Source organism: Sutcliffiella halmapala, assembly GCF_050107295.1.
GTDB classification, from domain to species: domain Bacteria; phylum Bacillota; class Bacilli; order Bacillales; family Bacillaceae_I; genus Sutcliffiella_A; species Sutcliffiella_A halmapala_A.
In genome coordinates this window covers 114,759-230,101 of the sequence record NZ_JBNIKR010000006.1, presented here as the reverse complement: position 1 = coordinate 230,101, position 115,343 = coordinate 114,759, and the positions used below count along the sequence as shown (strand labels likewise).

Annotated in this window: 126 protein-coding genes, 1 tRNA gene and 1 pseudogene (2 of these 128 cut by a window edge); 52 read left to right on the top strand and 76 right to left on the bottom strand. The window is 40.9% G+C overall.

Annotated features, from left to right (window positions below; all coding sequences use genetic code 11):
• Positions 1–411, top strand: the 3' portion of a protein-coding gene (locus tag ACQCT5_RS12245) for an L-cystine transporter (RefSeq protein ID WP_499642238.1). Its footprint begins 984 nt before the window's first position; the window shows 411 of its 1,395 coding nt (coding positions 985–1,395); its start codon lies beyond the left edge, outside the window; the stop codon is at positions 409–411.
• Between the two features lie 250 nt (positions 412–661).
• On the opposite strand, the gene ACQCT5_RS12240 is transcribed toward ACQCT5_RS12245, so the two are convergent.
• On the bottom strand, positions 662–2,011 hold the full coding sequence (locus tag ACQCT5_RS12240) for a glucoamylase family protein (protein WP_499642236.1): 1,350 nt from the start codon (positions 2,009–2,011) through the stop codon (positions 662–664).
• A 266-nt stretch (positions 2,012–2,277) separates the two neighbouring features.
• Here ACQCT5_RS12240 and ACQCT5_RS12235 point away from each other — a divergent pair, with 266 nt between their 5' ends.
• The 7 genes from ACQCT5_RS12235 to trhO all read left to right on the top strand — a co-directional run bounded on the left by ACQCT5_RS12235 (position 2,278) and on the right by trhO (position 9,805).
• Positions 2,278–3,324, top strand: coding sequence for an ATP synthase beta subunit C-terminal domain-containing protein (locus tag ACQCT5_RS12235; protein ID WP_499642233.1), 1,047 nt, complete (start codon positions 2,278–2,280; stop codon positions 3,322–3,324).
• A 153-nt stretch (positions 3,325–3,477) separates the two neighbouring features.
• Positions 3,478–4,161, top strand: coding sequence for a response regulator transcription factor (locus tag ACQCT5_RS12230; RefSeq protein WP_499642231.1), 684 nt, complete (start codon positions 3,478–3,480; stop codon positions 4,159–4,161).
• The gene (locus ACQCT5_RS12225) at positions 4,148–5,572 is read left to right on the top strand and encodes an ATP-binding protein (protein ID WP_499642228.1); all 1,425 of its coding nucleotides are present in this window, start codon (positions 4,148–4,150) and stop codon (positions 5,570–5,572) included. The genes ACQCT5_RS12230 and ACQCT5_RS12225 overlap by 14 nt, the downstream gene beginning before the upstream one ends.
• Before the next feature lie 136 nt (positions 5,573–5,708).
• On the top strand, positions 5,709–7,154 hold the full coding sequence (locus ACQCT5_RS12220) for an ABC transporter permease (protein WP_499642226.1): 1,446 nt from the start codon (positions 5,709–5,711) through the stop codon (positions 7,152–7,154).
• Positions 7,155–7,166: 12 nt separating this feature from the next.
• Positions 7,167–7,862: an ABC transporter ATP-binding protein gene (locus ACQCT5_RS12215; RefSeq protein ID WP_499642223.1), complete on the top strand. Its 696-nt coding sequence runs from the start codon at positions 7,167–7,169 to the stop codon at positions 7,860–7,862.
• A 62-nt stretch (positions 7,863–7,924) separates the two neighbouring features.
• Positions 7,925–8,680 (top strand): alpha/beta hydrolase, encoded by a 756-nt coding sequence (locus tag ACQCT5_RS12210; protein ID WP_499642221.1) that lies wholly within the window; start codon positions 7,925–7,927, stop codon positions 8,678–8,680.
• Positions 8,681–8,842: 162 nt separating this feature from the next.
• Positions 8,843–9,805, top strand: coding sequence for an oxygen-dependent tRNA uridine(34) hydroxylase TrhO (trhO, locus tag ACQCT5_RS12205; protein ID WP_499642218.1), 963 nt, complete (start codon positions 8,843–8,845; stop codon positions 9,803–9,805).
• A gap of 38 nt (positions 9,806–9,843) precedes the next feature.
• Here trhO and ACQCT5_RS12200 read toward each other — a convergent pair whose 3' ends face one another.
• Positions 9,844–10,038 carry a hypothetical protein gene (locus ACQCT5_RS12200; RefSeq protein WP_499642216.1) on the bottom strand — a complete coding sequence of 65 codons (195 nt, stop codon included), beginning with the start codon at positions 10,036–10,038 and terminating at the stop codon, positions 9,844–9,846.
• 182 nt (positions 10,039–10,220) lie between these two features.
• Here ACQCT5_RS12200 and fumC point away from each other — a divergent pair, with 182 nt between their 5' ends.
• A complete protein-coding gene (gene fumC, locus ACQCT5_RS12195) occupies positions 10,221–11,621 on the top strand; it encodes a class II fumarate hydratase (RefSeq protein ID WP_499642214.1) in 1,401 nt (466 codons plus the stop codon).
• A 60-nt stretch (positions 11,622–11,681) separates the two neighbouring features.
• Here the strand turns inward: fumC and ACQCT5_RS12190 are convergent, their stop codons facing one another.
• Complete coding sequence (locus ACQCT5_RS12190) at positions 11,682–12,008, bottom strand: hypothetical protein (RefSeq protein WP_499642213.1); 327 nt, start codon at positions 12,006–12,008, stop codon at positions 11,682–11,684.
• A gap of 176 nt (positions 12,009–12,184) precedes the next feature.
• Between ACQCT5_RS12190 and ACQCT5_RS12185 the strand changes: the two genes are divergently transcribed.
• The 7 genes from ACQCT5_RS12185 (at position 12,185) to ACQCT5_RS12155 (ending at position 18,223) form a co-directional block, all read left to right on the top strand.
• Complete coding sequence (locus ACQCT5_RS12185; protein ID WP_499642211.1) at positions 12,185–12,847, top strand: sigma factor-like helix-turn-helix DNA-binding protein; 663 nt, start codon at positions 12,185–12,187, stop codon at positions 12,845–12,847.
• Positions 12,848–12,867: 20 nt separating this feature from the next.
• Positions 12,868–13,446: an ATP-dependent Clp endopeptidase proteolytic subunit ClpP gene (gene clpP, locus ACQCT5_RS12180; protein ID WP_499642209.1), complete on the top strand. Its 579-nt coding sequence runs from the start codon at positions 12,868–12,870 to the stop codon at positions 13,444–13,446.
• A 111-nt stretch (positions 13,447–13,557) separates the two neighbouring features.
• Positions 13,558–14,034, top strand: a complete 477-nt coding sequence (locus tag ACQCT5_RS12175) for a GyrI-like domain-containing protein (RefSeq protein WP_499642207.1) — start codon at positions 13,558–13,560, stop codon at positions 14,032–14,034.
• Positions 14,035–14,061: 27 nt separating this feature from the next.
• A complete protein-coding gene (locus ACQCT5_RS12170; protein ID WP_499642204.1) occupies positions 14,062–14,583 on the top strand; it encodes a cupin domain-containing protein in 522 nt (173 codons plus the stop codon).
• 155 nt (positions 14,584–14,738) lie between these two features.
• A complete protein-coding gene (locus ACQCT5_RS12165; protein ID WP_499642201.1) occupies positions 14,739–16,073 on the top strand; it encodes a spore germination protein in 1,335 nt (444 codons plus the stop codon).
• Complete coding sequence (locus ACQCT5_RS12160) at positions 16,066–17,160, top strand: GerAB/ArcD/ProY family transporter (RefSeq protein ID WP_499642199.1); 1,095 nt, start codon at positions 16,066–16,068, stop codon at positions 17,158–17,160. Before ACQCT5_RS12165 ends, ACQCT5_RS12160 begins: the two co-directional genes overlap by 8 nt.
• Positions 17,153–18,223: a Ger(x)C family spore germination protein gene (locus tag ACQCT5_RS12155; protein ID WP_499642196.1), complete on the top strand. Its 1,071-nt coding sequence runs from the start codon at positions 17,153–17,155 to the stop codon at positions 18,221–18,223. Before ACQCT5_RS12160 ends, ACQCT5_RS12155 begins: the two co-directional genes overlap by 8 nt.
• Positions 18,224–18,231: 8 nt before the next feature.
• Here ACQCT5_RS12155 and ACQCT5_RS12150 read toward each other — a convergent pair whose 3' ends face one another.
• From ACQCT5_RS12150 to ACQCT5_RS12140, 3 genes are all read right to left on the bottom strand, one after another.
• Positions 18,232–18,852 carry a cupin domain-containing protein gene (locus tag ACQCT5_RS12150; RefSeq protein WP_499642193.1) on the bottom strand — a complete coding sequence of 207 codons (621 nt, stop codon included), beginning with the start codon at positions 18,850–18,852 and terminating at the stop codon, positions 18,232–18,234.
• 95 nt (positions 18,853–18,947) lie between these two features.
• Positions 18,948–19,418 (bottom strand): nucleoside deaminase, encoded by a 471-nt coding sequence (locus ACQCT5_RS12145; protein WP_499642191.1) that lies wholly within the window; start codon positions 19,416–19,418, stop codon positions 18,948–18,950.
• 70 nt (positions 19,419–19,488) lie between these two features.
• Positions 19,489–19,950, bottom strand: a complete 462-nt coding sequence (locus ACQCT5_RS12140; protein ID WP_499642189.1) for a hypothetical protein — start codon at positions 19,948–19,950, stop codon at positions 19,489–19,491.
• Positions 19,951–20,564: 614 nt separating this feature from the next.
• On the opposite strand from ACQCT5_RS12140, the gene vanR reads away from it, so the two are divergent.
• The 3 genes from vanR (at position 20,565) to vanY (ending at position 23,344) form a co-directional block, all read left to right on the top strand.
• Positions 20,565–21,266, top strand: coding sequence for a vancomycin resistance response regulator transcription factor, VanR-F/VanR-M family (gene vanR / locus ACQCT5_RS12135; RefSeq protein WP_499642187.1), 702 nt, complete (start codon positions 20,565–20,567; stop codon positions 21,264–21,266).
• A complete protein-coding gene (locus ACQCT5_RS12130) occupies positions 21,259–22,356 on the top strand; it encodes a sensor histidine kinase (protein WP_499642186.1) in 1,098 nt (365 codons plus the stop codon). The genes vanR and ACQCT5_RS12130 overlap by 8 nt, the downstream gene beginning before the upstream one ends.
• Before the next feature lie 112 nt (positions 22,357–22,468).
• Positions 22,469–23,344 (top strand): VanY-A/VanY-F/VanY-M family D-Ala-D-Ala carboxypeptidase, encoded by an 876-nt coding sequence (gene vanY, locus ACQCT5_RS12125; protein ID WP_499642183.1) that lies wholly within the window; start codon positions 22,469–22,471, stop codon positions 23,342–23,344.
• 207 nt (positions 23,345–23,551) lie between these two features.
• Here vanY and ACQCT5_RS12120 read toward each other — a convergent pair whose 3' ends face one another.
• Complete coding sequence (locus ACQCT5_RS12120) at positions 23,552–24,046, bottom strand: RrF2 family transcriptional regulator (protein WP_499642181.1); 495 nt, start codon at positions 24,044–24,046, stop codon at positions 23,552–23,554.
• Between the two features lie 231 nt (positions 24,047–24,277).
• On the opposite strand from ACQCT5_RS12120, the gene ACQCT5_RS12115 reads away from it, so the two are divergent.
• The 9 genes from ACQCT5_RS12115 (at position 24,278) to ACQCT5_RS12075 (ending at position 32,538) form a co-directional block, all read left to right on the top strand.
• On the top strand, positions 24,278–24,721 hold the full coding sequence (locus tag ACQCT5_RS12115; RefSeq protein ID WP_499642178.1) for a carboxymuconolactone decarboxylase family protein: 444 nt from the start codon (positions 24,278–24,280) through the stop codon (positions 24,719–24,721).
• Positions 24,722–25,019: 298 nt separating this feature from the next.
• Positions 25,020–25,595, top strand: coding sequence for a TetR/AcrR family transcriptional regulator (locus ACQCT5_RS12110; RefSeq protein ID WP_499642176.1), 576 nt, complete (start codon positions 25,020–25,022; stop codon positions 25,593–25,595).
• Between the two features lie 285 nt (positions 25,596–25,880).
• Positions 25,881–26,309 carry an organic hydroperoxide resistance protein gene (locus ACQCT5_RS12105; protein ID WP_499642174.1) on the top strand — a complete coding sequence of 143 codons (429 nt, stop codon included), beginning with the start codon at positions 25,881–25,883 and terminating at the stop codon, positions 26,307–26,309.
• 197 nt (positions 26,310–26,506) lie between these two features.
• Entirely contained in the window at positions 26,507–26,935 is a 429-nt protein-coding gene (locus ACQCT5_RS12100; protein ID WP_499642172.1) for an organic hydroperoxide resistance protein, read from the top strand.
• Positions 26,936–27,283: 348 nt separating this feature from the next.
• Positions 27,284–27,988 (top strand): response regulator, encoded by a 705-nt coding sequence (locus ACQCT5_RS12095; RefSeq protein ID WP_499642170.1) that lies wholly within the window; start codon positions 27,284–27,286, stop codon positions 27,986–27,988.
• A complete protein-coding gene (locus ACQCT5_RS12090; RefSeq protein WP_499642168.1) occupies positions 27,985–28,971 on the top strand; it encodes a sensor histidine kinase in 987 nt (328 codons plus the stop codon). Before ACQCT5_RS12095 ends, ACQCT5_RS12090 begins: the two co-directional genes overlap by 4 nt.
• Positions 28,972–29,106: 135 nt before the next feature.
• On the top strand, positions 29,107–29,865 hold the full coding sequence (locus tag ACQCT5_RS12085; RefSeq protein WP_499642167.1) for an ABC transporter ATP-binding protein: 759 nt from the start codon (positions 29,107–29,109) through the stop codon (positions 29,863–29,865).
• A complete protein-coding gene (locus ACQCT5_RS12080) occupies positions 29,852–31,783 on the top strand; it encodes an FtsX-like permease family protein (RefSeq protein ID WP_499642371.1) in 1,932 nt (643 codons plus the stop codon). The genes ACQCT5_RS12085 and ACQCT5_RS12080 overlap by 14 nt, the downstream gene beginning before the upstream one ends.
• A gap of 32 nt (positions 31,784–31,815) precedes the next feature.
• Complete coding sequence (locus tag ACQCT5_RS12075; RefSeq protein WP_499642165.1) at positions 31,816–32,538, top strand: lipoprotein BA_5634 family protein; 723 nt, start codon at positions 31,816–31,818, stop codon at positions 32,536–32,538.
• Positions 32,539–32,625: 87 nt separating this feature from the next.
• Here the strand turns inward: ACQCT5_RS12075 and ACQCT5_RS12070 are convergent, their stop codons facing one another.
• Genes ACQCT5_RS12070 through ACQCT5_RS12060 form a run of 3 tightly spaced genes read right to left on the bottom strand, consistent with a single transcriptional unit; the run spans position 32,626 to position 36,303 of the window.
• Positions 32,626–33,720 carry a GerAB/ArcD/ProY family transporter gene (locus tag ACQCT5_RS12070; protein ID WP_499642163.1) on the bottom strand — a complete coding sequence of 365 codons (1,095 nt, stop codon included), beginning with the start codon at positions 33,718–33,720 and terminating at the stop codon, positions 32,626–32,628.
• A complete protein-coding gene (locus ACQCT5_RS12065; protein ID WP_499642161.1) occupies positions 33,717–34,799 on the bottom strand; it encodes a Ger(x)C family spore germination protein in 1,083 nt (360 codons plus the stop codon). Before ACQCT5_RS12065 ends, ACQCT5_RS12070 begins: the two co-directional genes overlap by 4 nt.
• Positions 34,789–36,303 (bottom strand): spore germination protein, encoded by a 1,515-nt coding sequence (locus tag ACQCT5_RS12060; RefSeq protein WP_499642158.1) that lies wholly within the window; start codon positions 36,301–36,303, stop codon positions 34,789–34,791. Before ACQCT5_RS12060 ends, ACQCT5_RS12065 begins: the two co-directional genes overlap by 11 nt.
• Positions 36,304–36,676: 373 nt before the next feature.
• Here ACQCT5_RS12060 and ACQCT5_RS12055 point away from each other — a divergent pair, with 373 nt between their 5' ends.
• The 9 genes from ACQCT5_RS12055 to ACQCT5_RS12015 all read left to right on the top strand — a co-directional run bounded on the left by ACQCT5_RS12055 (position 36,677) and on the right by ACQCT5_RS12015 (position 45,050).
• Positions 36,677–37,240, top strand: coding sequence for a TetR/AcrR family transcriptional regulator (locus tag ACQCT5_RS12055; protein ID WP_499642156.1), 564 nt, complete (start codon positions 36,677–36,679; stop codon positions 37,238–37,240).
• A 162-nt stretch (positions 37,241–37,402) separates the two neighbouring features.
• Positions 37,403–38,587, top strand: coding sequence for an MFS transporter (locus tag ACQCT5_RS12050; protein ID WP_499642154.1), 1,185 nt, complete (start codon positions 37,403–37,405; stop codon positions 38,585–38,587).
• 297 nt (positions 38,588–38,884) lie between these two features.
• Positions 38,885–39,349 (top strand): hypothetical protein, encoded by a 465-nt coding sequence (locus ACQCT5_RS12045; RefSeq protein WP_499642152.1) that lies wholly within the window; start codon positions 38,885–38,887, stop codon positions 39,347–39,349.
• Between the two features lie 139 nt (positions 39,350–39,488).
• Positions 39,489–40,454 carry a DUF3231 family protein gene (locus ACQCT5_RS12040; RefSeq protein ID WP_499642149.1) on the top strand — a complete coding sequence of 322 codons (966 nt, stop codon included), beginning with the start codon at positions 39,489–39,491 and terminating at the stop codon, positions 40,452–40,454.
• Between the two features lie 628 nt (positions 40,455–41,082).
• Positions 41,083–41,481 carry a DoxX family protein gene (locus tag ACQCT5_RS12035; RefSeq protein ID WP_499642147.1) on the top strand — a complete coding sequence of 133 codons (399 nt, stop codon included), beginning with the start codon at positions 41,083–41,085 and terminating at the stop codon, positions 41,479–41,481.
• Positions 41,482–41,614: 133 nt separating this feature from the next.
• Positions 41,615–42,553, top strand: coding sequence for a ring-cleaving dioxygenase (locus ACQCT5_RS12030; RefSeq protein ID WP_499642145.1), 939 nt, complete (start codon positions 41,615–41,617; stop codon positions 42,551–42,553).
• 22 nt (positions 42,554–42,575) lie between these two features.
• The gene (locus tag ACQCT5_RS12025; RefSeq protein WP_499642370.1) at positions 42,576–43,184 is read left to right on the top strand and encodes a flavin reductase family protein; all 609 of its coding nucleotides are present in this window, start codon (positions 42,576–42,578) and stop codon (positions 43,182–43,184) included.
• A gap of 206 nt (positions 43,185–43,390) precedes the next feature.
• The gene (wrbA, locus tag ACQCT5_RS12020) at positions 43,391–44,056 is read left to right on the top strand and encodes an NAD(P)H:quinone oxidoreductase (protein ID WP_499642143.1); all 666 of its coding nucleotides are present in this window, start codon (positions 43,391–43,393) and stop codon (positions 44,054–44,056) included.
• A 793-nt stretch (positions 44,057–44,849) separates the two neighbouring features.
• A complete protein-coding gene (locus ACQCT5_RS12015; RefSeq protein ID WP_499642141.1) occupies positions 44,850–45,050 on the top strand; it encodes a hypothetical protein in 201 nt (66 codons plus the stop codon).
• Positions 45,051–45,116: 66 nt separating this feature from the next.
• Here ACQCT5_RS12015 and parC read toward each other — a convergent pair whose 3' ends face one another.
• The 3 genes from parC to ACQCT5_RS12000 all read right to left on the bottom strand — a co-directional run bounded on the left by parC (position 45,117) and on the right by ACQCT5_RS12000 (position 50,179).
• Complete coding sequence (parC, locus tag ACQCT5_RS12010; RefSeq protein ID WP_499642139.1) at positions 45,117–47,549, bottom strand: DNA topoisomerase IV subunit A; 2,433 nt, start codon at positions 47,547–47,549, stop codon at positions 45,117–45,119.
• Between the two features lie 3 nt (positions 47,550–47,552).
• Positions 47,553–49,517 (bottom strand): DNA topoisomerase IV subunit B, encoded by a 1,965-nt coding sequence (gene parE, locus ACQCT5_RS12005; RefSeq protein WP_499642137.1) that lies wholly within the window; start codon positions 49,515–49,517, stop codon positions 47,553–47,555.
• A gap of 248 nt (positions 49,518–49,765) precedes the next feature.
• Entirely contained in the window at positions 49,766–50,179 is a 414-nt protein-coding gene (locus tag ACQCT5_RS12000) for a CoA-binding protein (RefSeq protein WP_499642135.1), read from the bottom strand.
• A gap of 182 nt (positions 50,180–50,361) precedes the next feature.
• Between ACQCT5_RS12000 and plsY the strand changes: the two genes are divergently transcribed.
• A complete protein-coding gene (gene plsY, locus ACQCT5_RS11995; protein WP_499642133.1) occupies positions 50,362–50,970 on the top strand; it encodes a glycerol-3-phosphate 1-O-acyltransferase PlsY in 609 nt (202 codons plus the stop codon).
• Between the two features lie 43 nt (positions 50,971–51,013).
• Here plsY and ACQCT5_RS11990 read toward each other — a convergent pair whose 3' ends face one another.
• The 5 genes from ACQCT5_RS11990 to ACQCT5_RS11970 form a co-directional block, all read right to left on the bottom strand.
• Positions 51,014–51,490: an 8-oxo-dGTP diphosphatase gene (locus ACQCT5_RS11990; RefSeq protein WP_499642131.1), complete on the bottom strand. Its 477-nt coding sequence runs from the start codon at positions 51,488–51,490 to the stop codon at positions 51,014–51,016.
• Between the two features lie 24 nt (positions 51,491–51,514).
• Positions 51,515–51,913: a VOC family protein gene (locus tag ACQCT5_RS11985; RefSeq protein WP_499642128.1), complete on the bottom strand. Its 399-nt coding sequence runs from the start codon at positions 51,911–51,913 to the stop codon at positions 51,515–51,517.
• 16 nt (positions 51,914–51,929) lie between these two features.
• On the bottom strand, positions 51,930–52,502 hold the full coding sequence (locus tag ACQCT5_RS11980; RefSeq protein WP_499642126.1) for a nucleotidyltransferase family protein: 573 nt from the start codon (positions 52,500–52,502) through the stop codon (positions 51,930–51,932).
• Positions 52,503–52,624: 122 nt separating this feature from the next.
• Complete coding sequence (locus tag ACQCT5_RS11975; protein ID WP_499642124.1) at positions 52,625–53,218, bottom strand: histidine phosphatase family protein; 594 nt, start codon at positions 53,216–53,218, stop codon at positions 52,625–52,627.
• A 137-nt stretch (positions 53,219–53,355) separates the two neighbouring features.
• The gene (locus tag ACQCT5_RS11970; protein WP_499642122.1) at positions 53,356–55,137 is read right to left on the bottom strand and encodes a S9 family peptidase; all 1,782 of its coding nucleotides are present in this window, start codon (positions 55,135–55,137) and stop codon (positions 53,356–53,358) included.
• A 175-nt stretch (positions 55,138–55,312) separates the two neighbouring features.
• On the opposite strand from ACQCT5_RS11970, the gene ACQCT5_RS11965 reads away from it, so the two are divergent.
• Positions 55,313–56,494, top strand: a complete 1,182-nt coding sequence (locus tag ACQCT5_RS11965; RefSeq protein ID WP_499642120.1) for a CapA family protein — start codon at positions 55,313–55,315, stop codon at positions 56,492–56,494.
• A gap of 92 nt (positions 56,495–56,586) precedes the next feature.
• On the opposite strand, the gene ACQCT5_RS11960 is transcribed toward ACQCT5_RS11965, so the two are convergent.
• From ACQCT5_RS11960 to ACQCT5_RS11935, 6 genes are read right to left on the bottom strand one after another with little or no spacing between them, the layout of a single operon-like run.
• Positions 56,587–57,057, bottom strand: coding sequence for a GNAT family N-acetyltransferase (locus ACQCT5_RS11960; protein ID WP_499642118.1), 471 nt, complete (start codon positions 57,055–57,057; stop codon positions 56,587–56,589).
• Positions 57,058–57,091: 34 nt separating this feature from the next.
• Positions 57,092–57,589, bottom strand: a complete 498-nt coding sequence (locus ACQCT5_RS11955) for a GNAT family N-acetyltransferase (RefSeq protein ID WP_499642116.1) — start codon at positions 57,587–57,589, stop codon at positions 57,092–57,094.
• 3 nt (positions 57,590–57,592) lie between these two features.
• Positions 57,593–57,970 carry a nuclear transport factor 2 family protein gene (locus ACQCT5_RS11950; protein ID WP_499642115.1) on the bottom strand — a complete coding sequence of 126 codons (378 nt, stop codon included), beginning with the start codon at positions 57,968–57,970 and terminating at the stop codon, positions 57,593–57,595.
• Positions 57,971–58,004: 34 nt separating this feature from the next.
• Positions 58,005–58,442 carry a GNAT family N-acetyltransferase gene (locus ACQCT5_RS11945; RefSeq protein WP_499642113.1) on the bottom strand — a complete coding sequence of 146 codons (438 nt, stop codon included), beginning with the start codon at positions 58,440–58,442 and terminating at the stop codon, positions 58,005–58,007.
• Positions 58,443–58,469: 27 nt separating this feature from the next.
• Entirely contained in the window at positions 58,470–58,877 is a 408-nt protein-coding gene (locus tag ACQCT5_RS11940) for an NUDIX hydrolase (RefSeq protein WP_499642112.1), read from the bottom strand.
• Positions 58,878–58,931: 54 nt separating this feature from the next.
• Positions 58,932–59,441, bottom strand: coding sequence for an NUDIX hydrolase (locus ACQCT5_RS11935; protein WP_499642110.1), 510 nt, complete (start codon positions 59,439–59,441; stop codon positions 58,932–58,934).
• Positions 59,442–59,586: 145 nt separating this feature from the next.
• Here ACQCT5_RS11935 and ACQCT5_RS11930 point away from each other — a divergent pair, with 145 nt between their 5' ends.
• Entirely contained in the window at positions 59,587–59,874 is a 288-nt protein-coding gene (locus ACQCT5_RS11930) for a HesB/YadR/YfhF family protein (protein WP_386637223.1), read from the top strand.
• 26 nt (positions 59,875–59,900) lie between these two features.
• On the opposite strand, the gene ACQCT5_RS11925 is transcribed toward ACQCT5_RS11930, so the two are convergent.
• The 5 genes from ACQCT5_RS11925 to ACQCT5_RS11905 form a co-directional block, all read right to left on the bottom strand.
• The gene (locus tag ACQCT5_RS11925) at positions 59,901–60,212 is read right to left on the bottom strand and encodes a hypothetical protein (protein ID WP_499642108.1); all 312 of its coding nucleotides are present in this window, start codon (positions 60,210–60,212) and stop codon (positions 59,901–59,903) included.
• A gap of 3 nt (positions 60,213–60,215) precedes the next feature.
• On the bottom strand, positions 60,216–60,641 hold the full coding sequence (locus tag ACQCT5_RS11920; protein WP_499642106.1) for an acyl-CoA thioesterase: 426 nt from the start codon (positions 60,639–60,641) through the stop codon (positions 60,216–60,218).
• 110 nt (positions 60,642–60,751) lie between these two features.
• A complete protein-coding gene (gene tlp / locus ACQCT5_RS11915) occupies positions 60,752–60,994 on the bottom strand; it encodes a small acid-soluble spore protein Tlp (protein WP_499642104.1) in 243 nt (80 codons plus the stop codon).
• A 91-nt stretch (positions 60,995–61,085) separates the two neighbouring features.
• A complete protein-coding gene (locus ACQCT5_RS11910) occupies positions 61,086–61,229 on the bottom strand; it encodes an acid-soluble spore protein N (protein ID WP_010193544.1) in 144 nt (47 codons plus the stop codon).
• Between the two features lie 67 nt (positions 61,230–61,296).
• Positions 61,297–61,428 carry an FbpB family small basic protein gene (locus tag ACQCT5_RS11905; protein ID WP_499642101.1) on the bottom strand — a complete coding sequence of 44 codons (132 nt, stop codon included), beginning with the start codon at positions 61,426–61,428 and terminating at the stop codon, positions 61,297–61,299.
• 286 nt (positions 61,429–61,714) lie between these two features.
• Between ACQCT5_RS11905 and ACQCT5_RS11900 the strand changes: the two genes are divergently transcribed.
• Both ACQCT5_RS11900 and ACQCT5_RS11895 read left to right on the top strand, forming a co-directional pair.
• Positions 61,715–62,182, top strand: coding sequence for a DinB family protein (locus ACQCT5_RS11900; protein WP_499642099.1), 468 nt, complete (start codon positions 61,715–61,717; stop codon positions 62,180–62,182).
• A 43-nt stretch (positions 62,183–62,225) separates the two neighbouring features.
• A complete protein-coding gene (locus ACQCT5_RS11895; RefSeq protein ID WP_499642097.1) occupies positions 62,226–62,921 on the top strand; it encodes a DUF1287 domain-containing protein in 696 nt (231 codons plus the stop codon).
• A 41-nt stretch (positions 62,922–62,962) separates the two neighbouring features.
• On the opposite strand, the gene ACQCT5_RS11890 is transcribed toward ACQCT5_RS11895, so the two are convergent.
• The 3 genes from ACQCT5_RS11890 to acnA form a co-directional block, all read right to left on the bottom strand.
• Positions 62,963–63,469 carry a TlpA disulfide reductase family protein gene (locus ACQCT5_RS11890; RefSeq protein WP_499642095.1) on the bottom strand — a complete coding sequence of 169 codons (507 nt, stop codon included), beginning with the start codon at positions 63,467–63,469 and terminating at the stop codon, positions 62,963–62,965.
• Positions 63,470–63,483: 14 nt separating this feature from the next.
• A complete protein-coding gene (locus ACQCT5_RS11885) occupies positions 63,484–63,888 on the bottom strand; it encodes a hypothetical protein (RefSeq protein WP_499642093.1) in 405 nt (134 codons plus the stop codon).
• A gap of 140 nt (positions 63,889–64,028) precedes the next feature.
• Positions 64,029–66,734: an aconitate hydratase AcnA gene (gene acnA, locus ACQCT5_RS11880; RefSeq protein ID WP_499642091.1), complete on the bottom strand. Its 2,706-nt coding sequence runs from the start codon at positions 66,732–66,734 to the stop codon at positions 64,029–64,031.
• Positions 66,735–67,029: 295 nt separating this feature from the next.
• On the opposite strand from acnA, the gene sspO reads away from it, so the two are divergent.
• Positions 67,030–67,179, top strand: a complete 150-nt coding sequence (sspO, locus tag ACQCT5_RS11875) for a small acid-soluble spore protein SspO (RefSeq protein WP_204413943.1) — start codon at positions 67,030–67,032, stop codon at positions 67,177–67,179.
• A gap of 848 nt (positions 67,180–68,027) precedes the next feature.
• Here sspO and ACQCT5_RS11870 read toward each other — a convergent pair.
• A complete protein-coding gene (locus tag ACQCT5_RS11870; RefSeq protein ID WP_417900445.1) occupies positions 68,028–68,288 on the bottom strand; it encodes a hypothetical protein in 261 nt (86 codons plus the stop codon).
• A gap of 131 nt (positions 68,289–68,419) precedes the next feature.
• Here ACQCT5_RS11870 and ACQCT5_RS11865 point away from each other — a divergent pair, with 131 nt between their 5' ends.
• Positions 68,420–68,566: a small acid-soluble spore protein P gene (locus ACQCT5_RS11865; RefSeq protein WP_499642089.1), complete on the top strand. Its 147-nt coding sequence runs from the start codon at positions 68,420–68,422 to the stop codon at positions 68,564–68,566.
• Here the strand turns inward: ACQCT5_RS11865 and selA are convergent.
• Positions 68,550–69,944 carry an L-seryl-tRNA(Sec) selenium transferase gene (selA, locus tag ACQCT5_RS11860; RefSeq protein ID WP_499642087.1) on the bottom strand — a complete coding sequence of 465 codons (1,395 nt, stop codon included), beginning with the start codon at positions 69,942–69,944 and terminating at the stop codon, positions 68,550–68,552. The two genes, ACQCT5_RS11865 and selA, sit on opposite strands and share 17 nt — an antisense overlap.
• Positions 69,945–70,037: 93 nt before the next feature.
• Positions 70,038–70,223 (bottom strand): annotated as a pseudogene (locus tag ACQCT5_RS11855) (Rdx family protein); the annotation flags it as partial.
• A gap of 216 nt (positions 70,224–70,439) precedes the next feature.
• On the opposite strand from ACQCT5_RS11855, the gene selD reads away from it, so the two are divergent.
• Positions 70,440–71,489 (top strand): selenide, water dikinase SelD, encoded by a 1,050-nt coding sequence (selD, locus tag ACQCT5_RS11850; protein ID WP_499642085.1) that lies wholly within the window; start codon positions 70,440–70,442, stop codon positions 71,487–71,489.
• 44 nt (positions 71,490–71,533) lie between these two features.
• Here selD and selB read toward each other — a convergent pair whose 3' ends face one another.
• From selB to ACQCT5_RS11815, 7 genes are all read right to left on the bottom strand, one after another.
• Positions 71,534–73,423, bottom strand: a complete 1,890-nt coding sequence (gene selB, locus ACQCT5_RS11845) for a selenocysteine-specific translation elongation factor (protein ID WP_499642083.1) — start codon at positions 73,421–73,423, stop codon at positions 71,534–71,536.
• Positions 73,407–73,634: a spore germination protein gene (locus tag ACQCT5_RS11840; RefSeq protein WP_499642081.1), complete on the bottom strand. Its 228-nt coding sequence runs from the start codon at positions 73,632–73,634 to the stop codon at positions 73,407–73,409. Before ACQCT5_RS11840 ends, selB begins: the two co-directional genes overlap by 17 nt.
• A gap of 67 nt (positions 73,635–73,701) precedes the next feature.
• Positions 73,702–74,193: a hypothetical protein gene (locus ACQCT5_RS11835; protein ID WP_499642079.1), complete on the bottom strand. Its 492-nt coding sequence runs from the start codon at positions 74,191–74,193 to the stop codon at positions 73,702–73,704.
• Positions 74,194–74,324: 131 nt separating this feature from the next.
• A complete protein-coding gene (locus ACQCT5_RS11830) occupies positions 74,325–75,095 on the bottom strand; it encodes a sporulation protein (protein ID WP_499642077.1) in 771 nt (256 codons plus the stop codon).
• A 185-nt stretch (positions 75,096–75,280) separates the two neighbouring features.
• Positions 75,281–76,015 carry a UMP kinase gene (gene pyrH / locus ACQCT5_RS11825; protein ID WP_499642075.1) on the bottom strand — a complete coding sequence of 245 codons (735 nt, stop codon included), beginning with the start codon at positions 76,013–76,015 and terminating at the stop codon, positions 75,281–75,283.
• Between the two features lie 195 nt (positions 76,016–76,210).
• The gene (pepF, locus tag ACQCT5_RS11820) at positions 76,211–78,019 is read right to left on the bottom strand and encodes an oligoendopeptidase F (protein WP_499642073.1); all 1,809 of its coding nucleotides are present in this window, start codon (positions 78,017–78,019) and stop codon (positions 76,211–76,213) included.
• A 114-nt stretch (positions 78,020–78,133) separates the two neighbouring features.
• Entirely contained in the window at positions 78,134–78,346 is a 213-nt protein-coding gene (locus tag ACQCT5_RS11815) for a helix-hairpin-helix domain-containing protein (RefSeq protein ID WP_499642071.1), read from the bottom strand.
• A gap of 88 nt (positions 78,347–78,434) precedes the next feature.
• Between ACQCT5_RS11815 and ACQCT5_RS11810 the strand changes: the two genes are divergently transcribed.
• Both ACQCT5_RS11810 and ACQCT5_RS11805 read left to right on the top strand, forming a co-directional pair.
• A tRNA-Sec gene (locus tag ACQCT5_RS11810) sits at positions 78,435–78,531 on the top strand.
• 138 nt (positions 78,532–78,669) lie between these two features.
• A complete protein-coding gene (locus ACQCT5_RS11805) occupies positions 78,670–79,569 on the top strand; it encodes a DUF4349 domain-containing protein (protein ID WP_499642069.1) in 900 nt (299 codons plus the stop codon).
• Between the two features lie 68 nt (positions 79,570–79,637).
• Here the strand turns inward: ACQCT5_RS11805 and ACQCT5_RS11800 are convergent, their stop codons facing one another.
• The 10 genes from ACQCT5_RS11800 to zapE form a co-directional block, all read right to left on the bottom strand.
• A complete protein-coding gene (locus ACQCT5_RS11800; RefSeq protein ID WP_499642067.1) occupies positions 79,638–80,132 on the bottom strand; it encodes a hypothetical protein in 495 nt (164 codons plus the stop codon).
• 599 nt (positions 80,133–80,731) lie between these two features.
• Positions 80,732–81,991 (bottom strand): glutamate-5-semialdehyde dehydrogenase, encoded by a 1,260-nt coding sequence (locus ACQCT5_RS11795; RefSeq protein WP_499642065.1) that lies wholly within the window; start codon positions 81,989–81,991, stop codon positions 80,732–80,734.
• A gap of 27 nt (positions 81,992–82,018) precedes the next feature.
• Complete coding sequence (gene proB, locus ACQCT5_RS11790) at positions 82,019–83,137, bottom strand: glutamate 5-kinase (RefSeq protein WP_499642063.1); 1,119 nt, start codon at positions 83,135–83,137, stop codon at positions 82,019–82,021.
• Positions 83,138–83,170: 33 nt separating this feature from the next.
• Positions 83,171–84,013 carry a pyrroline-5-carboxylate reductase gene (gene proC / locus ACQCT5_RS11785; RefSeq protein WP_499642061.1) on the bottom strand — a complete coding sequence of 281 codons (843 nt, stop codon included), beginning with the start codon at positions 84,011–84,013 and terminating at the stop codon, positions 83,171–83,173.
• Positions 84,014–84,315: 302 nt separating this feature from the next.
• Positions 84,316–85,521: a hypothetical protein gene (locus ACQCT5_RS11780; protein WP_499642059.1), complete on the bottom strand. Its 1,206-nt coding sequence runs from the start codon at positions 85,519–85,521 to the stop codon at positions 84,316–84,318.
• On the bottom strand, positions 85,514–86,686 hold the full coding sequence (locus ACQCT5_RS11775; RefSeq protein ID WP_499642058.1) for a DUF58 domain-containing protein: 1,173 nt from the start codon (positions 86,684–86,686) through the stop codon (positions 85,514–85,516). Before ACQCT5_RS11775 ends, ACQCT5_RS11780 begins: the two co-directional genes overlap by 8 nt.
• Positions 86,687–86,688: 2 nt before the next feature.
• A complete protein-coding gene (locus ACQCT5_RS11770; RefSeq protein ID WP_499642056.1) occupies positions 86,689–87,624 on the bottom strand; it encodes an AAA family ATPase in 936 nt (311 codons plus the stop codon).
• 122 nt (positions 87,625–87,746) lie between these two features.
• Positions 87,747–88,322, bottom strand: a complete 576-nt coding sequence (locus ACQCT5_RS11765) for a hypothetical protein (RefSeq protein ID WP_499642054.1) — start codon at positions 88,320–88,322, stop codon at positions 87,747–87,749.
• Positions 88,303–88,854: an RNA polymerase sigma factor gene (locus tag ACQCT5_RS11760; RefSeq protein WP_499642369.1), complete on the bottom strand. Its 552-nt coding sequence runs from the start codon at positions 88,852–88,854 to the stop codon at positions 88,303–88,305. Before ACQCT5_RS11760 ends, ACQCT5_RS11765 begins: the two co-directional genes overlap by 20 nt.
• A gap of 99 nt (positions 88,855–88,953) precedes the next feature.
• A complete protein-coding gene (gene zapE, locus ACQCT5_RS11755) occupies positions 88,954–89,745 on the bottom strand; it encodes an AFG1/ZapE family ATPase (protein WP_499642051.1) in 792 nt (263 codons plus the stop codon).
• Between the two features lie 144 nt (positions 89,746–89,889).
• Here zapE and ACQCT5_RS11750 point away from each other — a divergent pair, with 144 nt between their 5' ends.
• A complete protein-coding gene (locus ACQCT5_RS11750; RefSeq protein ID WP_499642049.1) occupies positions 89,890–90,315 on the top strand; it encodes a DUF2621 domain-containing protein in 426 nt (141 codons plus the stop codon).
• 15 nt (positions 90,316–90,330) lie between these two features.
• Here ACQCT5_RS11750 and ACQCT5_RS11745 read toward each other — a convergent pair whose 3' ends face one another.
• From ACQCT5_RS11745 to ACQCT5_RS11735, 3 genes are all read right to left on the bottom strand, one after another.
• The gene (locus tag ACQCT5_RS11745) at positions 90,331–90,825 is read right to left on the bottom strand and encodes a CcdC family protein (RefSeq protein ID WP_499642047.1); all 495 of its coding nucleotides are present in this window, start codon (positions 90,823–90,825) and stop codon (positions 90,331–90,333) included.
• 142 nt (positions 90,826–90,967) lie between these two features.
• Positions 90,968–91,327: a response regulator gene (locus tag ACQCT5_RS11740; RefSeq protein WP_386637323.1), complete on the bottom strand. Its 360-nt coding sequence runs from the start codon at positions 91,325–91,327 to the stop codon at positions 90,968–90,970.
• Between the two features lie 110 nt (positions 91,328–91,437).
• Entirely contained in the window at positions 91,438–92,148 is a 711-nt protein-coding gene (locus ACQCT5_RS11735; RefSeq protein WP_499642046.1) for a cytochrome c biogenesis CcdA family protein, read from the bottom strand.
• 152 nt (positions 92,149–92,300) lie between these two features.
• Between ACQCT5_RS11735 and ACQCT5_RS11730 the strand changes: the two genes are divergently transcribed.
• Positions 92,301–92,540 (top strand): aspartyl-phosphate phosphatase Spo0E family protein, encoded by a 240-nt coding sequence (locus tag ACQCT5_RS11730; protein ID WP_499642044.1) that lies wholly within the window; start codon positions 92,301–92,303, stop codon positions 92,538–92,540.
• 98 nt (positions 92,541–92,638) lie between these two features.
• On the opposite strand, the gene ACQCT5_RS11725 is transcribed toward ACQCT5_RS11730, so the two are convergent.
• The 7 genes from ACQCT5_RS11725 to ACQCT5_RS11695 all read right to left on the bottom strand — a co-directional run bounded on the left by ACQCT5_RS11725 (position 92,639) and on the right by ACQCT5_RS11695 (position 100,504).
• Positions 92,639–94,444, bottom strand: coding sequence for an ABC transporter ATP-binding protein (locus ACQCT5_RS11725; protein ID WP_499642042.1), 1,806 nt, complete (start codon positions 94,442–94,444; stop codon positions 92,639–92,641).
• Between the two features lie 3 nt (positions 94,445–94,447).
• A complete protein-coding gene (locus ACQCT5_RS11720; RefSeq protein WP_499642040.1) occupies positions 94,448–96,196 on the bottom strand; it encodes an ABC transporter transmembrane domain-containing protein in 1,749 nt (582 codons plus the stop codon).
• Between the two features lie 325 nt (positions 96,197–96,521).
• Positions 96,522–96,743: a YneF family protein gene (locus ACQCT5_RS11715; protein ID WP_224840318.1), complete on the bottom strand. Its 222-nt coding sequence runs from the start codon at positions 96,741–96,743 to the stop codon at positions 96,522–96,524.
• Between the two features lie 90 nt (positions 96,744–96,833).
• Positions 96,834–97,265, bottom strand: coding sequence for a sporulation inhibitor of replication protein SirA (sirA, locus tag ACQCT5_RS11710; RefSeq protein ID WP_499642039.1), 432 nt, complete (start codon positions 97,263–97,265; stop codon positions 96,834–96,836).
• Between the two features lie 192 nt (positions 97,266–97,457).
• On the bottom strand, positions 97,458–99,464 hold the full coding sequence (gene tkt, locus ACQCT5_RS11705) for a transketolase (RefSeq protein WP_499642037.1): 2,007 nt from the start codon (positions 99,462–99,464) through the stop codon (positions 97,458–97,460).
• A gap of 90 nt (positions 99,465–99,554) precedes the next feature.
• Positions 99,555–99,785: a DUF896 domain-containing protein gene (locus ACQCT5_RS11700; RefSeq protein WP_386637340.1), complete on the bottom strand. Its 231-nt coding sequence runs from the start codon at positions 99,783–99,785 to the stop codon at positions 99,555–99,557.
• A 44-nt stretch (positions 99,786–99,829) separates the two neighbouring features.
• Positions 99,830–100,504: a YneB family resolvase-like protein gene (locus tag ACQCT5_RS11695; protein WP_499642033.1), complete on the bottom strand. Its 675-nt coding sequence runs from the start codon at positions 100,502–100,504 to the stop codon at positions 99,830–99,832.
• 137 nt (positions 100,505–100,641) lie between these two features.
• Between ACQCT5_RS11695 and lexA the strand changes: the two genes are divergently transcribed.
• Entirely contained in the window at positions 100,642–101,259 is a 618-nt protein-coding gene (gene lexA / locus ACQCT5_RS11690) for a transcriptional repressor LexA (protein ID WP_499642031.1), read from the top strand.
• 53 nt (positions 101,260–101,312) lie between these two features.
• Here lexA and ACQCT5_RS11685 read toward each other — a convergent pair whose 3' ends face one another.
• From ACQCT5_RS11685 to hflX, 8 genes are all read right to left on the bottom strand, one after another.
• Complete coding sequence (locus tag ACQCT5_RS11685; RefSeq protein ID WP_499642029.1) at positions 101,313–101,543, bottom strand: phage holin; 231 nt, start codon at positions 101,541–101,543, stop codon at positions 101,313–101,315.
• 43 nt (positions 101,544–101,586) lie between these two features.
• Positions 101,587–101,991: a hypothetical protein gene (locus tag ACQCT5_RS11680; RefSeq protein ID WP_499642027.1), complete on the bottom strand. Its 405-nt coding sequence runs from the start codon at positions 101,989–101,991 to the stop codon at positions 101,587–101,589.
• Positions 101,992–102,116: 125 nt separating this feature from the next.
• Positions 102,117–102,743 carry a DUF421 domain-containing protein gene (locus ACQCT5_RS11675; protein ID WP_499642025.1) on the bottom strand — a complete coding sequence of 209 codons (627 nt, stop codon included), beginning with the start codon at positions 102,741–102,743 and terminating at the stop codon, positions 102,117–102,119.
• A 137-nt stretch (positions 102,744–102,880) separates the two neighbouring features.
• On the bottom strand, positions 102,881–103,387 hold the full coding sequence (locus tag ACQCT5_RS11670; RefSeq protein ID WP_499642023.1) for a GNAT family N-acetyltransferase: 507 nt from the start codon (positions 103,385–103,387) through the stop codon (positions 102,881–102,883).
• A gap of 113 nt (positions 103,388–103,500) precedes the next feature.
• Entirely contained in the window at positions 103,501–104,835 is a 1,335-nt protein-coding gene (glnA, locus tag ACQCT5_RS11665; RefSeq protein WP_224840334.1) for a type I glutamate--ammonia ligase, read from the bottom strand.
• A gap of 59 nt (positions 104,836–104,894) precedes the next feature.
• Positions 104,895–105,296: a MerR family transcriptional regulator gene (locus tag ACQCT5_RS11660; protein ID WP_499642021.1), complete on the bottom strand. Its 402-nt coding sequence runs from the start codon at positions 105,294–105,296 to the stop codon at positions 104,895–104,897.
• A 245-nt stretch (positions 105,297–105,541) separates the two neighbouring features.
• A complete protein-coding gene (locus ACQCT5_RS11655; RefSeq protein WP_499642019.1) occupies positions 105,542–106,810 on the bottom strand; it encodes a methionine gamma-lyase family protein in 1,269 nt (422 codons plus the stop codon).
• A gap of 12 nt (positions 106,811–106,822) precedes the next feature.
• On the bottom strand, positions 106,823–108,091 hold the full coding sequence (gene hflX / locus ACQCT5_RS11650; protein ID WP_499642018.1) for a GTPase HflX: 1,269 nt from the start codon (positions 108,089–108,091) through the stop codon (positions 106,823–106,825).
• A 387-nt stretch (positions 108,092–108,478) separates the two neighbouring features.
• Between hflX and ACQCT5_RS11645 the strand changes: the two genes are divergently transcribed.
• Positions 108,479–109,087, top strand: a complete 609-nt coding sequence (locus ACQCT5_RS11645; protein WP_499642016.1) for a trimeric intracellular cation channel family protein — start codon at positions 108,479–108,481, stop codon at positions 109,085–109,087.
• Here the strand turns inward: ACQCT5_RS11645 and ACQCT5_RS11640 are convergent.
• On the bottom strand, positions 109,084–109,611 hold the full coding sequence (locus tag ACQCT5_RS11640) for a glycosyl-4,4'-diaponeurosporenoate acyltransferase CrtO family protein (RefSeq protein WP_499642014.1): 528 nt from the start codon (positions 109,609–109,611) through the stop codon (positions 109,084–109,086). The genes ACQCT5_RS11645 and ACQCT5_RS11640 overlap by 4 nt on opposite strands.
• Positions 109,612–109,627: 16 nt before the next feature.
• Positions 109,628–110,701 (bottom strand): glycosyltransferase family 2 protein, encoded by a 1,074-nt coding sequence (locus tag ACQCT5_RS11635; protein WP_499642012.1) that lies wholly within the window; start codon positions 110,699–110,701, stop codon positions 109,628–109,630.
• A gap of 148 nt (positions 110,702–110,849) precedes the next feature.
• Between ACQCT5_RS11635 and ACQCT5_RS11630 the strand changes: the two genes are divergently transcribed.
• Complete coding sequence (locus tag ACQCT5_RS11630) at positions 110,850–112,355, top strand: phytoene desaturase family protein (protein ID WP_499642009.1); 1,506 nt, start codon at positions 110,850–110,852, stop codon at positions 112,353–112,355.
• 65 nt (positions 112,356–112,420) lie between these two features.
• On the opposite strand, the gene spoVK is transcribed toward ACQCT5_RS11630, so the two are convergent.
• The 4 genes from spoVK to mutL form a co-directional block, all read right to left on the bottom strand.
• A complete protein-coding gene (gene spoVK / locus ACQCT5_RS11625) occupies positions 112,421–113,344 on the bottom strand; it encodes a stage V sporulation protein K (protein WP_499642368.1) in 924 nt (307 codons plus the stop codon).
• A gap of 307 nt (positions 113,345–113,651) precedes the next feature.
• Positions 113,652–113,879, bottom strand: coding sequence for an RNA chaperone Hfq (gene hfq, locus ACQCT5_RS11620; protein ID WP_204413848.1), 228 nt, complete (start codon positions 113,877–113,879; stop codon positions 113,652–113,654).
• Positions 113,880–113,909: 30 nt separating this feature from the next.
• A complete protein-coding gene (gene miaA / locus ACQCT5_RS11615) occupies positions 113,910–114,860 on the bottom strand; it encodes a tRNA (adenosine(37)-N6)-dimethylallyltransferase MiaA (RefSeq protein ID WP_499642367.1) in 951 nt (316 codons plus the stop codon).
• Between the two features lie 101 nt (positions 114,861–114,961).
• Positions 114,962–115,343, bottom strand: partial view of a DNA mismatch repair endonuclease MutL gene (mutL, locus tag ACQCT5_RS11610; RefSeq protein WP_499642006.1) — the end only. It continues 1,508 nt past the right edge of the window; 382 of the gene's 1,890 nt are visible here — the last part of the coding sequence; the start codon falls outside the window, past its right edge — the gene reads right to left on this strand; its stop codon occupies positions 114,962–114,964.

Below are 115,343 nucleotides of genomic sequence, written 5' to 3'. Positions count from 1 at the left end.
GGGGTGGCAAACTTTGCCGGCTCATTCGGCTTATCCATTGGTCAGAATGGCTGTGCAGGAGTTTACCCAGCAATGCTGGCAGTGATGATTGCACCAACTGTCGGAATCAATCCACTTGATCCTTCATTCTTGTTCATGCTGATATTAGTCGTTGCCATCAGTTCTTTCGGTGTGGCGGGAGTAGGAGGAGGGGCAACATTCGCTGCCATTCTTGTCCTGTCTGCGATGGATCTGCCGATAGCATTGGCAGGCTTGCTGATTTCCGTTGAGCCACTGATTGATATGGGCCGTACTGCACTGAACGTAAGTGGAAGCATGACAGCAGGAGTGCTGACCGGAAAAGCAACCGGGAATCTGGATACCACTGTTTACAATTGTCCACCATCCACTGATTTTGAAGCTGATGCATGATAGAGATTGAAGGGAAGCGGCAGAGTGATCTGCTGCTTTTTTCTTTAGCAATCTTTGCGGTCGGACTATTGTTCAAAGCAAATGAACAGAAGTGCGGTAGTTAATGAAAATATGTTCGGGCGGAATGAAAATAATTTCTCGACTCCACCATCATCTGTGCAATGACCTTTTCATTATCGCTGAACAAAGTTTCATAGAAATAAGAAAAAGCCTCGGAAAAGACCAAGGCTTTAAATAATTTAATATCACATCATTTAATATTAAAGTTTTCATTCTCCAACAAGTTCTCTGGTTTTTCCCCGATCGGATCCTGATGGAAGTGTTCTCGAATGACTCCATCACGTAAATAGTTGGCGATGGAAACTAAGATCATCCCCTGATCTAAAGAAAGATAGGAGTGTGCCACTTCCCCGGATGTAAGATTGACTGTATCATAGAATCCATAATTTTCACCGTAAGCTTCAAGATCTTTTAACGCTTGGATATTGGCAAGAGCTTCATCCGGTGCATGCTCAAGCGCCAGGAAAGTGGCGTGTGGCGTGACAGTCGCCTTATCTTCATACCCTTCCGTACCGAGTACCGGAACACCAAACTCTCCATAATTATTCCGAATGCCTGCCGGTGAGAAGCCCCATGCTCTGTACTCGTTCTTTTCCGCAAAACGAATCTGCCCCTCAACATGATGCTTGTTGTTTAACCCCAGAGCATTCGTACCGAGCTCGTTTTCCTTTAACACAAGACTCGGCATAAGCGCTTCAAACATGCTGCCGCCCCAGCTTGGAACATATTTGATTCCTTCATACTCATAGTAGCCTTGGTAGAGTTCGATTCCATCATACGTTTTCATCGTTCCGTTAGGCTGTTGCTGCTGCCAGTCAAATTCCGGAGGGAATGCACGGTATAGTTTCCACCAGTGCTCTTCAGGAATATCACCTTTTCCGATTGCCAAATAACTTGCAACACGCGGTTCCGTATAAAGCAGTCCATAGTGGTGGGAGGTCACGCTTTTCTTTTCTACTTCATACCCTCCATAGAGATGGCCAACTTTCGGGTCGTATAGGTGGGAATAGTCCATAGCCGCAACTAACGGATCTGTCCTTCCTTTCAAGTCTTCAAAATATTGGCCGGTGACGATAAGTCCAGCAGTAAGCCACCCATTATCGACACTTGAGATAAACTGACCCCAATCCTTTTTCAGCGAGCCGTCCTTCGTGTAATACCAGTTATAATAGAGCCCATTCCATTTTTCCATTTTCTCCAAAGTATGAAGGGTGGTTTCGACTTTCTTCTCGGCTTCCTTTTTTGAAATCAAGTCCAGTTCAACAGCTGATACCATTCCCATCAAATACATCGAAATATTGGTAGGCGAGGTGTGCTCCGCTTTAACCTCATTTGTTTCAAAATCAACCCGGTCCATCGTTAGACCCGTAGATGGATCAGTATAATCTTCAAAAAATTGAAACGTTTTTTCAGCGGTGTCCAGTAATTCCTGATCAAGCACTCCGTTTTCTTTCAATCCAACATCCTTGTCAATAAATACAAAGAAAACAATAATACCAAGGATAACTACAGAAATTGCTGAAATTACATATTTTTTCATCCGACAATCTCCTTTCCTAATAAAACCGGATAAATTACCCTAATAGGTGAAACGTTTCGATTTTTCGGTATATAAGGGCATTCATTTCTGTAAATATAACCTTTTTAAGAATTCCTTACAATACTTTAGAACCAAAAATTCAGAATTTATTATACTAAGCTCTTCACATACGGTTAAAGTAAAAATTTTTCCGCTTAAACGTAATTATACGGTTGCGCTTTAACGAAAAATATATTACTGTTAAAAGTAAGAAAGGGGTGCAAAAATTGGAAAATATAAGATTGAACGTTTCATTACTAAGAAGGCGTGTCCCAAATTTAACGAGTGCTGCCAAGTCCGTCGGTTTACGCCCGGCGACGGTATCAAATCTTTGCACAGGCAAAATTCCGGTAGGAAGAGCGGAGGTCCGCACCTTGGTTGCTCTTGCTGATTTGGCAGGCTGCAGTTTGGATGAATTGATTATCAGAGGGGAGAAGGTAGAAATGATCGAAACGAAAATTAAAGTGGTAGATTTATTTGCACCATTAACAAAAGGCGGAACTAATGGATTGGTCGCTCGTCCCGGTATGGGGCAACTTGTATTGCTTGCTGAATTATTCTATCGTTTAAAGATGGATGGTTTCACAACCATGTTGCTGAATCCGGAAGGAAATCATCCAGAAGTTAACGACATCAGCAATGAGTTAGATATTGTTACAAACTCCATTGAAGAAAGTTATGAAAAAGCGCTGGCACTAGGAAATTCAAAAGAAATTGCTTTTGCTGCCGACAGAAGTCACGTCCTTTCCGGCAAGATTCAGGAACTACAGGAGAAGCTTGACAATGTAGGCATCCATTCTGTTACTACCTTTCTGGTCGATTTAAGTGGAGATGTAGTGGATGAGGATCTTCCATTCGGTCCACTTGAAACACTCTGGCAGTTTGATGCGGACCTGGCAGCACGACACAAATTCCCGGCAATAAATCCTGTCTACTCCACATCCTCTGTCCTCGAAGGAGCTCATTTGGATCAGCAGCATCTAAGTATCCAACAGCGTGCACAAAAGTTATTACGCCGCTACAGGGAATTACGGTCTTTGGTAAATGTCAGGGGTACCGACCGACTACCACAATCCGAGCTACTAACTTTCCAAAGGGGAGAAAGACTGGAAGCTTATCTGACGCAGCCTTTTTATGTAGCGGAGCAGTTCTCCGGGAAAAAAGGGGAATCCGTCAGTCTGCAGGATACCCTTAGTGATGTCAGAAAAATTCTGGAAGGCTCTTTAGATACAGTGCAGGTTGATTCTCTAAATTATATTGGTTCATTAAGATAATATATAATGCTATGGACTTCGGTATTGGCACCGAGGTCTTTTTTTTATTTTGACATCTTCCCGACATATTCTTGGGCTACTATGGTTGGATGGTACTTGTGATTTTCATGCTTATTCATGTTTAGGTATAATAGGTTCAAAGGAGTGGAACGGATGGAGAAGGTTTTAGTTGTGGAGGATGAGGTGGCAATCAATCAAGTGCTTAAGGTATATTTGCAAAAAGAAGGTTATCAGGTGGTGCAAGCATTTGATGGTAATGAAGCAATCCGTCTTTTTCAACAGGAACTCCCTGCTTTGGTACTACTGGATATCATGCTTCCGGAAACAAATGGATGGAAGATCCTTGAGGCGATTCGAATGATAGGAAGCTGTCCTGTTATCATGCTGACGGCACTCGACGAGATCACATACCGCCTAAACGGATTAAAAGGGGGAGCAGATGATTACATAACGAAACCATTTATTGCAGATGAAGTGGTTGCCAGGGTACAGGCTGTTCTTAGAAGGTCTGGCAATAAAACAAAACCTGATGGTATCAAGCGATTCGGACAATTGACGGTAAACTGGAAGTCTCATTCTGTTTCTCTTTATGGAGTAACAATTCCTTTATCTCCAAGGGACTTGGCCTTATTTCTATTCCTCTCGCAGCATCCAAATCAAACCTTTACAAGAGAACAACTACTAGATCGGGTATGGGGAATGGACTATGACGGCAGTGATAGAGCTGTAGATCTTGCTGTAAAAAGAATACGTAAAGCTCTCGGGGAATGGTCCATCCATGAAGGGGAGATAAAGACACTGCGGGGACTGGGGTATCAATTCTGTGTTAAAGATTAGAGATAAAAGACCATCACTTTTACGATATTGGACAACAAGATATTTTATCACTCTGATGATCGGATTGATCGTCATCGCTTTCCTTTCAGTTCTGTGGATCAAACATTCCGCTTTGGAAAACCGATTGAATATGAGCATTTTTATGGCAGAGGAAATTGCGAGCCGAGTTTCGAATTATGAACAAGGGAGATTTATTCCGAGGGATAATATTCCCATGTTCAAAGATCCTGAGCATAGGACAAATGGAGTCATTTATATCGTTGATAAAGACGGAACTATTCTTTCAGCCAATCGATCCATGAGACAATCTATTAAAGGAACTTTGCCACAGAATCTTTTGAATAATGAGGAGCAGGTTCAAAAGATTGCGGACGGAAATGAGATTCAGGAATATCTAGTAAAGGCACCAATAGAAATTAACAGGGAGATTGTAGGATGGGTCGTAATCATCCAACCAGAAAACGAGCTGGTAGAAGTCAAACAAGAATATAGCCTATTATTCATTATGCTAGGCAGTTTGGCAATATTGGGATGGGCAGCGATCTACTTTTTATCAAGAAAGCTTTCCTCACCGATCAAAGAAGTGGCTATAGCAGCAAAACAGGTACAGGAGGGAAACTATACCTTTCAATTACCTGAAAACCTGCACGAAGAAGAGACATATGAACTCGTGCAATCCTTTAGAGAGATGGCAGATCGCTTACAGCAGCTCGAAGCCTTGCGCTCAGAGCTTTTGGCTGGTGTGACACATGAGTTGAAGACACCCGTTACATCGATAAGTGGTCTATTGCAGGCAGTTAGAGATGACGTTGTGACGGGAAAAGATGCAAAGGAATTTGTAGCAATCTCTTTGAAGGAAACGTTCAGAATGCAAAAAATGATTGCAGATCTGCTGGATTTCAATTCGTTCACCGTTAACCAGCTGTCCATCATCAACGAGCACCTTTATATTAACAGGGTAGTAGAGGAAACTGCCTATCAATGGACTCACTCACAACAGGATAACCGTATTAAGCTGGAAATTCATCTTCTTGAAGAGGATGAGCAGATAGAAACAGATGCCATGCGCTTAAAACAGGTGCTGTTCAACCTTCTGAACAACGCCAAACAAGCGATTGTGAAGGAAGGAATGGTTACACTTAGCATGAAAAAAGAATTCGATCACCTCTCGATCACTATACAAGATAGTGGCTGTGGTATTCCAATTGAAGAACAGAGACTTATTTTCGAGAGATTTTACCGAGGAGATTACAAGAAGTTTAAAGTGAGAGGGTTGGGAATTGGGCTCCCCTTCAGTAAAATGATTGCACATGCCCTTGGCGGAGATCTTATATTAGTAGAATCCTCAACCAAAGGAACGACCTTTAAAGTTTCTCTCCCATTAATCGGACCTAATAATGAAAACCCATAATGAAATGATGTTATTAACATTGTTTCCTTGTGGTTTTTTTAAATTTGCCCACCGACATACTCCTGACACATTCACCCGCTATTCTTGGTCATGAGCTGAGACAAGCTACAAGAATTTAATTTTGGGGGTAAGCAGAATGAATTTTATGAAACGCGCTTTTTTAAGCGTCAAGACAAGGGCAGGAAAAAGTTTCCTTCTCCTTTTCACATTAACCGTTATTTGTGTATTTGTGTTATCCGGACTATCCATACAAACCGCCGCTGGCAAATCAGCAGAGCTTGCACGTCAAAATATCGGTGGGAACGTAACACTGCAGGTGGATCGTGAAAAAATGATGGAGCAGCAGGCAGCGGAGGGAGGAAGACCACGCTTTGAGTTGACACCCATACTGTTGAGTGAAGCCGAGGAATTGATAGATTATCCGGAGGTAAAAGGATATAACTTTACCTCATCCACTTTCGGCAACGCGCTAGACTTTGAACCGATAGAAAGCGGTTCTGCAACAGAAGAGGATTCCACTGAGTCCAATCAAGGTGGACCAGGACGAATGGGAGGAATGATGCTTATGGACCTTTCCGTTGAGGGGGTACTTTTTTCTGATTCTGTACAAGCCTTCCTCGACGGAGATTCCACCATCTTGGAAGGCCGTCATCTGACCGAAGAAGATGCAAATCAGCCTTTTACACTGATAGAAAAGACTTTAGCAGAGGATAATGATTTATCTATGGGCGACAAAATCCAAATACAGTCACCTGATGAATCGGCCACTTTGGAGTTGGAAATTGTAGGGATATACGAAACAGCTGTTGCAGGAGATAGCACCGGTATGAATTTCACTGCCTTGAATCCGTACAACAAGCTTTACATTCCATATACTGCGGCTACCACATTAAAGGGAGAAGGATATGAAGGAACGATTGACAGCGCCGTCTACTATATGAACGATCCCAGTAATATTGAGGACTTTATAGGCAGGGCAGAGGAAGAAAGCTCCATCGATTTTGCAACCTTCAAGCTCGATGCCAATGACCTGGTCTACCAGCAAATGGTCGGACCGATAGAAAATGTCGCCTCGTTCTCGAAAAACGTGGTCTACCTAGTCGCCATTGCAGGAGCTGTCATATTGGGCTTGATTGTCATGCTGACTATTCGCGAAAGAAAATATGAAATGGGTGTGCTATTGGCTATCGGGGAAAAGAGATGGAAGCTGATTGGACAATTTATTGTCGAAATCCTGATAGTAGCAATCATTTCTCTAAGTTTTGCCTCTATGGCAGGTAACCTTGTTGCCAACCAAGTTGGAGAGCAATTGCTGAACCAACAGCTTGAACAAAGTGCAGAATCCGCATCCAATCCGGAATCTTTTAGAAGACCTGGCATGGGTATGATGGGAGGCGGTATGGGACCTGGCTTTGTACAAGAGCAGGTTGATCCAATCGATGACCTCCAAATTGCCATCACGTCCAAGGATTTTGGATTGCTGGCAATTATCGGATTAACTGTTTCCATGATTGCGACTATTATTCCGTCCCTTTCAATTTTACGCTTGCAGCCAAAAATGATTTTAACCAAACAGGATTAGGAGCGTGTTAGAATGAGTACTTTACTGGAGTTTTCTAATGTAAGCTACTGGTATAAACAAGAAGGCAGACAACAGACAATCCTTCAGAATGTCAATGCTACCTTTGATAAAGGCCAATTTTATTCTGTAATAGGTCCATCAGGTTCAGGCAAAACAACCTTCCTTTCTTTAGCCAGCGGATTGGACGTCCCAAAGGAGGGGAAGATTCTTTATAACGGGAAAGATATCCAGGATATTGGACTTTCGAATTTCCGCAACAAGTTTGTCTCTATCGTCTTTCAATCCTATAATCTCTTACCTTATATGACAGCAATGCAGAATATCATAACTGCAATGGAAATCACCGGTTCCAAGGTGAAAAAGAAAAAGGAATTTGTTCTGGAGATGTTAAATAAGGTGGGTATCAATGAAAAGCAGGCCAATCAGAGAGTACTGACTTTGAGCGGCGGACAGCAGCAGAGAATTTCCATTGCACGTGCCCTATGCTGCCAATCAGATTTTATCGTGGCAGATGAACCGACAGGAAACCTGGATGAAGACACGGCACAGGAAATTGTCCTTCTATTCAAGGAGCTTGCCCATAAAGAAAACAAATGCATAATTGTGGTAACGCATAATAATGAAATAGCTGCTACATCGGATGTTATAGTGAAGATAAACAGAGGGAAATTTGAAGTGCGTAAACACAATATCACTGTCATGGCATAAATGATATCTGGTCACCAATCCGCACTTAGGTTACAATATGGTTATTATTCAGGAGCATAAGGGTGACTAATTTGCAGAAATCAATCGAAATCGAACATAAGGGACAGATTTTAAGAGGGATGCAGCATATTCCTACGGGAAACAACCTTCCTGCCGTCATCCTTTTTCATGGTTTTACTGGTACAAAGCTTGAGCCACATAGATTTTTCTTGAAAATATCCCGCGCACTTGAATCGATGGGAATCGCGTCTTTCCGCTTTGATTTTTTGGGAAGTGGCGAAAGTGACGGGAATTTTGAAGAGATGACTGTGCTCAGTGAGGTCAGAGAGGCCAGGACGATTTTGGAATATGTCCGATCCCATCCTTCCATCGATAAGGAAAACACTATTGTTCTAGGGTTCAGCATGGGCGGATTAGTTGCAAGCCTTTTGGCAGGGGAGCAGCCCGCAGATATAAAGAAACTTATTTTGCTCTCCCCGGCAGGAACATTGCCACAAATCATTGAAAAACAGATGGGCTTCGCCACTTTTATAGAAGAGCTCAACGCCTATGACCTTGGAGGCAACCTATTAGGTAAGGACTTCGTAACAGAATTGAAAAACCTGGAGGTATGGGAGCGGGCAGCCAGATACACAAATGATGTACTGTTGATTCACGGAACGAACGATCAGGCGGTACATGTAGAGGTTTCATCACTTTATAGGAAGAATTGTTATCCTCATGCAACACTTCTGCACATCGAAGGAGCAGATCATACGTTCAACTCCTACAAGTGGGAGCAGGAAGTTATCGAAGCAATATGTAATTTCAGTAGCTGAATAAACTAGGAAGAGGCTCCAGTGCACACTGGGGTCTTTTTTTATGTTTGGAATAGAAAGGTTGCATCTATGGAACTATTTTTGCTATAGTAATATGTTGTATGTTCCTTACAGAAACATACAATGGATAAATATACTCATAAAAGGTATTGGTGATAAAAAATGAATCAAGATTATAGAGTGCTATTATATTACAAATATGTAGATATCGAGAACGCTGAGGAATTTACCCAGGAGCATCTGGCGTATTGTAAGGAGCTTGGATTGAAAGGACGTATATTGATCGCAACTGAAGGGATCAATGGAACGGTTTCCGGTACTGTTGAACAAACGGATGCCTATATTGCACATATGAATGCCAATCCGCTTTTCGCTGACATGATCTACAAGATCGATGAGACAGAAGGACATGCTTTCAAAAAAATGAAAGTCCGCTTCCGCCCAGAGCTTGTTACACTGCGCCTTGAAAACGATGTGGACCCGAACAAGACGACAGGTAAACATCTAAAGCCGAAAGAATTCTTTGAAGCGATGCAGCAGGAGGATACAGTAGTCATTGATGCACGCAATGATTATGAATATGACCTGGGCCATTTCAGAGGGTCTGTACGACCGGATATCAACACATTCAAGGAACTGCCTCAATGGATCAAGGAAAACAAAAAGAATTTTGAAGGCAAAAAGATTTTAACCTATTGTACAGGTGGAGTGCGTTGCGAGAAATTCTCAGGCTGGCTGTTGGATGAGGGCTTTGAGGACGTTTCCCAGCTTGATGGAGGAATTGTAACGTACGGTAAAGACCCGGAGGTACAAGGGGAATTATGGGACGGACAATGCTATGTGTTCGACGATCGCATCAGTGTACCCATCAACCGTAAAGAGCATGTGGTAGTTGGAAAAGATCATTTCTCCGGCGAGCCGTGTGAGCGTTATGTGAACTGCGCAAACCCTGAGTGCAATAAAAAGATCCTAAGCTCCGAAGAAAACGAACACCGCTATTTGCGGAGCTGTTCAAGCGAATGCAGAGAGCATCCAAGAAATCGTTATATAGCTGAACATGGCCTTTCAGAGGAAGAAGTAGCTGAAAGACTAGAAGATATTCGTGAAGAAGCTCAAGTGAACTGATAGCAAAACACCCCGTCGCGAAAATGTAACGGGGTGTTTCAGTTTACAGAGGAAGATGTCTGATTCGTTCTTCTCCAAATAACTGCGATAACCAATAAAAGTACGCCAACGGTTACCCCTATCAGCTGATCAAATAATAGCTCGCCATTTTTAATATAACGGAATAGAAAAACTCCCCCAAATATCCCGATAATCAAGAACGAGAGACGTATTACATAACTGTTCAACTCCATTGCCAAGCCTCCTGACCCCAATATTTAGGTTATTTCATTATATCACAAATATTATAAATTATTCTTAATTTTCCATTAATTGCATGTCCTCCTAAAAATTAAGTTTTGGATAGATACATAGTAGGAATAGAATAATAAGTAGTAAATAATTCAGAATGAACCGCATGGAAAGGATGTTGAATATGGACTATCGAATAGAAAAGGATACGATGGGCGAAATCAAGGTGCCTAAAGACAAGCTATGGAGTGCTCAAACACAGAGAAGCCTGGAGAATTTCAAAATTGGAACGGAGCGGATGCCAGTTGAAGTCATACAAGCTTTTTCTCTATTAAAAAAAGGTGCCGCGGTTTCCAACTATAAGCTCGGAAAATTACCACTCGAAAAAACGGAAGCCATTACAATCGCCTGTGAAGAGATCAACAACGGAAAGTGGAATGACCATTTCCCGCTGGTTGTATGGCAAACCGGGAGCGGCACTCAATCAAACATGAATGTGAACGAGGTCATTGCAACAAGGGGAAATCAAATACTTAAAGAAAGAGGCGTCGATTTCACTCTTCATCCAAATGATGATGTGAATATGTCCCAAAGCTCCAATGACACCTTTCCTACTGCGTTGCACATTGCAGGTGTTCTTGCTATTGAAGACCAACTCCTGCCGGCTTTAACAAAATTGAAGACCACGTTGAATAAAAAAGCGGAGGAGTTTCAGGCCGTCATTAAAATCGGCCGCACTCATCTTCAGGATGCAACTCCCTTGACGCTTGGGCAAGAGATAAGCGGTTGGCATCATATGCTGGAAAAATGTGAAAGCATGCTGATGGAAAGCAGTGTATATATGAAGGAGCTTGCAATAGGTGGAACAGCCGTAGGAACAGGATTGAATGCCCATCCTGAGTTCGGGGAAATGGCAGCAAAAGAAGTAAGTCTTTATTCAGGGAAGACCTTTACATCCGCAACAAATAAATTCCATGCCCTGACAAGTCATGATCAGATGGTGCATGTGCATGGCGCATTGAAAGCACTCGCTGCAGATTTGATGAAGATCGCCAATGATGTCAGGTGGCTCGCAAGTGGGCCAAGAAGCGGAATCGCAGAGATATTCATCCCTGAAAATGAACCAGGCAGTTCCATTATGCCCGGAAAGGTGAACCCCACCCAAAGCGAGGCACTAACAATGGTTGCTGCGCAGGTCATGGGTAATGATGTGACAATTGGAATTTCAGCCAGTCAAGGAAACTTTGAACTGAATGTATTTAAGCCGGTGATCATTTACAATTTTCTTCAATCCGTCCGTCTATTAACAGATTCCATGATTAGCTTTCATGATAAATGTGTGGTGGGAATAGAACCTAATTATGATAAGATCAAAGAAAACCTTGGAAATTCCCTCATGCTTGTAACAGCGTTGAACCCACACATCGGATATGAAAATGCAGCGAAAATTGCAAAGCTTGCATATCATGAAGGTATCACATTGAAGGAAGCTGCTATTAAGACGGGACTATTGACTGAAGCGGAGTTTGATCAGAAAGTGGATCCTGCCAACATGATTGGCAACACAAAGGGGAAGGAGAGCTAACAATATCTGAGGGGAGGTACATAAAAGGAAGTCCCTGACTATTAGGGACTTCCTTCCCCATCATTTTGCTACAAGATCATCTTCACTTACTTTTTCAATCTTTTCCACAAACATCTGGAACACTTTTCTTTTCTCATCTAGTTCCCTTATGTATTGCTTCAGTTCGTTGAATTTCTCCTCGTAGGGTCTATGATAGGTGTTTTTAATATTGTTGATGATTTCATCATTGATGGTAGATTGAATAACCTGTTTGGTGATGCTGAATTTGATGGAATAAAGCTGGAGATCGCACTTTACCTTTTCATATTCATCGTCAATTTCTTTCTTTTGCAAAAGTATTTCTTCTTTCCATTCCCGTAAGGATTCCTTCACATAAGATGCCTGCATTTAAAGTACCTCCTTTAGCTTCAATCGTAATATGTATTGTAAAATGTATGTATCAATAGAATATTAACAATAAGAGTCAATTTTCTGGGGGTCAATCGAATTATTTTTACCCCCCATATCTTTTGTTGCCTCCAAAACGTTTAATAGATGAGTGGTGTAAAAGGAGTGAGTAATAGATGGAGAATGTGGAAACAAAGCTTATAGAAAAATTCAATTCCCTGCAAAGGTACTGTCACTATTTAACGCGAAACCGGTGGGATGGAGATGATCTTGCACAGGAAACGTTCGCAAAGGTTTTATCCTCCTATAAAGAGGGTCCGACAATCAGTATGAGGCTGATCCAGAAAATAGCTTTTAACCAATGGATGGATATCATGAGAAAAAGAAAGAGGGAGGACTTGTCGGAAGCAATACCTGACGTATCAGATGCAAAAGTTTCTACTTTCGATAGCCCTTTCATCATTCATGACTTTCTGCTTAAACAGCTGACTCCAAAGCAGGCAGTCACCTTTTTTCTAAAAGAAGCATTCCAATATCAGAACCAGGAGATCGGGGAGCTTCTTCATCTGCCCGAGGGAGCGGTAAAAGCGATTGTACACCGCTATAGAAACCGGTTAAATAAGGAGAAAACCGAAATAGATAAGCCTTTGATCGACTGCATTTGGTTAGATGAAGAGGCAAACAAAATGGCTCAACTTATGGATGAAAGTATCCACCGTGCTGATCCATCCATTTTAATAAGGCAACTGCCTTCCTTTAGAACTTTGAAGACGGCTATTACTACTTCCCGCTCCGGATTTACACACACTCCTTCTTGCAGCTTACAAAGTGCAGCATAATATACAAGGAGGGATTTGGATTGAATATGATTCCATATGTCATTGAACACTCGAATAAAGGGGAACGGTCGTACGATATTTATTCAAGGCTCTTGAAGGACAGAATCATCATGATCGGGGATGAAATAACTGATCAAATGGCAAACAGTGTTGTGGCACAATTGCTTTTTTTGGCAGCAGACGATCCCGAAAAGGATATTTCCATCTATATAAATAGCCCCGGAGGTTCCACCACTGCAGGCTTTGCCATACTGGACACCATGAACTATATCAAACCCGATGTCAGGACGATCTGTATTGGAATGGCTGCATCATTTGGGGCACTTTTACTGATGGCCGGAAAGAAAGGGAAGCGGCTTGCATTGCCAAATAGTGAAATCATGATTCATCAGCCTTTGGGCGGCGCCAGGGGCCAGGCTACGGAAATCGAGATCTCCGCCAGAAGAATCCTTAAGCTAAGAGAAGATATCAATCAGATGATTTCAGATATGACAGGGCAGCCTGTGGAGAAAGTGGCCAAGGATACAGACCGTGACAATTTTATGACTGCTGCGGAAGCGAAATTGTATGGAATAGTGGATGAAGTACTAGAAAAATAAACTGCGATCCGGGGGGTGGACTTCCCGGATTTTTTAATTCTGGAAAAAAGCAGGGAACCAGAGTTTTTTGGCGAATATTGTATATTCATCTGGAAAAGAGGGGGAGATATTGTGACGGAAAACATCTATAATGAAAATGGCATCAAGGATTTGGGCGAGTTGAAACTGGTAGGATTCCGTGTCCTGTGTCCCGGTGACAAGTATATATATGAAATACCTCGTGCGACAAAAAAGCTTTCTGATAGATTGAATGAAATTAAACATGTACTCTATCCCCATCTTTTGAATGGTGCATTTGTGGTGGAACCTTCTTCAGAGGAAGAGGATGGCTACTGGATTGGCGTGGAAGTGGAGGAGTTTGAAGATATCCCCGCAGATATGGTGACCCTGACCATCCCTTCCCAGAGCTATGCCAGCACCACGTATAGAGGACCTAACTATGATATAAGAAAAGCGTACCGGGAATTACATACATGGATGGAACAGCAAGGCCTCGAGCGTAACGTTAACGGCTGGCACCTGGAGGTATTCCATGAGTGGGAGGATGCAGATAATATCGGCGTCGAATTGCTGGACACCCTACATTGATGAAGACAGTACGAAAGGAATTTTGATATGCATATTGATTCTCTTGATTACTGGGTAACAAAACTTGAACTGGAGCAGCATCCTGAGGGGGGCTATTATAAACAAACCTTCACATCAAATGAAAACATTACAGATAGAGAGCTGAGCACTGATTTCCATGGCAAGCGTTCACTTTATTCCAGTATTTACTTCCTTTTGACGGATAAAAATGTATCCCATTTTCACCGTCTTAAATCTGACGAGCTGTGGTATTTCCATGGCGGGAGCTCACTTTCTGTCCATGTGATCCATGAATCAGGGGAATACCAGGAATACAAACTTGGATTGGATTTTGAAAAAGGGGAGACTCCACAGGTTTTAGTACCTAAAAACGCAATTTTCGGTTCGTCTGTTACCGCAGGGGATTCCTGTTCTCTTGTTGGCTGCATGGTATCACCGGGGTTTGTCTTTGAAGACTTCGAGTTGTTCACTCAGGCAGAATTGCTGGAGAAATACCCACAGCATGAAGAGATTATCAGAAAGATGGCTTATGAGGTACTACCTGAATAATAATGTAAGAAAAGGACTTTGGTAATTTATTACTGAAGTCCTTTTTCGTTGGAGAAATTCACCTCTTACAGTAGGATGACAAGAGTTATACATATTTCTTCATTCATGGGGGAAAATGGAATAAACTGATGGGAAATGTGGAGGTACGCCTTACAATGGAAGGGACTTTGCAGGAGATTACGTCTGGGTTAAAAAATAATGATGATTTTTTTGAAATATATCAGGATTTTGGCAAAGAAAAATTAATTTTTTTAGGACTAAATAGTTTAATGGATGTACCGAAAACACTTTTCAGCCTAAAAGAAAGGTTGAACAATGAATCGGCGATGGATAATCAGTTCACTTCCATTTTATTTGGGTTGGGAGAAAATATTATCCAAGATAAAAAAGCTATCATTTCCTCCATCCTAGAAGGCAAGCTGGTAATCCTTCTGCAAAATGATCAAGACCAGGCCATTGTGGTAAATCCCTATTCAAAAATGCTATCACGCAGTATTGAAGCGCCAACGAATGAAAATACACTTCAAGGGGGCTTAAGTTCCTTTAACGAGGATCTTGATACAAACCTAGGGATCATCCGAAAACAGATTGTATCAGAGAATCTGCTTATAAAAGCATTTACCCTAAGTAATGAACAATCAAGAAAAGTTTCCTTAATCTACTTTAAAGGATCCAATAAACCTTATCTTGAAACATTGGAAAAACGTCTGAAAGAAAATATCGGCATAGACCCAAAAAACCTTCAAAATCTGAACAGATTGATGGGGATCCCACGTTGGAGCCTAGTCAGCCATTTCACCACCACTGAACTACCACAAGAGGCGAACAATGCATTGGAAAGAGGCCGAGCGGTATTGTTTATCGATCGATTGCCTTATGCATTTATCACTCCCGGTCGATTGGAGGATATGTTCTTTATTGAAAATGATGAAAATTTCCCATATCCTATCATGATAGCAATTAGATTTCTAAGGATAGCTGCAACTTTGTTAACTTTGATCATTCCTGGGTTATATGTAGCCCTCGTATCTGTAAATCCCGAGGTTCTCAGAATTGAATTGGCGTTATCGCTCGCTGAAAGCAGAGACGGAGTTCCATATCCTGCACTCGTAGAAACGCTTCTCATGTTGATTACACTAGAATTGATTATAGAGGCAAGTGTCCGATTGCCAAAAAGCATCGGGCCAACCATAACAATGGTGGGAGGGATAATTCTCGGACAGGCAGCAGTTGAAGCGAAATTAGTAAGCAACCTGTTAATCATCATTCTTGCGGCTACAACCATCGCAAACTCTACCATCATCGGTGTTCAACATTCAACTTCTATCCGATTGTTTAAGTATTTGATATTGGTCCTTGCTTCCTTCTTTGGTGTGCTAGGAATTCTCGTTGGGGTATTCTTTGTCTGCAGCTACTACGCAAGTATTACAACTCTCGGGGTTCCATTTATCAACTTCAATTTTTCGAAAGGTGACATAAAAAGTGGATAAGTCTTTTAGCGTTGTCTGTACTTATATCCTGACACATTTAAGTCTTATTTTTTTCATGTATTCCGATGATATCATTTCCAGCACGGATCAAGGCCATTGGCTTCCGATCCTATTAGGGGTGAGTGTCCATATTTTCATCATTTCAATATACATGAGCGGACTCAAAGAATTTCACAATCAGGATATTGTCGATATTTATACAAAAGGTGGAAAATGGATGGTTATGTTGTTTTTAGTCCCCGTTAGCCTCTATTTTCTTGCTGCCATCATTTTATCGGTAAGAGCATATTCCGAGATCATCAATATCGTATTCTTATCGAATACTCCTTTATGGGCGGTCATGGCAGTCCTGCTTTTCATATCAAGCTATCTTGCATCAAGGGGATTGGAAGCCATTTTCCGTACCGGTTTATTGTTGACCTTTCTATTCATTCCATTAATATTTTTTATTTTCCTGGTATCTTTTCAGAATGTGGACTGGCATTATCTATTCCCTATATGGCCTACATCTTTCAAATTTCTGACGACCAATTCGTATTTAAAAAGCTTTTTTGCGATAGGAGGAGGATTTTTATTTCTTGGTTTTGTTCAGCCATACTTCTCCTATAAAAGGAAAATCGTTTTGATTGCAGCTTTTTTATTGGTGCCATGTTTTTTAATTTCTGTCTATATCCCAATCTTGACATTTGGCGATGCAACCGCTTCAAATTTTTTATTCCCTTTCGTTACTTCTGTTGACTCCATAAACCTGAATTGGCTGATGTTTGACAGGATTACCATGTTCTTTCTGATGAGCCTTATTACGTTTATCATGCTTTTCATCTCTCTTGTTCTATGGAAATTGCTGCGTATTCTCCATCGAGGAATACCTTCTGCCAAACACACATATCTCACAGTAATTGTTTCCATCTTCATTTATATTGTCTGCCTATTTATCCCTAATTGGAATGACGTAAGCAGACTCTTCCTATGGAATACTTTTCTCAGGTTCTATGTAATGTTCTCTGTCCCGATTTCGATCTATCTACTAGGTTTAAAGGCTAGAAAAGCAGGTGCAGGAAAGAAAGGAGAGGTAAAACATGCATAAAAAGTACATGGTGATTTTTCTTCTCTTTTTGTCATTTACTTGTCTGAGTGGTTGTTGGGATAATAAGGATATCAACCATAGAGTGATGCCTGTAGTTCTGGGGATAGGCTCAACTGAAGATGGCTATAAAGTATTCATGGAGATACCGGTACCAAAGGAGGATTCCTTGGAAATAAGAATAGTTTCAGGTGTAGGGGAAACGATCAACCAAGTGATGGATGAATTAAGTAAGAACATTGAGAGCAGCGTTGATTTACTCCATGTCAAAGTGATTGTTATCAGCAGTGATTTAGCAGAAGATGGAGTGAAGGACCTGTTTGCAGGTTTTATGCGTTCAAGGGATGTCTCCCCAAAAGCGTTGGTTGCCATAAGTGAAGATAGTTTGGATGAGTTATTTTCCGTATTGGAACAGAGTAAAGAGTCCGACAGTACCATATTATTGGATTGTTTTGAAAAGCATGCAGGATGGGGACCACAGATTGCCTTAACCAGAATATGGCAGGTATATAGAAGTATCCATTCCTATACACTGGATGTTGCAATCCCGTTAATAAAAATGGGAGGTACTACCTTAATTGAACAATCGGGTTCAGCCGTGATAAAAAACGGAAAAATGGTAGGGAAAATCTCTTCCGACGAAACACTCTTATACAACGCTTTTCAAGGAGAAAGTACCCATGGGAAAATCGAAGTGATGAAGGAAGCGAGTGTCATTATAGTTGCCAACTCCATGCACCATGAAAGTGATATGAATCATGATGTGCCGCATTTAAAGTCGAACATCCATATGAAGGTGATGTTACTGGAAACGAGGGGGGATCCGTCACTATCAAAAATCAAAAAGGATTTAGAAGCGCAACTTAACGAGAGGTTCGAACGAATGTTCTCATCTGTGCAATCCACACAGGCTGATATTTTTGGCATTGGTCAACTATTCAGAAAGGAGATACCAAGAAAATATCTTAAAGACTGGCGTTCCCGCTACTACCCGAATATGAAAATGGATATGAATGTCCATGTGGAAATCCAGAATAATGGGAATCTAAAAACGCCAGCCAATTAAGGATTCTTTTACCGTCTTACTGGATTATAATAATAATAGTTAGGATATGGGTATTGATAAGGGGACGTAAAACCGGGATTTATTTGTCTATAATTTCTATCACAGTCTTTTGGCGGTCCGATAAAAGTATTTGGTTTAATAGGGGAAACCGCCTTTTTCCATTTGTTCTCATCCAGACAATACGAATGTGCCATAATATTTGCTGGTGTTAAGGCTAAAATATCTGATCCCAGAATTACTTCTGGCGTTGGTGCATTGAATATTGCCAGTAAATGAGTATCGTCAACTGTTGCAATTTCATAGTGCCACCAGCCTTGAGGAATATTGACCACCTGACCAGGGGTAACCTTGTAGTTATGGATGACTTTCGTAAAAGGGTTCAACAACGATATAACGGCTGAACCCGATATGCAGTACACCAGTTCTGCAGCATTTTGATGGTAGTGCGGCTCAATGATATTATCTTTGCTAAGAAAAATATCAAGCAGGGAGACATTATCCAGTGTATTTAACTGTTCTACGCCAAGAACATTTATATAATTTTTACTGTTTTTCTTGAAAGAGTTGCTTTTGTTCACATCGGAAAAAAATTGGACGGAGGGGGAGGTATAATCCATAGCTGTTCCCATATTTGTTCATTCCTTTAAAGTAAATTATTTGGGTCAACTTTAAATTATGCAATACCTCCTTACTTGTGCCAGTACATATATCCAATCATAGGATCTCAATATTCAATTTTTATACTGGCCGCTTTCCACAAGGTGAATGGATTTTCTTTTGTATCCAGGTGCACATGATAGAAAGGGATCTTTTTATCCGTTCCGTCTGCACGAAGCTCTTCATAAATGAAGGCATCATCAAAGCCGGCAGCTTTAGCATCATGCTTCGAATCTGCAAAATAAACCTCATGGATCCTTGCCCAATAAATTGCACCAAAGCACATCGGACAGGGCTCGCAGCTTGTATAGAGAATGCAGTCTTTCAGTTGGAAATCTTTTAGATTCTGGCAGGCATCCCTTATGGCCTGCACTTCAGCATGTGCGGTGGGATCCAACTGTCCTGTCACGCGGTTGACACCCCGTCCGACTACTGTTCCATCCTTTACAAGAATCGCACCAAAAGGGCCACCAGAACCCATTCTCACATTCTCGTTTGCTAGCTTGATAGCTTCCAACAGGAAGGATTGATGGTCCATCGTAACACCTCCAATATAATAAGAGTATATTTTATGGGATGTTGTATTAGAAGATGGAACAGCACTATTCTTATTCTTCCTTGAAAATACCCTCTTGCCAGCGCTGATATATATAAATGATTAAAGCTAGTCCCAGCATGATTAAATAAATACCCCAATCAGGCATATTAATTAGTTCATTTAAGCCAGACCTTTCTGTAAGTTCTAGTACACCAAAATTAAAAATCGCATCAACAATTATGTTCGTAACCATATATAATATAAAATTACGATAGGTATAATGAAAAATCCAAATTGTTGAGATTAAAAAAAGTCCATATGCAAAAGAAATGTTTGTTATGTGTCCCCAAGGTACGATTTTAGCTTTCAGCACCCACCAATCGTATGTATAGCCTATTTCATACAAAATTGTAAGCAGTAACGAAACGAATATCGCTACAGGCATATAACGTTTAATACTGTCTTTTTTCATAAAAAATAAAGACAGCCAAGGAACAATTAAGCTCAGCCAAAGGAAAATCTTAATGAACAAATGCCTCACCGCCGATTCGTTTATGGTTAGATTATTTTTACCTATGTGACAAATAATTATGTGAATAATAAGATTGGGAATATTCATTATTGAAGAAGGTTCATAGTACGAAGGATATAGCTGAGATGGTAAACGTTTACGATATATTAGCCAATTGCTTAGTGGTAATTAAGTTCTGTATTATCTTAAGAAAAAGTTAAGAATTCTCACATAATATATTTAAGAAATTTCCTTTAAACTATCACACTTGAAGGTAAAAGATTTTTTGCAATTGGTGATTTTCTCATTAGTTAATAAACAATACTTGTAGTGGATTATGAGTAGTAAATAAGGGTTCTCATTGCCGTTATACCCATTTGGAAATAATTTGTCCAAAGGGTATTGTTATAGAAAAATAACATAATAATTTCCACCAATGCATTCCACCCTATCTTTTGATAAGGAAAAAATAATAAAACATATATTAAATCCCTAATTATTCAAAAAGCTGCCACGAATGTTACTATTATGATGATGTAGCATCCCTACCAACAACAACGATTTTTTGGTGGTGTACAGCTTCGTAAGGCATGATTGATATTTAGTGAATATCAATTTACATAGGAGTGAAATCAATGAAACGTTTATCAATTTTAATAGCTGATGATGAGGAAGAAATTGCTGATCTGATTGCCATCCATTTAAAAAAAGAAGGATACCATGTGATTAAAGCATCGGATGGACAAGAGGCTGTTCGTGTTGTAGAGACACAGGTTATTGATTTGCTGATTTTGGATATAATGATGCCGAAATTGGATGGATATGAAGTCACAAGCCGCATTCGTGAACAGCATAATATGCCAATCATATTTTTAAGTGCCAAAACTTCTGATTTCGATAAAGTACAGGGCTTGGTAATTGGCGCAGATGATTATATGACTAAACCATTCACCCCGATAGAATTGGTTGCTCGTGTAAATGCTCACCTCCGACGTTTTATGAAGCTAAATCAACCAAAAAAAGGTACAGAAAAAAAAACCAGCGTGGAAAATGGTGGAATAGTTATTTCTCCTGATCAACGTAAAGTGACTCTATATGGTGAAAACATCGAACTAACACCTAAAGAGTTTGATATTTTGTACTTACTAGCCAGTCACCCCCGGAAAGTTTTTAGTGTGGAAAATATTTTTCAGCAGGTGTGGGGCGATGCATACTTTGAAGGTGGGAATACCGTAATGGTCCATATTCGCACCTTACGAAAAAAACTTGAAGAAGATAAACGGAAAAATAAATTTATAAAAACCGTATGGGGCGTGGGGTATACATTCAATGGGTAAAATATTACGAAGTTTCCGCTCAAAAATGATATTATTATTTGGTTTAAGTATGCTGCTGTCTGGCGCTATAACTTATCTAATCTTTAAAGGACTTCAATGGTATTATCATACATTTGTTGATTATGGAGATCTGTGGGTTAAAAATATTCGTATCTTCATACACAATATAGGCGACATTAACTTCTTTTTACTACTATTTGTCCCACTTTCGATCTTTTTCTTTTATTTGCTGACCCAACGCTATTCAACCTATTTCAAGGTGATTTCAAACGGAATTCATTATCTCGCTCGTGGTGAGTTTTCACATCGTGTTCAAGTCCAATCAAATGATGAATTTAGCGATATTGCGCTGGATATTAATTTAGCAAGTGAAAAATTGCAACAAGCCATCGAAAGAGGAGATTTTTCGGAAAGTAGTAAAAATCAGCTAGTCGTAAATTTGGCTCATGATCTCCGTACACCGCTCACCTCCGTTTTAGGTTATTTAGATTTAATACTTAAGGATGAGAATTTGACGAAAGAACAAGTCAGACATTTTTTAACGATTGCCTTTACTAAATCTCAACGTTTAGAAAGACTTATTGATGAATTATTCGAAATAACGCGAATGAACTATGGCATATTGCCAATTAAAAAAAATCACATAAATTTAAGTGATCTCCTTCATCAATTAAAGGAAGAATTGTATCCTATCTTCGAGAAGAATGATTTGATAGCTAGAATGAATGTGACTCCGCATTTACCTATTTTAGGTGATGGAGAGCTATTAGCACGTGTATTTGAAAATCTTCTTACCAATTCGAATCGCTATGGTAACGATGGCCAATTTGTGGATATTAACGGCTATATTGATTCTGGGAAAGTGGTTGTTCAGATTGTGAATTATGGAGATCCCATTCCTCAGAATGAGCTGCCACATCTCTTTGATATGTTTTATACCGGTGACAAAGCACGAACTCATCAAGTAGGTGGCACCGGGATTGGCTTGTTCATTGCCAAGAATATTGTGGAGCAGCATAATGGAACCATTACTGCCGAAAGTAGTATAATACGTACAATTTTTGAAGTCAGCTTACCGCAGGAGAGATAAAGTTTAAAATCCGAGTAAAGGATTTAAGAAAAATTTAATATTTACCCCACTCTTTTTTTAAATAGTTTGCCCTACACTTATAATCAAATAAGAACAAGGAGGAAACTGATAAATGAAGAAGTGGGGCTTTTTATTATTATTATTGTGCCTAGGTTTAACCTTCGTAAATATGGAACCTTTTTCTGAACCAAAAGTAAAAATACAAAACTATAATCAATCTGAAAATGATATAGAAGTGAGTGGAAGAATCCCTGGAGAAATCCAAAAAATTGTAATTACAGAAGACCAAATCTATCAAGGAGATCTGCTTTTGGTCAACAGTGAATATCCTGTTCACCAAGAGAGTATTAAGTCGGATATTGTCAATTTATCTGCAAACTATGAATTGGCACAAAGTTACGTGTTGTTAGGCAGTGACATTTACCTGTCAGAGGATGTTGCACATAAATTCTCAGAGATGGTTGCTGCTGCAGAAAAAGATGGCCTTCAATATTTCGCCATTACAAGCGGCTTTCGAGACTTTGATGAGCAAAGTTTACTTTATCAAGATATGGGTTCTGCCTATGCCTTGCCACCTGGCTATAGCGAACACAATCTGGGTTTAGCGCTTGATGTAGGATCTACTCAAATGAAGATGGCTGATGCACCAGAAGGAAAGTGGATAGAAGAAAACTCTTGGAAATACGGGTTCATTTTACGCTATCCAAAGGACAAAACGGACATAACAGGCATTCAATATGAACCGTGGCACATCCGCTATGTTGGTTTCCCTCATAGCGCGATTATGAAAGAAAAGAATTTCGTTTTAGAAGAATATATGGAGTACCTAAAAGAAGAAAAAAACATTTCTGCTAGTGTAAATGGGGAAAAATATGAGATTTCATATTATCCTATAACTAAAAACACGACCATTAATGTGCCTGCCAATCTTCGTTATGAGATTTCAGGTAACAATATCGATGGTGTGATTGTGACAGTGTTTCCCTGAAAAGCACGTATGAAACTCTTGGAAGGTGATTAACTAGCTTGAAATGGACTTGGCCATCATCGACTTAATTCTTGAGACATCGTATTTAACAGAATGAGTTGAGGATAGGTTTTTGTTAATAATAGACAATCGGAAGATACGTTTTCCTGAAAAATAACAAACCTCTCAAAATTCCAATTAATTAAGGAATTTCATGAGAGGTTTGTTTTATAGGCTGCTCTTCGAAAAATATTTCCGAGTTTCTTCACGTATTTGTTTAGGTAGGACATGCTCCAACTCAACCTTTAACCATGACAGCGTTTTGCCACGCAAGTATTCACGCATAGTTTCTTCCGCAGAGAGCATAACTAAATTGATAGTGCAAGATGAGTTGCCTATAGAGCATATTTTTTCTCTATACAGCAAACCATTATCTTTAATATTTTTACATTGAAAAATAGGCTTAGGACCTTCAACTGCTTCTATTACATCCCAAAAGGAAATTTCTTCAGATGATTTATTCAGTTTATAACCACCCTTAACTCCGGGCACTGAACTTACAATACCATACTTAGATAATTTACTAAAAATCTTCGATAGGTATGTCTCAGAAACCCCTTGAAAATGGGAAAGTTCCTTTATGCCAATGGGTGAATCCTCTGGACTATCAATTAAATAGACAAGGCAGTGAAGTGCATACTCAACTCCAATACTATACTGCATTAAAAACACCTTCTTCATAAATAAGATTATTTAATTAATCTTAGAAATAATTTATTCCCTTGTCAAACAAGTATATTTGGTATTAATTAACATCAAAAGATGATTGACATAATAAACTTCACGCATTATTATCGATAGTATCAATCGGTGATTGATGTTATCCGTAATTGACACTTAAAGTATCTAAGATTCAATTATGTATTTAATAAGCTTCTTAAGGAGGAAAATATATTGGAACAAAGAATTGATTATTACGAGCTAGCACCAGAAGCAATGAAAATAATGATGGGAATGGAGAAGTATACGAAAACTACGGGTATTGACCGTAAACTTCGTGAACTTATAAAAATTAGGGCTTCTCAAATAAATGGTTGTGCTTATTGCATTAACATGCATACAGCAGATGCTAGAAAAATGGGAGAAACGGAACAACGTTTATATTGTATTAGTGCTTGGAGAGAGTGTACATTCTACACTGATTCAGAAAAAGTAGCACTTGAATTAACAGAGTGCGTGACTCTGATCCCTACAAAACGTGTGCCGGATGAGCTTTATCAACGAGTACGGGAACATTATGACGAGAGACAATATATTGACCTTGTTCTAATAATTAATCAAATTAACAGCTGGAATAGAATTTCTATTGCAATGGGGAATATAGCAACTGAAAAATGATTATCCCTGACCTTTTGTTTTCTATACAGGTAGTATCATTAAAAATTTACGAGGGAACTACACTTTTAGTTAGTAAATATTTGGTTAGGTATATCTCTCAAAATTCATAAAAGGTGAAGAGAATAGGAGAGATTATCGTTATGGGTAAAGTAAGGTTTATTACTGGAACTTCAAATGGATTCTCCACCAATTCTTGTGAATAACATGACAATTCATTTAAGAACGTACGGTCAAAATAATTCTTGACCGTACGTTCTTAATATGCTAGATTTACATTGAAAGGAGGGAAGCACACAATTTGGCTAGGAGAAAGGAATTTGATGAAGATGCCGTTTTGCTAAAAGCCATGCTTTTATTCTGGGAACAAGGCTATGAGAAGACATCCATCCAGGAGCTAGTCTCCCATTTGGGGATTCATAAAGGGAGCCTGTATGATACTTATACAGATAAACATACCTTGTATGTCACAGCATTAAAGCGCTATATTGAAATGTTTGAGCAAAAGGTTACCCATCCGGTTAAGCGACAAATGGTAAATACCCGTTCTGCCAAGAAAGCAATCCGAATGATGCTTGAAATGGCGACCCACCAGGAACATGGTTGCTTTGCCGTAAATACAGCGGTTGAGTTGGCAAAACATGATTCTGAGTCAATAGATTATGTTCTTCTGGGTTGGGCCAAAGCGGAACAGTTAATACACGACCTTATTTTAGAAGGTCAGCAATCGGGAGAACTTTCCAAGACCCTCAACGCTGAATGGCTGTCTCATTATTTTAATAATGCAATAATTGGACTCCGCGTTATGGCTAAGACTATATCGGACAGTGAAAAATTACACCATATTATTGACATGAATATGTTGGTATTGGAATGATGGGTAAGGATTCCACTTAATCGTATGGTCGGCCGATCAGAGGAAATTCCCAATGTTGTTCCTCGCTTCTGATGATTTTTCATAGGTACAGGGGATAGAAATCGTCGTTGGCGGAGGAGCAGCTCCACTATGAGCGCCAATATAACGACTAGTGTTATTTTGATAGATTTTTTTTAATTATTTTTGAACGTTCGTTCAAAAATAATTAACCTAACTTGCAGGCAAAGATACGGTTACCAGTATGACCAAAGTAAAAAACTCAGTAATAAAAGGAGAGTATCAAAAATGATGAAAATCGAAAAGGAATTGTACCGGGCTACAGTAAATGTTCAAGGCGGAAGAGATGGCAAAGCGGTTTCCAGCGATGGAAATCTTAATGTGGACTTGAGATATCCAAAGGAATTAGGGGGTAGCGGAGCTGGGACCAATCCGGAGCAATTATTTGCTGCAGGATTTGCCGCATGCTTCCAAGGTGCGATGGGCACTGTTCTTAGAAACAAGAATATTAAAGCAGACGGTATAACCATTGATTCTCATGTTACGCTCGGCAAGGAAGCGAACGACGGTTATGCACTGGCAATTACTATGGACATCACTGTTAAAGGCGTAGAAACCAGCGTGGCAGAGGAAGTCGTTGCGGAAGCTCATAAAGTTTGTCCTTATGCCAAAGCAACTCGTGGAAATATCGAAGTAATCTCGAACGTTGTTGGTTAATCAACTTACATCGAGTATATACTAATCCTTAGTAAGAAATCGAATTCACACTTTCGATACGGGAGCATGGCCCATAACACAAGTAAGCTGCCGTTCGGATGGAGAAAGTGGTGTCGAAACTGGTGCAGATCGGACTTTCGGTTCCAATCAATTCCCTAATTATAAAATAATTTATTAATAAAAGGAGAGTATCAAAAATGATGAAAATCGAGAAGGAATTGTATAAGGCTACAGTAAATGTTCAAGGTGGAAGAGATGGCAAAGCTGTTTCCAGCGATGGGAATCTTAATGTGGACTTGAGATATCCAAAGGAATTAGGGGGTAACGGAGCTGGGACCAATCCGGAGCAATTATTCGCTGCAGGATTTGCCGCATGCTTTCAAGGTGCGATGGGTACTGTTCTTAGAAACAAGAATATTAAAGCAGACGGTATAACCATTGATTCTCATGTTACCCTAGGCAAGGATGCGAACGACGGTTATGTACTTGCCATTACTATGGACATCACTGTTAAAGGCGTAGAAACCAGCGTGGCGGAGGAAGTCGTTGCGGAAGCTCATAAGGTTTGCCCTTATGCCAAAGCAACTCATGGGAATATCGAAGTAATCTCGAACGTTGTTGGTTAATCAGCTCTCAGGCATTCTTGGTCATACCCCATGGGTGCATATCTTTAACAAGATATGCGCTTTTTTTATGTAGAACAATATCTTAACAAAATTAGAAATACTGACCATCAATGGAGAAATTGCTCGCTTCTGGGATACGCCATAAGGTATATAAAGTGGGCTGGTGGTTCGTCAAGGAGAGATTCATGAAAGACCTGTTTTAATCGATTTTTTTATCATTATAGTTATTTATAACCCTCCATGGCTTGCTCTTTTAGGCGAAGTGGGGTAGCCTTTTTTGACCACGGAGGTGAAGCGGGGTACAATAAACAGTGAAGAAAAACGCCTTTAAAAGGAGGCTTGTTTTATTTGCATAAAATCATGATCGTGGAAGACGATCCCAAAATAGCTGAGCTCCTTGGATCTCATATTGATAAGTATGGTGATGAGAGCATTATGGTGAAAGATTTCGAGAATGTTTTGGATCTGTTCAAGCAAATTGATCCCAGTCTTGTTCTCATTGACATTAATCTCCCCAGTTATGACGGCTATTACTGGTGCAGGCAGATCCGTTCCGTCTCCACTTGCCCCATCATCTGCATTTCCGCGAGAAGCGGTACGATGGATCAGATAATGGCCCTCGAACACGGGGCAGATGATTACATCACCAAACCATTTTCTTACGAAGTGGTCATTGCCAAGATTCGCAGCCAACTGCGGCGGGTCTATGGAGACTATGCGAACAAGACGGAGGAGCGGCAGGTGAAGCTGGAGGGTCTTGTACTGTTTCCGGAGAGGTTGGAGCTGAGACTGGACACCCTGAGTGTGCTGCTGACCAAAAAAGAGGCCGTTTTACTCGAATTGCTGCTTGTCCGCAGTCCGCGCCTGGTGAGCAGAGAAATTATTTTGGAAAAGCTGTGGGATGAACAGACCTATGTGGAAGAAAATACGCTCAGTGTCAATATTACTCGCACACGCAAGAAGCTACAAGAGCTAGGCATCGTCAATGCGCTGGAGTCGATTCGGGGCGCAGGCTACCGACTGTTGCCGATATGGAAGAAGGAGTCTAGATGAAGTTGTTTCTGAGGTCGCACATAATGCTAATAGGATTCCTACTTGTACAATTGGCCGTGGTCTTAATGGTGTTCTGGTTTGACGGCTACGATCATCTAGGCATCGCCTTGTATGCCGCCTTTCTGGGTATTTTGATTATGTCTGTCTATCTGACAGTTCAGTATTTAACGCTTCGCGAATTCTATAGACGATTGTCAGAGCCGGGCGTGGATATCTTTGAAACACCCGGACAGGCAGGTTCCGCAGTCTTATCCCGTGCACTGGATGAACTGTTGGATCACCAATACCGAAAGTCCCGGCAACAGATGAGGAATTGGGAACGCGAGCAGGCGGAACGGATTGAATTTATGAATCAATGGGTTCACCAGATGAAGACTCCTCTATCTGTGATTGAGCTGCTGACCCAGGAGTCTGACAACGAGGAAATGGACAGTATATCTGAAGAGGCCGAACGGATAAGGAAAGGTCTGGAGATGGTCCTGTATATGTCCCGGCTGGAGACGTTCGAGCAGGATTTCCACGTGGAACAAGTGGAGCTTCACAAGACGGTAGACGAAGTGGTGACGGATTATAAACGTCTGTTTATCCGCAGTCAGGTTTATCCGGAGAACCTTGTGGATGCAGGCTTAACCGTGGAAACAGACGCCAAATGGCTCCGATTCATCCTGCAGCAGTTGTTGTCCAATGCAATTAAGTTTTCTGCGGGCAGCCATCAAACAGTGAGGATTTCGGCCTTCCAGTATGACCGATCCATCGTTCTCGAGGTAAAAGACAGGGGAGTGGGAATTCCGAAACAGGATATCGACCGGGTATTTCGGCCATTTTTCACTGGAGAGAACGGCAGAAGCTTTAAGGAATCAACCGGAATGGGTCTCTATCTGGTCCAAAAGGTTGTGCAAAAGCTGAATCACCAAATTCATATAGAATCGGGAGTGGGAAATGGCACCACAGTGCATATTACCTTCCCGTATGCTTCGGGCTAGCGGATGAATACGATAAACGTATTCATCTTTTTTTGTTATCTTACAAGAATGTAAGTTTAGTGAAATGCTTAACGATACTTTGCAAGAGCATACTGATATTATACTTAAGACACAACGAGAAAGGAGAATGTCTTTATGGAAGTGCTTCATGTGAACGAGCTCAGCAAGATTTATAAGGGGAAAGTAAGCCACGAGGCTCTTACGGATATTGATTTGACGATAGGTAAGGGAGAAATTGTTGGGGTGATGGGGCCTTCAGGCAGCGGAAAGACAACGCTCTTAAACGTCATCTCGACCATTGATTCCCCAACAACGGGAAGCTTATGGATTGAAGGAGAGCAGCCGCATCTGCTGGATGAGGAGCGATTGGCGCTGTTCCGCCGCCGCAAGCTCGGTTTTGTCTTTCAGTTCTTTAACCTCCTGAATACCTTGACTGTCGCGGAGAACATGGCATTGCCACTTGCCCTCGACGGAGTTGATCCAGATGAGATTGGAGAACGGGTCGAACAGATGGCGGAGAAGCTGGGAATTCAGGCCATCTTAAACAACCGAACCTACGAAATTTCAGGCGGGCAAGCACAGCGGACGGCGGTCGGCCGCGCGCTGATTCACAGGCCGGCGCTGATTCTGGCCGACGAACCAACAGGCAACCTGGATTCCAAGGCCGCCCGTGATGTTATGGGTTTACTGACAGAACTGAACAAAAAACAAGGCACGACCATGATGCTCGTCACCCATGACGCCATGGCAGCAAGCTATTGCGATCGCGTAATTTTCATAAAAGACGGCAAGCTCTATAACGAAATTCATGCTGGAGAGAACCGGGCTGTATTTTATCAGAATATTATCAATGTGCTGTCATTGTTGGGAGGACACCGGTATGACCTTTCGTAAGCTCGCCTTCCATAATGTTATTCGCAACAAACGTTTGTATCTCGGTCATTTTTTGAGCAGCGCATTTTCGGTCATGATTTTCTTTACCTATGCCATGCTTTTGTTTCATCCTCAGCTTCAAGGTGAACTGGAGTCAACCAGTGAAACAATCGCCGCCTTGAGCAAGATGGGAATGACGACCTCTCAGGTACTCATTTTTGTATTCTCGTTTCTGTTTCTTCTCTACTCGGTGGGCTCGTTTCTGAAGATGCGCAAGAAGGAATTCGGCATTTTGATGATCCATGGGCTTTCTCCGAAACAGCAAATCCGGATGGTCTTTATGGAAAATATGGTGATCGGGATTATCTCAATCGCCGCGGGTATTGTGGTCGGTCTTGTGTTCACCAAGCTGATCCTGTTGATCAGCGCCACCATGCTGGCCATTGAGAAGGACTTAGATTTCTATTTCCCACTGAAAGCGATTGGTCTGACCACCCTTGTATATGTGTTGCTGTTTCTACTCATTTCCTGGTTCACTTCCCGATTGGTCAAAACCAAAGAGTTGGTGGAGCTGCTAAAGGGGGAGGATAAGCCGAAGCCGGAACCGAGAGCTTCAAAAGGCTTGTCAGGGCTTGCAGCCTTACTAATAGCATCAGGTTACGGGCTTGCCTTTTACTTTGTTATCGAGCGCAACATTTCATTTCTTCTGCTGTTTCTGATTGTCGCTCTATCTGTGACGGGCACTTATTTTCTGTTTACCCAGCTCAGCGTGTATTGGATTGGGGCCTTGAAGGGGAAGCGCCGACTCTTCTTTAAAAAGACGAATATCATTACATTTTCCGAGCTGTCGTACCGAATGAAAGACAATGCGACGATGTTTTTTATGGTGGCGGTCATCTCGGCAGTCGCGTTTACAGGAATGGGGACCACGATAGCTCTTGGTAATCCAGGACTGACGGAGATGACCAACCCGTTCGCATTTCGCTATCATTCCGATCCTGGCAACGAAAAGAAGGAAGAGCACCTTAACCTCATTGAGGCGGAGCTGAATAAAGCGGGCTTCTCTTACCGGACCGGTAGCTTTTCCATTAAATATACAGAGAATGGCCTGACTGTGATGCGCTTGAGCGATTACAACAGTCTACTCAAGGCGTTCGGTTATCCCGTTAATACCTTGGACATTGATAAGCAGGCGATCGCAATCCCTACAACATATGCGCAGAAAAGAGATTTTGAAGAAAAACGAGGCCTCACTTCCGAAATCGATGTGGTGGCTGGGGATGTAGATGAAAAGCTGCAAATTGTAAAAAACGTGCCACATTTGGTAGTACCTGATATAGGAAAAGCCACTATCGTGACGACAGACGCCTTGTATGAACGTCTTCCCCTGCAGGACTGGGAGGCAGGAGAGGGACGGGAAATCGTCTTTCTAGTAGACAATTGGCCGGAGACAAGGGAGGTCGCGAACAAGCTGAAAGAAGCGATTCCATGGCAGAATGGCAATCCATTCTATTTTGCGGATCCGCTCGTTCTGGAATGGCTCAAATCCAAGCAGCAAAACGGCCTCATTCTGATCATAAGCGTGCTGGTGGGAATCGTGTTCTTCACCTTTGCGGCAAGCTTTCTCTTTTTGCGCCTCTATACGGATCTGGAACGGGACCGGGCTCAGTATCAGATGATTGCAAAGGTTGGCCTAAGCCGCAAAGAGCTGGGCAGGATTGTCACCCGCCAGCTGTCATTTATGTTTTTCGTACCGCTGCTAATGGCCATTATTCATAGTACGGTGGCATTTACCGCGCTGCAGCAGCTGGTGGACTATTCTGTCTTCAAAGGAGGGGCCGCTATCTTAATATCGTTCACACTAGTGCAGACCGTGTATTTTCTGGTGGCCCGCTGGCGCTATATGATTCATATGGTGAATGGGAATCCGGAGCAATAGTTGCCATCTATAAGAAAGGGGAGGAAATAATTATGAAAAAAGGGATTATCCTATTGTTGATTATCCTATTGTTAGTGTTAATAAGCATTGTGCTGCTCGGGGTTTTTTCCAGGTCAGACGAAATGGCTGCTCCGAGAAACGGTTTGCTGCTGGTGGGGGAGAAACATGAGCTTGAAGCTGTGGTCCAGGAGCATGGGAACGAGTTCAAGAAGGTGTATACGTACACCGTTAAAGAGGCAAAAATTAAGCAAGACGAATCTGAAGTGGGGACACTGATTCTGAACCAGACAACTGCAGAAGAAATGGTGAGCCTGGGACTGTTCAGAGAAGCGCGCAATACGGACGACATTGCCATTTCCGATCCGCTGCCTGCGATGCCGAAAATGGAGGAAGGAAAGGGTACGCTCTCCACTATCAGCAAATTCAAGGACTTAACCAGTGTCGACATCGGAGGACGGACGTTGCCTGTACAATACGAAACCAACAGCTGGCTTGGTTATACCCGTTATACAGAGCACCACAGATTTATTATAATCGTTGATAATGAGACTTTCGAGCAGCTTACGACAGCCCGGGATAATACTATGACAATCGTAAGGTTTAAGAAGGATTACGGTCAACTTACGGATATTGATGGTAACGGCACCGGAGCTGTCCAGAGCAATACAGACTTGCTCAGACTAACTAAAAAGATGGAGGAACGTGTGCAATATTTGTGGCCGGTATCATTCAAAGATAGTAAAGAAGGAAAGTAGGCATACATTTTTCTTTGGGAAATTTTCAATAGCGAGGTTTCTCCTTTCACAAACAATGATCGGATCGTGAACCTCGCTGTATTACGATTAAGCTTTTATAAAATTATTCTTAATCATTTTTATGATAAGAAGGAATGGCAGATACACATATACAAAACCAATTCCTACATTAGCCGTAAAATTGAAAAGATGATCAATACTTTTAAATTCTTTAAAGCAAATGCAAGCGATCATCTCTGCAATAAGTAAGAATATTAATGTCGCTTTTGGAGGAATGGAAAAAGATCTTTTTACGATTCTTGTACATGCCCACATAGAAATACATATAGGGGAAATAACCACTAACAGCCAAATAAATATGAATACATATTCAAATCTTTCCAAGAAGGAGAATTTAACGATTTTTACCATCATCAGAGTGGGCCAAGGTAAATGTTTTAATACGTCTTGATTGAAGTATAAGAAAGAAATTAAAGTTATAATTAGATACACAATGATTGTATATATATTCCCCAAATACGCCCATTTAGAAATATCTTTATTGTTTGAACTCCTAATGAAGGGATAATACATCAGTATCCACTCAAAACCAAGAAAAAGCAGGGTATAAGCTTTAGAAGAGACAAATAGCTCACTAAGGGAATGGTTGAAGGCTGGGAGTAGATAAATATAATTCGAATGTTTCATTGGGAAATATATTAAAAAAACCAGAAAAGAAGGTAAAATAACTCCCCAGAAACTAAAGCCAGTTAAAGTACGGAAGCCACTTGATATTACATAATAAAATGTAAGTCCGAGCACTAAACAAAGTTGCCATGTTTTTATGGTAGGATACACCCATATTTGTATTACCTCAATATAAGCGCGAAGAACCGTCAAGGAAGCCAACCAAAAATAAACCAATGCCAAGATAGATAATATGTTTCCCATCGTTTTTCCAAAGCAATACTGATGAACAGCTACTAAATCATTGGTATCCCCACCTAATAGCTTAAAAATGATATAGAGTATTATTTGGGTTGTTATACCAGTTATTATTAAAGAAATCCAAGCATCTTGTTCAGCTCCTTTAATCACTTGGCTTTGAAAATTTAGAATACCGATTCCGGTTTGTGAAGAGTGAATGAGAAAAAATGTAAAAAAAGCCGAAACTTGAAATTGTTTTTCTACTTTTACATTCACTGTTTTCCCACCCCAGTTTGCCTAACGACAATTTTGGCTTTTACATCATATGTCATATTAGGATATATCCTATCGTAAAAACTCCGTTCAGAGTAATTTCTGTGATTTGCTTTATACATTCTTCCTATACCTATAGGATCTACACCATTTGTTTGAAAATCGGTAAGAAGTAATTCAGCTTCGTTAGAAATTGATTTCTGTAAGGCGTTTTTAAACGATTTAAGTTCCTTTTCATTTTCAAGATTAATCCACTCAGGCAAAGTATCAAGTTCTACATCTAAATTAAGGCTCACATTTACTTGTTCATTGAGGTTCTCCTTGATGAATTTTACCTTATGTTTTCCATAGATAGTTCTGACCCCTATATTAGCTTTATGTCCATTCATGTTAAGGTCAAAACTGTATACCCCCTTTTTGTTTCTGTCTGTCATTAATTTTAATAAGAATGTTTCTTTATCTGAAATCCTAAGTGCTAATTTATCACCTTTAAAAATCCCCATTCCATCTACATTAACAGTCCCATTAGTATCAACGATAAGATTCGGAAAGGACATATCAATTCCACTTCCAAAATACTGGTCATACATTACATGGAGGTCAGATTCGGGAATTCCATCATTTTCAATACTTTTATCAATCAAATTCATCAAGAATAGCGGACTCTCATTCAGGGTTTTTCTTAGTATTTGATCTGGAGTTCCATCTGTAATGACAATTCTTATTATACCGATTTTTGGATCCTTGCAGATTGTGTCCAATACGTCTGCTAAACCATCTCTGCTTAGTTCATCCCCAAAAATCATCATCCTTACTTGACCTATTTCAAAGGGAAATGGAGACTTATGGCTAAGTTCTTCCTGAAGACTGGATGGATTTTTTGCAGCTGCTGTGATTAAAGCAGGTTTTTCACTCTCGGCATAATTTGGATATACAACACTTGCTTTTAACATACCTTCTTCTTTATCATATCCTACATTATGCATCAAAGAGACTTCATTAATAATGCTGTGAGGTATACATCCAACAGGGATTAGAGATAGAAATACAAAACAAATTTTAACTAATATATTATTCGTCATTAATATCTACCTTCTTTTTGTTTCTCTTTATTGATGAATATTTAATATTATCTTTAGGTCTCAAATATTCTGGCCTTTTGTTTAATTTATTATAAGGTAACCTAATAATACTATCTGCAAGATTATTGCCACGAAACGGATGCAGAGGAACCATATAAGGAGTTTCAAACGATTTTAATTTAAACAAATGACAGAGTAACAATGCAAAACCTATCATAATACCTAACCCGCCAAGTAATGATGCCATAATGATAAATGGAAATCTTAATATTCTAATTGTGTTGGACATAACCATAGTTGGTGTAGTGAAAGAAGCTAAGGCTGATAAAGCGACTATAATTAATAATATATTACTTGTCAGTGCTGCCATAACAGCTGCCTGTCCAATGACAATACCTCCGACAATCCCCAATGTTTGTCCTACCTTTGTAGGCAATCGGGCTCCTGCCTCTCTTAATAATTCAATTGTCATTTCCAAAAAAAGAACTTCCAGTAACGGTGGAAATGGAACGTTTGCCCTGGACTCTATTAGCGGACCTAGTAAATCTGCGGGTATAACCTCATAGTGAAACGTCACAACCGCAACATAAATAGAGGAAGAAAAGATTGAAAAGATAATCGCAAATATTCTTGTGAAACGAAAAAATGACCCGATGACCCAGTTGTAATAATAATCTTCAGATGAGAGAAAAAAATCGAGTATGGTAGCTGGCCCGGATATTGCGTATGGTGAACCATCACTAAATAAAACTACTTGTCCTGAAGTGAGTGCATAAGAAAGTCTATCTAGCCTCTCTGTTGTCAAGTAAAGTGGAAAAGGAGTACGAGAATTATCTTTTATTATTTGGTCTATTATAGAAGTATCCCAAATAATATCAAAATCTATTTCAGAGATTCTTTTTTTTACAGTTTCTATATGTTCTTCATTTGTTATCCCATCTAAATAAACCATGGTAACCCTTGTTTTTGACAGTGAGCCTAGCACGAACTCTTCAGTAGTTAATAGAGGAGATTTTAGCTTAGATCGAAGTAAAAGAATATTGGTATCAAGACTCTCAACAAACCCTAATTTTGGCCCTATAACATTAAACTCATTCTCAGTTTCATTAGATTCTCTAACCCCTTTTGATAAATTGCTTATGTTTATTAAAAGGCAATCTTTAAAGGTATTTTCAAATTTAATTAGTACGTAACCTTGATGAATTTTCTCTTCGATTTCTTTTGCATCCCGAGTTCTAATAATATCTTCGAGTGGAAGGTTGTTTATAAATTGATGAATATCTAGAGACTCGTCTTTCTTTTTTTCACAATTATTAATGTATGGAAGAAATACACGTTCCATAGTCTTGTGATCAATAAGTGTAGTGAAATATAAAATAAATATTTGGACTCCTGAAACATTTTTTTCCAGCTCTTTAAAATCAGATGACTTTTTAGCTCTTTTCACTATTTCAGTAGGGGTTTGATTAACTGCAGAAACCTGATTATCTTTTTTCCTAGTCATAAACAAATGTACTCCCTAATATCGTGTTAAAACTTATTATTAATTTAATTAGAAATTGTATTCACTTTACTATTGAGATTGACAAAGGAATACTTAAAGCTTCTTGCCAACATGAGAAATTTCCGTGGACGTTATTAATAGAGGGGAGGGAGTAAGTAAGTGTCATTGCACATATTGAAACAATGTGATCTTGGACAACTTGTAGGGTGTGTATAGGTATGTTTCTTAAGCTTATCATTTGCTGCAAAAAAACTATTTCAGTGCCTGATTGATAGTAAATCAGTAGTGTGAAAATTCCGAAAAGTATTTTTTATATTTCGACACATTCACCTTTCATCTTGACTCTTACCTATTAGTAAGTTACTATGAGGGCATGGAAAATCGAAAAAAACAGATTGTAGACTTAGCAATAAAATTGATTCAACAAAAAGGTTATGTAGCGTTTAGCTATGATGACATCTCTAAACAACTTGGGGTGACCAAGGCAAGTATTCACTATCACTTTGAGAAAAAGGAGGATTTAGGAGTTGCAATTACCGAACGCATTTTAATAAGACTACAGAACTCTTTGTCGTTAATTAAAAATTCGTCGGTTTCTGCTGAAGAAAAACTAAAGCATTTCATTCAGCAACAAGCGGAAAGATTCAAGTGTAGTGAAATTTGTCCGATCTCTTCGTTGCAGACGGATTATGAATCTTTGCCAAATATCGTCAAAGAAAAGATTGAGGAAGTCAGCAGACTGGAACTCAAGGTAATGAAAGAATTAGTTGTTGAAGCACAAAGTGAAAATATCATAAATAATTCTGAAGACGTTCATCAGTTAGCTGTAGTGATTTTATCAAGTGTGAAGGGAGCATTATTATACAGACGTGTTCTAGGTGACGATGTATTAGTCGAAGTACTAAACCAGTTAAACCGGTTCTTAAGAAATCCGTAAGAACCGGTTTTTTATAAATCACACTTACCTTCTAGTAAGTAGAATTTTATTAGATTAACTTTGTTTTAAATTTTATATGAAAGCTACGTTTAAACCATATCTTATAAAATTTCTATTAGTATAACTATTCGTATATATAAAATCTTTTTGGAGAAATAGAAAGTGGGTGTTGTCGTAGTGAAAAGAATGTTATTGGTTTCTCTTTTAATGTCGAGTGGGGCTACCTTTATTACTCCATTATTCCCTTTGTATAGTGAGACTTATCAACTGAACAGTTTACAAATCACGATCCTGTTTGCCATTTATGCTGCTTTCCTATTACCAACTTTATTTGTTACTGGAGAAAAAGGGAGCACTTGGGGATTAAAAATGGTTGTTCGCATCAGCATATGGATATCCATCACATCTACCTTGTTTTTTCTGGGTAGCCAAAGTGCCTGGATGCTCTATGTCGCCAGGTTATTGGAAGGAATCGCTTACGGAGCCTTTACTGGAACAGCTGTTGCTTTTCTAATGAAGCAAACTCCTCCAAATAAAGTAAGCGCAGCTCTCAAGTTATCAGGAGTCACGATTCTCGTTGGATTTGGTCTGGGACCAGCTATCTCAGGTTTAATCTCGCAATATTTACAACTGCAACCACTCCGATTGCCATTTTGGGTTTTGCTGGTCTTGCTTATCATCTCACTAATCGTACTGGAAACAATTCCTAAAGATGTTGTTTCCCGTGGGGAAAATCGAGAAAAAACTAAGATATCATTTGGTGTACCAAGCAATATTCGTTCTCATTTTTGGTCAATGGTCGGACTGCCAATCTTCACTGTTTTCACAATACAAGGAATAGCGTTTGCCCTTATTCCTAATTTCGTCAAGAATGTCATTCAAACGTCTAATCTCTCCGTTTCTGGATTAATCATTTTCGTGCTTCTCAGTGGAGCAGCTTTGGCTCAGTTCATACCTTGGCCAACTCATCCAGTTACACGTATCAGATTAGGCATCCTGCTTCTTGCGATTGGATCATGGGTTATTGTTTTTTCGGGTATAACATCAAGTTTGTCATTACTCTGGACAGGCATTGTCATCCAGTCTATCGGCGGTGGATGGACTTTTCAAATTGCATTACGATTTGCCGGACAGTTACCGGAACCAAAAGCACGCCCACGAGTCATTTCTGCTTTTTATTTGTGTGCATATTCTGGATTTATCGTTCCGGTTATTGGAGTCGGAGCGCTTACACAATATTTCAATTTGAACATTTCGCTGACCGTTCTAAACTTGTTTGCTGCGCTCATTGTTATTTATGTGTTGATGTATTCCGTCAGGTTTAATCGCACTTTTTCGGGAAGTTAATGATTTTTCGTTCCTAAAAAGAGAGGATTGTTTAGAATTTAATGAAATTTGTAAAGCAAAAGCCTCAAATGAGGCAGAAGAAGATAAAGAAAATCAAGTAAGTTAGAGGTTAGAAAATGGTTTATGGATTATGAAATAGAAATTTTGTAACATATAAAAAACCTTATGGGGATAAAATAGTTTTGAATTTAAGGCAGATTATATTAGAAATATAATCGCAATTATTTTGATGTCATTTAACTTTGAAAAGGGGATTAATCCAACCATATTATAGACTTGGTAAGGGGCTAGAATAAAGTGGAGAACTCAACAGAAAGGTTATTATGGAGTATTGCTCTTCCTGGTTTTGGACAATTTTTAAACGGTAAACTAATAAAGGGTATAGTTATTATATTTTTAGAGTTCCTTATAAATGTACAAGCGAATTTTAACGAGGTAATTATTTCAAGCTTTCAAGGAGATATTGAAAAGGCAATTGCACAAACCGATTATTTATGGCTAATGTTTTATCCTTGTTTGTATTTCTTTGCTATGTGGGATGCTTATAATGATGCGGATGGAGGGAAAAACAGTTATTCGTTTCTACCATTTGTGTTTGCAGCCTACTTTGTAACTGTTGGGTGTATATATTCCTCTACCTTTAAGCTTTTCGGGGTATTATTAGGTCCTGTTTGGCTTCCAATATTGTGTGTAATACCAGGTGTCAGTGTGGGATTTTTATTAAGAAAAATATTTAAGAAAAAACACATTGAACACCTTTAAACAAAGCAGCCTATATTGTTGATCCTTGTAATGAGATACCATGTAAGATATTAGTATGAAACACAAAATAATGAATAATTACCAATTTTGATTACAAACTAAGAATAAAATATATTGTGGAGTTGGAGGGGTCTTTTATATGAATTTAAACGAATTAGGCTTTCTTTGGTACTTACAATCAAGTTCAAATATGGTCAATATTTTTTTGGAGAATCTTATAGAAACTGCTGAAGATCACGATTTAAAGAGTGTTTTAAATGAAATTAAAACACTTTCAACATTTCAAGAACAAGAGGCGTTGCAAATTCTTTCTGAAAATGGATTTATTGTTACACCATTTTTTAATGAAAATGATTTATATTCCCCCACAGAAAAGCTATTTTCTGATCAATTAATTATAGAAATTCTTAAGCATATAACTAGTAATGGACTACGTGTACTTTCTTATCAATATTCGGACCTAACAGAACCAAAGGTAAAGAATTTCTTTAAAGAAATACTCAATAAGTTAATACAAATTGACAATTTGCTTTTAAAATTGTTAGAAAACAAAGGTTTATTACAAAATAGGTCATTTTCATATAAAAATGCCGAAGACAGAGAAAGCAAGATTTTTAAAGTTGCATCAACACAGCAAAGACCACTTAATGCGGTTGAATTAGCAAGTATGTTTGGTTCATTTCAATGTAATAATGTTGGTCTAGCCATATGTACTGCATTTTCTGATGTTGCAAAGGATGAAGATTCAAAGAGGTTTTTGCAAGATGGGACCAAATTGGCTTATCGACAAGCTGCTACTTTTTCCGATATATATAGAGAAAACGGAGTTCCAACAACAACCGGATTAGAGGCTCATGTCTATAAAGTGAGTAATTCTCCATTTTCAGATAAACTAATGGCTAACTTAATAATGTTCTTAAATCCCATAGGAATCGGTAATTTACAAACTGCTGTAGTATCTAGTTATAAAAAAAGCCACGTGAAAATACTAAAGGAACTAATTGAACAGATAGAAAGCTATTCGGAAAAAGGGTTTAAGTTATTAGTGAGGAAAAACTGGTTTAATGAGCCACCTTTAACAAATAGGTCAATTGATAATTATTAAAAATATTTAGATGTGGAAATCATTAGTACCTATATTCAAATAATTGGTACAATTATCGTTTTTTATCCAATGATTAGCTAAATTAAATGAAAGTTATCGTAAAAAAGGATAGGATACAATCTCTCTTGTTTTGGGAGATTGTTTATTTTTTTCAAGATAGTTGTATAGTTATGACAACATCAATCCCTATTAGAGATACCAGTTAGCTCATAAAAAGCAGCTGCGGAAATGGTTCAAGTAAAAAACGACACAAAATATTTACTCCAATAAATGGTCGAATCCCCGGAATAAGTATTTCACTCTTTTATAATGAATAGACCAAATAATTGAACAACATCTAAAAAGAAAGGGGGATATATTGAAAATCATGTTATTGTGAAGGATTGTACTTAAACTAAACGATCGGAACATGTTAGTTTAAGAAGAAAAAACAAAAATTAGTTCAACCTAAAATTAATATGGATATTGACAAAAAAATTCATAAGTATTATTATTATCTCAGATTCAAGATATTTTAATTCGAGATTCTAATGTGGAAGAAAAGAAATTTTGAAAATAGTAAGAAATAAGCTTAATTTTTTTATAGAAATATCTTGAATTCAAGATAAAATATTAGGGGGATTTATAGATGATAAATATTGGTTTATTATTCATTCGGTTGATAGTAGGTTTACTTTTTGTGGGGCACGGTGCTCAAAAATTGTTTGGTTGGTTTGGTGGTTATGGGTTAAAAGGTACAGGAGGTTGGTTTGAATCCATTGGTATGAAACCAGGCGTAACCATTGCTCTTTTTGCCGGATTAGCAGAACTTATTGGGGGGATATTGCTTGCATTAGGACTTTTAACCCCACTTGCAGCAGTTTTAATCGCAGGGACTATGATTATGGCTATTATTAAAGTGCATGCACCAAACGGATTATGGGCAACAGCTAATGGATATGAATATCAACTAACGTTGATTGCGGTTGTTATTGGTATTGCCTTAATCGGTCCTGGTCAATTTGCTTTAGATGCATTATTATTCTAACTTAACTCAAATTTTAGATTATTAAATTGGAAAAATGGAATTAAATTTTACAAGACTTGAACTATAAATGTAGGAACAAAATAAGTAATAAAGATTCTTTACAAATTTTTAAAATTAAAAAAGGAGTTAAAAAATGAATAAGAAAACAATTGGTATTCACCATATCACAGCAATTGTCGGTCATCCGCAAGAAAACGTGGATTTTTATGCAGGAGTATTAGGATTGCGATTAGTAAAGCAAACGGTCAATTTTGATGATCCAGGTACTTATCACCTTTATTTCGGTAATGATGGTGGGAAGCCTGGAACCATCATGACATTCTTTCCATGGGCAGGAGCTCGTAAAGGAGTTATCGGTGACGGTCAAGTGGGCGTAACATCTTATGTAGTTTCGAAAGGTGCGATGGAATTTTGGGAAATGAGACTTGAAAAGTTTAATGTTCCTTTTACAAAAAAGGAACGTTTTGGTGAGCAGTATTTGGAATTTGATGATCCTCATGGACTTCACCTTGAAATTGTTGAAAGAGAAGAAGGGGAAATCAACACTTGGACTTTTGGTGAAGTAACACCCGATGTCTCTATAAAAGGTTTTGGCGGAGCAACTCTATTATCAACCCAACCAAATAAAACGGCTGAAATGTTAGAGAATGTAATGGGACTTGAATTAGTCGGTAAAGAAGGAGATTTAGCTCGTTATCGCTCAACTGCTGATATTGGAAATATAATCGACCTTAAATTAACTCCTTTTGGACGCGGACAAATGGGCGTGGGAACTGTACACCATATTGCATGGCGTGCGATTGATGACCAAGATCAATTGGATTGGCAAAAATATGTTGACTCCAAAGGGTATGCTGTCACTCCTGTACAGGATAGAAACTATTTTAATGCTATTTACTTCAGAGAACATGGAGAAATACTGTTTGAAATTGCAACAGATCCTCCAGGATTCGCACATGATGAATCTCTTGAAACGATGGGAGAGAAATTAATGTTGCCTGAACGGTATGAACAAAATAAATTTCAAATTGAACGAGGGTTACTACCATTCGAAGTTAGAGAATTAGATTAAAACGAAGAAAGGAATGATTTCGTTGCTTTCGATAGACCCAACCCAAAATACAGAAAGGGAAAATTATAAATTCCTAATAGGAAGTATAATCCCAAGACCTATTGCATTTGTCACAACGATTTCAAAAGACGGCATTTTAAATGGGGCACCTTTTAGCTATTTTAATATAGTATCATCCAATCCCCCGATGATTTCATTATCCATTCAACGGACATCTGGGAGACAAAAGGATACAGCAAGGAATATCATCGAGTCAAAGCAATTTGTCGTTCATATCGTTGACGAGCAGAATGTTGAAAAGGTAAATATAACAGCTGCAAACCTTCCTCCAGATGAAAGTGAGATTGAGTTAGCAAACTTAACTCCAATAGAAAGTGTAAAGATTTCCGTACCAGGGGTACATGAAGCGAAAATTCGAATGGAATGTTCATTGGAGCATTCGTTGGAATTGGGAGGCTCGGCTACACCGGGGGGTGATTTTATAATAGGAAAAGTTGTTCAATTTCATATTGAAAATGACATTTACGAAAATGGAAGAATTAATCCAATTGGCTTGGCTGCAGTTAGTCGGTTGGCAGGTAACAGCTATGCTAAGATTGGCGAGATTTTTGAAATAGAAAGAACTGAATAGTTCCCAATTAAATTCCATTGATTTAATGGAGAGGTCAATATGCAAATAACAGAAGGTATTCATCATATCTGTTAATTATTATAAAAAAATGTACTTATAATTAGTACCTCATTTAATCTTTCACAAAGGTTACAAATGAGTTAAAAAGAATTGCTTAATATATGAATTTAGACTTCTAAAGTAAGAAATAATAGGTGGTGTATTAAATGGGTATCATATCCAGATTATTTGGAAAACCAACACAAAAGGAGTCAGTTAAAATGACAAATGTAAAACTAGCAGTGATTTATTACAGCATGGGTGGTACAAACTATCAACTCGCCAGATGGGCAGAAAAAGGTGCGGAAGAAGCTGGGGCAGAAGTAAAAGTATTAAAAGTTCCTGAACTAGCTCCACCATCTGCAATCGAAGCAAATCCAATTTGGAAAGCGACAGTCGAAAAGACCAAAGATGTACCAGAAGTAAAATTGGAAGATTTAGAATGGGCAGATGCCATTATATTCAGTGTACCAACCCGCTTTGGCAATATGCCATCCCAAATGAAACAATTCTTAGATACAACTGGCGGACTTTGGTTTAATGGAAAGCTAGTGAATAAGGTTGTAAGTGCTATGACTTCCGCCCAAAACCCTCACGGAGGTCAAGAGGCAACTATATTATCACTATATACAACAATGTATCATTGGGGTGCAATCGTTGCTACTCCTGGTTATACAGATCCAGTAACTTTTGGAGCTGGTGGTAATCCATATGGAACAAGTGTAACCGTCGGTCAAGATGGGAAAATGATTGAAGATGTTCAAGCAGCTGTAAAGCATCAAGCAAAGCGTACTGTTACAGTTGCAGAGTGGGTAAAGAAAGCGAATAATTAATACATGTCGGTGTAAAAAAAGCTTTTTTTTACAAGTGGTTACAGAATGACTTTACTTTTAATAGGTCATTCCATGAAATTGAGATGAAAAATTTATAATGAAATCAAAAGAAGAACAGGGCGTAGTACTAGCCGTGTTCTTCTCTTTTGGTTTTAACAAGTTAACATAACATTTATTATCGGTAGTTGTTAATTAATAATGATTTCTGTATCAATAACTAAGTATACTCTGGATAGTGAGACGGAATAACTTGAATTATAGTTTTGCTGGATTGTTTACAAAACCGTGCTTTTTCATCTAATATCATACAAATTAAATAAAACTCATTATTTAAGCTCAAAATTCAGATTTGATTCAAAAACTCGCTAGTTCTAATCAACAATTTGTCTCGGCAATTTTTTTATTTTTACCTTGTAGCTTTTTACTGCAATTTTTGAATCTATTTCAATTCTACCTCTTTTCAAAAAATCTATTTATAAGTTTACATAATAAAGTTATGTATAACAAACTTCCTTCTCAAAATAAAAACCAGCTTTCTGACTAACTCATCTTTTGGCATGTCTTACACATTCCAATCAATAAAATTACTTCTGCCCCCTCTTTGATGATTTTTCTCGTATATTAACATGTTTTAGACATTATTTCTTTTAAGCGCATCATCCTTCATTTCAAAGAGGCATTCATGATCTCTGCTATCTAATATCCCTTACAACGAGATTCCAACATAATTTTCCGATAAACGCTTATACTACTAAAATAAAGATAAAGAACTTCCAATGAAAGAGGTTTTTGGATGAAGACGAAACATATCTTGTTGATTGTAATCCCTGTTCTGTTAGGGAATGTGATTAGCAATTGGTTTTTTATCACCCATAAAAAAGAGGCGGATTTAAAAAGCGCACTTTTCAGCGGAGTAGTGTTAACTATATTAGGTGTTCTGTATTCCACCTTCCAGACATTATTTATTGTAAGAAGTAGGCCGAAGAGTAATTGAAAAGAAAAAGCAGTGAACAGAAATGTCTGTTCACTGCTTTTTTTGTCTAAAAGGCGGTTTTTCCGTCTATTTTGCTTCTTCAGGCTCGACAACCCACATTTCAGTAACATCTCCAGCATCCTGCTGATCGATGATAAAAGATCCGTTGGAATAGCGATCATTGTTACGGTAGTTGGCAGATTCCAGTACTTCCAATGTACCTTTTTCCGTCTGAATATAAACCAGACTGTTCGATTGGACCATGTCCACTGCTGCAATTAAATGAGGGTTGTTTTTCACCTCTCGCAGCATCACCAGACCACGTTTGGCACGTGAGCCTTTATCAAACTCGGTAATCTTCAGCTTTTTCACCGCACCACGATGAGTTGCAATAAAGAGCAATACTTTAGTTTCTTTTTCAAAAACCAATCCGTTAATGACATAGTCGTCATCCTTCAGATTAATACCTTTAACCCCTGCTGCACGGGCACCGACAACATTGATTTCCTCTTCGGTAAACCATAGTCCATAGCCATTTCTTGTTGCAAGGAACAGATCCTGATTGCCATCTGTAATATGGACATTGACGAGCTGGTCATCCCCCTTCAGGTTTACTGCCATCAACGGTTTGGAATACCTTTGCGCTTTATATTGGGATAGCTCCGTCTTTTTGACCATCCCCTTCTTCGTGATGAATAATAGGAATTTCGGTTCTTCAAAGTTGCTGACAGGAATTGCCTTTAGTATGAATTCATCCTTGTCAATGCTGATGATATTGGCCACATGCTGCCCCATGTCCTTCCAACGGATATCAGGAAGTTCATGGACAGGCAGGTACAGATAGTTCCCTTTATTGGTAAACAACAGAAGTGTATCTGTTGTATTAATATCAAGTTTAGCAATGACCCTGTCGGATTCCTTCATACCGAAATCCTGGCCATTGGAGGCTGAATAAGATCGAAGACTGGTTCGTTTTACATATCCATCCTTTGTTACTGTGACAATAACATCCTCGGATGGAATCATTACCTCAAGATTGATCTTGATTTCTTCAATTTCCTGTTCAATCTTGGACTTTCTATCATTCGTATAAAGCTTTTTCACACGCTTCAAGTCGGCTTTTATGACAGAAAACAGCTTCTTTTCACTGGATAGAATGGCTTCTAGCTCCGCTACCTTCTTTGCCAGCTCATCCGCTTCCTGCTGAAGTGCAGTAATGTCCGTATTCGTTAAACGGTATAACTGCAAGGAAACAATCGCTTCCGCTTGCGGTTCTGTAAATGTGAATTTGGCAATCAAATTGTCTTTTGCGTCCCGCTTATCCTTGGAAGCACGAATTGTGGCAATAACTTCATCCAGGATGGATAGGGCCTTCATAAGACCTTCTACTACATGCTGGCGATCTTTCGCCTTTTCAAGTTCAAAGCGTGAACGATTGGAGATAACCTCTTTCTGATGCGCAATATAGGCATCCAGGAAGTGAGGCAATCCCATCAAGGTCGGTCTTTTGTTATAGATCGCAACCATGTTGAAGTTGAACGTTATTTGCAAATCGGTGTTTTTATACAAGTAATTAAGTATACCTTTTGCATCCGCTTCTTTTTTCAACTCGATTACGACTCTCAGTCCTGTACGATCCGTTTCATCGCGAACTTCGGAGATGCCGTCCACTTTTTTGTCATAGCGGAGCTCATCGATCTTTTTTACAAGGTTTGCCTTATTCACTTCATAAGGAACTTCTGTGATTACGATTTGCTGCTTTCCGCCGCGAACGTCCTCCACTTCCGCTTTTCCACGGATAATGATCTTCCCTTTACCTGTCTCATAAGCTTTCTTGATGCCTTCCACACCTTGAATGATACCTCCTGTCGGAAAATCAGGTCCTTTGACAGCGGACATCAGTTCCTCCACGGTAGTGTTCGGATTATCGATGCGCATGATGGTTGCATCAATTACTTCTCCAAGGTGATGAGGGGGGATATCGGTTGCATAACCAGCTGAGATACCTGTAGACCCATTCACCAAAAGGTTCGGGTACATGGCAGGCAAAACAGTCGGTTCTTTGCTCGTATCATCAAAGTTCGGGATAAACTCAACAGTCTGCTTATCCAAGTCTCTTAAAAGCTCAGAAGCGATCGGCGATAACCGCGCCTCGGTGTAACGCATGGCAGCCGGAGGATCTCCATCAATACTACCGTTGTTACCATGCATTTCAATCAGCATGTTCCGAACCTTCCAGTCCTGGCTCATACGCACCATCGCATCATAAACGGATGAATCCCCATGTGGATGGTAGTTACCGATAACATTACCGACTGTCTTGGCAGATTTACGGAAAGGCTTATCTGCCACATTTCCTTCGTGATACATCGCATAAAGAATACGGCGTTGTACCGGCTTTAGTCCATCACGTGCATCAGGTAAGGCACGCTCTTGGATAATGTATTTACTATAACGTCCAAATCGGTCGCCTAATACTTCCTCTAGGGGTAAGTCATGAAATTTCTCTGTCTGTGTCATCTATTATACCTCCTCAGCGACCAATAAATTATCATTTTCCAGGATATTTGGGTCTTCCTCAAGCCCAAATGCCACATTGCTTTCAATCCATTTACGTCGTGGCTCTACTTTATCTCCCATCAGGGTGGTCACACGGCGTTCCGCTCTTGCTGCATCATCAATACGCACTCGAATAAGCGTACGCGTCTCAGGATTCATCGTTGTTTCCCATAGCTGGTCTGCATTCATTTCCCCGAGACCTTTATAACGCTGAATCACATATCCTCGGCCAATTTTCTGAATCGCACCTTGCAATTCTTCGTCCGACCATGCATATTCGAGCACTTCTTTTTTTCCGGTACCTTTACTAACCTTATACAGCGGTGGCAAGGCGATGAACACTTTACCCGCTTCAATAAGTGGTTTCATGTAACGGTAGAAGAACGTCAACAGAAGCACCTGGATATGAGCACCGTCCGTGTCGGCATCAGTCATGATGACTACTTTATCGTAGTTGATATCTGCAACCGAGAAGTCAGGTCCGACTCCACCGCCAATCGCATGAATAATCGTATTGATCTCTTCATTTTTGAAAATATCGGCAAGCTTAGCCTTTTCTGTATTGATTACTTTTCCTCGCAAAGGCAGTACCGCCTGGAAGCGTCGATCACGGCCCTGTTTTGCAGAACCTCCTGCAGAGTCACCCTCTACCAGGTAGATTTCATTCTTTTGCGGATTACGTGATTGAGCAGGCGTCAGCTTTCCGCTCAGCATCGCATCAGAACGTTTTCGTTTCTTGCCGCTCCTTGCATCCTCACGCGCTTTTCTTGCCGCTTCACGTGCCTGAAAGGCTTTGATGGATTTCTTGACAAGCATCGAGCTTGTATCCGGATTCTCCTCCAAAAAGTAAGCCAAATGCTCAGAAACGATTGAATCTACTGCAGAACGCGCTTCACTCGTTCCAAGTTTTCCTTTTGTCTGACCTTCGAACTGCAAAAGCTCCTCCGGTATACGGACTGAAATGATTGCAGATAATCCCTCACGGATATCAGAACCATCCAGATTTTTATCTTTTTCCTTCAGAAGACTCACTTTTCTCGCATATTCGTTAAAAATTCGGGTCATTGCAGTTTTTGCACCGGATTCATGCGTTCCACCGTCTTTTGTACGTACATTATTTACAAAAGAAAGAATCGTCTCTGAATAGCCGTCATTGAATTGAAATGCAAAATCCACTTCAATCCCGTTTTGAGCGCCTTCAAAGGACACCACGTTATGAAGTGCATCTTTTTCCTCATTCAAATAAGTGACAAAGGCTTCGATTCCACTTTCATAGTGAAATACTTCCTTGATGCCATTACGCTCATCATTTATCTCAATCTTTAATCCCTTCAGCAGAAACGCCGATTCTCTCAGGCGTTCACATAAGGTTTCAAAGTTATAGGTGGTTGTACTGAAAATGGTAGTATCAGGCTTGAAATGAATCGTTGTACCTGTCTGTTTCGTCGTACCGATCTTTTCTAAGGTCGTTACAGGCTTCCCGCCGTTCTCAAAACGCTGTTCATAGATGAAACCATCACGTTTGATCGTCACAGTCAGCCATTCGGATAGGGCGTTAACAACAGACGCACCAACTCCGTGCAGACCACCACTTGTTTTGTAGCCGCCTTGTCCAAATTTTCCACCTGCATGTAGTACCGTTAAAATGACTTCTGGGGTAGGTTTTCCCATCTTATGCATTCCGGTAGGCATACCACGGCCTTTATCCTTCACGCTAATACTGTTGTCTTTATGTATGTTCACAATGATATGATCTCCGAATCCGCCCAATGCTTCATCGACTGAGTTGTCCAGGATCTCATATACAAGATGATGAAGACCTCGGGTGTCCGTACTTCCGATATACATCCCCGGACGCTTACGGACTGCCTCCAGACCTTCTAATACCTGTATCGCATCATCGTTGTATTCAATCGTATTCTTTGCCACCAAAAACATACCCCTTTCACTGCTACTGCCACTATCTCTATATGTATAGGTGTTGCGTATATATTAATATTTATCCAATTTGCCGTTTCCCAACAAACAAATATTCGTTTATATATTAACATACATTTTAAAGTTGTCTACGTTCTATTGTATAGAGTTCATCGACTTTCGCCAATAACTTTTGGCGAATATTGTCATAAAAAGAATAAAAATCCTTGTTTCATGGAAGAAAACAAGGATGAAAAGCACTATTTTGTTAAAGCATGCTCCACTTTGATACAACGATCCATGATCACGGTATAGCCCTTGTCCTTTAACAGATGGTAAGCTTTCTCGTCTTCTAGCCCCAGTTGCGCCCAATAGATATCTGCATCAATCTCCAGAAACTCCTTCGCCACATCATAGAGATGCTCGCTGCGACGGAAGACATTCACGATATCGACATGGCCTTCAATCTCCTTCAGTGAAGCAACGGCTTTAACACCCAGCACTTCCTCCACAATAGGATTGACGGGAATGATCTCATAGCCAGCATCCTGCATGGCTTTGGAAACCATATAGGACGTTCTTTGGGGGTTGTCCGACAACCCTACAACCGCAATTCGTTTGCTTTTCTTTAATATTTTGCCGATTTCCTCGCGACTTGGATATGTTAGACTCATTATTTTTAGCCCCTTTCAAAATGGTATCTGTGTTTGGTATACCCTTAAAATCTTACTTTTAACATCAGGTTACCGCCTCTTTCACCTTTACTTAATTCTGCACAACTTGCAAGAAACCCTTTGCTTCTCTTAAAATTTGGCATATATTAAAGATAGGAATATTACATAAAGGAGTTTATAGAATGATTGAAATCATAATACTTATTCTTGCTTATCTATTAGGCTCCATCCCCTTTGCTCTTGTTGTCGGTAAAATAGGCTATGGTATTGATATAAGACAGCATGGCAGTGGAAATCTGGGTGGAACCAATACTTTCCGTACTTTAGGGGTGAAAGCTGGCTTGATCGTTACGGTCTGTGACATCCTGAAAGGCACACTTGCCGCTTCCTTACCGTTGCTAATGGCTGCAGAAATTCATCCATTGATTGCAGGATTATGTGCCGTAGTCGGACACGTCTACCCTGTTTTCGCAAAGTTCCGTGGCGGTAAAGCAGTCGCAACGTCGGGTGGAGTATTGCTTTTTGTCAGTCCCATCATGTTTGGCATTATGCTATTTTGTTTCTTTTTATTTTTGTTTCTTACCAAATATGTATCGCTATCATCCATACTGACAGGTATCGTAACAACCGCATACAGCATAATGTTCGGCGACCTTCCATTGATTATTGCCGTTTCACTTCTTGCAGCCTTTGTCATATTCAAACACCGGACAAATATCAGCAGGATAATCAATAAAACGGAGCCAAAGATCACTTGGCTGAGCTTGAAAAAGAAAAATCAGACCAACTGACATCCTGCAAATCAAAAAGCTCAGAAAATATCTGGGCTTTTTTTTATAGCTGTTTAACTGTTTCTCTTAAGGTCTTTTTTTCTTCCTCATCCCACACAGAGTAAATCTCAAAAGTACCCTCCTGGAAAAACAGCGGAAATCTCCTTTTGAACCAAGGCTGCATCGGTAGCTCCTTTGCTTCATGAATGGAGACCCAGTGAAGTGTTCCTTCAGGAGGATTCGGTAAAAGGTTCCCTTCAAAGGTGCTGGTAAGGTAGTTGAACACCATATACCTGTAGTTCTTTTTTACATCTACAAATTCATCAAGTCCTTTGTAGATCAGATTACTGACACGAAGGCCCGTTTCCTCATATACTTCCCGTGCCACTCCTTCTGTCAGGCTTTCCGGAAAATCCAATTTGCCTCCTGGGGCGATGAAACCTGGAAACCCTTTATTACTGGGTCTATCCAGCAGCAAAACCTTATCCCCATCTTGAACAAGACACATCGTATAGATGTCGACTTTAATATTATCTGTCATAGGTGATCCCTTCTTTTTGTAAATTCAATTCTGCGGCGCAACCAATTCGACCTTTATTCGGTCAGGATCCTCAAAAAATACGGCATAATAATCATTTCCACCGGCAAATGGATGCTTATCCTGGTAAAGGATCGACACATTTCGATCTTTTAAAGCGTGTGTCAACTCGTCCACTTTAGCTCTTGAAGCAGCATGAAAAGCCAGATGATTCAAACCCACTCTGCTTCGATGATAGGGAACATCCAAAAACCGCTCCTCTGCCTGAACAAAAACGAGATAGGTTTCCCCCAGCTTCCAGCTTTGCCCCTTTTCCCACTGTTGATAGACTTCATAGCCCAATTGTTCGAGAAGCCATCCCCAAAATTCTTTCGACCTCTGAAGATTAGAAACATAGATCTCCAAGTGATGCAGCAATCCCTGCATACTTTTTCACCATCCCTTATTTATTGACATGGACTACCTCAATTTTAGTCCAAATGGATTGCCAATTCTTTTTTTGAATTCGGCCTTTAAATATCTTTTTCCGCTCCTCCGTTTTAGTAAAAAACTCTGTTGGTCTTAGCTTCAGCCCCAAAACATCTTCTACTCCGCATGGAGCGGCAAGGATGACGGAATCATGCTTATCCAACTTTACACCAAGCGCTGTTGCAGTCTCGGGAAACTTAGAAATTGCATCAACAGAGGAGGAGTAAGGGTCCAGATTGTTAACCTGATGCATTCTCACTTGGTTTTTAACAGACCAGGGAATGGCGGGATGGATGGCCGCAAGTTTCGTTTCCAGTGCCTTTTCTTCAGCTTCGTCTCGCATTTCAGGGTCGAAGTAGATAACATCAATATCGGGAAGCTCCGTTCTTTCTTTAAAATGATGAAGAGTATCCCAAATTTTTGAACGTACAAACCCTGCACAGACCCACCAATCGGGTAAATCAAGGGTACGTGCCGTTTTCAGGATCTCCATCATCCAAGGATCCTTCTCTATTATTCTTATAATATCCTCTTCATTATTGAGCATATATGCCCTCCTTTACGGGTTACGAACATATATTCTCATTATAAGTCGAAGTGAACAAAAATGAAAGTATATTCTGGGAATATAAAAGGTGATGAGAGTTATCATCACCTTTTTCGCTACTTTTAGCCTTTTAAAATAGTTTGATCCAGATGCTTCACACAGTTATATAACTCACAATTCCAGTTGTTTTCCGTAATTGTCAGTCTTGTGATGGACGTATTCTGCAGATGACTTGTCAAATCCACGCCAGGTGTCAATTCCCTTAATAGATGCCTGATGAAAGACCCGTGACTTACAATCAGAATATTGGAATCAGGATGCTTATGATTAATTTCATTCAAACACCCAAGCCCACGCTCAAGGACCGATTCAACCTTTTCGACTCCCAGATCCATCGAGCGCCAATCGGCTCCCCATTTTTCCAATCTTTCCGTTTCTGTCGTTCCTTCTATCAGGCCGCCGCTTACCTCTCTTAACCTGGTATCAAGGATAAGGGCAGGAACGTCCAGCCTATCCGCCACTATCTCAGCTGTCTGATGAGCCCGCAATAGGTTACTGGAGTATATGTAATCCCATTCCTCTGACAATAGTCGTTCTGCAAGCTTTACAGCATCATTGATGCCATCCTGATCCAATGGGATATCCGAACTCCCCTGTGCCCTTCTCTCTTTGTTCCATGATGTGCTTCCATGACGAATAAATCCGAATCTAGTCATATTGTCTCCCCCTATATCAAATGTCCTTACCTTTAATTATCAGTCCGTAAAAGTTTTTTAAAAACCTGAGAACTATAGCGAGCTTCCCTTCAACATAACCAAGCTGAACCATTAAAGTCCAGCTTGGAAGTATGAGCTTATAAATGTGAATCCAAGAAAGTCAGAATTGCCTGGAACACTTTGATTTCATTCTCTTTTTTCGAGAATCCGTGCCCTTCATCATCAAGGACGAGGTATTCCACTTTGCGACCTTTTTCTTTCAAAGCTTCGACAATCTGATCGGATTCCTTTTGCACCACACGTGGGTCATTGGCTCCCTGGATGATCAGCATCGGTTTTATCATTGTGTCCAAGTAGGTTGTTGGAGAATCTACGGTCAGTTTTTCCTTATCCTCGACCGGATCTCCCACCCATTGCTTCATCACAGGTTTCCAATGGTCTGGTACGGAATCTATGAAGGAGAATAAGTTACTCACCCCAAAGATATCAATGACCGCCTTGAAGTATTCAGGATGTCTGCCATGTAGCAGAAGTGCCATATAGCCGCCGTAGCTACCTCCCATCAGGAAGATTTTTTCACGGTCTGCATAGCCGTTTTCAATCAGCCATTCCAGGCCTGTAATATTATCAAGGCGAGGTCCATGTCCCCAGTCTCCTTCAACCATTTTCATATAGCTTAGACCGTAGTTGGAGGACCCACGGAAGTTCGGTGCAAAAATGCTGTAGCCACGGCTAACAAGAAATTGGAAGTAAGAACGGAAGGATTTTCTTTCCGAGCTTTGTGGTCCGCCATGTGGCCAGAGAATGACATGGCCGTTGGAGACTTCCTCTTTGGCACGAAAGAACAATGCCTCAATTTCAAGACCATCAAAGGACGGGTAGGTTAATATTTCAGGCTCGGAAAGGTCCTCATCCGACACAGCAGGGACTCTGTTATTCGTAAGAGGTTCCCATGTTTCATGACTTTTTCTGAAAATGTTGGCAGGCTTAGTCGCCGTCTTACCTAGAAGATAGACTGTACCGCTCTTCCCGATGATGATTTTGTCTATGATATCAACAGGAGTTTCTTCCTGTTTCAGTTCCTTGGATTCCAGGCAGTAGGAATAAAAAGTATCCTCTACACCGTTTGACGAAACCAGATAGAGATGATTTCCCTTCTTATCATAGAACATGCTGTTCAGATCCAGGGAGCTATCCTCTGTTACCTTTGTAAAAGTTTGAGTATCCACATCATAATGAGCCAAGTAGCTTTTATCATCATCATGATCGGTTAATAGATAGATGGATGAAGAACCTGTAAAGATAGCGTTGGAAACCGTATGCTGTTTATCGGTTTGTGGAGTAAGCAGAATGGTCTCTCCATCCTTCACCAGGTAAGCTAGTGAATATGTATTTGCAAAATGCTTCATAATTAGATAGCTCTTTTCATCCGCTGATACATCCATTAGATAGGTGGATGCTCCAGAACCTTCAACAACGAGTGTCTCTTCTTTTGTATCGAAGTCATAGCGATAGGCATTCAAATAGGTTTTATTGTTTTTGGAGCCTGTATAGTAGAGTCTTCTTCCATCTTCGGAGAACTTGGGATTCATATGACGATATTCCTCGTTCACACGCAGATCTTCCAAATCCCCTCCCCGGGTCGGTAACGCATAGAATTGTGTTAACTCATTCCCATCATGATCAAAGCTAGCCAAAATGTATTCGCCATTCGGCTCGAATTTCAATGCATGACAGCTCTGGTTATTGAATGTCATCGGATATGGATAGTTATTGGGTAGATCCATCCCCCATAAATTGTAGTGGCCAGTTAGGTTCGTGCTATAGACCAACTGAGTCTCATCAGGGCTTACTGAAAAATCCTGAATATTAAACACACGGAAAAATTGTTCCACTTCGGGCTTTTTAAAAGCTAGCATAAATGATTCCCCTTCCATAAATAAATGCTCTCCCCAATTTATTTCGGGACACAAATAAAAAATTCCTGCATCCCTTCTAAAGTTTCGACGGTTTTTGCAAAGAAAGGATAACAAAAACAGGGAAAATGTATTATAGTGGAAGATAGAAAAGAATAGAATAAAAGGGGTCAATATCGTGAAAGCAAAATGGAAAATAGTATTACCAATCCTATTAATCTTACTAATAGGAGGGGCATTTTCAGGACTATTATTAAACCAGTATAATAATTCCTCCTCCAAAACGGAAAATGAAGCGCCTAAAGAAGTAAAAGCGCATCAGAGCAAGCAAGTGGAAACAGCAGAAAAATCCTACCGTACAGAAGCAACCATATCGGCTGTAGGAGATCTCCTTATCCATAGTACGGTTTACGATGCTGCCCAAACGGGTGAAAACAGCTATAATTTCAACCCTATGTTGGATCGGGTTAAGCAATATTTGCAGGAAACCGACATCTCCATCGCCAACCAGGAGACGATCATCGGTGGGACAGAAATCGGTTTATCCAACTATCCAAGCTTCAACAGCCCGTTTGAAGTGGCAGATGCCCTGCAGGAAGCTGGCGTTGATATTGTAAGCATTGCCAACAACCATACATTGGATCGCGGAGAGAAGGCGATCATGAATGCCATTAACCACTATGAAACGATTGATATGCAGTATGTGGGGGGATATAAAAGCGAGGAAGACCGTGGCACGCTTCGTACCATTACAGAAAACGGCATCACCTTTTCATTCCTTTCCTACACATATGGTACAAACGGGATTCCTGTTCCGGAAGGCAAGGAGTATTTCGTCAACCTGATCGACCGGGAGAAAATCGAGCGCGATGTGAAGGAAGCAAAGGAGAACTCTGATGTAGTGGTAGTAGCCATGCATTGGGGTGTCGAATATATATTACTCCCTAACAGTGAGCAGGAAGACCTTGCCGATTTCCTGGCAGGTTTGAATGTTGACATCGTCATCGGTCATCACCCACATGTATTGCAGCCGATGAAATTCCTGGACCGTCCGGACGGCAAGAAGATGTTTGTAGTGTACTCCCTAGGAAACTTCCTTTCCGGCCAAAAGGATGACTATAAGGATATCGGTGGAATTCTTCAGCTCCGAGTGGAGAAATTTGTGGACGGGACTGAAACAAACATCGATATCAAGGTTGATGACTTTATCCCGACCTATGTTTCCCAGGTCAATCCAACCAAGTACCACGTAGTACCACTGAAGGATGCTTCAAACTTCGGATTTCCGAATGGTGCGGCGAAGCATGAGGAAATGATGGAACATATGTATCAGTGGATTAATGAGGATGCGGGAAATTGATGCAAATAAATAAAAAGTCTCAGAGCAGATGAAATGCTCTGAGACTTTTTATTTTACTTCTGAAATATTCCCGCACACATCCGCAGAATCAACTAAATGGCTCTCCCGTTTTTCGACGAGGAATTTTGTAAAAGCATATCTACATGGGGGATGTCATCTTCTAAATATGTTTCGGTAATAGCTTTGAAGCCAAATGAGCCATAGAACTTTCTTAGATAATCCTGGGCTTGTATTTTCACAATGTCTTCCTTTAATTCGTCATGGATAAAATCCAGTCCTCTTCTTAAGAGTTCTACTGCAAGTCCTTGGCCTCTAAATTCTTTTTTCACTAACACTCTACCAATAGAAGCTTCTTTATAGGATACACCTGGGGGCAGGACTCGTAAATATGCTATAATCTCCCCATACTCCTCTTTGAAAAGGTGAGAAGATTGTGGGTCTTTGCCATCAACCTCAGGATAGGGGCAATTTTGTTCGACAACAAACACAGACGTTCTCTCTTTTAGAATGTTGTACAGCTCCATATTTGATAAATCATCAAATCTCTTTATATACCAAGTCATAAAAATATGCACCTCTATTTTGTTGCTTTATCATCTACAACAGTTTACCCATATATAATTCATCCACAAAAGTTCCATCCACCAATAAAGAGTGCTTTTTCACACCCTCTATTTCGAATCCCATCTTTTTGTACAAATTAATTGCAGCTTCGTTATGTACCATGACAGTGAGTTCTAATCTGTGGACGTTTCTATTCTTCGCCCATTCCTCCAACTTGCGGAACAATCCAGTTCCTACCCCTTTACCTCGTGCAGCTTCAGATACCCCGACTACGAGATAAACAGAATGTGCTGTTCTTTGTGTTGTTGATCCGATTGCCATTAGGTATCCGATCAGTTCTTCCCCATCAACCGCAACAAGGATTGTGGAGGAGTGGTCATTTTCCAAAGGTTCAATCCGGCGTCTTCTTAATTGCTCCCCTGTGACTTTTCTTTCACCTGGTCCAAAGAGCATAAAGTTTGATTCTTCCACCTTTTTTATGAGATCGACCAATTTATCAGCATCTTCAGGAAGTACTTTTCTAACAATCATTCCCTATCGCTCCAATTCGATGTACTCGCGGATCAGCTTCCATTCATGGTTTTCTTCTCGCCAAATGAACAAGCATTTGGCAGGGTATTCCGCTCCGCTTATCACTGCTGTTTCAATTCCCATGACGATATATTCTTGTCCATTTTTACGTGAGGAGATGGATTCGATCTCAAAACTCTTCGTTGCATCCTCATATTGATTCAATACCGATACAAGATCATAATGATAGTCATACTGCTCTGGAATCTCCAATCCCGAGTGCGCCCAGTATCCAACAAACTTCTCTGACATGAAACTTTTAATTTCCGAAGGATCCTTTGTAATAAACGCTCTATCCCAAGCACAAAAATAATTATCTACCACATCTTTGATGGACAACATCCTTCACCATCCAATCTTTAATATCTAGCAATCTTTAAATCTTATAGAAATAAAAATAGTTCTCTTCCTTCTTGAAACCTATTCTTTCATATAGTCGCTGTGCGTTCACGTTATCTGGCATCGTTTCAAGAAGTACGCCTGCTGCATCTCGGCTGTCTGCAAATTGGATAGCCTTTTTCACCAACTGCTCCCCGAACCCCTTTCCACGATGCTCCTCGTGTACAAACAGATCATTCAATACCCATGTCCGCTTCATTTGAACGGATGAAAAGGTCGGATATAGCTGGGTGAAACCAACTGCCTGCTCCTGTTCATAAGCCAGAAAGATGACAGATTCTTCATTGGAGAACCTTTCTTGAAGAAAATTGACCGCTCCTTCTATATCTGATTTTTGTTCATAATACACTCGGTAAAGATTGAATAGATGTGCCGCTTCCTTTAGTTGGTCTAACCCTGCTCTTTTTATGGTCATTTTGTTCTCCCTCTCCTTGTAAACTATCTATTTTACCCCTTGAAAATTATAGGGAATGCTTTCATCAATACTTGGTATTCCTATGTACTCTTTCGCTTGAGCTAAATCCATCCATACAACTTCTTCTATTTCATCCGGAAAAGATATCCCGATTTCCCCGCTCTTTTTCTCTGCATGAAAATAGAAGAATACAGCCTGATGGCCTCTTTCCTCAAAAAAAGCCTCGGAAACCCCTGCCAGCCCTTTCGGCTCTATAATCAGACCCGTTTCTTCCATGGCTTCCCTTCTTGCAGCATCCGCGAGGATTTCCCCTGGCTCAACTGCTCCTCCTGGTAATGTGAAATAAGACCCTTTCCTTCCTTTATTCTTCACCATCAGGATTTTCTCTTTGTTCTCGCTAAGGAGAATCACATATGCCACGTCCACTCTTTTCACATTACAGACCTCCATATTGCGAATTATGAAAAAACTAAATCCAGAACGTCCCCTTTAATATGCAGAACCAACTGAAACGAAACTTGATTGCTTTTCCGCAGATTCAACTATTGATGGTGACAGCTTTTTCATTTGATAATCCATTATTTCCCCATCGACCGAATAGGTGAATGCATGCTCTTTTGGAGGTTCCGCTCCTAATACTTCAGGCAAAAAGAGAGGCATATTACTTACCACCTGATCTGAAGTTTTGATCCATTCAAGACTCTTCCATTCCAATATGCCTTCAGGGCCGTCCTTGAGGATTCCTTCCATTTCCGTTCCGGTAAAGACATACATCCCGCCTTTGTTATTCCAGGATACAACTCCCCGAAAGGTTAGATCTTTGATTAATAAACCAGTCTCCTCCAATGTTTCACGGAAAACGGCATAATATGGGGTTTCATCTTTTTCTATTTTTCCTCCAACACCATTCCATTTCCCCTTGTTCGGAGCTTTGTTTCGATGTAGCAATAGAATGGAATCTTCGCACTGTATAAAGCATATTGTGTATGGCAGTTCCATATCTTTCCCCCTAAGTGGTTTCGTTTGGTTCATCTTGTGGAAATTAGTTATAATAAGAAAGTAAATAAAGACCATGTATTTTTTCAAATGGAAACTCCAAAGCCATAAAAAAATCCATGCAATCGATCGATAAGGAGTTGCTCTTATGAAAATGACAATGTCTCAACCGGCAGTAGACTGGTATAAAAATGAACTGGACCTTAAAAGTGGCGACTCTATCCGCTTTCATATCCGTTATGGCGGCTGCAGCACCGTCCAAAAAGGATTTTCACTCGGAATTGTACAGGAAAATCCCGATCAGCCAGCAGCAAGCGTCGAACAGGATGGCCTTACATTCTTTGTAGAAGAAAAGGACGAATGGTACTTTGATGGCCATGACCTGCATATAACGATGGACGAAGAATTGAACGAGCCCAAATTCGGTTATGAATGAAAAGAAAGAATTAGGATGAAACTGTCCTAATTCTTTTCTTTTTGAAAAAAACGCTCTATTTGATCCACCTGATTTTCAGAGATTAAAATCTCCAGCTGTTTGTCGCCAATCAGATCAAAATGAGGGTATTGGTCACGATTATGTATCCACTCTTCCTTCAGGCCGTAGGAATGCCCCCATGCAATCAGCTTTTCCAGGTCACTGCAGCCCGCCTTTGTAACAGTCTTAATGCCCTCAAAACGTGGATGGATCCAATAATGAGTGATAAATGCCATCTTCCCATTGGAGACTTGCTCCTTCCACTTTTTCAGTTCTTCCCGAGCAATCCCGAAGGCCATATTTTACTCTCCTTGCTTTTTCGCATTCTCGTAAGCCTTATGCCACTCCGGATATTTTTTACGGATAATGATTGGCTTAAAGTTGTCCTTTTTTACGCAGACATGTGAAGAGCTGCCGATAAGGGCGATCTCTTCATCTGGTGTCAACACTTTATAGCCATACACGACCCTGAATCCATCGTAGGTTTCGATCCATGTTTGAATCGTCGCCACTTCCCCGTAGCGAAGCGGTTTCTTATAGGTGACATTTATATCAATGACAGGTGAGATGACCCCGTCCTGCTCCATTTGAGCGTAGGAGAATCCAAGATCTTTGATAAGCTGCGTTCTGCCGAGCTCCATCCATACGAGATAGTTGGCATGATATACCACACCCATTTGATCCGTTTCTGCGTATCTTACTTCTATTTCTTTCTTTGATACTAACATCCTCTTTCCCCCATTTGCTTAGAAAGTATCCTATTATGATACCATAAATGAATTTTTTTCCACATCAAAAAAGATGAGCATTGTAAAATGCCCACCTTTTGTCCTATAGATTACTGAAATCCATTTTCACGAGAGCTAGCTTCGTCCTTTATTTCGGAACGGAATGCTGCAATGCTTTCTTCACGACGATGATTTTTCGCTTCAATCTGCTCTCTTTCCTCTGGACCGGCAAACTGCATGGATTCCTGAGCTTCTTCGATATTTTCAATCGTATTCTGGACCATGCTCTGTAGTTTCTCTACATTGTCACTGCGATCATCCGGGTTTGCACGGTGTTGTTGGTTTTCAGCCATTGCTTAACGCCTCCCTGGTATCATGAAGATATACTACAACTTCTAGTTTGCGCATCTTTAACGGTTTACACACTTGAAAAAATTGGATAGTCTACTCGCCCTTAGTCTGAATGACTTGAGCATGTTTGCCTGAAGTGTCCTGCATCTGCTTCCCCTTATTGCCTCCCGCTTCCTGCGGTTGTGTACCAATATGGTTTGGCATAAAATGCTTTCTGCTTCCTTTTGGATTACTCATAAAAACATCCCTCCTACTTTTACTATCTCTAAGTGGAGGGATAATCATAACAAGAAATATTTGAAAGTTATTCTGCCTTATTCAACATCTTCTTTTCCAGACGGTCTTCAATCTTACGAAGAGCTTCCTCATCTTTTAGCAACAACTGCTTATTTTCCAACACAAGCTCTTCAAAAGAACGTTTTCGTATCCTTCTCATAATATCACCTACTTACTTATTATTGTAATAGTATTAATGTCCATAATTCTTTAAAATTATGATAACTTTCCGACAAATCTTGAAATTTTCAGTCAATAGAAGCTTTTCTAGGAGTAATTTTTTTCAAATGGGGATATTTATGCCAGTTAATCAAGATATAACCGTTTTCAACAGTATGGAAACTGGTAGATAGAACCAGCTAAGAAACACGAATATATGTTCTTGTCCGTTTTTAATACTTACGATATAGTAAAGAAGTGAGAAAATTTCGAAAGGATGTATTAATATGAGTAAACGGAAGAAATACGAGAAGAACAGAAATTATTTTCTGTCCCTTCATACTTTACCTGAAGAAAAATTAACGAAAGAAACCGAGCACGGAAAGTGGAGCATCAGAGAAATTATCGGCCATATTTATTACTGGGACAAATTTTTGCTTGATGTTATGGTACCAGAGATGTTTGAAGGTGCTGCTCTTCCTGAATTTCCAGATCATGATACCTATAACGAAAAAGCCATGAAGCGTATTATTGAATTTACATCCACAAATGAATTATTAAATGAGTTTGCATTAACACGAGAGAGTCTGCTTCATAAAATAGAGGCAATACCAGCGGATACAGCATTTACAATCGGAAAAGGAAAGAGATCATTTTCGCCTGAAACATTTATGGCGATGTTTGTAGAACATGATGATCACCATATCAAGCAGATTGAAGCATTTTTGAAGAGACAAAATCTGAAACTGTGTTAAAATATGGATAAAACTAAGAACTTTTTTATCCGGGGTGAAGCTGTTGAAGAAAAAACTTTTTTCAATTTTTGCTGTAGTAGCAATAGGTCTTACAGCTTTTCTTTTCTTCTTCCGAGACGGGATTATTCTAGATCATATAGGCTTCCATGTTGAGTTTCCTCTTGGCAATGAGGTCGAGGTGCCAGCAGAATTTTCAGAAGCAGATGTTAATGGCAATGATACCCCCGATCCGCTTGATGTTGTTAGGACAGCTCGTGGCGAAGTTGATCGGCGTACCTCCTATAAAAGCGTTTATTACGATGGAGGATATCCCCCCGAGGAAGAAGGAGTATGTACAGATGTTATTTGGCGGGGATTAATGGGAGCATCCATCAACCTGAAGGACTTGATGGATAAGGATATAGCGGAAAATATGGACCTATATCCCCGTGTTGGCGGAAATCCTGACCCAAATATTGATTTCCGGAGAGTACCCAATCAGGACGTCTTTTTCCAAAGGTTTACTGAATCGTTGACAACGGAGTTGAACCGAAGCGATGTGGAGAACCTGAAGCAATGGCAGCCTGGGGACATTGTAGTTTTCCTGGGAGGGGACTTTGATCATGTAGGAATAGTTTCCGACAGAAGAGCAAAGGACGGCACCCCCTACTTGATTCACAATACCTACCCATTTGCTGCGGAAGTAAAGCTATCTTCCTTTAAATCGCCCATTACAGGTCACTACAGATGGAAATATTAAAAGGAGCAGAACATTAAATTGCGGTCTGCTCCTTTTTATCATCAGTTCATTTTCTTTACTTGCTCTTCCATCAACTCATAAGTCATTGGTCCAAGATGTCGGTAGGAGATGATTCCTTCCGTATCAATGAAGAATGTCGTAGGCATGGTCAATACGTCGTAATAACGGAACATTTCTTCCTGATCGAGGAGAATAGTGAAGGTATAGCCACCCTCTTCGACGTACTCCTGTACATTATCAATTCCAGGCTCTGAAGTAGTCAGGTTTACGGCCAATATTTCCACATCTTTATTCTCTTCCGAATACTTCTGCATCTCAGGCATTTCGGCTCGGCATGGTCCACACCAAGTCGCCCAAAAATTAAGGATTACCTTTTTCCCCTTATAATCCGAAAGCTTGGCAGTTTTGCCATCAAGTGTGGTCAATTCGAAATCTCTGGCCATTTCTCCCTCTTTAACCCCGACTGCTGGGTCTTTTTCAGCAAAGACCTGGAATATCGCATATCCGCTCAAAGCCACCAAAAAGGCAATAGCAATTATTTTTTTCACAAGATCTCCATCCTTTATATGAAGTACATCATTCCATAATAGCTCGCCAACACAATAGCGGCACTTACGATGACTGTTATTGTCAGTTGTCTCATATGTAAACCTGCGCGATACGCTTTCCAATAGAAAAGGAAAAACGCTACAATGCTCGCCAGATAAATCCCTTTAGTCCCTCCGGTGAAAAATATAATCCCAAATGGATTGGTCCAGATAATAGACGGTCTAAAGAGAAGAATACTAAATTTAAACACTAAAATCCACCATAAGGCCGCGTTCATCAGATGTTGCTCCATGATCCTTAATGTCTCAGGATGTTTTTTAAATATGATGGCCATATATAAATATGCAAGGAGAAAAGAGAAAAGAAGGACAAGGATTGATTTTTTGAGAAGAAGCGGTCCTAATTGAATTGCATCCATCTTATTTACCTCGTTTACTTTAATTAAATCATATTCATGTCTTTCCTTTGATTCTTCATGTGTCTATTTTATAACAAATGTGATTGGATGAAAAAAAGCTGGCCTCTCCATCTGGAGGGGCCAGCTTCTTTTTTGCAGCATTACGCTTTTAACTTGTCACGTAATACCATTCTTAAGATACCACCATGACGGTAGTAATCGATTTCCACTTCGCTGTCGAAACGAACAAGTGCTTCAAACTCTTTCTTGTTACCATCTTCGTCAGTCGCTGTAACTTTTACAAAGTCACGTGGTTTTACTGTCTCATCAACAGCCACTTCAAATGTTTCTGTACCAGTCAAGCCAAGGATCTCAGCATTTTCGCCGTCTTTGAACTGTAAAGGTAATACGCCCATAAGAACAAGGTTGCTGCGGTGGATTCTTTCGAAGCTTTCCGCAATGACAGTCTTGATTCCAAGCAGGTTTGTTCCTTTTGCAGCCCAGTCACGTGAGCTTCCCATACCATAGTCTTTACCAGCGATAACCATTAGGCCAGTTCCGTCCTCTTTGTACTTCATGCAAGCATCATAGATGGACATTACGTCGCCAGTTGGCCAGTAAGTCGTCCAGCCGCCTTCAGTACCTGGAGCCACTTGGTTACGGATACGGATGTTCGCAAACGTTCCACGCATCATTACTTCATGGTTTCCACGACGGGAACCGTAGGAGTTGAACTCACGTGGAGTAACACCGTTAGCTTGCAAGTATTTACCTGCAGGCGTATCTTTCCCAATGGAACCAGCTGGTGAGATATGGTCAGTTGTTACGGAATCCGCGAACTTACCAACTACACGCAATCCTGAAAGTGGTTCTACAGTTCCTGCTTCAGGAGTCAACCCTTCAAAGAATGGCGGGTTCTGGATGTATGTGGAATCATTATCCCATGAATATAGTGCTTCATCGGAAGTCTCAATTTGGTTCCAACGCTCGTTGTCATCAAATACTCTTTCATATTCTCTACGGAACAATTCAGGAGTTACAGTAGCTTTTACTACTTCCTTCACTTCATCTTGGGATGGCCAGATGTCTTTGAAGAATACATCGTTACCGTCTTTGTCCTTGCCTAGTACGTCGTTCTGAAGATCAACATCTACATTTCCAGCAAGTGCATATGCCACAACAAGTGGTGGAGATGCAAGGTAGTTACCTTTTACAAGTGGATGGATACGTCCTTCAAAGTTACGGTTACCGGAAAGTACAGAAGTGACAAGAAGATCATTTTCCGCAACTGCTTCTTCGATTTCATCGGCTAATGGACCGGAGTTACCGATACATGTAGCACAGCCATAACCAACGATGTTAAAGCCAAGATCGTTCAGGTAAGGTTGAAGTCCGGAATCATGAAGATAGCCTGTTACTACTTTCGAACCAGGCGCCAAGGAAGTTTTTACAAAGCTTGGAACCTTCAATCCTAATTCCACCGCTTTTTTCGCAACAAGACCTGCTGCAATCAATACGTATGGATTAGAAGTATTCGTACAGGAAGTGATGGACGCAATCGCAATCGATCCTGTTTTCATTGTTGTTTTATCACCATTAGCAAGCGTAACTTCTACTTCTTTGTTGATATCAGTAGGAGTCATGCCATAGCCTTGGTTTCCTTGTGGTGCTACCAACGCATTGCGGAAAGTTTCCTGCATCATGGATAGGGGCACAAGGTCTTGTGGACGCTTAGGTCCGGAAAGGTTTGGTTCGATTTCAGCCAAGTCGATTTCCACTACATCAGTGTAGATAGGATCAGCATCAGGGCTGAAGAACAATCCGTTTGCTTTGCAGTATTCTTCAACAAGCTTAATTTGCTCTTCGTCTCTTCCTGTTAAACGCATGTAGTCTAAGGACTCCTCGTCAACTGGGAAGAAACCGCATGTAGCTCCATATTCAGGTGCCATGTTTGCAATCGTTGCACGATCTGCAAGCGGAAGCTCGGAAACACCAGGACCGAAGAACTCAACAAATTTACCAACTACACCATGTTTACGAAGAACTTGCGTAACTTTTAACGCCAAGTCAGTAGCGGTAGTTCCATTTGGTAAAGAACCAGTTAATTTAACCCCTACAACTTCCGGCACTGGGAAGTATGAAGGCTGCCCAAGCATTCCTGCTTCTGCTTCGATACCACCTACACCCCATCCAAGAACACCGATACCGTTGATCATCGTTGTATGGGAGTCAGTACCAACAAGTGTGTCAGGGAAAGCTAATAACTCACCATTTTCTTCCACACCGTGAACCACGTTTGCCAAGTACTCTAGGTTAACTTGATGAACGATACCAGTTGCTGGTGGCACTGCACGGTAGTTGTCAAAAGATTTCTTTGCCCAGCTTAGGAATTTATAACGCTCAGCATTACGTTCGAATTCAAGCTTCATGTTGAAATCAAGGGAATCAGCTGTTCCTGCTTTGTCAACCTGTACAGAGTGGTCAATTACAAGGTCAACCGGAATTTCAGGGTTGATTTTCTGAGGATCTCCACCAACGTCTGCCATTGCTTTACGTAAAGACGCAAGGTCAACAACCGCCGGTACCCCTGTGAAGTCTTGAAGGATTACACGAGAAGGCTTGAATGGTACATCCACTTCCTTTTGCTCGTCTGTTCCCCATTTTGCTAAGTTTTCAACGTGTTCTTTTGTAATGACACGTCCGTCTACCTGGCGTAGAACGGATTCTAATAATACCTTAATGGAATATGGTAAGCGTGATACGTTACCAACATTCGCTTTTTCAAGCGCTTGCAAAGAATAGTAATGATACGTTTTGCCGTTCACATCGAAAGATGCACGTGCATTGAAAACATCTTGCTTCGTCATATGTATTACCCCCTGCTACTCATAGTTTAATAGGACCTCGCTATGAACAATTAATAGGCATTGAAAAACAGGCTTATCGCTTCGGAAAGCGTTTGCGATTGTTTTTCTTTGAGACAATTTTCGAGTTGTTTCTCCCACCGAATAGTCCTTACGATATTATCTTAATACAACATTTCTCATAAGTAAATATCAATAAAGTTATCAAATCACATAAGTTACACTTATCTTTCATAATATTCGACAAATACATGTGTGGATTTCTGCTGGTAATGATAAATGTAGGAGGTGATGGATAATGGCAAAAAGAAAGGCGAACCACGTTATCGAGGGGATGAATGCAGCCGGAGCTCAAGGCAAGGGTGCAGGATATAATGAAGAATTCTCCAATGAACCATTGACGGAAGCACAGAAACAGAATAATAAAAAGCGTAAGAAGAACCAGTAGGATATAGGATAAGTAGGTTAGTTATGGATTGGTTGCGGTCTTCATCGGTGGGATGAAGGCCTTTTTAGTGTGATTTTGATGGTGAGAGGGCCTTCATCGGCTGTATGATGGACTTTTTGCTTGGGATTGGGTGGCGAAAGGGCCTTCATAAACTCCATCATGGACTTTTTGCTTGGGATTGGGTGGCAAAAGGGCCTTCATAAACTCCATGATGGACTTTTTGCTTGGGATTGGGTGGCGAAAGGGCCTTCATAAACTCATTGATGGACTTTTTGCTTGGGATTGGGTGGCAAAAAGGCCTTCATAAACTCCATGATGCACTTTTCACCTTTGATTTTGGTGCAAAAGGTCCTTCATAAACTCCATGATGGACTTTTTACTTGGGTTTGGGTGGCAAAAGGGCCTTCATAAACCCGATGATGGACTTTTTGCTTCGGATTGGGTGGCAAAAGGTCCTTCATAAACTCCATGATGGACTTTTTACTTGGGTTTGGGTGGCAAAAGGTCCTTCATAAACTCCATGATGGACTTTTTACTTGGGTTTGGGTGGCAAAAGGTCCTTCATAAACTCCATGATGGACTTTTTGCTTGGGATTGAGTGGCGAAAGGGCCTTCATAAACTCGATGATGGACTTTTCACCTTTGATTTTAGTGAAAAAGCTCTTCATCAACCCAATGAAGCGTCTTTCACTTGCTATTCATAAGCAAAAAGCTCTTCATCACCCCATTGACGCGCCTTTCACCTGTCATTCCACGGCAAAAATCCCATCATCCGCCACAGCCATGTTTCCTCCCACATAGCAATAAAAAAACTGCCCCGGACCCCAAAGTCCAAAGCAGCTTCCTTCTTACTCTTGATTATTCCCTTGCTGCAAAATCGTCTGCAAATCCTGCTGGAACTGCATCAATTGTGGACGCTGTGTTTCAGAAGCCACTTCCAAAGCATTGTTGATCTGTTCCATCGCTTCATTCACTTCATTTTCCAGGCGCTTGAAATCGTGGCCATAATTCGGGTCATTTCTTACTATCGCCTCATATACGTCCCTTGCCTGTTCTGTTCCTTGCTGAGCTGCTTGAAAAGCCTGCTGTTTATCTTTATGGTATGGCATGCGGGTTCACTCCTCCAGATAGAAAATAATAGCTCTAACTAGACTGCCCATATTTCAAAAAAGTATACGTAAATTCCATCTGCATAATGAACGCCATTTATCAAAAACTAACAGCAAAGGAGGAGATCAAAATGAACAAAAACGACCATAAAGACATGGTAAGAAACCAGCCAAAAGGTAACCAAAATTCCGGCCAACCAGAGCCTTTAAGCGGATCACATAAGGTGAAGAACCGCAATCATACCCGTCAAAAGCATAATTCTAGTCACGATATGTAAGCCTGTCCACTGCTTTAATCAGATCAGGGAGCTCTCCATCGGTGATGGTTCGGAAATCGAGTAGGGTACTGTCCCCACTTGTTCGGACTATCACGCTTGGAGTCCCTTTTCTTAATTTTTCGGCCAAGGAATGTGCAGCAAGTGATTCATGTTTCAACCTCACGGCATAGGTAGGTATCGTTACATCTGGCATCGTCCCTCCGCCTACCATGGAATACTCACTAATAATTTCAGCCTGAAAACTATTCCACCCGGCAACGGCGTCGCAGAACTGAATAGCTTTCTCCCTGACCTCCTCCAGAGACTGTAGCATATCTCTCACTGTAGGGATGTCATTGGGGCGGTGATTCAGATACGCTTTAAAAGTCGCTTCCAAAGCGGCGAAGCTCATCTTATCCACCCGCAGGACTCTGGCCAATTGGTGCTTTTTCAGTTGATCGATATATTTTTTCTTGCCAGCAATAATTCCTGCCTGCGGACCGCCAAGCAGCTTATCACCGCTAAAAGAAACTAGATCTACACCTGTTTCAAGAACCTTATGCACAACCGGCTCTTCCCCAATGCCCTCTTTGGCAAAATCATATAGTACCCCGCTTCCTAAATCCTCATAAACCATAACCTCATCAAGAGTACCTGCAATCTCAACAAGCTGCTCGGTAGAGACCATCTTGGTGAATCCAATTGTCTTGAAATTGCTCGTGTGAACTTTCAAAAGCATCGCAGTTTCATCATTCAATGCGTCAGAATAGTCTTTAACATGTGTTTTGTTGGTAGTTCCTACTTCCACAAGCTTTGCGCCACTCTCTTCCATGATCGAGGAAATGCGGAAGGATCCACCGATCTCCACCAGCTGCCCACGGGATACTATTACCTCTTTTCCTTTGGCAAAGGTTTTCAATATAAAGTAAACGGCTGCCGCATTATTATTGACCACCATTGCCGCTTCAGCTCCAGTAGCCTGTTTGATCAAGTCTTCCACCAGGTCATGCCTCGACCCGCGAGTCCCTGATTCGATGTCATACTCCAGATTGGAATAGTTTGCGGCAACTTCTGCCACACGGTTAATCGCTTCCTTGCTTAATCTTGCACGACCAAGATTCGTATGTAAAATAGTACCCGTCCCATTTATTACTCGTTTCAAACGATTGCCGTCCGCTTCATTCAGCATCTTTTCAACCGTTTTCCAGATGATTTCAGTCATTTCCCCACTGACGACAATTCCGTTAATAATATCTGAACGCACGCCTTCTAAGGCTTTACGAATATGAACCGTCATTACTTCATCTTGAACATTGTATTTTTGCCTTAACCGTATAAACATCGCATCCCGTTGCAGTTCATGAACGGGGGGAATATCCCGGAAACTTTTATTTTTCATCTATTTCACCTGACTTTAAGGATTTTTTCCACTATTATAGCATGTGCGGGATAGAAGAGCAGAAAACGGAAAAGAGAAGGGATATCCCTCCTCTCAGCCTTTTTCCAATTTTGCAATGACATCTTCCGCTTTCGGGAAGACTCCTGTTTCTTTTTTGGAATGAACCGTCTCTCCATCCACCTTCACTTCAAAAACTCCTCCTGAACTTGGAATGAGTTCCATGGAAGTGATACTGGTACGGAAATGGGTAAAAAGTGATTCCGCGAAACTCGCGGCTTTTGGTGCGTAGTTTCACTGCATGCAGAATTCGATGGATACTTTGAAATTTGTCATGAATTTTCCTCCTAATGCATGATGTACTACAAGAGCTGGCATCTTTGTCAGCGCTTACTTTAATTGTAATACAAGCATCCGTTTTTCGCAAAAATATGAAAATTAATTAGTGGAAATCATTTTCACTACTGACTATACTTAAACTAGCAGGAGGTGGTCCAAATGAGTGAACACGAAAAGATCCGTTTAACTTCACTTTCAACAAAAGCAGGCTGAGGATGCAAACTTGGTCCAAGTGACCTCACGCAAGTTTTGCGTGATATGCCCTCCAATTTAGAGGATCCGAATCTGTTAGTGGGATTCGCCACTTCAGACGATGCTGGAGTCTATAAAGTGACTGAAGATATTGCTATGATTCAAACCGTCGATTATTTTACCCCCGTGGTGGATGATCCATATAAGTTCGGTCAGATTGCTGCCGCCAACGCACTAAGTGATGTATACGCAATGGGCGGAGTTCCGAAGACGGCACTAAATATCGTGGGATACCCGATTAAGAAATTGGGTCCTTCCATTCTAAATCAGATTTTAGCGGGTGCATTTGACAAGGTGAAAGAGGCGGGTGCAGTCATTGTTGGTGGACACTCCATCGATGACCAGGAGCCGAAATTCGGCATCTCTGTTACAGGCTTTGTGCATCCTGAACGTATTTGGAAAAATGTCGGTGCAAAACCTGGAGATGTGCTTGTCCTGACAAAACCGATCGGTGTGGGTATACTGACGACTGCCATCAAAAGAGGCAAAGCAACAGTTGATCAAATAGAGCTTGTGACAGCGGTCATGAGTGAACTCAATAAAACCGCTGCAGAAGAATTGCAGCACTTCACCCCACATGCCGTGACAGATGTTACAGGATTTGGTTTATTGGGACATGCAAGTGAAATGGCCAGAGGTAGCGGTGTTAGTCTACATATATATTTGGACAGCATTCCCGTACTTCCAGGAACATTTGAACTTGCCGCTGAGGGAGTTGTTCCTGGTGGTTCCAAGGCTAACCATGAATGGCTCAAGTCCGATGTAAGTTATGCCTCTAACATTACGGAGGAGCAGCAGCTTGTCCTGTGTGATGCAATCACTTCCGGAGGACTGCTTGTAAGCCTCCCTAAGGATGAGGCGGCACTATATCTGGATTTGCTTGCAAAAAGGAATCTCACAGCTGCCATTATCGGTGAAGTTGTAGCGCCTGATGAAAAACTTATCCTTATTGATTAAAAATGAGCAATCCCTCTTAAATTTAAGGGATTGCTCTTTTTCTGTTATAGCCACCTGCGTTTGGTTCCTTCTCTCTCTGTAACCCCAAGGGCATCCATCAGCTCAACGAAAGGAATCAGATATTTTCTGGAAAGCTGCAGCATTTCTTTTATTTCGCTTAATTCAACCTCTTCCTCTGTTTGACTTTTCAAATAGTCAACAGCCACATGAAATTCATGTCCATTAATCAGATGTGCATCATCCAAAGGATAAGCTTTCATTTGTCTAAGAAGGAAATATTTCAAGTCATGGGTTTCTTTTTCAGGCAGACCAGCTTTTTCACAGTACTGGATGAACGGCTGTGGAGTTATCTTAGACGACGCAAGCTCCCGCTCTACCTGTTCCATTCTTTTCTGCCACTGCTTTGGGTAGCTTGGCACGAACCCTTCCAAATACAATAGATTATCCTTCTTTCGTACACATTTAGCCTCTTCCATTTTTCCCAGAAGAAACTCAAGTAGCTCCATTGAAATGATTAAACTGAATTCAGAAAAGACTTCAGCCTTTGGAATTCCAAGCCTTAAGGGGTGCATAACGTGATATTCACGAATACGACCAGCCAACTGACGCTTTTTTTCCTTTAACATCGGCTCAAAGGCATATAGTCCACTAGTGACATTCACAACAAGCCCTTGCGCCTCAAGCTGCATGAGAACGCTATTCTCTAATCCCGCTTCCCTTTTCAGATTCTCGATTGAAAGCAGGTCACTTCTAGAAAAAGCCTCTCTTACCCTTTCTTCAGGTGTACCCTGTTTGATTCTTCTTAGAGTATCAACGGTTGTTTGACCAAATTTATAGACAGATCCCTTTGATTGAATGATCCATCCTCCCCCTACGGTCTCTACTGGAGTTGGTCTCCTGAGGATAATTTTATCTCCCCTGCTGCACGTAATGGGCTCGTCTAGACGAAGCTGGCATAGCACCTCTTCTTCTAAGTGGCCGTCATATTCATTTCGATCAAAAAAGACGATCTTACCCAGGACTTCCGCAGTACCTGTATGAACTTTTACAAGACTCCTCTGTTTTATTGGATATTGAAGATTTTCCACCATATGGAGGGATACATCAACGGTATCGGTTGTATCAAATGTATTTTCGTGAGCGAGCACATCCCCGCGCTCTATGCTATCCTTGCTTAATCCGGAGAGATTTACTGCAACCCGCTGACCGGCAACGGCTTGTTCCACCTGCTTGTTATGTACTTGAAGCTGCCTTACTTTTGCGACTTGCCTTCTCGGCAATACTTCAACGGTATCCCCGTTGTTAATCTTACCTTCTGTTATCGTACCCCTGACAATCGTACCTTGTCCCTTCAATGTAAAAACCTGGTCGATCGGTAGCCGGAAATTGCCTGTAATATGCTTTTCCTGTAAAACTTCCAACTCCTTTTGGAGTATTTGCTTCAACTCGGGAATCCCTTCCTTTTTCAAGCTGTCCACATATACAACTGGGGCACCTTCAAAAATAGTTCCAGTAAGCTCCTCCATAATTTCCTCTGTCGCAAGATCAAGGAACTCCTTATCTACTTTGTCTATTTTAGTGAATGCCACCATGCCCTTTTTCACCTGGAGAAATTTCAGGATTTCCAGATGTTCCTTTGTTTGAGGCATGACCCCTTCATCTGCAGCGATGACAAGAATGACAAGATCAATGCCGGAAACCCCTGCAATCATTTGCCTGATAAATCGCTCATGGCCAGGTACATCGACCACAGACACGATGGATCCATCACTTAAAAGCAATGGTGCAAACCCGGGTTCGATGGAGATTTTCCTCTCCTTTTCCTCTTTTAAACGATCTGTGTCCACTCCGGTTAAAGCTTTAGTTAACGTGGTTTTTCCGTGATCGATATGACCGGCCATCCCGATCGTAAAGTGTTTAGTCAGTATCCTCACCTATTTCATCAATAAACTTAACGTTCTTTTTCCCGCATACTTTCACAACACTGATCTTCGTGAATGTTTTGATGTTATTCCCAACGTTCCCGCTGCCGGAACCTGTCACACCTGTCTCTTCAGCCATTGGGCAAACCTTAAAAATATTCCCGAAATTCACGATTCCGCCACTCACATTCTCGATAATTACCTTCTTGATAAAACACGCCATTTATGTCACCCCTTTTAATTTAAGGTATGACAGCATGTTTTAGCTTGTATAGGTGGACGTCCCTGCCTTAATTTTTTTTATAAAACTGCCGCAGATACTGCTGCCACTCTTCCTCTGTCCACTTCTTATTTTTACGTTCCTGCAAAAAGCCCTTTTTCCATTGCCGTTTCACATTATCCACTTTATTTGCCTGAATGCTGCTCTGATTTAAGGCTTTCGCCCGTACATCTTCCCAAATAGGTTTCTTGGTGGAAGGTTCAAAATATAGAGGCTCGATCAGGAACTTAAATATAAATACGCTGAAAATGAAAAATGCGATAATTTTTATTGGTATAGGTAATGGCAGGACAATAATTGCCACAAATCCTACGGCAATGATGATGCCGCTTCTATAGGAAAATTTCCTTACTGCCTGTTTGCGCTCATCCATGGAAAGTTCCAGTAGGGATTGGTATCTCTGCTCCATTTCACAGTCGACACAGTATGCTTCTATGAAAGTGCTTTTCTCGTCATAGCGCTCTGCCAATCTCTTTTTGTGTTTCGTACAAAATAAATCCAATCTCTTCCTCCAGCATCGTGTCTTAGTAGGTTCATTATATCAATTTATAGGAGAAACGAAAATAATCGCGATGCAGCTCCTAAAATACAGAAAAACAGATGCGGATTGCTCCACATCTGTTTTTTGATTGATCAGCTATATTTTTGAATAATGCTCATCAGCTTCTGTTCTATATTTGGCAGGTCCTGTTTCGTTACCGTGAAGTTCACATGTGATTCGTCCATTTCCAACGCTTCAGAAAGGAAACTTCCCAATCCTCTTGCTTTACGGTCCACCTGCATCCAAACGTCCACTTGGTTATCTGTCTGATTAAGGAACATAAATTCTATTTCATCCAATCTGCCACGGTACGCACCGGACGTTGGAACAAGTTCGAATTCCTGGACAAAGGGTTGACGTGTTTTCAAGCGATAAGGTGCCGCTTCACATTCCACTTTTCTAAGGCGGAATCCGATATCGGCGGCAGCCTTAAGAACTGCAGAAATGATAGTGGAGGGCATCACGTCGATAAAATCTCTGTCTGAGGGATCAACGGCATTTTTAATATCGAGCCCTGTTTGGATCCAGACCTTTGTATTTCCCATCGTGACGGGAGTTTCATAAGGCAGGACAAATTGAAAAGGAAACTCCTTCTTTTCGTTCGGACCAATTGTAAAAGGATCCACAAGTTTAATAGATTCGATAGTTGCTTGTTTTTGTACCTTCGTGTCATTGGATTCTTTTATATAAGTTGTGACAAGAGATAAATAGATGGTATCAATCTGCTGCTCGGTTGAACCGCCTTTGATTTTTACGATACCTCTTACTTCTTCACCTGGAATCAAACGGTCGTTCACCAATTTGGTATCTACCGTTGCTGCACCAATCCCAATACTCGCCAATGCCTTGTTAAAAAAGGACATCCCAATACCCCCTACACCAATTCAAATTAGTTTTTTGAATAATACGGTAAATTTACGAGCAAGTTTTCAAAAGGTTTCATGTTTTTACAGAATAGTAGATGAAAAATTGCTCATTTCCATATTAATCTCTACTTAGGAAACTAACAAGAAGAATGTAGCGACAGCTTTTTGTAAGCAAACTTTTTTCAATACTGATTTTTGACAGTTTCCTCATTGTTGACTATCGTCCCGATAGATTCACCCATACATATCCTGACCATTGCCCCTCTTTCATCAAAGTTGAAGATGTGCACAGGCAGCTTATAATCCCGTGCCAGCAGCAGTGCAGATTGGTCCATCACCTTGATATTATTTTTAATTACATCATTATAATGCAATACCCGATACATTTTTGCGTCCTTTGTTGTTTTAGGGTCACTTGTAAATACTCCATCTACACCCTGTTTGGCAACAAATATCGCATCACAGTTGATTTCAATCGCCCGCTGCACACTTGGATAGTCGGTTGTTACAAAAGGCTGCCCGTTTCCTCCGCCAAAGATGACAATATGGCCCTTTTCCAAATGATGCATCGCCCTAAGCCGGATATACGGTTCTGCTACAGAAGTAACTGCTATGGATGTCATGACCCGGACATCCTTTTCCGTTTTACTCTTTAGAACCCCTCTCAGCATCAAACTGTTGATGATCGTGCCAAGCGTTCCGATATTATCCGCCTCTACCCGGTCGATGCCCCATGCATCCGCCATGCTTCCCCGAAAAATATTGCCTCCACCGATGACAATGGACACCTCTATCCCGTTTTCCACAATGGAAAGTATCTCGTTTGCGATATGCTCCAATCGTTCTGGACAAAAGCTGTTTCCACTTTGATCAGCGAGTGCTCCTCCACTTAATTTAATCATGACTCTCTTATACATGCACACACCCCTTTTTCCAAATAAAAAGGACTAAAGGCAAAAACACCTTTAGTCCTTCTAAATATCAAAGAGAAGAATAACGCCTCCATCCACTTGGTTAGAACGTCTCACCATTACTCTTCCCCCTCTTCATTCTGAATCCTTAAGACAGTTTATACAAGAAAACCATAATCGTCAATGAAATTCATTAAAATTTCAGAAGCTTTTTTCTAGTTCGTCAACTAGATGCCCAACATAGGCGACAGCCTTTTGGATCGGTGCCGGGGTGGACATATCTACACCAGCTAGTTTCATCATGTCCAACGGTTTCAAGGTACCTCCGGCTTTCAACGCTTCTAACCAGCGATCCACCGCAGGCTGTCCTTCTTCCTGGATGCTCTGTGCAGCAGCAGTAGAAGCAGTAAGTCCGGCTGAATACGTATAAGGATACAGACCCATATAGTAGTGAGGCTGACGCATCCAGGTCAAGCCTGCTCCTTCATCAAGTTCAACCGAGTCTCCCCAGAACTTGGCCAGAAGTTCTGTTTTTTGTTCGCATAGTAGTTTTGCCGTGATTGGCGTCCCCTTATCTGCCAATTCATAGACTCTGCGTTGAAGTTCCCCCTCCAGGATATGCGTGACAAAATTATGATAGTACGTTCCCAGTGATTGCAAGATCACCCAGCGTCTCATGCGCTCATCGCTCGATTTGGCCAGGATATGCTGGCTTAATAGCATTTCATTCATGGTGGAAGGTGCCTCGACAAAATATCTGGACGGACGGGTATTCGTCATTGTCTGATAGCGTCCAGCCAAACTGAAGTGCCCGGCATGTCCAAGCTCATGTGTCAGAGTAAAGGCATTTCTCATTGAATCGTTCCATGTAATCAGGATATAAGGGTGTACGCCATAAGGGCTGGAACAGAATGCACCAGATGCTTTCCCCTCATTGTCCGCCAAATCAACCCAGCGGTCCGAGAGCGCCCTTTCCATAATTTCCATATATTCTTCTCCCATGATCCCCAATGATTCCAAGATAAGCTTGGAGGACTCCTCATAGGTGATCTCCGGGTTATATTCCGGGTCAAGAGGTGCTTTCAGGTCACAATAGGTTATCTTGTCCAATCCGAGCAGGCGCTTCTTGAGCCTTGCAAATCTCTGCATATGTGGAGCCAATTCAGTTTGAATCGTATCAAGCTGGTTATGGTACATCTCCTTTGATACATCCTGATCATGCAGGAGCATGTCTGTTACAGATTCATATTTTCGCAGACGAGATTCAATGACCTGCTTTTTCACTTCTGTCGCATAGGTGGCTGCGTAAGTATTCTTATATTGATTCAATGTTTTCGTATAGGAGGCATACGCTTTTCTACGAATCTCGGTATCCGGTGATTCCTCATAAAAAGGATAAGAGTTAAAAGTCAATGGATGTTCGGTTCCATCATCCGTTGTGAAGGATGAGAACTTCATATCCGACGTTTTGCTTCGTAGGTAGATCATATAAGGAGCATTGTGCACTTCCCCAAAGGCTGCCAAAACCTCTTCCGCTTCCGGGGATAGTCGATGCGGTTTTGTCGCCATCAGGTCATGCAATGTTTTACTATAATCCTTTAACCCTGCTTCTTGCTGTATGTATGCTTCTACTGTCTCTTCATCCAACTCAAGAATTTCAGAGGAGAGGAAGGAAATATTCGATTGCACAACGCCTAACATCGATGCAACCCGTGCCGAATTAGCCTGGTTCACCGGATTCGTTCCATCCTCCGATTGACGCAGACTGGCAAAGGTCATTACTCTGGTGATCCGTTCAGCTAAAGCGTCTTTGGCAAGAAGGCTGTCCAGAAGTGTCTTCGCGTTCTCTCCCACTTTTCCTTTGTACTGCGTAACCGATTCAAGATCCTGTGGAATGGCAGCCAGCTCAGCCTCCCATTTCTCCTCGGTTTCAAACAGGTCTCGAAGGTCCCAAGTATGTTCAACAGGCACTTCACTTCTTGTTAAGGTCTTGTTCATAACTTTTGTCATAATATCTCTCCCCATCAATCAAAAATATATTTCGCATTACGAAAAACATACCCCTATTATAAAAGAGTTTGGGAATGATTGAAATGGGATAATTTAATTTTTCTAATTTTTTCGTCAACTTTTAAAAGAAAGCCCTCTCTCCTCCAAAGCCACTCGAAGTATACCAATCGCTTTCGGGCCAACCCCATGCAGCTTCAACAGCTCTTTCTCCTGAATTGCTGTCAAATCTTCAAGTTCCGTGTATCCTGCTGCTACCAGCGCCCTTGTTGCCGGTTTTCCAATACCTTTCGGAAAACCGGTTTCTATTATCTTGCTTTCCTGTTTCATATCAATCGCTCCCTCCTTGTTAGATTATTTCGCTATTATTATTGCAAATCCCTTGTTGAAAAAGTAAAATGAAATATGTCTAAATAATGGGGCTGATTGCAATGCTGGTGCTTGTCTCGGTCTTCAAAACCGCTTGTGGGGCGCGTGCCGTCCCAGGTGGGTTCGATTCCCACGCAGTCCCGCCAACCATATATCCAATTAATTACACGAGAATTCTATTCAGGATTCTCTTTTTTTGTGTAGCCTAATATATTTAACCAATTGCCAAATATTATGGAACTTTATCACATAAGTCACGTCTACTTTTTAAAAGGGGTGATTTTATGGGAAAGAAAATACTTATTGGTTTAGCTTTTATATTACTTTTATTGACAGGATGCAGTGCTTCCAATGACTCTAGCGAATCATCCAATGCCATGGACTCCTCCGGGGAGAAATCCTATGAAGGTGGCATCGGGGCTGATACGGATGACAGTGCTGGAGTTGAAGAAGATGGAGAGATGGCACCTGGGGGAGTGAACAACGAACGCAAGGTGATGTACAATGCGTCTGTGTCCCTAGAAGTGGATGACATCGGAGAATCGATTGATGAGGTTGAAAAAAACGTTCAGGAACTTAAGGGGTATGTTGTGGAAGTAAATTTCACGTCCAACAATGAGCAGGACTACGGCTCCATTACACTTCGAATTCCAACAGATTCCCTAACAGCCTTTTTGGATGGCTTGGAAGAATACTCTGGTAAAGTGATAGAAAAAAGAGTGGTCGGTCAGGACGTCACAGAAGAGTATGTGGATCTAACCTCCAGATTGAAGGCGAAAAGAGTGGTGGAGGAACGCCTGCTGGACCTTTTGAGCAAAGCGGAGAAAACAGAGGACCTCCTCAAAATCTCAAGTGACTTATCTGTCGTACAGGAAGAAATCGAACAGGTTATGGGCAGGATGAAATACTTGGATAATAAAACAGAATTTGCTGAAGTGGAAATGAACTTCATGGATGTTTCTATCCCGATTCCTGATGTGAAAGGCAACGAGGATCTTAAGACAGGCGAAAAGATAAAGAAAACATTTGCCGCTTCCCTAAACTCCATTACGGCATTCTTCTCCGGCCTTGCTGTTTTTCTTATAGGGTACTCACCGATTCTGCTATTATTGGCTACTGCTTCTATTCTTGTCTATTGGGGAGTACGGAGATACCTTAAAAAGCGGGATTCCAAAGCCGAATAAAAGGTGGAGAGTAGAATGATACAAACGAAGGTGTCTCATATAGTCAGGGACACCTTCATGACATTTTATTAATTTATGTGGGTCTCTTCATACCATTCCTTGATTTCCGCTGGCCAATTATTACTGGCATAAACTTCAGGACTGAATCCTCCAAGTTCAACAAGAACAATAATTCCATCGACATTAACAATATAAAAGTCTTGGAACGGAGTAGGCTTTACCTCTTGAACATTCCTGTTACGTTTTGCATAAAATTCTCTTATCTCAGCTTCAGCTGAACCGGTAGCTTCAAAGTGATTTTTATTTTCAGGAAGGCTTTTCTTCTCAACATAAACCATATCATCATTATCTAGTGGTTTTATTTTATTATTGATTGAATGTAAAAGATTGATCACTTCTGCAAATCCAATAAAAACCATACCGGTTACGAACATTTCAAAAAATAAAGGGACCCCAAGCCCAAAACTTTCTGTTTCAGATATAACCTGCCATGCCCAGATGAAACCGATAATGATAATTCCAAAACCAATAATCCTCAAAATCCCCCCGACTTTATTTTCCATCTATCTATCCCCTTTTAGTTTATGCTACTAAATTCGACACTTTCCATTAAATCCCTCTAATGGTTGAAAACACAAAAAAGACACCTGGATTTTTTCAGGCGTCTTTCCGCTCAAGAGTGAACCACTGACCACTTATTCCCCTTCCGTCCTATAACTGCGATTCCTCTGATTCTCCGGTATCGCCTGAACAATTTGGATGACCCCAAATAGAATGACTCCAAAAATCATCCAAAAGAAGCGATCAGAGTAGGAGGTCACACCAAATAGAAAAAACAATGAAAAAATGACTAAAATGAAAAGATGAAGAAATTTGTAGTATTTCCCTAAGATTCTTCTCAACAGTGTAAGCACAGTAAGAGATAGAAAAAAAATCGATAATTGTATGATACTTTCAAGAAAAATATTTGTTTTGATTGTACTTCACTATCCTTTGTAACAAATTCACACTATAAATCTATGTATAGTAGATAAGTTGTTATTTTGATACTACCATATTACTACCATTTGAATGATTCTTCCACAATAAGACATGAAATTCCTTCAAAAACCGAAAAAAACCGTATCCCTTAAAAGAGATACGGCTGTAATATATTCTGCATTTATCTGATTTGTCCATCGCCTGTCATTTGATATTTAATAGTAGTCAATGCAGGCAAGCCCATCGGTCCACGTGCGTGAAGCTTTTGGGTCGAGATGCCGATCTCTGCACCAAAGCCCAATGCCCCTCCATCGGTAAACCTGGTTGAAGCATTATGATAGACCGCTGCAGCATCCACCAGCTTCATAAATCTGCTGGCAGCTTCCATATCCTCTGTGATGATTGCTTCAGAGTGCTTGGTTCCATAGTCATCAATATGGTCGATGGCTTCATCGATTGATTTAACGATTTTCACTGCAATATCCAAGCTGAGGTACTCGTTAGTCCAGTCTTCCTCACCAGCTGGAATAGCTCCAGGGATTTCTTGTACGACTACTTCATCCCCATGTACCTGAATGTTATGGTCCTTAAATAGATCAATGAGTGCCTTTTTATTCTTATCAAACCAATTTTCATGCACAATTAATGTTTCCGCTGCATTACATACGGCAGGTCTGTCGGTTTTGGCATTTACTATTATGGACTTAGCTTTTTCCAAGTCTGCCGCTTTATCTACATAAAGATGACAATTGCCCACACCTGTCTCCAAAACAGGTACCGTTGCATGTTCCACCACTGCTTTAATGAGGGACGCTCCACCTCGTGGAATCAATACATCTATATGCTCCTTCATAGTGAACAACTGCTCTGTTGCCTTCCTGTCCGTACTGGAGATGAATTGAACTGCCTCTTTCGGTATCAAGGTTGTCTCCAATGCCTTGTGCATGATGTCTACAATCGCCTGATTGGAATGGATGGCAGAAGAACCGCCTTTCAGGACGATGGCGTTCCCTGATTTTAATGCCAATCCCGTAGCATCGACTGTCACATTTGGACGCGCTTCATAGATCATGCCGATTACGCCAAGCGGCACTCTCACTTTTTCCACCTGTAATCCATTATCGAGCGTCCAGTGAGAAAGAATATCTCCAACAGGATCCTCCAGTTCTGCAACTTCCCTTAATCCATTTGCAAAATCAGCGATTCTCTCAGGAGATAGTGCCAGGCGGTCCATATATGCTTCCGTATAACCTTTTTCACGGCCCTTGGCCAAATCCTGTTCATTTGCTTTAAGAATATATTCCACATTACCTTCAAGTGTATTCGCTATTTCTTTCAATACTGCATTCTTCTGTTCGGTTGTCAGCAAGCTGACCACCTTAGCCGCTCTCTTCGCTTCCTTCGCTTGTGCTTCTACGTTTATGTCCATAACTAAAGACATCCAATTCCTCCTATTTTTTTGACTATCTTATATTCCTACAGGGATTGAATCTTCCAGATGACATACTAAATCATCATGTTTTACCACTTCTTCTGTATAGTTGTTTTCACTCTGGTCATACTCTCTTAATTGTTCGGATGAGTAATTGACAACTCCCAAACCAATACGGTTTCCTTCAAAATCCAGAATTCTCACAACAGATCCTTCCTGGAAATAGCCCTTCACTTTGCTGATACTTGAAGGCAGAAGTCGTTTCTTCCCAAGCATGGATATGTCCGCATTCTCCGCCAACATCACTTCACCTTCCGGACCGGAATTGAATGCAATCCATTGCTTTTTATGATTCAAGTTTATGGTAGTGTCATTGGTTTCAAAATACGTACCAACAGCTTGTTTTTCGACTGCCTGAAGCAGGATATTCGGTACACCTGCCTTCCCTAGAAATGCGGGAATGCCTGATGCCATGGCTATCTTGACCGCATCTATTTTGGATTTCATCCCGCCGGTACCAACCGCACTTCCCGAATCACCTGCAGCTGCTTCAATTGCTGGAGTGATTTCCTCCACTTTTCTGAGCAGTGTGGCGTCCGGATCTTTACGTGGATCTGCATCATACAAGCCATCAATATCAGACATGATAAGTAGCATATCCGCATCCACAAGACCAGCCACCTTGGCAGAGAGTGTATCGTTATCTCCGAATTTCAATCTATTTACCGTTACGGTATCATTTTCATTGACGATCGGTACAATACCACGCTCTAAAAGGACATTTGCAGTGTTACGCGCGTTATTGTAGCGATTTTCATCCGAAAAATCTTCTCTTGTTATCAAAATTTGAGAGGCAACGTACCCGTTTGATAAAAGTAGTTCAGAGTATGCCTCCATTAGTAGCCCTTGTCCTATCGAAGCAGCCGCTTGTTTTTCCGGCAGGGAGGTTGGTCTATTCAAGCAACCAAGTTTACGATAGCCAGCCGCCACCGCACCGGATGAAACTAGAAGCACCTCATATCCAAGGTCCTTTAACTGTGCGACTTCATCTACCAATCTTTCCAGTTTTCTTCTACTGATTTCACCATGAGAGCTAGTCAGTGAACTGCTTCCTATTTTAATTACCACCCGTTTTGTATCTGTTGCGGGATTCATTGAATCACTCCTGTTACAGTCTTTGTTGCGTATTCAGCTTAACACCAATACTTTTTCATTTTCCGTACTCATTTCCTTCGAGCGTTGTGCAGCACCTTTGATTGCAGCGGAAATAGCCTTGCCGCCTCCATTTTCTCTTAATGCTTCAAGACCTGCTGCGGTCGTGCCATTAGGAGATGTTACTTTCTTTCGTAAGCTTTCGGGTTCTTCATGATTTGTTAAAAGCATTTTTGCCGCTCCCAAAATGGTCTGTGCAATTACATCTCTCGTTACAGTTTCATCCAATCCAGCCTCATTGGCCGTCTTCTCCATATGTTCCATTAAATAATAGAAGTAGGCAGGACCGCTTCCTGCAACACCTGTAAAGACGTCCATCTGCTCTTCTTGGATGGTATACACTTTCCCAATAGTGCTTAAAATTGCCTGAGCATCCATCACATGGTCCATTCCTACGTGCGAACCTGTGGAAATGGCAGTAGCAGATTCCCCAATCATACTGGACGTATTAGGCATCACTCGGATAACCGGCTGATTGCCAAGTAGTCCTTCTTCCATATAATTAGTGGATATTCCAGCTAATACGGAAAGAAGCAGCTGATGAGGCTTTATTTTTTCCTTTAAAAATGAAAGTGCCTGGTCGATATCTTTCGGCTTCATCGCAAGAACAATAATATCCAAGTCTTCAAAAGGCAGATTGTCCTTAGCGACACCGAGTACACCATATTTATCTTGTAGTTCATTTAATCTGTTTTCATTTGATCGATTACTTACAATCACATTTTCTGCAGGAACAATGTCACTTGCAACTATGCCTGAAACCATAGCTTCTGCCATTGATCCTGCTCCGATAAACCCAATCATTTTTTCGTTTAGCATCTTATCTCTCCTGACTTATCCGTCCGTTTTTAACAACGCATCTATACTAACATGTAGAGAGGCAGTTTCAAGGGGGATTTCCTAATTAGTGGGCATATGAGCCAGATAGTGAGTGTAAACGCTAACATTTAGAAGCACCTATCTTTAAATCGCAAAAATGGAGGAAAATCACGGAATATCGCTGAATATGCCGTTTTTGGGGGATGGAACCTTACCAAAATTATCCTCCTGCTTGTTGTAGAGGTGTTCCACATCAAAAAAACATCGCATTTCCTATAATAAGGAATATGCGATGTTTACCATCAGCCCGCTTTTTTCAATTCTTTTAAAGTCTTCCGAAGCTCATGGGCCATTTCACGGCATTGTTCATGTTCTTCGTCAGACAGTTTTAGCTCACCATATCTCACTTTGGCATACAGCTTCATAAACTCCTGTTTCAGAAAAGATTCGCGATTCAACCAATCCTCTAACGTTTCAAAAGGGTATCTGCCTCTGTTTTTCTTTTTGGCCAGCTTTTCTAGATCGAACATTAACCTTCTTACCTGATCCTCTGGAGGTTTTTGAACACTTCTTGAAAAACGGAAGCCGTCTTTTCTCTTTGTTAAGGAAGTCAGGAAGGTTGCTTGGTCCATAACCTCTTGCTCATCCTTCTCCACACGCTTTTTTCGAAGAATCAGAAAAAGGACGGTAATGACCACAACAGCTGCTACAGCCAGCACCCAAGGATTATCAAAAAGGCTACCTGGTTCATAAACCATTTCCGGTTCGGGCTCCTGGTCGCCCTCAAATTCAATTCCACCTTCATCTACTGGCCCTTTTGGTTTCACTGTCCAGTCATGCAAACCAAGCAGAAAAATGATTGGTCTGGCAATCATGCCTGCAATAAAAGAAACAGCACTTCCCAACCAGCCGAATGCGCCGCCAAGCAGCCATTTCCCAAAGGTGGAAAATATCGCTGCAACAGCAAGGACCACCCCTATTACAATAGCAGTGGATGTAAGTACGCTCTTCTGCATCGCAACATTACCCTTTAGAGAAAACAGTGTCTCCCCGGTATATAGTAGTAGGACAAACGCCAGCTGACCTGCAAACAAAGTAAGCAACGTGGAACCATAAGGATAACCGACCGCCACTCCACCAACATATATGATGGGCATCCAGAAGAAAGAGTGCATCAACAAGGTAAAGGAAGACAATCGTCTTTCCTGGATAAAATACATAAACCCACGATAGCTCAAGAATAAACCGATCAAAATGGATACAGCTATGTGGAAGTTTAATAGGTACGCCAATAATGCGATAATTGGCGCAACAAACATGATGGAGACATATGTGTCAGGAAGTCTTTTTGACAACAGCATATAGATTCCAATCGTCGCTGCATAGGCCACTAAAAATCCAGGGAGTGATGGAAGAGCTTTTGCGTCCATGTAGAAAAGCAAAATAAAAAAGAAAAACAAATTCAGCTCCAACAGCATGGTAAGACTATTCTTCCAGATGTTAACCATGTAGCACCTCCTGCCTGTGATAGGAACGCCATTGCCTTAGTGTGAAATGCTGGTCTATGCAGTCCAAGCTGTATACTTTAGTGGATGTCGGCATTTTCCAGCTGGCTACACGCTCCTGATCCGCACAAATAATGACATATGGTGAAGTCAATGCATGCTGAAAGGTAATTCTTTCGAAGGATTCCATCCCGATAGCCACATTATTGGATTGCAATCTTGCCAGAAACGTCAACGCCATCTGCAATTGTTTTTTCCCTTCACCCGAGGGCAATTCAAAGTAGGAAGGTTTTCCCGCTTTTTTTATATTGACCAAAAGAGAGAAAGGAATATGGTTAGCTGTAGCATGATGGAGCAAATACGTAACAGCCTTCAATCTTTCTTCAAAGTCTGTGGACCTGATATCCAGGACCATCAACCAGGAAAACTGGGAGCTCCTTTCATGCAGTTTCGTTTGGAGCTTGGCCATTCTGGCGCTTGCTTTCCAATGCACCTTATTGAACGCATCCCCGTTCTGATAATTCCTTGTTCCCACTATGGTTGTCATATCCTCGAAAAGGGAAGATTTCGTTGCATAGCTTCCCTGATTTCGAGGAACTATTCTTTCCATACCTGACACGGTTCTTCTATCGGAATACACCACAGTCTCAAATCTTTGAAGATCAGTCTTATGGCGATACACCTTGCCTGCATCCATGAAATGGCGGATGTCTATGTCAACCCGCCTGATTTTCGCCACACCACGGGAATGTGCCGTAAATGGTACATCTATAAGCAGGACACTTTTACCCATGAGGGAGAAAGGTATTTTTAATATACTCATCTGTTTTCTCTCGTCTCCAGTCTGAAACTTCACGTTTTTATCGACTGCGAGAAGGATATTGCCAAAAAAGATCGGCAATCGGGAGTGTTGTTCGAGTTTAATTGTAAATTTACCTTCATCATTCGGGAAAAGTTTAATTTGCTCTTCTACAATCGTAAATTCCAGTTTCCTGCCCACCTTGTCAAGATAAAGATAGCATGCCAGGAAGTAAAACATATAAAGGCTTCCGATAAAAAAGAAAATGGCATTTCCACTCAGCATACCACCAAACATCAGCACAAAAGCCGCTGCTCGAAGATATTTATGATGGTTCAGATTATCAATTTGTTGACTCCAAGTTCCCATTTCTAATTTGTCGCCTCCACTGGAACCGTCACACGCGAAAGCACGTCATTCAATATCTGCTTGTTCGTTTTCTTCAAGGAGCCTTCCATCGTAAGGACGATACGGTGGCTCAACACATAAGGTGACATCTTTTTAACGTCCTCAGGTAGAACATATCCCCTGCCATTGATATAGGCACTGCCCTGTGCAGCTCTCATCAGCGCCAAAGTACCACGGGGACTGACTCCCACTTCAATCTCCTCATGGCTTCTGGTCGCATGGACAATTTCCAATATGTAATCTTCTACAACCGAAGATACTTTCACTTTTTTAACATCCTGTTGAAAATCTAAAATTTCATCTTTAGAAAATAAAGCGGTTAAATGCTGGATCGGGTCGTCCTCCCTGTAACTGTTCAGGATCTGCTTTTCTTCTTCAAATGTTGGATACCCCATATCAAGCTGAATAAAGAAACGGTCCATCTGAGCTTCAGGAAGAGGAAAGGTTCCCTGTTGGGATTCGATTGGGTTCTGTGTCGCTACCACCATAAATGGTCCAGGGATTGGAAGCGTGTGTCCATCGATTGTGACCTGGCGTTCCTCCATCACCTCAAGAAGACTCGATTGTGTTCTTGGCGTTGCCCGGTTAATTTCATCCGCCAAAAGGATATTGGTCATAATCGGTCCTGGACGAAGCTCGAAAGTCTGTTCCTTTGGATTGAAGAATTGAATCCCCGTTACATCACTTGGCAGAACATCAGGAGTAAACTGTATGCGTTTGAAATCCGCCTCCACCGTTTTCGCAAAACTTTTCGCAAGCAAGGTTTTCCCAGTACCCGGAACACTTTCAAGAAGTACGTGACCTTTGTTGATTAAGGCATTAAAGAGGAGCTCTACCACTTCTTCTTTTCCTATAATGACATCGGACATTTTCCGCTTTAACTGTTTTACTGATTCCATTTTCCTAGCACCCCTTATAGTTTTCTATCTATTTAGAATTATTTTACCATTATTTCTTGCAAAAAAAGACAAATTAACAAAAAATAGCCGATATTTTTTACCGGCTATTAGTACGATAATTTTCAATTTGTGAATGCTTGGAAAATGGTTTCTGCTATTTCAGGTGCCAGTTCATATTTTTTAGGGTTTGATTCTATCATATAGATGCCTTCATAATATGCTGTTTCCCCTTCCAGCCAACTATTGATCCAGACTGAATATGTTTTCTGTTCCCCATTATCATAATGTATGGTCAGCATTTTTGGCGCGAAATCGGGAGAAAATTCGTTGGATGCTTCTTTTTGAGGATTTGCCAAAGCCTCCCCGATTATATTGTTTCTTTCAAAGTCATCTTCCTTATCATAGGTATAACTCAACGGTCCAGAGACACCATAAATAGCAGTCACTTCAGTCGCATCTCCTGCATTGGAGGACGGATCTCCTGTAAATAGATTCATTATAGTCGGGGCAAGAAGCACACACATAATAGCTGCTGTAGCTACTAACTTAAAATAATATTTATAAGGAATGGCAGATTTCCTTGTAGTTTTTTGTAACTTCACAAAAGTATTGTTGCGATTTGCGTCCGATCTGGTAAAGTTGCCAAGTTCTCTGAAATTCTCGTTTGATAGGTTCCCATCAAGCCATTGTTTGTTCATTTGCAGATCCGCCCTCTCTTCGCTTTACTAATTCGGTTTTCAACGCTGCCAGAGCCCTCAACAAGGTGGATTTCACTTTGCTGACAGACCAGCCCAGAGCCAATGATGTTTCTTCTATTGATAATTCTTGGATTTTTCTTAGAATAATTACTTCCTGATAATTTGTTTTCAATTTTTTCATCGCTTCATATAACTCTCTAATTTCCTCCCCTTTTTGAAGGATTTCATCTGGAGTGCGGTAATCTGCCCCTGGCTTGCTCGCAGCCAGGGGGATGAAGCGGATAATCCTCTTCTTGCGCCAATGGTCATAGACGATGTGTCTTGCAATCGAGATGATCCATGTATAGTAGCTGGCATCACCCCTGTACTTATCCAGAGAATTTTTGACTCTTAAAAAGGTGTCATGCGTCAAATCCTCTGCAATTTCTTCGTCTCCCACCATCATCATTATAAACTGATACACTCTGTCACTATATTTATAATAAAGTTCTTCCCAATTCACTCTGTCACCCTCTTTAATTTTTTCTAACAGAATAGTCGAATGGAGATTCCAAAAGTTGCATAAAAACTAAATTTCCTCAAAAAAAAAACTCCACTAAGCCAGCTTAATGGAGTTTAAAAAGGTTTATGCTTAATCTTTAAACATGGTCAAATCTTTGGTTCGGTAGCTTTCCGGCGTGACAATGGAGATCAATTGATTTTGACTCATCTTATTTTTAATTCTGTCAGCTATTCTTTCGCCGTAACGTTTGGTTAAATCACCCGGATGTATATTGGATGTAAAGACGATGCTCTTTCCTTGGCGCTGATTCAAAATGGAATAGATTGTCTGATCGACCCATTCACTGATACGCTCCACTCCGAGGTCATCCAGGATGAGCACATCCACATCTGCGATCGCCTTCATGAATCTGCTTTCCGAGTAGCCGGAGTCATTTTCCCAGGATGCCACAATGGTGTCCATCAGCTTAGGCACATCAAAAAACATGGCCGTAATGTTATTTTGTTTGAAATATTTATACAATCCAACGGCCAAATGCGTCTTACCACGTCCGGTCCTACCATAGAAATACAGGTTCTCTTTTCCGGTAAACTTATCAAAGAAATCAATGGTACTCTCCAACGCTTCGCCTTGACTTGCATATTCCACTTTGAAGTTTTCGAGTGTTGCACCTTCTAGTTCCCTTGGAACGATACAAAACTGTTCAAAGTATTTGTGCTTTCGTCGTTTTTCCGCTTCCATCGTTTCTTGCGCCAAACGGCAATCACATTCATTTTCGAATTCCTGCCATTTCCCTTTGTTCTCGCCACCAATTATCTGCATGCGAACTCGTTTGACTTCCCTATTGCATTTCGGACATACTCGAGAAGAGATGATTTCCGTCTTTCCCATATTTCCTATTACAGCTCCAATTTTTTTCAATGCGGCCACCTCCAAATAACTGTGGGTATTATATTAAATGTATCGTTCATATTAATTTCAATAGTATCAGTGTTTTACTAGTGCAATTATAATAGTTTCGGGTATAATAATACAAGAATGTTAACGAGTTCGGAGGGAAAGAACATGTTAACCGGATGGTTTTTATGGTTAATTTTATTTTGGGTAGTGGCGATGGTTGGTTTGTTGGCCATTGGCGGATTTTTCATGTTTCGCAAATTTTTAAAACGTCTGCCAAAAGAGGACGGCTGGTCCGAATTGGATTGGCAGGATTATTATATCAAAGAAACCCGACACATGTGGCCTGAGGATTTAAAATCCCTATTGGAGGAGCTCGTTTCACCGGTACCTGAACTCTTTCGCGATATCGCCAGACAGAAGATCGCTGGTAAAATAGGTGAGCTTGCCTTTAAAGAAAAAGCTCCCGCCATCACTAGAGAGCATGTAGTCAGAGGGTACATCCTGGCAACTCCTAAACGGGATCATAAATTTCTCATAAAAAAATTAAGAGACCTAAACATCGACCAAACCCCATATCAGCACCTATTCTAAAAACGAAAACCTCGGTTACACCGAGGTTTTTATCGTTGGCGGAAACCCCGCATTTTCAAGCTTCTTATATTTGACATACATCGCGATTCTCCATGGTACAATCATCCCAAAGGCAAGCAGCCAGAACATACCTGTCAGCTCTCCGATGTCTATAGTCGTGCTTAACACCAGCTTCATCACAATCCGGATAACGAGCAGTCCCAATAGAATAAAAACAAATGCTTTCGAGCGCTTCAAATAAATATCAGAATCCCTGATTTCGAATTTGGAGGTTTTAATCAAAAAGATGGAAAAAACCGCCCCTACCGAAAGCGCTTCGATAATTTGCAAAGAACTCACCCGAAATTCAGGAAACAGAAACATTAAAGCTCCCGAACTCATAAAGATTGGAGGTAATATAATTTTTTTCACTGATGAAGGCCTTTTTGCTGCCTTCATTCTAATAAAGATGACTAGAAGAGCCATACATACAGCGAATATCGTAGATAGAATTGTTTGCACTAAAATCATCCCTTATTTTCACAACTTTTTCCCTTTACTATTATACCGAAAAAACGAAATAATAAAAGCGATTATAAAAAGCCTTTATACTTTCATAATAAAAAAATAAACTGCCATTCAGCAAAAGCTTAAATGACAGTTTATCAGACTATTATCCTAGTACTCTCTTAACCGCTTCCAACACTCTGTTCTCATCAAAAGGCTTTACGATGAAATCCTTGGCACCGGCTTCTATCGCTTCCACTATTAAACGCTGCTGCCCCATCGCTGAACACATGATGATTTTTGCTTTCGGAAACTGACGCAAGATTTCATGAACCGCATCTATTCCGTTCATTTCTGGCATGGTAATATCCATTGTCACGAGGTCAGGTTGAAAATCACGATAAAGTGAAACAGCCTCTCTTCCATTCTCGGCCTCCCCGACAACAGTGTGGTTGGCTTTTGTTAAAATGTTCCTAATTGTTAGCCTCATAAATTTTGCATCATCCACCACTAAAACATTAGCCACCGCAGAAATCCTCCTTATGTCCTATAAAAAAGTTTTTATTTTCCTATATATCCAATTTTACTTTACTCTTTTTAGGAGAAGGAAGCAACTAAAAACTATATTGTCCCCTATTAAAATCCCTGGAATCCACCTGTAATTCTGGTAAACCAGGCAATGATTTTTGTCATCCAGTTAAAAAACAATAGAATACCCATCATAATCATCGCATAACCCCCGACTTTCATGATCAGTACATGATTACGTTTAATCCAACCAAGTTTTCCAATGAAAAATGATAGGATGAAGAATGGAATCCCAAAGCCGAGCACATACGCTGTCATGTAGATAACACCGGAAGTCGGATTGGAGGCTGCCAGAGCCATAACACTGATCAGGATCGGACCGGTACATGGCGTCCAACCCGCAGCGAATGCCATCCCTATCAAGACGGTTCCAATAAAGCCGGAAGGTCTATTTTTAAATAAAAACTTCTTGTCCTGCATAAGAAACTTGGGTTGGAATACACCAAGTATGACAAATCCAAAAAAGATAATAAGAATTGCTCCTACTTGTCGGATCAGATTCTGATATTGAGTGAAAAATTCTCCGATGAACGAGGTACTGAAACCTAATGCAATGAAAATAATCGAAAAGCCTATTAGAAAGAACAGCGTATGTAAAATGCTTCTCTTTTGCAGCATTCCTTTCTCATCTTTCAGTTCCCCCACAGACACACCGGTAATATAAGATAGAAACGCCGGATATATCGGCAGCGTACATGGTGAAATAAAAGATAAAAATCCTGCACCAAACGCCAATAATAAAGTTACATCTGCTTCCATGCTATCACTACTCCTACACTTTAATATCTTTCTTAATAGTATCAGATTCCATCGATATAAATTGAGTATACTCTTAACATTCTATGACGAAAACATGACAATCTTGCTTATATGTCTTTCAATGGTATGACAATCATTAAAGTACCATTAACTTGAAAATATTCTTTGAATTCCCTATCGGATTCTTGTATAATAATGATACGAATTGGAAGAAGAAAGGAAAACCAACATTGGCTACTAAACAAGAGATTTTACAACTGATCGAGAAAAAACGCATAGAGTTAATAGATATTGTTGCAAAATACGGAATGTCCTCTTCTAAAACTTTAAAGATAAGCCAGGAACTAGATATTCTATTAAATAAGTATAACCACTTAATTGTACCTAAATAATCATAGTATTACATAGTGAAAAGAACCATCTGTTGATGATGGTTCTTTTCTTTTTAAGCTTTGTCAGTTGACACTATTATTTCTCTAGCGAGGATCTTTTAAGAATATCCCACTACGTCTTCCACTTTATCAGGCTGGCCGTTTTGGAGAAGGTACATTTTATGATAGAGGCCCTCTTGATTCAAAAGTTCCTTGTGTGTTCCCCTTTCCACTATTTCTCCCTGGTGGAGCACAAGTATCTGCTCTGCGTCCTGTATGGTCGATAGTCGGTGGGCGATCGCGATGGTGGTTCTACCTTTTCTCATCTTTTCGAGCGCCGATGAAATAGCTTCTTCGGTTTCTGTGTCAATATTGGCGGTCGCTTCATCCAACACAAGTATTTTCGGTTTTGTGGCAATGGTCCTTGCAAAAGCGACAAGTTGCCTTTGCCCGCTTGAGAAAGTTGCCCCTCTTTCCACTACCAGCTGCTCATACTGGTCCGGCAGTTTTCGGATAAAGCTGTCAGCCTGGACAAACTCTGCCGCTTCCACAATCTCATCCTCTGTAATACTTGAATCGTGTAATCGAATATTATGATTGATGGTTCCATAGAAAAGGAATGGATCCTGCAGGACCAACCCCATTTTCTTCCGGAGCTCCGCATCTTCAAAATTGTTCAATGACACACCCTCCAAAAGGATTTCTCCTTTTTCAAGCTGATAGAAACGCATAAGTAGATTGATGATTGAGCTTTTACCGCTTCCTGTATGCCCGACAAGCGCAACGGTTTCCCCTGGTCTCGCTTTAAAGGATACATTTTTAAGCACATCCCTTTTTCCGTCATAGGAAAAGGTCACATTTTTGAACTCGATTTCCCCTTGATGGATTACAGACTTTTCTTCTCTTGGCATTGGCATGGCCTTTGGCGCCAATTCCTTTTCATCAAGCAAAGAGAATACCCGGGAAGCGGATACGATTGCCTGCTGGTACATGGATAGCCTCATCATCATCTGGTTCACAGGTTCGAAAAAACGCCCCAAGTAGTTGACAAAGGCATAGAGCACGCCAATTTCAATTACACTGCCGATCGACGAAATTCCAAAGTAACTTAACACAAGAATCAATGAAAGCATATACACAAAATCGATTGCCGGGCGGAGCAATAGTCCATCTAGTTTGATGTTTTTGACTCCCGCCTGATAGTGTGCGTCATTGATCTCGGCAAATTCACGTCGAAGCCTGCGTTCCTGTCTGAACACCTGGATGATGGACATCCCCTGCAAGGACTCGTTAAGTTTTGCATTAAGCTGGCTGAGCCTTTCCCTCATATCAGCATAAAATCTCGAGCTGAAATGGCGGTAGGTTGCCATGATCCCGAAAATGATAGGGATGATGAGAAGGCAGATCAACGCTAATTTGACGTTCAGGTAGAACATGGCAATAAATATTCCGATAAGGAAAACACCGTTCTGGACAAAGGTGGAAATGACACTAACAAACATATCCTTGATGGCTTCTGTATCATTTGTCACTCGTGAAATGATGCTACCGCCAGGTGTCTTATCAAAAAACTTCAAGCCAAGGCTTTGCACCTTCGAGAATATGTCTATCCTCATTTCCTGAATTATTTTAAGTGAAATCTCCTGAAACTTTAGTAGCTGGAAATAGGTGACAAACACCTTGAGTACGAGGATTCCTAAATAGAGAGCTGCAAGGGATATGATAGGTCCCCTCTCCATCACTTGAGGTGTCAAATAATCATCTATGAATACTTTGATGATCAGAGGACCTACAATCTCACCGATTGTTGCCACTACCAATAAGGCGAAAGCAAAAATAAACTGCTTTGTATGCGGTTTAGTATAGGATAATAGTCTTTTAAGTACGATTCTCTGCTGTTTAGCTGTTAATGTTTGATTGTTCATCTTTTAGCCCCCATGCTCCACTAGGGATTCCAATGCCTGGCGGTGGTACATGTCACGATACCAGCCTTCTTCCTCCATCAACTCCGGATGTGTCCCACTTTGTACAATTCTTCCATCATCCATGACCAGGATCAGATGTGCATGCCCGATTGCAGATAATCGATGTGAGGTGATTATGGTTGTTTTCCCTTGGCGATTTTCTTTTAACGCATGCAAGATGCTCTCTTCCGTTTTGGCATCCACCGCAGATAGTGAGTCATCCAAAAGCAGGATTTCAGGGTCCATCAATAGCGCCCTGGCTATGGACAACCTTTGCTTCTGCCCTCCAGACAGCGATACTCCCCGCTCGCCTACCATGGTCTGATAACCGTCTGTGAACTGGATAATATCTTCATGGATGTTCGCGAGTTTTGCAGCATGAATAATTTCTTCATAGGAAGCTTCCGGAACGGCAAAAGCGATATTATCAGCAATAGTTGCAGAAAACAGGAAGTGATCCTGCGGTACATAGCCAATTGCCCTCCTTAAAGCTTCAAGAGAAAAGCTATGCGCAGAATGTCCGCCAATTGTAATGTCTCCTTCCACTCCGTTGAATTCACGGATTAACACTTTTAACAGAGAAGTTTTTCCGCTTCCGGTTTTACCCACTACCCCAAGCGTCTCCCCCTGCTTAAGCGAAAAATGAATCCCCTTCAGGAGCGGCTCCGTCTCATTAGGATAAATGAACGAATTGACATTAAAAATGATATCGCCTGATGGAACTTCGATTTTCGGATCGGCTACATCCTTTATGTCCATCTCTTCCTTTAACAGCAATGTAACTCTATCATAGGATGCCCGTCCCCGCTCCACGATGTTGAATAGCCATCCAAAAGCAAGCATCGGCCAGATCAACAGCCCAAGATACGTGGTGAAGGCAATAAGCTCCCCAATTGTCAGTTCTCCCTGCAGTACATAGTTTGACCCGAAAGCCAAAGCCAGAAAAAAGGATATTCCGATAATCAAACCAATCGTCGGATCAAACAATGAATCAATCTTTGCTACCGTAACATTTTTCTTTACAACATCTTCCGCCTGTTTTTTAAACTCCTCGATGTCTTCTTTTTCCTGACCAAACGTTTTAATTACTTTTATCCCATTGACGCTTTCCTGCACCTTATCATTCAGTGAAGAAAATGCTCCTTGAGCTTTATGGAAGGTACGATGCAGTAGCGTTCCGTAATAGTTAGTGGAAACGGCCATGAAAGGTAAAGGAATCAGGCAGATTAGGGTAAGCTTCCAGCTGATGGTCGTGGCCATTGCTATCAATACGAATCCGCCGGTCATCAGGGAGTCGACCAATGTCAGAACTCCGGCCCCTGCAGTCTGCTGAATTGCCTGCAGGTCATTTGTGGAGTGAGCCATCAGATCTCCCACTCTACGTCTTTGGTAAAAACTCGGTGACATCTTTGTAAAATGTTCATACAGATCGTTTCTCAGCAACCTTGCCAACCTGACTGAAGGACCAAAGATCAAGATTCTCCAGAGATATCTTAAAATATATACGATGACGGCCGTTCCCAAAAGGATGAGCATCAACTGCCAAATCAAGCTCCTTGTCAGTTCTCCTTCAGCAATATAGTCGACAGTCATCCCGACGATACGTGGCGGCACAAGCTCGAGTAGGGCAACAAGAGCAAGCATGAATACCCCTGGTATATAAGATTTCTTTTCCAGTTTGAAAAACCACCATAGATCTTTAAAAATACTCATCGTATTCCCCCGTTACATCTCTTACTTATCTATATTCAACTTAGATAGTTTAGCAAAAATTCTAATATTTAGGAAGATTATTTCATCTTATTTTATTCAAAAGCTCCATTAAACACCGCTATTGATTTCCGCACTAGGCGCAGCGACCCAAGGGGCGTTTGTGGAGCCTCCTCGGCAAGCCTGCGGGGTCTCCACTAAACGCAACACCCGCCGGAGTCTTCGCCTATTGCTCCAATCAATAGCTAGATTCTAAAAAAGGAAATACTTTACATTAACAAAGTTAAGCCAAAAGAAAAAGCACTCATTTGACTGAGTGCCCTATCGTTTATTTCATTTGTTGGTTGCTCATTGCTTTCATCATTTGGTTGATTTTCTTTTGGGATGGTTTCATTCCCATTTGCATCATCATCACGCGAAGCATTTGCTCGTTAATCGGCGGGTTTTTCTTCAGGTAAGTCATCATGTACTTACGAGCAATGAAAAATCCTAGTGCAACTCCAGCGATAAGTGCCAGAACTACAATCAGAATCCAAATCCAATCTGACATCTAACATTTCCTCCTCTAAACTATGTCTACCAATGTAGTGTACTAAACCAACTATCATTATACAACATTTTCCGCTAATTTCTCTATACCCTAGACATATTTTCTCTGTTTTATCGGCTGCAACCAGCCAAACCGTCCAGATTTGGTATCGATAGCGAGGAAGAAAGGAGCCTGTTTTCTAATAACTTCAAAGAACATCGCCTCTGATTCAAAAGACCCAGAGGAGGATAGCTTCAAATATTTTTCAAAAATCGACAATTTCGCTATTGATTCTCTTTTTTCTATTTTGTGCTGATAGGATTGTGACTGGTAACCTTCTATTTTTTTCATGGAAGTTTCTATCGCCTGCTGGAGGGGGAAGGTCGGTATGGGTATGGTGATGTAATCCACCTGCTGCTTCACTACATCCTGAAGTTGATCTTCTTGTTCATACTGCTGAAAAAGCTGAAATAATTTCAATTCATTGCCCGCATAATGCTTCGCAATTTCTTCCTCTATGAGATAGATCATATAATGGCGCAATCAAAACCCTCCTAACATCCTCTTTTATTTTATTATAAGGAATGATAGAGGAAAGATTTGTCTGTTGATGGAGCGGCTATTGACTACTTTTGTTGAACGGTGTCGAAAAGATTAGATTTCTCCAACATAAACTATCTTTTCTTTGAAAACTCAAAAGAGCTATGCATGTTCGCATAGCTCTTTTCCAGTATATTAATTATCCAATAGCGCCTTCACTCTCGCAACTACATTCTCAGTAGTGAAGCCATATTCCTTCATGATTCTTTCACCAGGAGCAGAAGCACCGAATGTGTTGATTGCGAGGATATCCCCTTCATCACCAGTGTAGCGTTCCCATCCAAGTGGAGTTGCCATTTCGATTCCAAGACGTTTTTTCACATTTTTTGGCAATACGGAGTTTTTGTACTCCTTGGATTGCTGCTCGAAGCGGTCCCATGATGGCATACTTACAACTGAAACATCGATGCCTTCCTGTTGAAGAGCCTGTTGTGCCTCTACAGCCAAACCGACTTCGGATCCGGTTGCCAATATTAACGCATCCGGAGTTTCCTTTTGTGCTTTTGAAATCACGTATGCACCTTTTTTCACGCCTTCTAGAGCAGTCTCGCTTGTTCCTTTGATCGTAGGAAGATTTTGACGAGTCAATACAAGCGCAGTTGGTGTTTTTTCTGATTCCATTGCCACTTTCCAAGCAGCCGCAGTTTCGTTACCGTCTGCCGGACGAATCACAGAAAGATTCGGCAGAGCTCGCAGTGATGGCAATTGTTCGATCGGCTCATGTGTCGGCCCATCTTCACCCACCGCAATACTATCATGAGTAAAGACATATGTTACAGGCAGATTTTGAAGTGCCGCCAAACGGATTGCTGGACGCAGGTAATCGGAAAATACGAAGAACGTTCCACCGTACACTTTTAGTCCGCCATGCAGTGCCATACCGTTTAACGCCGCACCCATTCCGAATTCACGTACACCGAACCAGATATTGCGCCCGCTATAGTCTTCCGCTGTGAAGTCCGCTTCGTTTTTAATATTCGTTTTATTGGAGCCCGCAAGATCGGCAGAACCTCCAAAGAAATAAGGAACTTTCTTAGCGATTGCATTCAGCACTTCACCGGAGGAAGCACGGGAAGCCAAGCTTTTTCCATCTTCGTATACTGGAATCTCAGAATCCCAGCCTTCAGGCAATTCACCTTTGATTGCCGCTTCAAGCTGTTGCCCTAACTCTGGGTATTTCGCTTTGTAGGAATCAAATAGTTCATTCCATGCCGCTTCAGCCTGTTGCCCTTTTTCCGCTACCGTTTCACGGAAATGTGTATATACTTCTTCCGGAACATGGAAATCTTGTTCAAACGTCCATTTGTATGCTTCTTTTGTTAGCTTCAGTTCATCCGCTCCAAGTGGTGCTCCGTGAACATCAGACTTACCGGAAAGATTCGGTGAACCAAATCCAATCGTCGTTTTCACTTCAATAAGTGTAGGGCGGTTTAGGTCGCTCTTTGCTTCTTCCACTGCCGCAGCAATCTCTTCCAGGTTATTGCCGTCTTCCACACGGATGACCTGCCAGCCATATCCCTTGAAACGCAATTCTACGCTTTCGGAGAAGGAACGGTCCAAATCACCGTCTAGGGAAATATCATTGGAATCATAAAGAACGATAAAACGGCCAAGCTTCAAGTGGGAAGCAAGGGATGCCGCCTCACCAGAGACACCTTCCATCAAGTCGCCGTCTCCACAAATGCTGTATGTAAAATGATTGACTAATTCCATATCTTCTTTATTATAAGTGGCTGCAAGATGACGTTCTGCCATTGCCATTCCAACACCCATCGCAATACCTTGTCCAAGTGGACCAGTTGTTGCATCTACTCCTGCAGTGTGGCCAAATTCAGGATGTCCCGGAGTTTTGCTGCCCCATTGACGGAACTCCTTCAAGTCATCCATGGATAGGTCATATCCGCCCAAGTGCAATAGGCTATATAACAGCATGGAGCCATGACCTGCAGATAATACAAAACGGTCCCTGTTGAACCAGTTCGGGTTCTTTGGATTATGGTTCATGAATTTTGTCCAAAGGGAATATCCCATAGGAGCCGCACCCATCGGCATTCCAGGGTGACCAGAGTTCGCTTTTTCGATTGCATCGATAGATAATGTACGAATTGTGTTAATGGAAAGTTGATCTATATTGTGTGTCATCAATTCCATCCTTTCTTTTTATCTGATTTTTTATTGGAAAAATTATATTTTATCATAAATAGTATGTTCCAATGTTCTGAAAAAAAGCGATTAATGCTTTAAATTCTTTTTTGTTTCCTTCAGCTTCTCTGGTGTAACGTCATTGCCCTCCGGATCTACAATGGTGACGGATTGGAGCGTGTTATCCATAGAAGCACGAAAAGTCTTGATATATTCTTCGCGAAGCTTTTTTTGCTCAGCAGCTTCTTCCATTGAAAGACCTTCTGCTTTGGACTTCTTCGATAATGCATTAATTCTTGCGATCTTTTCTTTTGATAGCATGTAAAAACCTTCTTTCATCCTAGTTAACATATGCTTTAATCTTACTAGAGGGAATCTTTTTTTACAAGCAAACCGCCGTCCTTCTCATCCATATACTCCTTATAGCGCCTATGGACAGTCGCCTTGGAGACATCATACCCAAGCCCTCTTAGTGTAGCCGCAATCTCATGGAAGGTCAGCTTGTTGTTACGGAGCCTTGCAATTTCCTCCACTGGAACATCAAGTTTTTCGCGGCCCGGGCTCGAATTCAGGTTGGAAAGATTCTTGGATGGATCATATCCATTCCGGACTGCCCGCTGCATCCCCCTTTTAATTTTCAGGTTATGCAATTTACGTTGGTATTCCTCCACAATCCCTACTATATCCAAGACCATGGAATCTGAATCCGACAGCGACACCTCCCCATTGTCTGTGATGGTGAATATCTTCACCTTATGCTTACTCAGCCAATGCAAGAATGCAATCTTGGCATTTCCGCGCCCCAAGCGTGTCTCATCCTGTATCAGGACGACATCAATTTCCTGGTTGGAGGTTATCTCGATGATCTTGAAAACCCCTTCCCTATCCAAATCGAAACCGCTAGCCTGCTCTTCTATTACTTCCACAATTTCAATGTTGTGCTTTTCGGCCAACATGAGGAGCTCTTCCTTCTGTCTTACCAGTGACGATTCCTGTGTTTCTTTCTTTGTACTCACTCGGCAATAGATGATTCCCTTCATCGTTACCACCCCTATAAATATCTAGATTACTTATTATCAAGCGAACAAATATTCCTGTCAATTATTCGAACTTATGTTTGTATTTTTAAGGTGAACATGCTATACTATTCATAATATTAATGATAGAGGTGCGGAATATGAAACTATCAAAAAGGCAACAAGATATCCTGAATTTCATTAAAAAAGAAGTACAGGAAAAAGGCTATCCCCCTTCCGTTCGTGAAATAGGAGAAGCGGTAGGACTGGCTTCGAGCTCCACAGTACACGGACATCTTGCACGTTTGGAAAGCAAAGGGCTTATCCGTCGTGACCCTACCAAGCCAAGAGCCATTGAGATCAGAGATATGGAAGACGAAATGACACCTAGAATTGCAGCTGTCAATGTACCTATTATCGGTAAAGTCACTGCTGGCCAACCTATCACTGCCATCGAGAACGTCGAAGACTATTTCCCTCTTCCTGACCGTTACGTTGCACCAGATGAGCAGGTTTTCATGCTTGAAGTTATGGGAGACAGTATGATTGAAGCTGGAATACTGGATGGTGACTATGTCATTGTTCGCCAACAACAGTCTGCCAATAATGGGGATATTGTCGTTGCGATGACTGAGGATGATGAAGCAACTGTTAAACGTTTCTTCAAGGAAAAAGACTATATCCGTCTTCAACCGGAAAATTCCACGCTTGATCCTATCATCGTTCGGAACGTGAGCATACTTGGTAAAGTGATCGGGGTTTATCGTAATATCCATTAACAGAACGCAAAAAGAGCCAACAGCATTTGTTGGCTCTTTTTGCGTTCTGTATTTTATTTGACTCTTTGTCTTGCTTTTTTCGACCAGTCATTGTCCTTCCACCAAGCAATCACCGATGCGACAATTGTCCATATTAATGTATAAAGCTGTTCCAATTGCTCGGAATTTACAGGTATCGGAGATTTGTCCATCATTACCAAAACCTGATTGACCAGTGCAAGAACTAGGAATACAATACGAAACCAAGCGCCTTTGGATATAGGTCTAATAGGTGCTTCCGACATTATTAATCCCCCTTATTAATAGAGATTCAATTCAATTAATCTTTTATCTGGGAGTAATAGGCTTGACCGTTAGAGCAAAAGAAGTAGAAGTGATAAGGCAGCCATCCAGGTCACGTTCACTCAATAGCCCCAATTGGATAGCTGATTTTATTTTTGCTTCATCAGGTTTTTTCACGACTTGAACTAATTCATTCATCTCTAATTCTTCTAATTTCCTAATGGTTGGTTCTTCGTTGTATTTCTCACTCTTCCTTACTTGCCTTTGCAGTTTAAAATTTCCCAATTGTATTTCACCCTTACCTTGAGCTCCTATCTGTTTATCAAAGTAATGATGGAACGCTTCTTTCAGTTGATTCATTTCTATTTCAATCTCTTTTTTTTTCTTGTTGTATTCGTAATATTTCTCCAGCATATCGGCAGTTAAAGACTGTTCCAAACTTTTAGACATCCCCGTGCCTCCTTAAAAGACTAGATAGTTCATCATATTTTATAAATAAAAAAATATTACTTCATTCCAATATAAAAAGTCCCCTCCTATTTTTCATAGTGGGGACACAGAGAAGCGTATCTACATTAATCCAACCATTCTGCCGGTTGGTCTTTTTGGGCATGCTTCTTTTCATTCACTTCACTGAAAAGATTACCTTCCATCTCACTTTTAGGTAGATTATTGGTGGACACTGTTGGGTCTAACATCAGTTTAATTAACTGAAGTTCCTGGTATAAAAAGGACAAGTCCTTTCGGGTAACTGGCTTTGCCTCCTCTATCAATTCATAACCAATTTGTCCGTTCGGTTCCAATGTAGCCCATTTCACATTACTGATTTTAGTAATATTTTGTTGTCTTAATTTCATTTCCAATTGATCCACTGTAAATCTGAGATTTCGTAGTGTGTTCTCCTTGATTACACCATTCTCTATGATAATTTTGGATTTCCCGGTTATTAGCTTTTCAAAGACGTCTGATTTCAACTGCAAGTATTCAATTAGTACGAGGGTTATTACCAAAATAACTCCGACACCGAATGTCGTCCAAATATTCTTTCCTGCCAATGGCTGTATCAATAAAGAGCCAATGCCGATCATAATGACTACTTGAGCAAGCGTCATTTGAGAGATTGACTTTCTACCAGCAATTCTTAAAAGAAACGTTCCAATAATAGTAGTTAATACTGCTTTCCATAACCAATCCCATTCCATTTTACCTAAACCTCCCGTTATTTAAGACAGAGCATCCTTAGCTGTTTCTATTTACTATCTACAATTTAAAGATAATTATTGGAAAATAAAAAAAGCGACTTACTTTACAGTAAAGTCACTTTTTTATAAGCTTCTATCTATTGCAAGTTCATTTCATAATAAGGTTCTTCCTGTTCGGTATCTTCAAACCATCTCGTCTCCAGATAGTGTAATCCTGCCTTCTCCAGTACCTTTAATGAACTAGTATTATTAGCATCAGCAGCTGCATGTATTTTTTTTACATTTCCATTCAGTTTAGCAAATTCCACGCAAGCTAGAGCTGCCTCTGATGCAAAACCTTTCCCCCAACTTGATTTTGAAAAGTGGTAGATTAATTCGATTTCCTCTACAGACTCCTTCACATTAAAACCTGCAGCTCCAATCGTTTTTCCTGAATTCTTCTCCACTACCGCATAGACCGATAGACCATTTTCTTCATGGCAATTACGGTACCACTCCAAAACTTTCGACAATTTATTAAATGGGGTTGCTCCTCCACAGAATTTCATTACCTCTTGATCTCCCCAAAAGTTTTTTGCTGATTCTACATCATGTTCATCAAATATTTTTAAAAATATCCTCTCCGATTTCGCAACGATTTCCATATGTACCCCCTAATTTGGAAAAAATACTTTTCTAAATTTTAGCACACATGCATGTAATAATATATGCCCCCCAAAAAACCCCTGACACCAATGGCATCAGGGGTTTGCAGGAATTAATATTGAGATAGATACTGGTCGCGTTCCCAAGGATGTACTTGCGTACGGAACATATCCCACTCTATTTCTTTCGCTTCGATGAAGTGCTCAAGCAAGTGCTCACCAAGTGCTGCTTGAATCACTTCGTTCGATTTTAATTCTTCAAGTGCAGCAGCAAGTGTTGCCGGAAGATCTGCGATTCCTGCAGCTACGCGCTCTTCTTTGTTCATTACATAGATGTTGCGGTCGATTGGTTTTGGTGCTTCCAATTTATTCTTGATTCCGTCAAGTCCAGCTTGCAATAATACCGCCATTGCAAGGTAAGGATTCGCAGCCGGGTCTACACTGCGCACTTCTACACGAGTGGAGATGCCACGTGATGCAGGGATACGAATCAATGGGCTACGGTTACGTGCAGACCATGCAACATAACAAGGAGCCTCGTATCCAGGAACAAGACGTTTGTAAGAGTTTACAGTCGGGTTGGTTACTGCTGTAAAGCTTGTAGCATGCTTAATGATACCTGCAATGAAATGTCTTGCATTATCACTTAGTTCTAAATCGCCATTCTTATCATAGAAAGCATTTTCGCCATCTTTGAATAAGGAAAGGTTACAGTGCATACCAGATCCGTTCACACCGAACAACGGCTTAGGCATGAACGTTGCATGCAATCCATGCTTGCGTGCAATCGTTTTTACAACCAGCTTGAATGTTTGAATATCATCACAAGCTGTAATTGCATCTGCATATTTGAAGTCAATTTCGTGCTGTCCAGGAGCTACTTCATGGTGGGATGCTTCGATTTCAAAGCCCATCTCCTCAAGCTCAAGAACGATATCACGACGGCAGTTTTCACCAAGGTCTGTTGGCGCTAAGTCGAAGTAACCACCTTTATCGTTTAATTCTAAAGTAGGTTCTCCTTTTTCATCTAACTTGAATAGGAAGAACTCCGGCTCTGGTCCAACGTTGAAGTTCGAAAATCCTAAGTCTTCCATCTCTTTGATCATACGTTTTAAGTTTGCACGGGGATCCCCATCGAATGGAGTTCCATCGGGATTGTAGATATCACAGATAAAACGGGCAACCTTACCTTTTTCGGAAGTCCAAGGGAATACCACGAAAGTATCCAGGTCCGGATATAGGTTCATATCTGATTCTTCAATACGTACAAATCCTTCAATGGATGAACCATCGAACATCATTTTATTGTCTAAAGCCTTTTCTAACTGACTTACAGGAATCTCCACATTCTTGATGGTACCAAGGATGTCTGTGAATTGAAGACGAATGTATTTTACGTTTTCTTCCTGAACAATGCGTTTAATATCCTCTTGCGTATACTTAGCCATTTAAGTGTTCCTCCTCAGAATTTTTACTATGTTAGTTTTTAATAAAATAACTCAAAAAATTAATGGAAAAATCGAGACATGTCTCCTTGGCGAAGACTGGTTCGATTCTGTCTTCCGGCTTGCATCATTTCTGCTCGTAATAGCTTTCGAAGTTCTTCGTCCGATAAATCAGGCTTTGCAACATTTTCGGCCACTTCAGGAGCTGGTATTGCCTGCTGATCTTTCATAGCCATCAAATGCTTGACTCCTGCTATGTTAACCTTCTGTTCAATCAGATGTTTGATCTCAAGTAGAGTATCCACATCATTGAAAGAAAAAAGGCGGCGGTTTCCTTCAGTACGTGCAGGGTGAATCAATTCATTTTCTTCATAATAACGGATTTGCCGAGCGGACAATTCCGTAAGCTGCATGACAATCCCTATTGGAAACAATGGCATTGAGCGTCTGATATTGTCACTCATTCCAAATCCTCCTTTCACTGATTCCTGTGAAGTTAACCTAAGTTTATCTCATGTTAGATAATCTGTCAAGAACATGTTAGGTTTTCTGACATAGAAATTTGAAATGGAGTAAATTATGTACGATCGAAGGATGCCCCTTATTACTATAGCCTGTCCATATTGAATGAAAACATTTAATTTCCCCTGTTTTCCGAGTCAGGTAATCAAAAATGAAAAGAGCCCTCAAAAAAGAGAGCTCTTTTCACTTAAATATCCAATAAATTCTTTCCAATGAGGTGATCGATCGCAGTACACACAGCAATCTTTACGTGCGAATATGTCAAACCACCCTGGACGTATGCAACATAAGGCGCACGAATAGGACCGTCCGCAGTAAGTTCAATGCTCGCCCCTTGAATGAAGGTCCCTGCAGCCATGATGACATCATCTTCGTATCCCGGCATATAGTTTGCATAAGGCGTGACATGCGAATTAACAGGAGATGCATATTGAATCGCCTGACAGAATGCTATCATCTTATCCTTGTCATCAAACTGGACGGATTGAATCAGATCTGTTCTTGGTGCATCCCAGCTTGGCGAAGTATTCATGCCCAGTTCCTCTAAAAATGCAGCCGTGAACATGGCACCTTTCAAAGCCTGTCCTACCACATGTGGAGCAAGGAAAAAGCCCTGATACATTTCCTGCAAACTGTAAAGGGAAGCCCCGGCTTCCGCTCCGATTCCAGGGGAGGTCATTCGATATGAGCATGCCTCAACCAATTCCTTCTTACCGACAATATAACCGCCTGTCTTGGCTATTCCGCCGCCAGGATTTTTAATGAGGGAGCCTGCGATCAAGTCAGCGCCAACGTGACAAGGTTCAAACTGCTCCACAAACTCCCCGTAGCAGTTATCGACAAACACTACCACATCCGGTTTGATTTCCTTTACAAACGCAATCATTTCCTTGATTTCTTCTATTGTAAAGGAAGGACGTGTTGCATAGCCTTTGGAGCGCTGTATCCCAATCATTTTCGTTTTCGGCGTGATGGCGTCGTTGACAGCCTCCCAATCGATTCCACGGTTATTTTTCAGATCCACCGTTTTATAGTCGATGTTGAATTCTTTCAGTGAACCTACTCCGGTTCCGCGGATGCCAACTATTTCTTCCAATGTATCATAAGGTTTCCCTGTCATATATACCAGCTCATCCCCAGGACGCAACATACCGAACAAAGCAATGGAAATGGCGTGTGTGCCGGAGATGATTTGGGGACGGACCAAGCCCGCTTCTCCACCGAACACCTCGGCATAGATTTTTTCCAATGTATCTCTTCCGTTATCATCATAGCCATAACCGGTCGTCGGAATAAAATGGGAGTCACTCACCCTGTTTTGCTGGAAACTTTGCAGAACCCTGAATTGATTGGTTTCGATATTCGAGTCCACTTGCTTAAAAAGTTCTTGAAGCTGATTTTCCACTTTTATTACTATTGGTTTAATCGCTTCCCCGTGCTGTAATAATTGAAACATGCCTAATCTCCTCTAATTTCGCTTTCTATTTTTTATCTCTGTAGACAATTTGGAGTTGTCAAAATAATACCCTTCCATCTCATAGCCATCTTTTTCGTCCACAAACTCCAATTTACGGACAATGGTCTCCTGCTTGAGCTGCGACATTAATTTCCCTTGTTCGGAGGGGACGAATATATGGTAAGAGTTCATCTCTTTAATCATCATTTTTTCAATTTTTTGTACTAAAGTATGGATATCGCTTTTATTCAAAGCACTGATATGCAGCATTTCTTCATTATAAGAAGGGACAAAGGATTCTGTCACCTGATCTTTTTTGTTGTATATGGTAAGAATCGGTATCCCATCGACACCAAGCTCCTTCAAAAGCTTATCCACTGTCTTCTCATGGTTAAGATGATCAGGACTTGAACTGTCCACGACATGCAGGATGAGGTCCGCCTCTGTCACTTCTTCCAATGTGGAACGGAATGCCGCCACCAATGACGTCGGAAGATCTTGGATGAATCCGACCGTATCTGTCAAAAGCGCCTGGAATCCAGATGGGAGATTCACTTTTCTCGTAGTTGGATCCAAAGTGGCGAAAAGTAGGTTTTCCTCAAATGCCCCCGCTTCCGTCAGACGATTGAAAATGGTGGACTTCCCTGCATTCGTATAGCCGACCAAAGAAAGCTGAAAAGCCTGATTGCGTTTCCTGCGTTCACGATATCGCTCACGATGGCTTACAATAGATGTAAGCTGCTGTTTAATATCAACAATTCTGCGATTAATGTGTCTTCTGTCGGATTCAAGCTTGGTTTCCCCAGGTCCCCTCGTACCTATTCCTCCTCCAAGTCGGGAAAGCTCCACTCCTTTCCCACTTAACCGGGGAAGAAGGTACTGCAGCTGAGCCAATTCAACCTGAAGCTTCCCTTCCTTTGACTTTGCTCTTTGTGCAAAAATGTCCAAGATCAGTTGAGTTCGATCGATGATTCTCGCGTCAAGCACTTTGGAAAGGTTTCTATTCTGACTCGGAGACAGCTCGCCATTGAAAATGATGATATCTGGCTCAAGCTCCTCCTCCAATTGGACCAGTTCTTCTATCTTGCCTTTGCCGATATAGGTGGCTGGGTGAATTCGATCCCGTTTCTGAGCGAGCGTAACGAGCACTTTTCCATTTGCCGTTTTCGTCAGGGACTCCAGCTCCTCCATTGAGTAAAGGAACGATTCTTCTTCAACATTAGGCAGTTGGCAGCCGATTAATATGACATGTTCTTTTTCTGTGTTTTGCGTCTCGTTCAAGCGCGATACCCCTTTTTCCTATAGATTAATTATATTTATATTGTCTTGAAAATGTATGTAAATAGAAAGTTTCATCTAATCATATCAAAATATCACTTATTTCTCTAATATTTCTTGTAAACTATTGATTTCCTGGTGGATTCTATATAAAATCAGGAAGGCTTTAATGTTTCTGCAAAGCTCTTTTTGTAAAGTTTGGTGCTTATGTCCGTAAAAAATCGGCTTTTGGATTTTTTATAGCATATCTCCCCATATTATTCGAAGAGTAAATAAAACTAACACACGGAAAAAGAGCACGAAAGCGAATAATATTACGTGTTTAAGTTAGATACGTCAAAAGCAACAATGTATGCGAAAACAGCCGTTTGCAAGAGAGTGAGTGATAAAATGACTTGGGAAGTCTTTAGTATCATCGGGACAATCGCCTTTGCAATAAGTGGGGCAATTGTCGCGATGGAGGAAGAATATGATATTCTCGGTGTATATATATTAGGTATTGTGACAGCATTCGGCGGTGGAGCAGTTCGTAATCTATTGATTGGTGTACCGATTTCCGCCCTTTGGGACCAAGGAATGCTGTTTCAGGTAGCACTAGTGGCGATGACTGCAGTTTTTTTGTTTCCTAACAATCTATTGCGCCATTGGAGAAAATGGGGAAACTTCTTTGATGCCATAGGATTGGCTGCTTTTGCCATCCAAGGCGCACTTTATGCAACCAATATGAACCATCCGATCAGCGCGGTTGTCGTTGCTGCAGTTTTAACAGGTAGTGGCGGCGGGATCATCCGTGATCTCCTGGCAGGCAGAAAACCCTTGGTGCTTCGAGCGGAAATATATGCTGCCTGGGCCATTCTTGCAGGGCTTGCGATAGCGTTCGGAATAACCAGTTCTCCTTGGCAACTTTATGTACTATTCGTTTTGATCGTGCTATTACGGGTTCTCTCCTACACGTACAAATGGAGACTGCCGAACCGATCTCTTCAGCAGCAACCTTAGCACTCACTGCTTGAAGAGGATGAATAATGAGAAGATGACGAAAGAATCGTCATCTTTTTTGCTTTTCCTAGAATTTTTAAAATTCGGAACCGGTTGTAGCGCTGTATGAAAAGAAATGGCAGGTTGGCAAGAATGCCATATAAAACCATCAAAACGCCCACTGACGGCGGATTCCACATAATGAACAAAACCCCTGGAAATATGGTGATAGTATGTGCTACCTCCCCTCTTTTTGTTTCCAGGATAAATTGGTGGAGGTAGAAAAATGATCTGTTGGAAAGATTTCTTTTCGAAAAGGACTCTCTGAAAATTGCAGCACCATCAGGAGCAAGGTCCTTCCACCTCTTTATCATGATCCATTTATAGAATGTGCTTTCCCAAGACTTTTCCTCAAACCATTCACGCTCCTCTTTCAGCCACCAACCGGGTATCCGATTGCAAAGGTATGCACCTCCAAGGTGAATAATAAGCCAAGCCACTATATTTACCAATGTTCCCTCCAAAGCAGATAATTGAGCAAGCATTTCCGACATCTCCTTTTTATAGATCCATTCTTCTATCTTTCCATACGATATTCTTTGAGAAAAAAGTTCGAAAACAAGAATAACCAAAAACAGCTATAAAAAAAGCAAGCCAAACCGGGAATACCACTACCGTATACCACTTAAAGTCACCAATATACTTAAGCACTCTCCAAAACTGCCAACATAGGATTCCATAAATGACAATATACCAAGTGAGCGGAAAGTCATGTACATTCACTAGGAAAGTCACTAAACCACCCAACCATAAGGAAACAAGCAGAAGATAGTGGAAATCGGTCCGTGATGCTCCAGTGGCAAAGCTTTTGCTCCAACCTTTGATTAACGATGACAGGCCATCCGGATACATACGCATACTAATAGCCCCTTTGCCGGAATAAGCACGAACGGCACCCCCTTGACTCGCAATTAAAGCGCCAAGTGCCATGTTATCCATCAACTCTCCTTGTATCGCTTGATGACCACCATACCGAAAATAATCCTTACGGCCGATCAGAAGACATTGGCCGAATGCACCATTGGTAGCTAAGTTTTTTTTTAGCGGCAGAAAGGCACCAAGAGAGCCCATGATTACCAAATGGAAAAAGGAGGAGAAAGATTCATACGGCCGCTTCATTTTATGAAACGGTTGAATCGAAACCATATTCTCTTCAGCTTTTATCTCAGAAACCAACCTTTCCAGGCCGTTTGCCTCTACAGTTATATCTGCATCCAAAAAGAGCAGGAAACGCCCGGAAGCTGATTTGGCACCGTTCCAGCATCCAAATGATTTACCGAACCAACCCTTTGGAAGCTCATTTAAACTCAACACAGTCACTCCATACGATTTTGCAATTTCGGCAGTGCTGTCCGTTGAATGGTCATCCACCACAATAATGTCCTTCACCTTATTCAGGTAAGGCCGCAGCGAATCTAACAACTGAAAGATATTATTCTCTTCATTTCTTGCTGGAATAATGACAGAAAGCTCTTTAAGTGTTTTTGCTTTATCAGAAACACCATGTTCAAAATGAGGGATCCGATAGAAAAGTACATAGTTCAAGAACAGGGTAATGGCTGTCAGGAGTTCCATTACTACATGCTCCTTTCTTTAAATAGACATTTTATTGTTATGAAAATTTAAGTTATGGGCAAAATGGAAAGTTGAGTGATGAATCACCCTTCACAAGTATGTTATCTAGTTTAGTCAAACTTTTTATTTTTCATAAGGAGGATTTCGAATGTCGAAAAAAGTAATTGTTATCGGAGGTGGATTGGGTGGCATGTCAGCAGCCATACGTCTTGCAGCTGATGGCTACCATGTTCAACTGATTGAAAAAGGAGAACGTCTAGGGGGCAAACTTAATAAACGAAGCGGCAATGGATTCACCTTTGATACAGGACCTTCCATCCTGACCATGCCATGGGTATTGGAGCAGTTGTTTGCAAGTGCCGATCGTAATTTACACGATTACCTCACGATCGAAAGGATCGAACCTCAATGGAGGACTTTTTTTGAAGATGGCGTCACGATTGATGTAACGAGCGACCTGCCGAGGATGCTTGAGGAAATAAAGTCACAATCCATAAAGGATGCCAATGTTTTCTTTGAATATTTGAACTATTGCAGCAAAATGTACGAATATAGCTTAAAGAGTTTCTATAAAAAGAGCCTATCAGGACTGAATGAATTAAGAGCACTCCACAATTTAAAGGAACTGATTGGAATGGATCCAATGAAATCGATGGATCAGATTACCAAAAAATTCTTTGAGGATAAACATCTTCAGCAGCTGTTCAACTTCATGATTATGTATATCGGTTCATCCCCCTACCACGCACCTGCTGTCCTTTCCCAATTGACCTATGTGCAGCTAGGGTTAGGAATCTACTATGTGAAGGGTGGCATGTACAAAATCGCCGAGGCCATGGAACATCTTCTGAACGAATTACAGGTGGACTTCAGGGTGAATGCATCAGTAAAACAGATCCTGAATGATGGAAGAAGGGCGACTGGGGTCAGACTCGAAAATGGGGAAGAGCTTTTTGCTGACATCGTTGTTTCCAATCTCGAAGCGATCCCAGCCTATAAAACCCTCCTAAAGCATGTGCCTCATGCTGAGCGGGTCCAGGAAGACTTAAGCAAATATGCCCCAACTGTTTCAGGCTTGGTTTTATTGCTGGGAACGGATAAGCAATACGACCAGCTTGCACATCATAATTTCTTTTTCTCTGAAGATCCGGAAAAGGAATTCCATGACATTTTTAATGAAGGGAAACCTGCAATGGATCCTACCATATATATCGGGGTTTCATCAAAATCCGATCCTACACAGGCGCCGGATGGAAAGGATAATCTTTTCGTACTTACACATGTACCCCCATTGAAGGAGGGGGAAACATGGGAGGAATACAAAGATGTCTATCGTGGGAAAATACTCGACAAGCTTGAAAGAATGGGTTTGAAAGATTTGAAGAAATCTATCGAATTTGAATATTGCTTCACACCAAATGACCTTCAAACCCTTTATGGTGCAAACGGCGGTTCCATTTACGGAGTTGTGACGGACCGAAGGAAAAATGGCGGGTTTAAGATTCCTAGCCGAAGCAAACTGTTGGACAATCTATATTTCGTGGGAGGCTCCACACATCCTGGGGGCGGGGTTCCGATGGTCACTCTATCCGGCCAGTTGACTGCAGACCTTATCAACGAAGATACGGAACATGCACAGAAGGATATCGGGTAATGAATATATCATAAATAAATAAGCAAGCGGTAGGCAGGGTAACAACCCCATCCGCTTGCTTTTTATTACCATTGGAGAATAAGGTCCTTGCCTTCGATGGTCATCAGCTCCATTTTTTCATACCGATCTACCATCAACAGTCGCATCGCCTGTGTACGGATCGACTTTTCGAGGATATTTCGTATATACCTCCCATTACTGAATGCCGAGGGAAGCATGACGGTTTTCATTTGATTCAGATGTTCACGAAGCTTCCATTCCGCTTCTTTGCTTAACAGGTACTCCCTTTCTTTCAGCATCCTCATACAGATTTCCATCAATTCATCCACAGTGTAATCAGGAAAATCGACAATGATGGGAAAACGGGACACAAGACCAGGATTGGTGCGAAGAAATTCCTCCATTTCCCGCTGATATCCTGCCAGTATCAAGATGAACTCATGCTGTTTATCTTCCATATGCTTGACGAGGGTGTCAATTGCCTCTTTTCCAAAATCCTTTTCCCCTCCCCTGGCGAGAGAATAGGCTTCATCTACAAACAATATTCCCCCTATCGCTTTTTTAACAAGATCACGCGTCTTCTGGGCGGTATGACCAATATATTCCCCAACCAGATCCGCTCTTTCCGCTTCAATAAGATGTCCTTTGGCCAACACATTCATATCACAGAACAATTTCCCGATCAGCCTGGCAACTGTCGTCTTCCCAGTACCCGGATTTCCCTTGAACATCATATGCAAGACCTGTTTCTCCGCCTTTAACCCAGCTTCTTCCCTTTTTTTATTAACATAGATCCAAGCATAGATCTCCTTGACTACTTTTTTCATTTCCTGTAGACCGACGAGTTCTCCAAGCTCCCTCTCTATTTCCCTTAATATCGCATGCTTGGGATACGTGTATTGCTCTTCCATCGGTTGTATATGGGTTACTTTAATCGGTTTCTTCTGTCCGTTAAGGACGATATTTATTTTCCCATTATGATTGGTCATTGATTGTTCCAAGAGCGTTCACCTCTCATTCCGTCCGAACCAGGTTCCATATTTCCTGTTGCCATTACGACAAATACCAATCTATTCACCTATATTTCTTCATCGATTCGATTTCTTTCTACAAATTACAAATCTTTTCAACAAACTATTGACATCTTTGTCATAATATGCGCTTTCCCGAGAAATAATGTGGATTTTTTTGAATAATTCGAGAGAATATCACCATTTATTAACTAACTATATGTATATGTAGGATGAAACATGAGTCTAAATGAAGGAAATAAAAAAACCAGCAGTTATGCTGGTTTTAAGCTTCCGTTTCGATTTGGACATTTTTAGACGGAGAAAAAGTGGAAATGGCGTGTTTATAAATTAACTGCTGCTTGCCTTCAGTCTCTAACAGCACAGTGAAATTATCAAATCCTTTAATTAATCCTCGAAGTTGGAACCCATTTAATAAAAATACTGTTACACCTGTGCTATCTTTTCTTAGTTGGTTCAGAACCTGATCTTGGATATTAATCGATTGCTTCATCTTTTCGTCCTCCTCTTATCTCTATATTTCTTACTTATTCGCTTCAAGTTGGAGCTTTCCTGCTACAAATAAAAAAATTTCCTCTAAGATTACCTCAAAATCGGCACCTGTCATATCAAACCAAGTTACATCCATTTTATTTCGGAACCATGTCAGCTGCCGTTTTGCATATCTTCTGGAGTTCTGTTTCAATGCTTCGATTGCCTGTTCTTTTGAAAGCTTTCCATCAAAATAGCCATAGAGCTCTTTATAGCCTATCGCCTGGATAGACTGACAATCTCTTATCCCTTTTTTGTAGAGCGATTCCACTTCTTCAAAAAGGCCTTGTTCTACCATAAGGTCTACCCGCAGATTAATTCTATCATATAATACTTCCCGGTCCATGGTTAAACCGACAAAGGCCACATCATACAATAGCTCCTGCTCCTGTGACTCCTGGTACTCCGCCATGGTCTTGCCTGTAGCTTGAAAGACTTCCAACGCCCGGATTACCCTGCGCACATTGTTGGGGTGGATGTTTTCTGCACTTACAGGATCGATTCTCCGAAGCTCTTCAAAGACTCTTTCCATCCCCTCTTCCTCCACTTGCTTTTCAAGGCGCAGACGAATCTCTTCATCCTTTCCCGTGTCAGAGAACTGATAGTCATAGAGAACAGATTGTATATAGAGTCCTGTACCTCCTGCAATGATAGGAACACAGCCTTTTTTCGATATAACGTCAATCAGTTCTCTTACTTCCCGTTGGAATTCTGCAACAGAATATGGTTCAGTTGGCTCTTTCACATCGATAAGGTAATGCGGGACTCCTTGCATTTCCTCTTTGGAAACCTTGGCTGTCCCTATATCCATTTCCTTATAAATCTGCATGGAGTCCCCACTGATGATTTCACCATTGACTCTTTGGGCCAATTCCACACTTAATCTCGTTTTCCCAACTGCTGTCGGGCCAATAATAACAATTACCTTCTGCTTTTCTCCCAACACTTATTCACTCTCTCAACTAATCTGTATCACAAGATATCATTATACCCACATTTTTATGGGTTCAATCCACATTTAATGAAAATGGGCAAATTCTCCCTCTACATCACCCTTTTGAACATTTTTTCCATATCATAAGTGGAAAAGTGGATCAATATAGGTCGTCCATGGGGACATGTAAATGGATTTTCCGCTTTTCGCAATGTATCCAGCAGTGCTGAAATCTCCTCTGGTCTTAAATGATGATTTGCTTTGATGGCCGCTTTGCAGCTCATCATGATGGCTGCCTCTTCCCGCAGGTCAGACAGTTTTATTTTCTTTTTTTCCATCACATGCTCCATCATTTCGTCGATGATTTCACGCTCTTCCCCTTTAGGAAACCAGACAGGATGTGCCTTGACGATAAATGTTTGGTGACCGAAAGGCTCCAGGAACACTCCCACCTCGCGAAACTCCTCCATATACTCCTCTAAAAATAAATAC

Excerpts from the sequence above, each read along its gene's own strand:
- vanY (WP_499642183.1), top strand. The coding sequence starts at position 22,469 with ATGAAGAAGTGGGGCTTTTTATTATTATTATTGTGCCTAGGTTTAACC.
- tlp (WP_499642104.1), bottom strand. The coding sequence starts at position 60,994 with ATGGCTGAAAACCAACAACACCGTGCAAACCCGGATGATCGCAGTGAC.
- ACQCT5_RS11715 (WP_224840318.1), bottom strand. The coding sequence starts at position 96,743 with ATGTCAGATTGGATTTGGATTCTGATTGTAGTTCTGGCACTTATCGCT.
- ACQCT5_RS11985 (WP_499642128.1), bottom strand. The coding sequence starts at position 51,913 with ATGCAGGGATTGCTGCATCACTTGGAGATCTATGTTTCTAATCTTCAG.
- ACQCT5_RS11920 (WP_499642106.1), bottom strand. The coding sequence starts at position 60,641 with ATGTTAGTATCAAAGAAAGAAATAGAAGTAAGATACGCAGAAACGGAT.
- ACQCT5_RS11925 (WP_499642108.1), bottom strand. The coding sequence starts at position 60,212 with ATGGCCTTCGGGATTGCTCGGGAAGAACTGAAAAAGTGGAAGGAGCAA.
- pyrH (WP_499642075.1), bottom strand. The coding sequence starts at position 76,015 with ATGTATAAGAGAGTCATGATTAAATTAAGTGGAGGAGCACTCGCTGAT.
- ACQCT5_RS11645 (WP_499642016.1), top strand. The coding sequence starts at position 108,479 with ATGACTTGGGAAGTCTTTAGTATCATCGGGACAATCGCCTTTGCAATA.
- ACQCT5_RS12170 (WP_499642204.1), top strand. The coding sequence starts at position 14,062 with ATGCATATTGATTCTCTTGATTACTGGGTAACAAAACTTGAACTGGAG.
- ACQCT5_RS12035 (WP_499642147.1), top strand. The coding sequence starts at position 41,083 with ATGATAAATATTGGTTTATTATTCATTCGGTTGATAGTAGGTTTACTT.
- glnA (WP_224840334.1), bottom strand. The coding sequence starts at position 104,835 with ATGGCTAAGTATACGCAAGAGGATATTAAACGCATTGTTCAGGAAGAA.
- ACQCT5_RS11910 (WP_010193544.1), bottom strand. The coding sequence starts at position 61,229 with ATGAGTAATCCAAAAGGAAGCAGAAAGCATTTTATGCCAAACCATATT.
- ACQCT5_RS12065 (WP_499642161.1), bottom strand. The coding sequence starts at position 34,799 with ATGACGAATAATATATTAGTTAAAATTTGTTTTGTATTTCTATCTCTA.
- ACQCT5_RS11775 (WP_499642058.1), bottom strand. The coding sequence starts at position 86,686 with ATGGGAACTTGGAGTCAACAAATTGATAATCTGAACCATCATAAATAT.
- ACQCT5_RS11660 (WP_499642021.1), bottom strand. The coding sequence starts at position 105,296 with ATGAGTGACAATATCAGACGCTCAATGCCATTGTTTCCAATAGGGATT.
- plsY (WP_499642133.1), top strand. The coding sequence starts at position 50,362 with ATGATTGAAATCATAATACTTATTCTTGCTTATCTATTAGGCTCCATC.
- ACQCT5_RS11635 (WP_499642012.1), bottom strand. The coding sequence starts at position 110,701 with ATGGAACTCCTGACAGCCATTACCCTGTTCTTGAACTATGTACTTTTC.
- ACQCT5_RS11815 (WP_499642071.1), bottom strand. The coding sequence starts at position 78,346 with ATGAAACAGGAAAGCAAGATAATAGAAACCGGTTTTCCGAAAGGTATT.
- ACQCT5_RS12015 (WP_499642141.1), top strand. The coding sequence starts at position 44,850 with ATGAAGACGAAACATATCTTGTTGATTGTAATCCCTGTTCTGTTAGGG.
- ACQCT5_RS11865 (WP_499642089.1), top strand. The coding sequence starts at position 68,420 with ATGAACAAAAACGACCATAAAGACATGGTAAGAAACCAGCCAAAAGGT.
- wrbA (WP_499642143.1), top strand. The coding sequence starts at position 43,391 with ATGGGTATCATATCCAGATTATTTGGAAAACCAACACAAAAGGAGTCA.
- ACQCT5_RS12200 (WP_499642216.1), bottom strand. The coding sequence starts at position 10,038 with ATGGAGTTGAACAGTTATGTAATACGTCTCTCGTTCTTGATTATCGGG.
- ACQCT5_RS12155 (WP_499642196.1), top strand. The coding sequence starts at position 17,153 with ATGCATAAAAAGTACATGGTGATTTTTCTTCTCTTTTTGTCATTTACT.
- ACQCT5_RS11955 (WP_499642116.1), bottom strand. The coding sequence starts at position 57,589 with ATGATTGTTAGAAAAGTACTTCCTGAAGATGCTGATAAATTGGTCGAT.
- proC (WP_499642061.1), bottom strand. The coding sequence starts at position 84,013 with ATGCTAAACGAAAAAATGATTGGGTTTATCGGAGCAGGATCAATGGCA.
- ACQCT5_RS11765 (WP_499642054.1), bottom strand. The coding sequence starts at position 88,322 with ATGAACAAACAATGGCTTGATGGGAACCTATCAAACGAGAATTTCAGA.
- ACQCT5_RS12000 (WP_499642135.1), bottom strand. The coding sequence starts at position 50,179 with ATGAGTCTAACATATCCAAGTCGCGAGGAAATCGGCAAAATATTAAAG.
- ACQCT5_RS11680 (WP_499642027.1), bottom strand. The coding sequence starts at position 101,991 with ATGTCTAAAAGTTTGGAACAGTCTTTAACTGCCGATATGCTGGAGAAA.
- ACQCT5_RS11805 (WP_499642069.1), top strand. The coding sequence starts at position 78,670 with ATGGGAAAGAAAATACTTATTGGTTTAGCTTTTATATTACTTTTATTG.
- ACQCT5_RS11870 (WP_417900445.1), bottom strand. The coding sequence starts at position 68,288 with ATGCCATACCATAAAGATAAACAGCAGGCTTTTCAAGCAGCTCAGCAA.
- ACQCT5_RS12055 (WP_499642156.1), top strand. The coding sequence starts at position 36,677 with ATGGAAAATCGAAAAAAACAGATTGTAGACTTAGCAATAAAATTGATT.
- ACQCT5_RS11970 (WP_499642122.1), bottom strand. The coding sequence starts at position 55,137 with ATGCTAGCTTTTAAAAAGCCCGAAGTGGAACAATTTTTCCGTGTGTTT.
- ACQCT5_RS12215 (WP_499642223.1), top strand. The coding sequence starts at position 7,167 with ATGAGTACTTTACTGGAGTTTTCTAATGTAAGCTACTGGTATAAACAA.
- ACQCT5_RS11725 (WP_499642042.1), bottom strand. The coding sequence starts at position 94,444 with ATGAACAATCAAACATTAACAGCTAAACAGCAGAGAATCGTACTTAAA.
- ACQCT5_RS11655 (WP_499642019.1), bottom strand. The coding sequence starts at position 106,810 with ATGTTTCAATTATTACAGCACGGGGAAGCGATTAAACCAATAGTAATA.
- ACQCT5_RS12105 (WP_499642174.1), top strand. The coding sequence starts at position 25,881 with ATGATGAAAATCGAAAAGGAATTGTACCGGGCTACAGTAAATGTTCAA.
- tkt (WP_499642037.1), bottom strand. The coding sequence starts at position 99,464 with ATGACACACAATATAGATCAACTTTCCATTAACACAATTCGTACATTA.
- selA (WP_499642087.1), bottom strand. The coding sequence starts at position 69,944 with ATGAAAAATAAAAGTTTCCGGGATATTCCCCCCGTTCATGAACTGCAA.
- ACQCT5_RS11945 (WP_499642113.1), bottom strand. The coding sequence starts at position 58,442 with ATGACCATAAAAAGAGCAGGGTTAGACCAACTAAAGGAAGCGGCACAT.
- ACQCT5_RS11950 (WP_499642115.1), bottom strand. The coding sequence starts at position 57,970 with ATGTTGTCCATCAAAGATGTGGTAGATAATTATTTTTGTGCTTGGGAT.
- ACQCT5_RS11780 (WP_499642059.1), bottom strand. The coding sequence starts at position 85,521 with ATGGTTAACATCTGGAAGAATAGTCTTACCATGCTGTTGGAGCTGAAT.
- ACQCT5_RS12075 (WP_499642165.1), top strand. The coding sequence starts at position 31,816 with ATGAAAAAAGGGATTATCCTATTGTTGATTATCCTATTGTTAGTGTTA.
- ACQCT5_RS11905 (WP_499642101.1), bottom strand. The coding sequence starts at position 61,428 with ATGAGAAGGATACGAAAACGTTCTTTTGAAGAGCTTGTGTTGGAAAAT.
- ACQCT5_RS12090 (WP_499642168.1), top strand. The coding sequence starts at position 27,985 with ATGAAGTTGTTTCTGAGGTCGCACATAATGCTAATAGGATTCCTACTT.
- ACQCT5_RS11935 (WP_499642110.1), bottom strand. The coding sequence starts at position 59,441 with ATGGAACTGCCATACACAATATGCTTTATACAGTGCGAAGATTCCATT.
- acnA (WP_499642091.1), bottom strand. The coding sequence starts at position 66,734 with ATGACGAAGCAAGATGTTTTCAATGCACGTGCATCTTTCGATGTGAAC.
- ACQCT5_RS11930 (WP_386637223.1), top strand. The coding sequence starts at position 59,587 with ATGAAAATGACAATGTCTCAACCGGCAGTAGACTGGTATAAAAATGAA.
- ACQCT5_RS12085 (WP_499642167.1), top strand. The coding sequence starts at position 29,107 with ATGGAAGTGCTTCATGTGAACGAGCTCAGCAAGATTTATAAGGGGAAA.
- sspO (WP_204413943.1), top strand. The coding sequence starts at position 67,030 with ATGGCAAAAAGAAAGGCGAACCACGTTATCGAGGGGATGAATGCAGCC.
- ACQCT5_RS11745 (WP_499642047.1), bottom strand. The coding sequence starts at position 90,825 with ATGATTTTAGTGCAAACAATTCTATCTACGATATTCGCTGTATGTATG.
- fumC (WP_499642214.1), top strand. The coding sequence starts at position 10,221 with ATGGACTATCGAATAGAAAAGGATACGATGGGCGAAATCAAGGTGCCT.
- ACQCT5_RS11800 (WP_499642067.1), bottom strand. The coding sequence starts at position 80,132 with ATGGAAAATAAAGTCGGGGGGATTTTGAGGATTATTGGTTTTGGAATT.
- ACQCT5_RS11695 (WP_499642033.1), bottom strand. The coding sequence starts at position 100,504 with ATGAAGGGAATCATCTATTGCCGAGTGAGTACAAAGAAAGAAACACAG.
- ACQCT5_RS12130 (WP_499642186.1), top strand. The coding sequence starts at position 21,259 with ATGGGTAAAATATTACGAAGTTTCCGCTCAAAAATGATATTATTATTT.
- ACQCT5_RS12145 (WP_499642191.1), bottom strand. The coding sequence starts at position 19,418 with ATGGACCATCAATCCTTCCTGTTGGAAGCTATCAAGCTAGCAAACGAG.
- spoVK (WP_499642368.1), bottom strand. The coding sequence starts at position 113,344 with ATGACCAATCATAATGGGAAAATAAATATCGTCCTTAACGGACAGAAG.
- lexA (WP_499642031.1), top strand. The coding sequence starts at position 100,642 with ATGAAACTATCAAAAAGGCAACAAGATATCCTGAATTTCATTAAAAAA.
- ACQCT5_RS12040 (WP_499642149.1), top strand. The coding sequence starts at position 39,489 with ATGAATTTAAACGAATTAGGCTTTCTTTGGTACTTACAATCAAGTTCA.
- ACQCT5_RS11830 (WP_499642077.1), bottom strand. The coding sequence starts at position 75,095 with ATGTCCTTTTTTAACAAGGCATTGGCGAGTATTGGGATTGGTGCAGCA.
- ACQCT5_RS11700 (WP_386637340.1), bottom strand. The coding sequence starts at position 99,785 with ATGCTATCAAAAGAAAAGATCGCAAGAATTAATGCATTATCGAAGAAG.
- ACQCT5_RS12220 (WP_499642226.1), top strand. The coding sequence starts at position 5,709 with ATGAATTTTATGAAACGCGCTTTTTTAAGCGTCAAGACAAGGGCAGGA.
- ACQCT5_RS11990 (WP_499642131.1), bottom strand. The coding sequence starts at position 51,490 with ATGACAGATAATATTAAAGTCGACATCTATACGATGTGTCTTGTTCAA.
- trhO (WP_499642218.1), top strand. The coding sequence starts at position 8,843 with ATGAATCAAGATTATAGAGTGCTATTATATTACAAATATGTAGATATC.
- ACQCT5_RS12240 (WP_499642236.1), bottom strand. The coding sequence starts at position 2,011 with ATGAAAAAATATGTAATTTCAGCAATTTCTGTAGTTATCCTTGGTATT.
- hfq (WP_204413848.1), bottom strand. The coding sequence starts at position 113,879 with ATGAAGCAATCGATTAATATCCAAGATCAGGTTCTGAACCAACTAAGA.
- ACQCT5_RS11640 (WP_499642014.1), bottom strand. The coding sequence starts at position 109,611 with ATGCTTGCTCAATTATCTGCTTTGGAGGGAACATTGGTAAATATAGTG.
- ACQCT5_RS11885 (WP_499642093.1), bottom strand. The coding sequence starts at position 63,888 with ATGGATGCAATTCAATTAGGACCGCTTCTTCTCAAAAAATCAATCCTT.
- pepF (WP_499642073.1), bottom strand. The coding sequence starts at position 78,019 with ATGACAAAAGTTATGAACAAGACCTTAACAAGAAGTGAAGTGCCTGTT.
- ACQCT5_RS12230 (WP_499642231.1), top strand. The coding sequence starts at position 3,478 with ATGGAGAAGGTTTTAGTTGTGGAGGATGAGGTGGCAATCAATCAAGTG.
- ACQCT5_RS11685 (WP_499642029.1), bottom strand. The coding sequence starts at position 101,543 with ATGTCGGAAGCACCTATTAGACCTATATCCAAAGGCGCTTGGTTTCGT.
- ACQCT5_RS11795 (WP_499642065.1), bottom strand. The coding sequence starts at position 81,991 with ATGTCTTTAGTTATGGACATAAACGTAGAAGCACAAGCGAAGGAAGCG.
- ACQCT5_RS11630 (WP_499642009.1), top strand. The coding sequence starts at position 110,850 with ATGTCGAAAAAAGTAATTGTTATCGGAGGTGGATTGGGTGGCATGTCA.
- ACQCT5_RS11750 (WP_499642049.1), top strand. The coding sequence starts at position 89,890 with ATGTTAACCGGATGGTTTTTATGGTTAATTTTATTTTGGGTAGTGGCG.
- ACQCT5_RS11980 (WP_499642126.1), bottom strand. The coding sequence starts at position 52,502 with ATGCTCAATAATGAAGAGGATATTATAAGAATAATAGAGAAGGATCCT.
- ACQCT5_RS11735 (WP_499642046.1), bottom strand. The coding sequence starts at position 92,148 with ATGGAAGCAGATGTAACTTTATTATTGGCGTTTGGTGCAGGATTTTTA.
- ACQCT5_RS12060 (WP_499642158.1), bottom strand. The coding sequence starts at position 36,303 with ATGACTAGGAAAAAAGATAATCAGGTTTCTGCAGTTAATCAAACCCCT.
- ACQCT5_RS11670 (WP_499642023.1), bottom strand. The coding sequence starts at position 103,387 with ATGGAAATCGTTGCGAAATCGGAGAGGATATTTTTAAAAATATTTGAT.
- ACQCT5_RS11975 (WP_499642124.1), bottom strand. The coding sequence starts at position 53,218 with ATGACTAGATTCGGATTTATTCGTCATGGAAGCACATCATGGAACAAA.
- ACQCT5_RS12165 (WP_499642201.1), top strand. The coding sequence starts at position 14,739 with ATGGAAGGGACTTTGCAGGAGATTACGTCTGGGTTAAAAAATAATGAT.
- ACQCT5_RS12150 (WP_499642193.1), bottom strand. The coding sequence starts at position 18,852 with ATGGGAACAGCTATGGATTATACCTCCCCCTCCGTCCAATTTTTTTCC.
- ACQCT5_RS11960 (WP_499642118.1), bottom strand. The coding sequence starts at position 57,057 with ATGACTTGGTATATAAAGAGATTTGATGATTTATCAAATATGGAGCTG.
- ACQCT5_RS11675 (WP_499642025.1), bottom strand. The coding sequence starts at position 102,743 with ATGGAATGGGATTGGTTATGGAAAGCAGTATTAACTACTATTATTGGA.
- ACQCT5_RS11840 (WP_499642081.1), bottom strand. The coding sequence starts at position 73,634 with ATGGCGTGTTTTATCAAGAAGGTAATTATCGAGAATGTGAGTGGCGGA.
- ACQCT5_RS11720 (WP_499642040.1), bottom strand. The coding sequence starts at position 96,196 with ATGAGTATTTTTAAAGATCTATGGTGGTTTTTCAAACTGGAAAAGAAA.
- ACQCT5_RS12100 (WP_499642172.1), top strand. The coding sequence starts at position 26,507 with ATGATGAAAATCGAGAAGGAATTGTATAAGGCTACAGTAAATGTTCAA.
- ACQCT5_RS12190 (WP_499642213.1), bottom strand. The coding sequence starts at position 12,008 with ATGCAGGCATCTTATGTGAAGGAATCCTTACGGGAATGGAAAGAAGAA.
- ACQCT5_RS12120 (WP_499642181.1), bottom strand. The coding sequence starts at position 24,046 with ATGCAGTATAGTATTGGAGTTGAGTATGCACTTCACTGCCTTGTCTAT.
- ACQCT5_RS11770 (WP_499642056.1), bottom strand. The coding sequence starts at position 87,624 with ATGGAATCAGTAAAACAGTTAAAGCGGAAAATGTCCGATGTCATTATA.
- parC (WP_499642139.1), bottom strand. The coding sequence starts at position 47,549 with ATGACACAGACAGAGAAATTTCATGACTTACCCCTAGAGGAAGTATTA.
- ACQCT5_RS12185 (WP_499642211.1), top strand. The coding sequence starts at position 12,185 with ATGGAGAATGTGGAAACAAAGCTTATAGAAAAATTCAATTCCCTGCAA.
- proB (WP_499642063.1), bottom strand. The coding sequence starts at position 83,137 with ATGAATCCCGCAACAGATACAAAACGGGTGGTAATTAAAATAGGAAGC.
- vanR (WP_499642187.1), top strand. The coding sequence starts at position 20,565 with ATGAAACGTTTATCAATTTTAATAGCTGATGATGAGGAAGAAATTGCT.
- ACQCT5_RS12080 (WP_499642371.1), top strand. The coding sequence starts at position 29,852 with ATGACCTTTCGTAAGCTCGCCTTCCATAATGTTATTCGCAACAAACGT.
- ACQCT5_RS12030 (WP_499642145.1), top strand. The coding sequence starts at position 41,615 with ATGAATAAGAAAACAATTGGTATTCACCATATCACAGCAATTGTCGGT.
- ACQCT5_RS11900 (WP_499642099.1), top strand. The coding sequence starts at position 61,715 with ATGAGTAAACGGAAGAAATACGAGAAGAACAGAAATTATTTTCTGTCC.